Raw genomic sequence first — 115,343 nt, 5'->3', positions numbered from 1 at the left:
GCCGCGACGTGTACTGAATCACCACATCCCAATGTGGGAGCGGGCTTGCTCCGGGCGGCGTTCCGACGAAGGCGTCGTGTCAGCCGAAATCATCTTTGCTGACACTCCGCTTTCGCGAGCAAGCCCGCTCCCACAGGGGGGGGCATGTGCCGGTCAAACCGGCTGCAACTTCTGCTCGAATACAGACACCCCGTCCAGATCCCGCAACACCACGCTCAACGCCCCCGTTTGCCCATCGATATTCACCTCGCCAAAAAACTGAAACCCGGCAAACGGCGAGACGTTCTGCGCGGGCGGCGCCTTCTCGAACACCGCTTCAGGACCAAAGGTTTTATCCAGCGGATTCGGCCCGAAGCTACCCGCATTCAAAGGCCCGGCAACGAACTCCCAGAACGGTTCGAAATCCTGAAACGCTGCCCGGTCGGGGTGGTAATGATGGGCCGCGCAGTAATGCACATCCGCGGTCAGGAACAGGAAATTGCGCACCTGCTGCGCCCGCAGGAAACCCAGCAGTTCGGCGATTTCCAGTTCGCGGCCCTGGGCCGGGCCGGGGTCACCGTTGGCCACCGCTTCCCATCGCGTGACACCGGGGCTGACCTCGCCGTCGGGCACGCCGAGGCCGATGGGCATGTCGGCGGCGATCACTTTCCATTGCGCGTTCGAGGCCTGCAGTTCGCGCTTGAGCCAGTCCAGTTGCTCACGACCGAGGAACGGTTTTTCAGCGCCCAGATTGTCATCGTTGGCCCCGCGATAGCTGCGCATGTCCAGCACGAACACATCGAGCAGCGGACCGTAACCGAGCTTGCGATAGATCCGCCCGCCGCCATCGGCGCTCTGCAAACGCATCGGCGCGTATTCGAGCCAGGCCTGGCGTGCGCGGCCCACCAGGCTGTGGATATCTTTGTTCTGGTAACGCGCATCCAGCTGCTTGCCCGGCGACCAGTTGTTCACCACTTCGTGGTCGTCCCATTGCCAGATCTGCGGGACCTCGGAATTGAAGCGACGGAGGTTTTCGTCCATCAGGTTGTAACGGTAATTGCCACGGTACTCATCGAGGGTCTCGGCGACTTTGCTCTTGGCCTCGGTGGTGATGTTGCGCCACACGCGGCCACTTTCTGTGGTGAGCTGTGCCGGGATCGGGCCGTCGGCGTAAATGGTGTCGCCGCTGTGGATAAAAAAGTCTGGCAGACGCAGGCGCATTGCTTCGTAGATGCGCATGCCACCAATGTCCGGGTTGATACCGAAGCCTTGGCCGACGGTGTCGCCACTCCAGACAAAACGGATGTCACGACGGATTTGCGGCACGCTGCGCAAGTGACCGAACCAAGGCTCGCTGGCAACGCCACTCTGGGCGTCTTCAAACTGCACGCGATAGAAAATCGCCTGGTCGGCGGGCAACCCGGTGAGTTCGACCCTGGCCGTGAAATCGGTGCGCGCATCGGCCAGGGTCGAGACGAAGCGCCGAGGGTTGGGAAACAGGCTACGGGTGTCCCACTCCACCACCATGCGTGCAGGGCGGTCGCAGCGGCTCCAGACGATCGCCCGGTCGCCCGACAGGTCGCCGGACTGCACGCCGTCGGTGAGTAGCGGCCGATCCTTGACCGAAGCGATCACCGCCGGCGCCAGCCCCGGCAACAACAGCCCGGCGCCGACCGCTTGCATGACACGACGGCGCCCGAGGTTGAAATCGCTCATGGTGTTCTCCCTGAAAAAGGAAAAACTAAAGCATGGCTGGATGAAGTCGAGGTGACAGAGAAAAGATCGCAGCCTGCGGCAGCTCCTACACTGGCAGATTGTGAACCATTGTAGGAGCTGCCGCAGGCTGCGATCTTTTGACCTACGCCTTGGCCGGCTCCAGTGCCAACTCCACCGCCTCCGGCTGTTTCACCAGCGCATACACCACTGCCGTCAACAGGCTCCCCGCCACAATCGCCAACAAATAAAGCAGCGCATGGTTGATCGCATTGGGGATCGCCAGCACGAACAACCCACCGTGGGGCGCCATCAGTTTGCAGCCGAAATACATCGACAGCGCACCGGTCAACGCACCGCCGGCGATGCTCGCCGGAATCACCCGCAGCGGGTCTTTCGCCGCAAAAGGAATCGCCCCTTCGGAGATGAAGCACAGCCCCAGCACCAGTGCTGCCTTGCCGGCTTCGCGCTCAGTCTGCGCAAACTTGCGCCGTGCAATGAACGTGGCGATGCCCAGGCCAATCGGCGGCACCATGCCCGCGGCCATGGTCGCCGCCATCGGCGCGTAACTCTGCGACGCCAGCAACCCGACCGAGAACGCATAGGCCGCCTTGTTGATCGGCCCACCGAGGTCGACGCACATCATGCCGCCCAGCAATACACCCAGCAGAATCGCGTTGGTGGTGCCCATGCTGTCGAGGAAATGCGTGAGCCCGGCGAGCATGCCGGCGACCGGTTTGCCGACCACATAGATCATCACCAGACCGGTGAACAGACTCGCCAGCAGCGGGATGATCAGGATCGGCTTCAGCGCCTCAAGACTTTGCGGCAAACGCGCATAACGGTTGATCGCCTTGGCCGCATAACCGGCCAGAAAACCGGCAATGATCCCGCCGATGAAGCCTGCGCCCAGGGTGCTCGCCAGCAGACCACCGATCATCCCCGGCGCCAGGCCCGGACGGTCAGCGATGGAATAGGCGATATAGCCTGCCAGCAGCGGCACCATCAGCTTGAACGCGGTGTCGCCACCGATCTGCATCAACGCCGCCGCCAGCGTGCCCTGCTCCTTGAATGCGGTGATGCCAAATACGAACGACAGGGCGATCATCAAGCCGCCGGCCACCACCATCGGCAACATGAATGACACACCGGTCAGCAGGTGTTTATAGGCGCCGGTTTTCTCTGATTTGGCCGGGCCCTTGGCGCTGCTCGAAGCGCTTTCCTGCTGGCCTTCGGCCAAGGCCTTTTTCAAAGTCGTTTCAGCTTGCTTGAGAGCGATACCGGTGCCACAGCGATAGATTTTCTTGCCGGCGAAACGCTCGGTGGCGACTTCGATATCAGCCGCCAGCAGCACCACATCGGCCTCGGCGATCGCTTGCTCGCTCAATGGATTGCGCGCGCCGACCGAGCCCTGGGTTTCCACTTGCAGGTCATAGCCCAGGCGTTTGGCCGCTTGCTGCAAGGCCTCGGCAGCCATGAACGTGTGAGCGACACCCGTCGGGCACGCGGTAACGGCCACCAGTCGCGGCGTGTTCTGGACAACCGCCACCGGCTCGACGACGGCCTCTTCGGCGACGTAAACCTGAGCGTCCTGCGCACCGCGCCGCAACACGGCTTCCACGTCTTGCAGGGCCTGGGCCGGGGTGCTCTGGAACAACCGCTTACCGACAAACCGCGACATGTCCACCGGCGCGCTGGTCACCAGCAGCACCCACTCGGCTGCGTCGAGGGTGGCCGCCGACAGTTGTTTTTCGGGATGGGCGGCATCGGTGATTTCGACACTGGTGCTCCAGCCCTGACGCTGAGCCGCGGCATCGAGCAGCCGGGCACACAGCACACTGGTGACCATGCCGTTCGGGCAGGCCGTAATGATGGCTAACTTCATGACAAACCCTCTTATTGTTCTGTCAGGGGACGCACGCGCACACCCTGTTCGAGCAGCGCCAGTTGCGCTGCATCGCCAATGCCGAAACCGATCTGGGTCACTGCCATTGCGGCAATCGCCGTGGCGGTGCGCAAGGTCTGCTCCGGCGTATCGGCACTGAGCAAACCGTGAAGCATCCCCGCCAGCAACGAATCACCCGCGCCCACCGTACTGGCGACGCTGACCTTGGGCGGAGTGGCATGCAGTGCCGAGCCGACGCTGAACCAGTTCACGCCCTCGGCACCATGGGAAATCACAACATGCTCGATGCCCTGGGCGTGCAAGCGCTCCGCCGCTATGGCCTGGGAACTGACCGACACGACCTCGCAGTCCAGCACCTCGGCCAGTTCTTCAGTGTTGGGCTTGATCAGCCAGGGTCCCGCTTTCAGCGCCGCACGCAACGCATCGCCGCTGGTGTCGAGGGCAACGCGCAGCCCCAGGCTTTTCAAGCGCAGGATCAACGCCTGCAACCACTGCGCGCTAACGCCCAGGGGCAAACTGCCAGCAACCACCACCGCATCATGACCCGGCGCAAGCTGCTCCAGTCGCGCCATCAACGCCTGCTGCGCCGCCTCGCTGACCTGCGGCCCCGGCCCGTTGATATCGGTGATGCGCCCGTCGCTTTCCGCCAGTTTGATGTTGCTGCGGGTCTCGCCTGGAACGCGGATGAAGGCGTCGACAAAACCGCGCCTGGCGAACAGCGTTTCGAACGCTTGCAGGTTGTCTTCGCCGAGAAAGCCACTGACGGTCAATTGATGCCCGAGATCGGCCAGCACTTGCGCCACGTTCACGCCTTTGCCAGCGGCGTGGGTGTGCATTACTTCGCTGCGGTTGACCTGGCCGGCTTCAAGGCGCGGCAGCTGGACGGTCAGGTCCAGCGCCGGGTTGAGGGTCAGGGTGAGAATCCGGGCCATTACAGGGCCTCCACTAATGCGCGCACTTCATTGGCGCTGCCCACGGCCAGGGCCTGTCGGGCAAGGGTTTGAGTCTGAGTGAAGCCCAGTTCGCGTATTCGCGCCTTGACTTCGGCAATGCTGCGAGCGCCGACGCTAAGCTCGTCCACGCCGAGGCCGACCAGCACCGGCACCGCCAGCGGGTCAGCCGCCAGCTCGCCGCACACACCGACCCATTTGCCGTGGGCATGGGCCGCGCGCACGGTGATGTCGATCAGTTGCAGCACCGCCGGGTGCAAGCCATCGGCCTGGGCCGACAGCGTCGGATGGCCACGGTCGATGGCCAGGGTGTATTGCGTCAGGTCGTTGGTGCCGACGCTGAAAAAGTCGACTTCTTTGGCCAGCACCGGCGCCAGCAACGCCGCCGACGGCACTTCGATCATAATCCCCAATTGCAGGTCGGCAACCGGAATTTCCCGGCGCAAACGTTCGGTCATGTCACGAGCCTGACGCCACTCGTCAACGCTGCCCACCATCGGGAACATGATCCGCAGCGGCCGGTTGTCGGCCGCCCGCAGCAAGGCGCGCAATTGCGCTTCCATGATCTGCGGGCGCTGCAAGGTCAGGCGTATGCCGCGCACGCCGAGGAAGGGGTTTTCTTCCTTCGCAATCGGCCAGTACGGCAGCGGTTTGTCGCCACCGACATCGAGGGTGCGCACCACCAGCGGTCGCCCGGCCAGACCGTCGAGGACACGGCGGTACTCGACTTCCTGGGTCGCTTCGTCGGGCGCTTGTGTGTGGGCCATGAAAATCAGTTCGGTGCGCAACAGGCCAATGCCTTCGGCACCCTGCTCCACCGCGCCGGTCACGCCAGCGCTTTCACCAACGTTGGCGAACACTTCTACGGCGTGGCCATCGCTGGTCAGCGCGGGTTCATGACGCCGTTCAGCAGCCGCCTTCAAGCGTTGCTCGCGGGTATCGCGTTCGGCGGTGGCGCGCTGCAAGGTCGCCGCGTCGGCGTCCACATGCAGGCGACCACGCTGGCCATCGAGCAGCAATGGCGTACCCGGCGCCAGCAGCAACACGCCGGGGCCGGCGCCGACCAGTGCCGGAATGCCCAAGGCGCGGGCGACAATCGCACTGTGCGCCGTAGCGCCACCCCGGGCGGTGAGAATCCCGGCCACGCGAGCCGGATCCAGACGCGCGACGTCGGACGGGCCAACCTCGTCCATCACCAGAATGTACGGCTGATCCGGTTCGCTCGGGGTTTCGATGCCACTGAGCTGCATCAGCACCCGGCGCCCGATGTCGCGCAAGTCGGCTGCGCGCTCGGCCAGCAAGGCATCCTGCAAGGCTTCCTGCTGGCGGGCCGCCGCTTCAATCACAGCCATCCACGCCGCCTCGGCGCTTTCGCCCTGCTTGAGGCGCGCATCGACCTCATCGGTCAGTTCCGGGTCGTCGAGCATCTCTTGGTGGGTGATGAAGATTTCGCGAATGGCCTTGCTTTTGCTGCGTTCGATCAAGCCCTGAATGTCACGACGAACCTGCGCCAGGGCTTGCTGGAGACGCTCACGTTCGATGCCGGCGGACTCGCCGCGCAACGGGTAATCGATGGTTTGCAGCACTTGAATATGCGCAGGGCCGATGGCGATCCCCGGGGCGGCGGCAATCGCCTGGACCACGCTGCCTGACACCGGGGCGAGGATCACTTCGGCCATCTCGGCAACGACTTCGCGTGCCTGGCTTACTGGCGGCAGCGGTTCGACTTCCTCACCGAGGCCCTCTTCGATGGCCGCCAACAGGGCCGGCAACGCGTCAGCCGCGATGCCCGGCTCGGCAATGATTTCCAGAACCTGCCCCCGACGGGCGCCGAGGCTGAGCAACTTGCTCAAGCTCTTTACCGACACCGCGCTGTCGTGACCATCGACAATGCGCACGCGGATGTCACCTTCAAAACTCTTTGCCAGTTGCGCGAGGATTTTCGCCGGCCGCGCATGCAAACCGTGGGCGTTGGCCAATGCAATTCGCGCGCTGGGCCAGTCGGCGGGCACTTCACCACCGAGCACTTCGAGGACTTTGCGGCTGCTGGTGGCGCGCCCCAATTCATGGCCACGCCCTTCGATCAACAACGCGCACAGGCGTTCGAGCAGCGCTTGATGGGCCTCACCAAGGCTGGCCAGGCAGAACAGTCCATTGAGCGGCTGACCGAGATAGCGCAGCGGTTTGTCCGGGGTGACAAAGGCAAGGCCCGGGCGCTTCACCGTCTGCTCGCTGTGCAGCCACCACAGGCCATCGCCCAGGGGCAGCGCTTCAACCTGCTGCAGCACGGCAGAAAAACCATTGCTCACGCAGTCGGACTGCCGCAGCAAACGTGCGCCGCGCCAGACCAGCTCTTCGAAATCTTCGGCCGCCACACCCAGGCCGATCATCTGTGCGTCCAGCGCCAGTTCTTGCGGCGCGCCTTGCAACAACTTCAGCAATGCTTCGGCAGAACCGGCGCGGCGCAGGGCCTGGCCCAGATCCGTCTCGCCGAGGGCGCGGGTGAGCAATTGCAACAGGCGCAGATGTTCATCGGATTTGGCGGCAATACCGATCGCCAGGTAAACGATATGACCATCGCCCCAGTCCACACCGTCAGGGAACTGCATCAGGCGCACACCGGTGGTGAACACCAGCTCGCGGGTTTCAGGCGTACCGTGGGGGATGGCAATACCTTGACCGAGAAAGGTCGAGCCCTGGGCTTCCCTCGCCTGCAAACCGGCGAGGTAGCCCTCGGCAACCAGACCGTCGGTGACCAGGTGCCGGGCCAGCAATTGCAGCGCTGCGGACTTATCCACGGCCGACTGGCCCATGGAAATCTGCTCTACAGTGAGCTCGAGCATGCTTTCTCCTTTTTGGCGCCTTGGGGCGCCAGGTATTGTTTTGAATGAGCCAGCTTAGGCGCTTGGTCATCATTTTGGCGGTTTCATGGCAGAACCGGCCAAAGGCGCCTATAACGTAGAAAATACGCTTGCTGAAACGTTTAATCTAGATTGGATGGCACGTTACTCGATAATGTCCCATCCTTGAAGCTCAACTTGTCGGATGCGTTGTGACAATGGTCGCCTGCCTTAATCGGTTAGGATTGACGAAAATGTCGAGGCAATCTCGAAAAAACAAGGAAACAGCGGGTTGAAACTCAGTGATATCGCCCAGTTGGCTGGTGTGTCCGTCACCACCGCCAGCTATGTCATCAATGGCAAGGCCGAACAACAGCGCATCAGCAGCGCCACCGTCGAACGCGTGCGCGCGGTCGTCGAACTGCATGGCTTCACGCCTAATCCACAGGCCGCCGGCTTGCGCAGCCGACACACGCGCACATTGGGCTTCATTCTGCCGGATCTGGAAAACCCCAGTTACGCGCGAATCGCAAAATTGCTGGAGCAAGGTGCGCGGGCCCGGGGCTATCAGTTGCTGATCGCCAGTTCCGACGATGCGCCGGACAGCGAACGGCAATTGCTGCAACTGTTCCGCGCCCGGCGCTGCGACGCACTGATCGTTGCCAGTTGCCTGCCGACCGGCGACGACAGCTATCGCCAATTGCAGGCCAAGGGCCTTCCGATCATCGCCATCGACCGGGTCATGGAGCCCGAGCATTTCTGTTCGGTGATCAGCGACGACCGCGAGGCCAGCCTGCAACTGACCCGCAGCCTGCTGGAGCCGCTGCCCAGGCAGATCGCGCTGATCGGCGCCCGCCCGGAGCTGAGCATCAGCCGGGAACGTGCCGCTGGCTTCAAAGAGGCCCTCGTCGGGTTCAACGGGGAAGTGCTGATCGAAGAAGGCGAATCCTTCAGTCGCGAGTGCGGCAAACAATTGATGGACGAGTTGCTGCAGCGCCTGGGCCATTTGCCCGATGCCCTGGTGACCACCTCCTACGTGCTGCTTCAGGGCGTGTTCGATGCGCTGCACGACTTCCCGTTGAGAGACCGCCCGCTGCGCCTCGGCACGTTCGGCGATACCCAGTTGCTGGACTTCCTGCCGCTGCCGGTCAACGCCATGGCTCAGCAACATCAGCTGATCGCCGACAAGGTCCTCGCGCTGGCCCTGGCAGCCATCGAGCAATCGGATTACCGGCCCGGCGTGCAAGCCATCGCGCGCACGTTCAAGCAGCGTATTGTTCAGGACTGAACCGTGGAGCTGATCGACACCCACACCCATCTGGATTTTCCGGACTTCGACGCCGACCGTCAGGCGCTGCTGGCCGAAAGCCGCGCCCTCGGGGTGCGGCGGATCGTGGTGCTGGGGGTTTATCAGGCCAACTGGCAGCGGGTCTGGGAGCTGGTGCAGAGTGATCCCGACCTGCACGCCGCGTTCGGATTGCACCCGGTGTATCTGGACGATCATCGACCGCAACACCTGAGCGAACTCGGTGACTGGCTGACTCGATTGGCCGGCCATCGGCAAGTGTGTGCGGTCGGCGAGATCGGCCTGGACTACTTCATCGAAACCCTGGACCGCGACCGCCAGCAGGCGTTGTTCGAGGCGCAATTGCAACTGGCGGTGGATTTCAATCTTCCGGCGTTGATCCATGTGCGGCGTAGCCATGCGGCGGTGATAGCCACGCTCAAACGGTTTCGCTTGAAACGGGCCGGCATTATCCACGCCTTCGCCGGCAGCCAGGAAGAAGCGCGGGAATACATCAAGCTCGGTTTCAAGCTCGGCCTTGGTGGCGCCCCGACCTGGCCGCAGGCGCTGCGCATGCACCGAGTGCTGGCCGAGTTACCGCTGGATTCGGTGGTGCTGGAAACCGACTCGCCGGACATGCCCCCTGCGATGTTCCCCGGCCAGCGCAACAGTCCGGCACACTTGCCGGCGATCTGCACGGCACTGGCGCAATGGATGGCGATCAGCCCGCAACGACTGGCGGCTGCCAGCACCGCCAACAGCTGCGAAGTGTTCGGCTGGTAATCAGTCGACGTGAGCCCTGGCGGCCTCCAGGATCAGCGTCAGGTGCTGCCGTCGGCGGAAATAACGGACCACCGCAAAGTACACGAATATGACGATCAGCGAAGCATTCAGCTGTTCGATGACGCTGAGCATCCCCAACCACTCCATCACCAACGCCACCAGCAAGGCAGTGCAGACCATGATCCGCAGGCTGGCGCGCAACAGCGAAAAAGAATCGAGGGACTTGAAGCGCCTGAACTGTTCCGGACAACGTAACTGAACGCGCTTCTGACAGTGAGTACAGGTAAACGCTTCATTGATCGCGATGGCATTGAGTTGCCAGGGTTGAAGCCGCAATGTGCGCTGACAATGCGCACAGCGTCCCTGGATCCCTATTGTTGCAGCAGACATAACCGGGTTTCCTCCATGAAGTAAGCCGCGTAACTCTTCCTTGATTGACATCCAAAATCCAGCGCACGGAGAGAATCAGGAGAACTCCCACCCGTAAAGGGAAAAAGTATTACGAAACTTTCTTACAATACACCAAACCTTGTAGGAGCGGCGGTGCGGCGATCCTACAGGGGCTCAAGGAGTTTTTCAGACCCGGAATGCACTGATCAACTGTTTCAACTCCACGACCTGGGCCGACAACGCCCGGCTGGCATTTTCGGTCTGATGTGCACCTTCAGCGGTACGCTCGCCGGCGCGATTGATCTCGACGATGTTCTGGTCGATGTCGTGGGCCACGGCGGTTTGTTGCTCCACGGCGGCGGCAATCTGCTGGTTCTGGTCGACGATCATGCCGACCGCGCCCAGGATGTTTTCCAGCGCCCGCTGGACCTTCTCCGACTGCCCCACCGTGCCGTTGGCCATTTCATGGCTGGTGCCCATGGCCTTGACCGCCGCGCCGACACCGCCATGAAGCCTGGCGATCATCTGCTCGATTTCTTCGGTCGATTGCTGGGTTCGTTTGGCCAAGGTCCGGACTTCATCGGCTACCACGGCGAAACCACGGCCCTGCTCACCGGCCCGTGCGGCCTCGATGGCGGCATTGAGCGCCAGCAGGTTGGTCTGCTCGGCGATGCTCTTGATCACTTCGAGCACGCGGCTGATGGACTGGCTGTCGTTGGCCAGTTGATTGATCACCAGCACCGATTGATCGATCTCGCTGGCCAGCGCGGCAATGCTGCCTTGCTGCGACTCCACCAAGCCGCGACCACTGATGGTCTCATCGTTGACACTGTGGGCACTGCTCACCGCCGCGGCGGCACTGCGCGCAACCTCCTGGGAAGTGGCCGACATCTGGTTCATGGCCGTGGCCACTTGTTCGATTTGCGTGCGCTGCCCGGCGACGGCCTGGTTGCTTTGCGCGGAAACATTTTCCACTTGCCCGGCCTGACGCTCGACTTCGCTGACGGTCTGCCCCACCCGTTCGATCAGGTCATGGATTTTCTTCACGGTACCGTTGAACACCTCGCCCAGCTCCCCCAGCTCATCGCGGCTGTGGGCGCTGAATGTCACGGTCATGTCGCCGGCCGCCACCTTGTCCATCACCGCCCCCAGGCGCTTGAGCGTGGTGCGGGTCGAGACATAGAAAGCGCCGTAGAGATAAAAGATCAGCACAAATACGACTGACAGCGCCACGGCCTGCAAGACCATGTGCGTGCGGTTCTGGTCCAGGCGTTGCTGCAACTGCGGGCCCAGATACTTCAGGGTTGCTTCGTTGAGTTGGTAGGTCTGGTCCATCAGGGCGCTGACCTGATCGTAAAAGCCTTGCCACGGCGCGTCGAGAGTGTCGGCCATGACCACTTGCACTTCGAACAGCTCGCTGGCTTTCTTCAAGGATGCCCGGCTGCTATCGGCCTGAGCGGCCAAGGTATCGCGTGCGGCTTTGCTGGAACCCAGGGCATCCTGCAGTTTCAGGCCATACTCGGCCTGGAGCTTTTCAATCTGCGCCAGCAATTCATCGAAACGGGTACTCGAAGCCGAGTTGATGAAACCCTGCCCCAACGAATAGGAACCCATTGCCCGACCTTCGCCAAGGGTCTGGGTGACACGTGGCGTGACGAGGGTGACAAGCTCGCTCAACTGGCGCATGTCGCTCTGGTTGTCGCGACTGAGGCCGGCCTGGCTGGTGATGAGCTGGCTGAAAATCTGCGCACTGCCGACCAGTTTGCCGATCAGGGCACTTTTGCTTTGCAGGGAGTTTTCCGTTTGCTGGGCCTTGAACGCGGCGATCATTTCATCGCGTTTGCCATCAAACACCATGACCTGCTCCGGGTCGCTGGTCATCGCCGTCAGCCCTTGCAGGCGAGTCAGAATATTCTGCTCAAGGGCGCTGATTTTCAATTCGACATTGCCAGCCTTGCCGGACTGGCCGAGGCTGACATTGATCTGCACCAGGTTGTTCAGGGTTTCCAGATCGCGCCGTAGCGTCAGGCTGCTGCCCAACAGATCGAGACTTTGCAGTTCGATGCGCGTGCCCTGGAACTCGCGGTAGGAGTCGCGTACCAGATAGAAGTTGGTCACCAGCATCGGCACCAGGAACAGTACGCTGATCAGGCTGAACTTCATGCCGAAGCTCAGGCGGTTCATCAGTGCGACAGCGGGATAGAGCAAGCTCTTCACTGGATGTCTCCCTTCGATTTCTTATTTTTTTTATTGGCAGGCACAGACGGGCGGCAGATAGCCACTATTCGGCGCTATCTCTGTATAACTTAAATCGGCAGGGGGTTTTGTAACTTAAGGTTAACGACAGGGCGAAGCACTTCGGACAAGTGATCGCCCTGTGGCGAGGGGGGCATTAACTGCTGAACTAATGAAGGACCGTCCACAACGCAAACCCGGCATACCAGAGTGCGGCGGCACGCAGCAGCAGTTCCCAGATGCGGTCCAGGTTGTTGATACCTTCTGCGCCAGCCACCGGCGCCGGAATTTCACCGGCCACCAGCCCGACTTTCACGATCAATTGCGCGGCGCTGATGTTCCAGTTCAGCAGCTCATGCAGCATGACCCGGCTGACCGCAACAAAATTGCCGACCAATGCCAGGCTCGCCGCCAGCAGACGCACCGGCACCCAGTCGAAGGCGTGACGCAGTTGCCCGGCGCGTTCGACCACCGCCGGGTTTTTCCCGTGTTCTTCGGCCAGCGCCAGCAACCGATAGCTCAGCGCCGCGACCGGACCCAGCAGGAAATACCAGAAAATCACCGCGAAAAAACTATGGTAGGCCTCCCACAGCAAATGCCCTTCGACCTGTTCCAGCAGTTGCTCGCCACTGTCGGCGCCAATGTCCAGATCGCGCTTGGCGACATGGGTCGCTGCTTGCAGGTCCTCCCGACGCCAGGCATCGCGGAACGGCCCGAGATCGCCCAGCAGATCACCGCGCCCCAGGCTGTAAATCACCACCAGCAAATGAATCGGCAACGCCAGCAACCCATAGGCCACCGGCTCGATGACGATCAGCAGCAAACCCAGCAACACCACCGGCAACAAGACCAGTACCGACAACACCATCCAGGGCCGGCCCGAAAGTCGCGGGCTGGCCTCAAGCTTGTTCAGCTCCTGTGTCCAGCCACTGTCACGCTGAACCCGATGACGCAAGGCCGAGAACTTCTCGATCCACACCGCCAACAGCAACACCAGAAAACTCATCGTCCTTCCTCTTGTGCCAGGGCGGCACGATAGCGTGCCCAGTCGAACGCCGGCCCTGGATCGGTTTTGCGCCCCGGTGCAATGTCGCTGTGCCCGCAGATGCGCTCTGTAGTGATTGCCGTGAACGCCTGCTGCAACTGGCGGGTCAGGGCTGTCAACGCGCTGTATTGCGCGTCGGTGAACGGTAGATCATCCGTGCCTTCCAGTTCGATGCCCACGGAAAAATCGTTACAGGTTTCCCGTCCCTCGAAGCTCGAAACACCCGCATGCCACGCACGCTCAAGGCATGAAACGAACTGGGTGACGGTACCGTCACGCTCGATCAGAAAGTGCGCGGACACCCGCAAATCCGCGATCCCTTCAAAATAGGGATGTTCGGTGACATCCAGACGATTCTGGAAAAACTCCTGCACCTTGCCGGTGGCGAACTGCGCCGGTGGCAGGCTGATGTTGTGGATCACCAGCAGGGAAATTTCGCCTGTGGGGCGCGCATTGAAGTTGGGTGAGGGGCAGACATGCACACCCTGAATCCAACCGCTCGCGGGGTCCAACTGCATACCGATTCCTTCGACGTCGACTGTGTTGGCACAGTATGCCGTGATAATCCCCCGGGACGCGATCACTTGCCGCGATTGAGGCGCTGGAGGTTGCCGATCTCAAACCGGCGTTTGTTCGCAATCGTCGGCCAATGCCGACAACGACAGGGATTCGACCAAATGCAGGCGCCAGCACCAATGTAACGCGCTGATGCCTTGGGTTGGTCGCTGCCATGGCCCTATAATCGAGCCACTTTGTTTGTGGAGTCCGTTATGCCGAATCTACGTCTCGCCGATCTGACCGCCGAAATCGAAGCCAACGTGCGCCGTGCGTTGCGTGAAGACATCGGCAGCGGCGACATCACCGCACAGTTGATCCCGGCCGAACGCCTGGCCAAAGCCACCATCATTACCCGCGACGCGGCCGTCATCAGCGGCACCGCCTGGGTAGATGCCGTGTTTCGGCAACTGGACCCACGGGTGGCGGTGCACTGGCAGGTTGCCGACGGTGAACGGGTGAAGCCCAATCAGGTGCTGTTCCACCTCGAAGGCCCTGCACGCTCACTGTTGACCGGCGAACGCAGCGCCCTGAACTTCCTGCAACTGCTCTCCGGCGTGGCGACTCGCGCGCAATACCTGGCGGACTTCGTGGCCGAGACTCAGGTCAAACTGCTCGACACCCGTAAAACGCTACCGGGGCTGCGCCTGGCGCAAAAGTACGCCGTGACCTGCGGCGGTTGCCATAACCACCGCATCGGCCTGTATGACGCCTTCCTGATCAAGGAAAACCACATCGCCGCCAGCGGCGGCGTCGCGCAGGCCATCGCCGCCGCGCACAAGATCGCCCCGGGAAAACCGGTCGAGATTGAAGTGGAAAGCCTGGGTGAGCTGAAAGAAGCGCTGGCGGCCGGTGCCGACATCATCATGCTCGACGAACTGAGCATGGACGACATGCGCGAAGCCGTGCGCCTGAATGCCGGCAAGGCCAAACTGGAGGCCAGCGGCGGGATTAACGAAAGTACGTTGCTGCCGATTGCACAGACCGGGGTGGATTACATTTCGATCGGTGCGATGACCAAGGATGTGAAGGCGGTCGATCTGTCGATGCGACTGAGTCTCTGATCCCACGTGTGAATTGCCAAAACTGTAGGAGCGAGCTTGCTCGCGATGCACCTGAGAGCGCCACGTTTAACCAGTAAACACGCGCTATCGTTAACGGCCATCGTCGGAACGCCGCCCGGAGCAAGCTCGCTCCTACATGATTGTCAGACCACCAGATTGTTCATCTCGCAGTACTCTTCCCACCCGACACCCAACACCTCGGCAGCTTCTTTATGCAGCTTCAGGCGTTCTGCTTCGTACTCTTCCGGCGTTGAGGTGTACTTGAGCGTCAGTTCCCACGGCTGCAGGCCCTGGGCTTCGGCCTCGTCCTCGAACGCCCACTGGATCTGGTCTTTCTGATCATCCGGACTCAGGTCCTTGATCTCGTCCATCAGTTCGTGGTTATCAAGCATGTACTTCTTCAGCGCTTCTTCGTGTCGGGCTTCTTGGGTCAATTCTTTTATTGTCATGGTGTTCTCGTTGATCTGGGGAATGGAAGATGGATCTGGATCATCAAGGATCTCTCTGACGCAAAAAAACCGTATGAAGCGCGGTTTATCTGGCCTTCAGAACCATTCGGGATCATCTGAAAACAAGTGTTGCTGGTGCCCGAGACAGGAATCGAACCTGCGACCTTCGCGTTACGAGTGCGCTGCTCTACCGGCTGAGCTACACGGGCGGTGGGCTAAACCTAGCACTGACTTCAGGGGCAGGCAACTTCCGGAACGTCTCAATTTCCTGCAGACAAAAAAATGCCCCACCGTTTTCACGGCGGGGCATTTTTTACAACGTTGAAGCGGTGAGGCGGGAGGCGCGATTAAACGCCCGAAGCCTTGGCGGCTGCCACGTCTTTGATGGACAGCTTGATACGGCCGCGGTTGTCCACGTCCAGTACCAGCACTTCCACTTCCTGGCCTTCTTTCAGGATGTCGGTCACTTTCTCGACGCGAGCATCGCTCAGCATGGAGATGTGAACCAGACCATCCTTGCCAGGCAGGATGTTGACGAATGCGCCGAAGTCGACGATGCGCTCAACCTTGCCGACGTAGATCTTGCCGATTTCGGCTTCAGCGGTGATGCCCAGAACGCGCTGGCGTGCTGCTTCAGCCGCTTCCTTGGTTTCGCCGAAGATCTTGATCGAACCGTCGTCTTCGATGTCGATCGAAGCCTTGGTTTCTTCACAGATCGCACGAATGGTCGCGCCGCCTTTACCGATGACATCACGGATTTTGTCGGTGTCGATTTTCATCGCGATCATGGTCGGAGCGTTGGCCGACAGTTCGGTACGCGACTGGCCAATGATCTGGTTCATCTGGCCGAGGATGTTCAGGCGCGCTTCCAGGGCTTGGCCCAGAGCGATTTCCATGATTTCTTCGGTGATGCCCTTGATCTTGATGTCCATCTGCAGCGCGGTGACGCCTTTGGCGGTACCGGCTACCTTGAAGTCCATGTCGCCCAGGTGGTCTTCGTCACCCAGGATGTCGGTCAGGACGGCGAATTTCTCGCCTTCTTTAACCAGACCCATGGCAATACCGGCAACCGGCGCCTTCATCGGCACACCAGCGTCCATCAGGGCCAAGGAAGCGCCGCAAACGGAAGCCATCGAGCTCGAACCGTTAGATTCGGTGATTTCCGAAACCACACGGATGGTGTACGGGAACACGTCAGCGGCAGGCAGCATGGCCGAAACCGAACGACGGGCCAGACGGCCGTGACCGATTTCGCGACGACCAGCGCCACCCATGCGACCACACTCGCCTACCGAGAACGGAGGGAAGTTGTAGTGCAGCATGAACGGGTCTTTCTTCTCGCCTTCCAGGGTGTCCAGCAGCTGTGCGTCACGGGCAGTGCCCAGAGTCGCGACTACCAGGGCCTGGGTTTCGCCACGGGTGAACAGGGCCGAACCGTGAGTCTTCGGCAGAACACCGACTTCGATGTTCAGTGGACGTACAGTCTTGGTGTCGCGGCCGTCGATACGTGGCTTGCCGTTAACGATGTTTTCGCGAACGGTGCGGTATTCGATTTCGCCGAAAGCGGCTTTGACTTCGCTGGCAGAAGGCTGGCCTTCTTCACCGGACAGCTTGGCAACGACCTGGTCCTTCAACTCACCCAGGCGAGCGTAACGGTCGGCCTTGACGGTGATGGTGTAGGCCTGAGAGATCGCTTCGCCGAACTCGGCACGGATAGCGCCCAGCAGTTCGGTGGCTTCTGGCGCAGGAGCCCAGGTCCAGGTTGGCTTGGCAGCTTCGGCAGCCAGTTCTTTGACAGCGTTGATCACAACCTGGAACTCGTCGTGAGCAAACAGTACCGCGCCCAGCATCTGGTCTTCGGTCAGCTCTTTGGCTTCCGATTCAACCATCAGCACAGCGTCCGAAGTACCGGCAACGACCATGTCCAGGCTCGAAGCTGCCTGTTGCTCGTAAGTCGGGTTCAGCAGGTAGCCGGTGCTTTCGTGGAAGGCAACACGGGCAGCGCCGATCGGGCCATCGAAAGGAATGCCGGAGATCGCCAGTGCAGCCGAGGTACCGATCATCGCAGCGATGTCCGGATCGGTCTTCTTGCTGGTGGAAACGACGGTGCAGACAACCTGCACTTCGTTCATGAAGCCTTCCGGGAACAGCGGACGGATCGGACGGTCGATCAGTCGGGAAGTCAGGGTTTCTTTCTCGGAAGGACGGCCTTCACGCTTGAAGAAACCGCCAGGGATCTTACCGGCAGCGTAAGTCTTTTCCTGGTAGTGAACAGACAGAGGGAAGAAGCCCTTGCCTGGATCGGCTTGCTTGGCACCGACTACGGTCACCAATACGCTGACGTCGTCGTCAACGGTGACCAATACTGCGCCGGAGGCCTGACGGGCGATACGGCCAGTCTCGAGGGTAACGGTCGACTGACCGAACTGGAATTTTTTGATTACCGGGTTCACGGTGTCCTACCTTCTTTGTGGCTCTTGGGGAACTGGTTTCTTGCGAAATTCTTGGGCAACGCCGGGAATCGGCCCGACCGGTTGTCCGGGGTGTACTCACACAGGTAAAGCGGTAAAGCAGACATCCAGATAAAACTTGAGGCTGGAAGCCTGCCATGCGCTGGCGGGAAACCCGCTGACGCACGACAGACAACCAACCTCTAGCGCAATCGCTTATTAGCGACGCAGACCCAGGCGACCGATCAGAGTCTGATAGCGACCCAGATCCTTGCCTTTCAGGTAGTCCAGCAGCTTACGACGCTGGTTAACCATGCGGATCAGACCACGACGGGAGTGGTGGTCTTTACCGTTGGCCTTGAAGTGACCTTGCAGCTTGTTGATGTTGGCGGTCAGCAGTGCAACTTGCACTTCTGGCGAACCAGTGTCACCAACAGCTTGCTGGTAGTCAGCTACGATTTGAGCTTTTTCTTGAACGTCGAGAGCCATGAGGCAATCCTTTTATCAGGAAACTGTTTGTCGAAAAACAGTTTCAACAGGCCAGGGACAAATCCCTGTATCTAAAAATGAGTAGTGACCGTGCCTGTTGACAGCCACCCTCGCCAGCCTGCTGTTACGCAGACTGGTTTCGGTCACTCTGACCGAATCAAACGACGCGGCGCGATGCGCCCGTCTTCGCTCACTTCACCGATACCGATGAAGCGACCATTGTGATCCTGTACCCGCACCATGCCGAACTTCGGAGCATCCGGGGCACGTACCGGCTGGCCGTTGAGCCAGTAGAACGCGCTCGCTTCCGAGAACTGCAACAGTGGCCAATCCAGCAGGCCGCTGTCCGATGGCATCAGGAAGCGGTCGACCGCTTCGTTGCCGCCTTCGGCATGTACCGCTTCCAGCTCTTCCAGGGTAACCGTCTGCGCCAGGGTGAATGGCCCGGCCTGGGTACGTCGCAGTTCTGCAACGTAAGCGCCACAACCGAGTTGCTCACCGATATCCTCCACCAGGGTGCGGATATAGGTGCCTTTAGTGCAATCCACCGCCAGCCGCGCAGTATCACCTTCGAAGGCCAGCAATTCCAAGCGCGTAATAGTAACAGAACGCGGTTCGCGCTCCACTACTTCGCCTGCACGCGCCAGCTTGTACAGCGGCTGGCCATCGCGCTTGAGTGCCGAGTACATCGGCGGTATCTGACTGATTTGCCCACGAAATTTCGGCAGTACAGCCTCGATGTCGGTGCGACCAACGGTCACCGGGCGCTCCTGCAAAACCTCACCTTCGGCATCCGCCGTGGTGGTGGTCTTGCCCAGTTGCGCCAGGGTTTCGTAACCCTTGTCGGAATCGAGCAGGTATTGCGAGAACTTGGTCGCCTCACCAAAACACAGCGGCAACACGCCGGTGGCCAAGGGATCGAGACTGCCGGTGTGTCCGGCCTTCTCGGCATTGAGCAACCAGCGAACCTTCTGCAGGGCCGCGTTGGAGGTGAACCCCAGCGGCTTGTCGAGCAGGATGATGCCGCTGACGTTACGACGGATACGTTTGACCTGAGCCACCGATTACTCCTTGGTGTCTTCGGCTTCTGCCGCAACCGGATGCTGATTGTCTTCAGCCACTGCGCGCTCGATCAATGCCGACAGATGCGCACCACGCACGACGCTTTCGTCGTAGTGGAAGTGCAGCTGTGGAACGCTGCGCAGCTTCATCTCGCGAGCCAGCTGCATGCGCAGGAAACCGGCGGCGGAGTTGAGCACCTTGATGCTTTGTGCGATTTCTTCAGCGCTGTCCTGGCCCATCACGGTGATGAAGATCTTGGCGTGACCGACGTCACGGCTGACTTCCACTGCGGTAATGGTGACCAGGCCGACGCGCGGGTCTTTGACTTCACGACGGATCAGTTGTGCCAGCTCGCGCTGCATCTGATCGCCAATGCGTTGGGTACGGCTATATTCTTTTGCCATGTCTTGTTACCTGTTACTGCCCCACGGTGAAACCCGTGAGGTCTGAAAGCGGCAAACGCCCGGCCTGACAAAAGCCAGACCGGGCGTTGCGTTTAGAGTCCTGGTGACGAGCTGCGCACTTGCATGCGGCTAGCCGTCACGGCTCCTGAAGTGCGCGAATTAGAGGCTGCGAGCAACCTGCACCTTCTCGAAGACTTCGATCTTGTCACCGACTTTGACGTCGTTGTAGCTCTTCACGCCGATACCGCATTCCATGCCGGCACGCACTTCGGAAGCGTCATCCTTGAAGCGGCGCAGGGATTCCAGCTCGCCTTCGAAGATAACGATGTCTTCACGCAGTACGCGGATTGGACGGTTACGGTGAACAACACCTTCGGTAACCATGCAACCTGCGATCGCGCCAAATTTCGGCGAACGGAACACGTCACGCACTTCGGCGATACCCAGGATGTTCTCGCGAACATCGCTGCCGAGCATACCGGTCAGGGCTTTCTTGACGTCTTCGATGATGTCGTAGATCACGTTGTAGTAACGCATATCCAGACCTTCCTGCTCGACGATCTTGCGCGCGCCGGCATCGGCACGCACGTTGAAGCCGAACAGTACAGCGTTGGAGGCCAGTGCCAGGTTGGCATCGGATTCGGTGATACCACCGACGCCGCCACCGACCACACGCACTTGCACTTCGTCGTTACCCAGGCCGTTCAAGGCACCGTTCAACGCTTCCAGCGATCCACGGACGTCAGATTTGAGGACGATGTTGAGCGTCTTCTTCTCTTCCTGGCCCATGTTTTCGAAGATGTTTTCCAGCTTGCCGGCGTGAGCACGAGCCAGTTTGACTTCGCGGAACTTGCCTTGACGGAACAGAGCCACTTCACGGGCTTTCTTCTCGTCGGCAACCACGCTCATCTCGTCGCCAGCATCCGGGGTACCGTCCAGGCCGAGGATCTCGACAGGGATGGCCGGACCGGCTTCCTTGATTGACTTGCCGTTCTCGTCGAGCATGGCGCGAACGCGACCATAGTTCGAACCGACCAGGACCATGTCGCCCTGACGCAGGGTACCGTCTTGAACCAGAACGGTAGCCACCGGGCCACGGCCCTTGTCGAGACGGGATTCAACCACGACGCCACGGCCAGGAGCCGATGGAGTAGCGGTCAATTCCAGAACTTCGGCTTGCAACAGAACAGCTTCGAGCAGTTCGTCGACGCCAGTACCCATCTTCGCCGAAACCGGTACGAACGGCGTGTCACCACCCCATTCTTCCGACGTCACGCCGTGAACCGACAATTCGCTACGGATGCGATCGAGATCGGCGCCCGGCTTGTCGATTTTGTTCACTGCTACTACCAACGGTACGCCAGCTGCCTTGGCATGCTGAACGGCTTCAATGGTCTGCGGCATCACGCCGTCGTCCGCTGCAACCACCAGGATCACGATGTCGGTCGCCTTGGCACCACGGGCACGCATTGCGGTAAACGCAGCGTGACCAGGGGTGTCGAGGAACGTCACCATGCCACGGTCGGTTTCAACGTGGTATGCGCCGATGTGCTGGGTGATACCACCGGCTTCGCCAGCAGCAACCTTGGCACGACGGATGTAGTCGAGCAGGGAAGTCTTACCGTGGTCAACGTGGCCCATTACGGTCACGACTGGTGCACGAGAAACTGCCTCGCCTTCAAACTTCAGGGACTCGGCCAGGGAGTCTTCCAGGGCGGTGTCGCTGACCAGGGTCACTTTGTGGCCCAGCTCCTCGGCAACCAGTTGGGCAGTTTCCTGATCCAGTACCTGGTTGATGGTTGCTGGAGTACCCAGTTTGAACATGAACTTGATGATTTCAGCAGCCTTCACCGACATCTGCTGGGCGAGATCGCCAACAGTGATGGTTTCGCCGATCTTCACTTCGCGCACGACAGGGCCGGTCGGGCTCTGGAAACCGTGGGCGTTGCGCTTCTTCAGCTTGGCCTTGCCGCGACCACCACGACGGAAGCCATCGCTTTCTTCGTCGGTAGTACGTGGGGCAACGCGTGGAGCCGGCGCCTTTTCCTTGACCGATGCACGATGCGGAGCGTTTTTGCGCTCGCCATCGCCGCTACCGCGACGACTGTTGTCGTCGGCACGTGGCTTATCCGGACGGCGCTGTTCGTCACGCTTGCGGGCATCGACCGCAGGAGCTGGAGCGGCTGCCACAACCGGTGCGCTTTCGCGAACTGGCTCGGCCACCACAGCAGTCGCTGCAACAGGTACGGCTTGAGCGGTCGGCGCAGCAGCAGGCTGGCGACGCGCTTCTTCTTCGGCGCGACGCTTGGCTTCTTCTTCAGCCTTCTGACGAGCAGCATTTTCTACTGCGCGACGTTCATCCAGTTCACGCTTGCGCTCGGCTTCGATTTCTTCCGGGCTGCGCTGTACGAAGACTTTCTTCTTGCGTACTTCAACGCTGATGCTCTTGCTGCCAGCAACCCGCAGGGTGCTGGTGGTTTTACGCTGCAGCGTAATCTTGCGTGGTTCTTCCACTTTCGCCTTGTGGCTGCTTTTCAAGTGAGTCAGCAACGATTGCTTCTCACTGTCAGTCACACTTTCTTCGGCGGCGGTGTGCGGCAGACCTGCCTCACGCATCTGCTGCAACAGGCGCTCTACCGGTGTTTTGACCTCATCGGCCAGTTGTTTCACCGTGACTTGCGTCATGCACTTCTCTCCTCAGGCCGCGCCTAATTACTCGAACCAGTGGGCTCGGGCGGCCATGATCAACTTGCCGGCACGATCATCGTCAATGCCGTCGATGTCGAGCAGGTCGTCAATAGACTGCTCGGCCAGGTCTTCGCGGGTAATTACGCCGCGCACCGCCAGTTCCATCGCCAAATCCTTGTCCATACCCTCAAGCGAGAGCAGGTCTTCGGCCGGATGGGCGTCTGCCAGCTTTTCCTCAGTAGCGATGGCTTTAGTCAACAAGCGATCCTTGGCCCGAGCGCGAAGCTCGTTGACGGTGTCTTCGTCAAAGCCGTCGATGTTGAGCATTTCTTCCAACGGTACGTAGGCAATCTCTTCCAGGCTGGTAAAGCCTTCGTCCACCAGCACCTGTGCCAGATCTTCGTCGACTTCCAACTCGTCGATGAAGTTGCGCAGGATGTCGCCGGTTTCCGCTTGCTGTTTAGCCTGGATGTCCGATTCGGTCATCACGTTCAGGGTCCAGCCAGTCAACTGGCTGGCCAGACGCACGTTCTGACCACCGCGACCGATGGCCTGAGCCAGATTGTCTGCGCCAACGGCGATGTCCATTGCGTGGGCATCTTCGTCAACGATAATTGCCGCAACCTCGGCCGGGGACATGGCGTTGATCACGAACTGAGCCGGGTTGTCGTCCCACAGAACGATGTCAACACGCTCACCGCCCAACTCACCCGACACTGCCTGGACGCGCGAACCGCGCATACCGATGCAAGCGCCCTGCGGGTCGATGCGTTTGTCCTTGGAGCGAACGGCGATCTTGGCACGCGAACCCGGATCACGGGACGCAGCCATCACTTCGATCAGGCCTTCGGCAATTTCCGGCACTTCGATGCGGAACAACTCGATCAGCATTTCCGGCGCGGTGCGCGACAGGATCAACTGCGGGCCGCGGTTCTCGGTGCGGATTTCCTTGAGCAGCGCACGCAGACGCACGCCAACCCGGAAAGTTTCGCGAGAAATGATGTCTTCACGGGCCAGCAACGCTTCAGCGTTGTTGCCCAGATCAACGATCACGTTGTCGCGGGTGACTTTTTTCACGGTGCCGGAGATGATTTCACCCAGGCGCTCGCGGTAAGCGTCAACCACCTGAGCGCGCTCGGCTTCGCGAACTTTCTGCACAATGACTTGCTTGGCAGTCTGCGCAGCAATGCGGCCGAACTCGATGGACTCGATTTTCTCTTCTACGACATCACCGACCTTGGCGCCAGGATGCGTTTCGGCAACCTTGCTCGGCCAGGTTTCGATGGCCGGATCGTCCAGGTCTGCTTCTTCGACGACCGTCCAGCGACGGAATGTCTCGTATGCACCCGTGTGGCGATTGATTTCCACACGCAGATCAACTTCGTCTTCGAAACGCTTTTTGGTAGCAGTGGCCAGAGCCAGCTCCAGCGCTTCAAAAATAACGTTTGCCGGTACGCCCTTTTCATTGGATACCGACTCAACAACCAGCAGTACTTCTTTGCTCATCGTACGCCTCGCCTTTCGCAAGCCATTGGATCCGCGGGATCCGCAGTATCTGGCACGCCTCAGTCAAAACTGGGAATAATGTTGGCCTTGTCGATCATATCGATCGGCAACAGGAACTCATGGTCTTCTACCTGCACCACGACATCCTGCTCTTCTACGCCGCGCAGAAGGCCCTGAAAGTTGCGTCGTCCTTCAAAAGGCGAGCGCAGCTTGATCTTCACTTGTTCACCGGCAAATTTTGCAAACTGCTCAAGAGTGAACAGCGGGCGTTCCATGCCAGGCGAGGAAACTTCAAGGGTGTATTCAACGGCAATTGGATCTTCAACATCCAGCACACCGCTGATCTGACGGCTGACGATGGCGCAATCGTCCACCAGCACGCCGCCTTCTTTATCGATATAAACGCGCAACATCGAGTGACGACCCTGAGCCGAAAACTCGATACCCCAGCATTCATAGCCTAGGGCCACGACCACCGGGGCCAGCAAGGCCTGCAACTCTTCTAGCTTGCTCGACACCTGAACCCCCTAGTGCATGTATGTGCATGCTATGCAAAATAAAAAAATGGGCGAAACGCCCATCCTTGAAACGCCGTCGAACAGCGGCGTTGAAAGTGTCCAGCTAACAAAAAGCCCCTTAAAAGGGGCTCCTTAAACTGGTTGCGGGGGCCGGATTTGAACCGACGACCTTCGGGTTATGAGCCCGACGAGCTACCAGACTGCTCCACCCCGCGACAAAGCTGGGGCGGAAGTATACGACCGATCCCCTACAGGGTCAATGTAACCTTCCACCTGCAAGAAAGCCCGCAACAGCGGGCTCTCCTGACTAATTGGTACCGAGAAGGGGACTCGAACCCCTACACCCTATGGGCACAACCACCTCAAGGTTGCGTGTCTACCAATTCCACCACCTCGGCAATACTACATTTGAAACCCTTCTTACTTCTGCTCTTGAGCTGGAGGTACGTCAGTCGCTGGAGTAGCCGACTTTTGCTCTTGAAGCACCGGGACATCATCAGAAGCCGGTTGTTGCTTTGGAACTTCCAGTACCGCTGGATTTGGGAGACCTACTTGAGTCAGCTGGTGAGCCTTCTCTTTAGCAAAGTAACCTAACCCCAAGCTGGTTATGAAAAAACCTGCGGCAAGTATAGCAGTAAACTTACTGAGAAAGGTAGAGGAACCTTGGCTTCCGAACACAGTATTTGAAGCACCTGCTCCGAAAGACGCGCCAGCATCCGCACCTTTACCCTGCTGCAGCAAAACCAGAGCCACTACGCCCAATGCACCCAGCAGATGAAAAACGACTACGACTGTTTCCAGCATTTTTTCAGTTTCCCGCGGCGCGACAGATCGCACCGAACTCATCTGCATTCAGGGAAGCCCCACCAATCAGGCCCCCATCGATATCCGGCATGCCGAACAGTTCGACCGCATTGGCCGCCTTCACGCTGCCGCCGTATAGAAGCCGCACACTTTGCGCGACTTCAGAATTCTTTTCCGCCAACCTGGCGCGAATGGCTGCATGCACATCCTGCGCCTGTTGCGGCGAAGCAGTCAGCCCGGTGCCAATGGCCCAGACCGGCTCGTAAGCGATCACTGCCTTTGCAAACACACCGACACCCAGCTCGTCGATGATGCTGTCCAGCTGCGCCGAAACAACCTCGATCGTTTTCCCGGCTTCGCGCTGCTCAAGGGTTTCCCCTATGCACAACACCGGGATCAAGCCGGATGCCTGCGCCGCTGCGAACTTGCGGATCAGCACTGCGTCCTGCTCGCCCATTATCTGGCGGCGTTCGGAGTGCCCGACAAGCACCAGGGAACAACCTGCATCCACCAACTGACTCGGTGCAACCTCACCGGTCAACGCACCTTGTCCGGATTCCACCGCAGAGTCCTGCGCGCCGACCGAAATCGACTTTCCCTGCAAGCCATCAATCACTTGATTGATATGCAGGCAGGACGGGAATACCGCTACATCAACACCGCTCGGCAAGGCCAAGTCACGAAGGCCGTTGATCAGCTCAGCGACGCTGGCGCGGGTACCGTGCATCTTCCAGTTACCAGCTACCATAGGGCGACGCATGCTGTACCTCGTCGGTCAAAGTGGGCGCAGATGTTACCCAACACAATCATGGCTGGCAAGCCAAAATCAGGCAGAAACTTCAGTTACCAGTTTCGCCAGCTCTTCGGCATAGCCACGAACCTGCGCTTCGTCTTCGCCCTCGACCATCACACGCACCAGCGGCTCGGTTCCGGATTTGCGCAATAACACACGCCCCCGACCTGCCATCGCCTTGGTCACACGCTCGCTGGCTTCCTTGACCGACGGATGATCAAGAGGGTTTGCGCCGCCACCGAAGCGAACGTTGATCAGCACCTGAGGGCATTTGCGCAGCGCCTGACGCGCTTCAGCCAAACCTTGCCCACGGGCTTTCAACGCCTTCAGCACCTGCAACGCGGCGATAATCGCATCACCCGTGGTGGTGTAATTGAAGCAAACGATATGACCCGAGTTTTCGCCACCGACCAGCCAGTTGCGCTCCAGCAGATCAGCAATCACATAACGATCACCAACATTGGCGCGGACAAATGGAATCGCCAGGTCGGCCAAGGCCAACTCCAATCCCAGGTTGCTCATCAGCGTACCGACTACACCACCTTGCAGCTTGTCTCGCTCATGCAGGTCGCGAGCAATGATGAACAGCAACTCATCGCCATCGACGATGGCCCCCGTGTGATCCACCATCAACACCCGGTCGCCATCACCATCGAAGGCGATACCCAGATCGGCGTGTTCAGCCAGCACAGCGGCCTGCAGTTGCCCCATATGGGTCGAGCCGCAGTTGTCATTGATATTCAAACCATTGGGCTGCGCGGACAAGACCACGACCTCGGCACCCAACTCACGAAACACACTCGGCGCCACTTTATAGGTCGCACCATGGGCGCAGTCGATCACAATCTTGAGGCCGGTAAAGCTGGTACCGCTCGGCACACTGCTCTTGCAGAATTCGATATAGCGACCCGATGCGTCATTGATTCGCGACACCTTGCCGATCTTGCTCGACTCAACCACAGTCATTGGGGTATCGAGCAGCTCTTCGATCATGTGCTCGACTTCATCCGGAAGCTTGGTGCCATTGCCGGAGAAGAACTTGATGCCATTGTCATCATGCGGATTGTGCGACGCACTGATCACGATGCCGGCTTCGGCATGAAAGGTACGCGTCAGGTAGGCAATCGCCGGGGTCGGCATCGGACCAAGGAGCATTACATCGGCCCCCGCGGAAGTAAGCCCTGCTTCAAGCGCAGACTCGAACATGTAGCCGGAGATCCGGGTGTCCTTGCCTACCAATACCTTGCAGGCGCCCATCTTGCGGAACGCCATACCTGCAGCCCAGCCGAGCTTGAGCATGAAATCAGGAGTGATCGGGTATTCACCGACACGCCCACGAATACCATCGGTGCCAAAATATTTTTTGCTCATAAGTGCTCCATCATTCTTATTCGGCTGATTCCACTGCGGCAATCATCCGCACCACATCCATTGTTTCGGCTACATCATGGACGCGCAATATACGCGCACCTTTCGTTGATGCCAGCGCCGCAAGCGCCAAACCACCATACAGTCGGTCCCCTACCGGACGATTCAACGCCTGACCAATCATGCTCTTTCGCGAAACCCCGACCAACAGGGGCCGCCCCAAGGCATGCAGGGCTTGCATATGTTTGAACAAGCTCAGGTTGTGCTGCAAGGTTTTAGCGAAGCCAAAGCCCGGATCAAGAATGATCCGTTCGGCTGGAATACCCGCCAACGAACACTGATGCATGCGTTCGGCGAGAAATTCACCGACTTCCCTTGTAATGTCCTGATACTGCGGATTGTCCTGCATATCGCCTGGCTCTCCCAGCATATGCATCAGGCAAACCGGTAGCCCGGTGGCCGCTGCAGCATCCAGGGCACCATCGCGACGCAACGAACGCACGTCATTGATCAACCCGGCACCCAGGCGCGCAGCCTCACGCATGACCGCTGGCGTGGAGGTGTCGACCGAGATGATGACGTCCAGCTCGCGACTGATGCGTTCGACAATGGGCGCTACGCGTTCCAGTTCCTCCAGTGGCGACACCGCCCTGGCACCAGGACGGGTGGATTCGCCGCCGACATCGATCAGCGTCGCGCCGGCCGCCACCATGGCTTCGGCGTGACGCATTGCCGCGTCGAGCTGGCTGTATTGGCCACCATCGGAGAAAGAATCAGGAGTGACATTGAGAATACCCATGACATGCGTCTGGGCCAAATCAAGAACCCGGTTGCCGCAAGGCAACCGGGTCGAGGACTGAACAGAAGTCATTTCAAACCTTATACGTCAGCAGCAGGACCGCCGATCGGTGTTTCCGGACGCTCATCCTGCACCACCGGAGGGGTGCCGGAAGTACCCGTGCCACCCGACCAGTCGCGCGGCTCGCGAGGTGTACGACCCGCCATGATGTCGTCGATCTGCTCGGCATCGATCGTTTCGTACTTCATCAAGGCATCGGCCATCGCATCGAGCTTGTCACGGTTGTCCGTGAGGATCTGCTTCGCCGTGCCATAGCACTGATCGATGATGCTGCGTACTTCGGAGTCGATCAGCTTGGCTGTATCACCAGAGAAGCTTGCATTCTGACCGCCACCGCCGCGACCAAGGAACACTTCACCCTCTTCTTCGGCATACATCAACGGGCCGAGTTTCTCCGAGAGCCCCCATTTGGTCACCATGTTCCGCGCAATCTGGCTGGCTCGCATGATGTCGTTGGAAGCACCGGTGGTCACGCCATCGAAGCCCAGGGTCATTTCTTCAGCGATACGACCGCCGTACAGCGAGCAGATCTGGCTGATCAACGCACGCTTGGACAGACTGTAACGATCTTCTTCCGGCAGGAACATGGTCACACCCAGCGCGCGACCGCGCGGAATGATCGACACCTTGTACACCGGATCATGCTCAGGCACGACACGCCCCACAATGGCGTGGCCGGCTTCGTGATAAGCCGTATTCTGTTTTTCCTTCTCGGACATGACCATGGATTTGCGCTCGGCGCCCATCATGATCTTGTCTTTGGCCAGCTCGAATTCTTTCATCTCGACGATGCGCTTGCCGGCGCGGGCGGCGAACAACGACGCCTCGTTCACCAGGTTCGCCAGGTCAGCACCGGAGAAGCCTGGAGTACCACGAGCGATCACGGCCGGAGCAACGTCGTCGCCCATCGGCACTTTGCGCATGTGGACCTTGAGAATCTGTTCACGACCGCGGATGTCCGGCAGACCGACCACAACCTGACGGTCGAAACGGCCCGGACGCAGCAACGCAGGGTCCAGTACATCAGGACGGTTGGTTGCGGCGATCACGATGATGCCGTCATTCATTTCGAAACCGTCCATCTCGACCAGCAACTGGTTGAGAGTCTGTTCGCGTTCGTCGTGACCACCACCCATGCCGGCACCACGATGACGACCGACCGCATCGATTTCGTCGATGAAGATGATGCATGGAGCGTGTTTCTTGGCCTGCTCGAACATGTCTCGAACACGGCTGGCACCCACACCGACGAACATTTCGACGAAGTCGGAGCCGGAAATGGTGAAGAACGGTACCTTGGCTTCGCCGGCAATAGCCTTGGCCAGCAAGGTTTTACCGGTACCCGGAGGACCGACCATCAGCACACCGCGCGGAATGCGGCCACCCAGGCGCTGGAACTTGCCCGGATCGCGCAGGAACTCGACCAGCTCACCAACTTCTTCCTTGGCCTCGTCGCAACCGGCAACGTCAGCCAGGGTAGTTTTAACCTGATCCTCGGAGAGCAGGCGCGCCTTACTCTTGCCGAAGCTCATCGGCCCGCCCTTACCACCGGCACCGCCCTGCATCTGCCGCATGAAGAACATGAACACGGCAATGATCACCAGGATCGGGAAGCTGGCGACCAGAAGTTGAGTCCAGATGCTTTGCTGTTCAGGCTGCTTGCCTTCGACCACGACGTGGTTATCCACCAGGTCGCCAATCAGGCCGTTGTCCTGGATCGCCGGGCGAATGGTCTTGAAGCTGTCGCCATCGTTGCGCTTGCCGGTAATCACGTAGCCATCAACCGCCACGCGTTCGACCTTGCCATCCTTGACCTGCTGGATGAAGTCGGAATAGTTGAGGGTCTGTGGCTCGTTAGGGCTGGAGAAGTTGTTCATCACCGTCACCAGGACAGCCGCGATGATCAACCACAGGATCAGATTCTTTGCCATATCGTTCAATTAACTACCCTCTGAAGCAAGCTCCGCTACTGGCGCGCGCTTCGCATGATATTCACCGGCCTAACTTACTACATTACCTACGACTTGGCAGGCGTCGTCTGTAACCCTTTGTGAAACACTTCCTACACAATATTCGCTAATTCTGACAAGGCGTAATACAAAAATCCTATCGCCCCGATCGAAAATTCACTCAACCCTCACTGCGTCCGCGGAAACCGCGGCCCAGCAGGTACTGCTCGCGAGAACGGTCGCGCGACGAGTTCGGCTTGCGCATCTGCACCTTCTCGAACTGCTGGCGAACGCTCTTGTGGAACTCGTCGAAGCCTTCGCCCTGGAAAATCTTGATCAAAAAATCACCACCGGGCTTGAGCACCCGCGTCGAAAGATCCAGCGCCAACTCGCACAAAAACATCGCTCGCGGCATGTCAACGGCCGGTAATCCACTCATATTGGGGGCCATGTCGGAAATCACAAGGTCTACTTCCTTATTTCCGACGGCATCGAGGATCTGAGCCAGTACGGCATCCTCGGTAAAGTCGCCCTGAATGAAGGTCACGTCCGGAATGCTGTCCATTTCCAGAATGTCAGAAGCGATCAGTGTGCCCTGCCCACCAATCAGACGACTGGTCACCTGGGACCACCCACCGGGGGCCGCACCAAGGTCGATTACGCTCATGCCCGGCCGGATCAGACGATCCTTTTCCTGGATCTCCAGCAGTTTGTAGCTGGCGCGGGAACGGTACCCGTCTTTTTGCGCCATTTTGACGAATGGGTCGTTGAAATGCTCTTGCAGCCATTTAAGACTTGTCTTGGAACGGGCCACGGGCCACCTCGAAAATAAAACGGGTCGTGATTAACTGGGCGGTCCCGGACTCGCTCGGGTAAACTGGCCGCCGCTTTTTACAAGATCAGACGCAGGGGTCAGATTATGCCGCTCACTCAAGAGCAGAAGAAACAGTACAAATCCATTGGCCACCATCTGAAACCGGTTTTGATTGTGGCAGACAATGGTTTGACGGAAGGTGTGTTAGCCGAACTCGAACGCGCATTGGCGGATCACGAGCTGATCAAGATCAAGCTCAACATCCTCGATCGCGAATCGCGCCTGGCATCCATTGCAGAGCTCTGCAAGGTCGGCAAAGCGGATCTGGTTCAGGTCATCGGCAAGATGGCACTGATCTACCGCAAGAACTTCAGCGTCAACAAGCAGCTGTCGAACGTCCATCGCTTCAAGTGATGACAAGGGTCAAGGGTGTGCTTCGCGCACCCTGCCGCTCCACCCGCGAAAATCCCGCCATAGACTGACAAGGCCCTCGGCCTTAATCAGCACCAAAGCCTGAAAAATCACGCACGCTGCGGCAAGTCCCGCCATCAGCGCCTTCAGCACGACTGCAATTTCGTCGATCAGCAGCGGTGCCAGGCCAACTCGACCCAGCACCGGCAACAGACCAATTTGCAACAGCCACAAGCCGCCAACCTACAACATCCGGGTCAGCTGCCAAAGCATGGCGCCCGTACGAAACGGGCGCCGGCCTTCAGATGTGGCGAACTTCGACAATCTCGTACTCGATAACGCCGCCAGGCGTTTTCACGGCGACCACATCACCCTCTTCCTTGGCAATCAAGGCGCGAGCCAGTGGCGAGCCGACCGAAATCTTGCCGAGTTTGAAGTCAGCCTCATCCTCACCCACGATGTGGTAAGTGACGCGCTCATCCGTCTCGACGTTGGCGATTTCAACGGTGGTGCCGAAAATCACTTTGCCGGTGTGCGGAATGCTTGTGACATCAATGATGACCTGATTTTGAATCCGGCCTTCGATGTCGCGGATCCGCGCCTCGACCATACCCTGCTGCTCGCGAGCAGCGTGGTATTCCGCGTTTTCCTTCAAGTCACCCAACTCGCGGGCCGTACCGATGTCCTGGCTGAGCTTCGGACGAACGACCTTGGTCAGGTGAGTGTGCTCTTCTTCCAGGGCGCGAGCGCCCTGAACGGTCATTGGGTACTTCGTTATGCTCATGCCTTCAATCCTGCGTGTAGATCCTGCAAGCGGCGCACAGTCTTCTCGGGACCGAACTTCAGCGCTTCACAGATGGCTTCGCCAGCAGCAATAGTGGTAGTGCAGTAAATCTTGTGCTGCAGGGCATTACGACGAATGGAGTACGAATCTGCGATCGACTGGCGCCCTTCGGTAGTGTTGATGATCAGCGTGACTTCGTCATTCTTGATCATGTCGACCACGTGTGGACGACCTTCGGTCACCTTGTTCACACGGCGCACTTTCAGGCCTGCGGCTTCGATCAGCCTGGCAGTACCGGCAGTGGCGACCACTTCGAAGCCCAAGTTGATCAGATCACGGGCCACGCCCGCAACCAGCGGCTTGTCGTCGTCACGCACGCTGATGAACGCGGTACCGCCGGTCGGCAGCACTTCGCTGGCACCCATCTGGGCCTTGGCGAACGCCTCACCGAAGGTGTCGCCCACGCCCATCACTTCACCGGTGGACTTCATCTCTGGGCCGAGGATCGGGTCAACGCCAGGGAATTTGGCGAACGGGAACACCGCCTCTTTCACGCTGTAGAAGTTCGGGATGATTTCCTTGGTGAAGCCGATTTCCTTCAGGGTCTTACCGGCCATGACGCGAGCCGCGATCATTGCCAGGGAAACACCGATGCACTTGGACACGAACGGCACGGTACGCGAAGCGCGCGGGTTGACTTCAATGACGTAGATGTCATCGCCTTGCAGCGCCAACTGAACGTTCATCAGGCCGACCACGCCCAGTTCCAGGGCCATTTTCTTGACCTGTTCGCGCATCTCGTCCTGGATGTGCGCCGGCAGCGAGTACGGCGGCAGCGAGCATGCGGAGTCACCGGAGTGAACGCCAGCCTGCTCGATGTGCTGCATGATCGCGCCGATTACCACGTCCTTGCCGTCGCAGACCGCATCCACGTCCATCTCGATGGCGCAGTTGAGGAAGTGGTCCAGCAGCACCGGGCTGTCGTTGGACACTTGAACCGCTTCGCGCAGGTAGCGCTTGAGTTCTTCTTCTTCGTAGACGATTTCCATCGCACGGCCGCCCAGTACATAGGACGGACGCACCACCAGCGGGTAACCGATCTTGGTGGCGGCACGAATCGCTTCGTCTTCGCTGCGCACAGTGGCGTTTGGCGGCTGACGCAGGTTCAGGCGCTGGACCATCTGCTGGAAGCGCTCACGGTCTTCGGCACGGTCGATGGCGTCAGGGCTGGTGCCGATGATCGGCACGCCGGCGGCTTCCAGGGCACGAGCCAGTTTCAGCGGAGTCTGGCCGCCGTACTGGACGATCACGCCTTTTGGCTTCTCGACGCGGACGATTTCCAGCACGTCTTCCAGGGTCACTGGCTCGAAGTACAGGCGATCGGAAGTGTCGTAGTCGGTGGAAACGGTTTCCGGGTTGCAGTTGACCATGATGGTCTCGTAGCCGTCATCGCGCAGGGCCAGTGCTGCGTGTACGCAGCAGTAGTCAAACTCGATGCCCTGGCCGATGCGGTTCGGACCGCCACCCAGGATCATGATCTTGTCGCGACCCGATGGCGCCGCTTCGCACTCTTCCTCGTACGTCGAGTAGAGGTAGGCGGTGTCGGTGGCGAACTCGGCAGCGCAGGTGTCGACGCGCTTGTAGACCGGGAAGATCTCCAGCTTGTGACGGTGAGCGCGCAGGCTCTTTTCGGTCACACCCAGCAACTTGGCCAGGCGCATATCGGAGAAGCCTTTGCGCTTGAGGCGGAACATCAGATCGCGGTCGATGCTGGTCAGACCCAGGGTCTTGACCTTCTCTTCTTCCTTGATCAGGTCTTCCATCTGCACCAGGAACCAAGGATCGATCATGGTCATGCCGAAGATGTCTTCGACGGTCATGCCGGCGCGCATTGCGTCCGCCACGTACCAGATACGCTCGGCGCCCGGTACGGTCAGCTCGCGCTTGAGTACGCTCATGCTTTCCGGGTTGGCCAGATCAACCTTCTCGTCCAGACCGCAAACGCCCACTTCCAGGCCGCGCAGGGCTTTTTGCAGGGATTCCTGGAAGGTACGGCCGATGGCCATGACTTCACCGACCGACTTCATTTGAGTGGTCAGGCGGGCGTCGGCTTTCGGGAATTTCTCGAAGGCAAAACGTGGCAGCTTGGTCACGACGTAGTCGATGGACGGTTCGAAGGACGCCGGGGTCTTGCCGCCGGTGATGTCGTTCGACAGCTCGTCCAGGGTGTAGCCCACAGCCAGCTTGGCCGCGACCTTGGCGATCGGGAAACCGGTGGCTTTCGAAGCCAGCGCCGAGGAGCGGGATACACGCGGGTTCATCTCGATCACGACCATGCGGCCGGTGTTCGGGCAGATACCGAACTGCACGTTGGAACCGCCGGTTTCAACGCCGATCTCGCGCAGTACCGCCAGGGAGGCGTTACGCAGGATCTGGTATTCCTTGTCGGTCAGGGTCTGTGCCGGAGCCACGGTGATCGAGTCACCGGTGTGCACGCCCATCGGGTCGAAGTTTTCGATGGAGCAGACGATGATGCAGTTGTCCTTCTTATCGCGGACAACCTCCATCTCGTACTCTTTCCAGCCGATCAGCGATTCGTCGATCAGCAGCTCTTTGGTCGGCGACAGGTCCAGACCACGGGCGCAGATTTCTTCGAACTCTTCACGGTTGTAAGCGATACCACCACCGGTGCCGCCCATGGTGAAGGACGGACGAATGATGCACGGGAAGCCGAGCTTCTCGAGGACCGCATTGGCCTCTTCCATGCTGTGGGCGATACCGGAACGCGGGCACGCCAGGCCGATGGATTTCATCGCCTTGTCGAAACGCGAACGGTCTTCAGCCTTGTCGATGGTGTCGGCGTTGGCACCGATCATCTCTACGCCGAACTTCTCCAGAACGCCTTCGCGCTCCAGGTCCAGGGCGCAGTTCAGAGCGGTCTGGCCACCCATGGTTGGCAGCAGCGCGTCCGGACGCTCTTTCTCGATGATCTTGGCAACGGTCTGCCACTTGATCGGCTCGATGTAGGTGGCGTCGGCCATGGCCGGGTCGGTCATGATGGTGGCCGGGTTGGAGTTTACCAGGATGACGCGGTAACCCTCTTCGCGCAGGGCTTTGCAGGCCTGGGCGCCGGAGTAGTCGAATTCGCAGGCCTGGCCGATCACGATCGGGCCAGCACCAAGAATCAGGATGCTTTTAATGTCTGTACGTTTTGGCATGGGTTTGTCACTCAAATCCGCAGGTCAGTCGGCAAGCCGTCTTGTTCAATCTCTGAAGCCTTGAGGGGGCCGCCGGTGTCGGGACCACCCTCAAGCTTCGCTACATCAGGGCGAGCGATCAGCGTCGCTTGGCCATCTCGGTGATGAAGCGATCAAACAATGGCGCTACGTCGTTCGGGCCAGGGCTGGCTTCCGGGTGACCCTGGAAGCTGAAGGCGCTCTTGTCGGTACGCTCGATACCTTGCAAGGTGCCGTCGAACAGCGATTTGTGGATCGCGCGAACGTTGGCCGGCAGGGTCGCTTCGTCTACGGCAAAGCCGTGGTTCTGGCTGGTGATCATCACCACGCCGCTGTCCAGGTCCTGGACGGGGTGGTTGGCACCGTGGTGACCGTGACCCATTTTCAGGGTCTTGGCGCCGGAGGCCAGGGCCAGCAGCTGGTGACCGAGGCAGATACCGAAGACCGGAATCTCGGTTTCCAGCACGTCCTTGATCGCCTGGATCGCATAGTCGCAAGGCTCCGGATCACCAGGGCCGTTGGACAGGAACACGCCGTCCGGCTTCAGTGCCAGAACGTCGGACGCTGGAGTCTGTGCAGGGACTACAGTCACGCGGCAACCGCGCTCGACCAGCATGCGCAGGATGTTCACCTTGACGCCGTAGTCGTAGGCAACCACGTGGTACGGCAGCTCGGAGGCTTCGATGGTTGCGTGGCTGTCGGTTTTCAGATCCCAGACAGTCGAGCGCCACTCGTAGCTTTCCTTGGTGCTGACGACTTTCGCCAGGTCCATGCCCTTGAGGCCAGGGAAACCCTGGGCGGCGGCGATGGCGGCGGCTTCGGAAATGTTGTCACCGGCCATGATGCAGCCGTTCTGCGCGCCTTTTTCACGCAGGATGCGTGTCAGGCGGCGGGTGTCGATACCGGCGATGGCCACAACGTTGTTGGCCTTCAGGTAGTCGGACAGGGACATTGTGTTACGCCAGTTGCTCGCCACCAGTGGCAGATCACGGATGACCAGGCCGGCAGACCAGACGCGGTTGGACTCGGCGTCCTCCGGTGTGGTGCCAGTGTTGCCGATGTGCGGGTAAGTCAGGGTAACGATTTGTTGGGCGTAGGAAGGATCGGTAAGGATTTCCTGATAGCCGGTCATTGCGGTGTTGAACACCACCTCACCAACGGTTTGACCGTCGGCTCCAATGGCTTCGCCGCGAAAAATGCTGCCATCAGCAAGGGCGAGTATGGCTGGCTTAGTCAAGAAGACCTCCCGTAAATAAAGCCTGAAAGGGCGATCGCAGGTTGTAAAAAAGCGGAGTGACGTATGGACACGTCACCCCGCTTCTTCACTGAATTATTCTGCGCGCTTTTAGTGGACACACTAAAGCTGTAGCTTACAGAAAAAGGCCTTTTTGGTCTACCGCCAATGAGCCTTAAAGGCTAGAGAATGCGACAGGACGTCGCTTGGCGGAACAAAACCGGGCTCAAACGCGGTGCGCGAGCCCGATTTCGGGTGCATCTTAACGCAGATCGAGCACGTCTTGCATGTCGTAAAGGCCAGGCTCGCGCCCGTCCAGCCACAACGCAGCACGCACCGCACCCTTGGCGAACGTCATGCGACTGGACGCCTTGTGAGTGATCTCGACACGCTCGCCGTCGGCGGCGAACAGTACAGTGTGATCACCGACGATGTCGCCGGCACGCACCGTGGCGAAACCGATGGTTTCACGATCACGAGCGCCGGTCTGGCCCTCACGACCATACACCGCCACCTTTTTCAGATCGCGACCCAGCGCATCGGCAATCACCTCACCCATGCGCACGGCAGTGCCGGACGGCGCATCGACCTTGTGCCGATGGTGAGCTTCGGTGATTTCGATGTCGACATCGTCGCCCAATACGCGAGCTGCCGTGTCGAGCAGCTTCAGGCACAGATTGACCCCGACACTGAAGTTGGCCGCGAAGACAATCGGAATGTCCTTGCCCGCTTCCGCCAGCAACTGCTTTTCTTCAACGCTGAAACCGGTGGTACCGATGATCATGGCCTTGCCGTGCTTACGGCAGAAGGCGAGGTTCTTCAGAGTCACAGTCGGGTGCGTGAAGTCGATCAGCACATCGAACTCGTCGACCACCCGATCCAGATCACCGGACAGAGGCACACCGATACGACCCAGAGCAGCCAGCTCACCGGCATCTGCACCGACCAGTGTGCTGTCGGGACGATCCACCGCCGCCGTCAGACCGGCGCCCGGGGTTTGCTGCACCGCTTCAATCAGGGTCTTGCCCATGCGCCCGGCGGCGCCCATCACTGCAATACGTCGCATGCCTGTCTCCTTACAAATCGCCGAAGAAGCGCTTCACGCCTTCGAACCAACCGGTGGTTTTTGGCGAATGGCTGTTGTCGTCCGCCAGGGAGCTACGGAACTCCTCAAGCATTTCACGCTGGCGACGACTCAGGTTGACCGGAGTCTCGACCGCCACACGGCACATCAAGTCACCCGCACCGCCGCCACGCACAGGCGCGACACCCTTGCCGCGCACGCGGAACTGCTTGCCGGTCTGAGTCCCCTCAGGGATCTTCAGCTTGACCCGGCCATCAAGGGTCGGAATTTCCAGCTCGCCACCCAGCGCCGCATCGACGAAGCTGATCGGCACTTCGCAGAACAGGTGCTTGCCATCACGCTGGAAAATCGCGTGCTCGCGCACATTGATCACCACGTACAGATCGCCAGTCGGGCCACCTTGAGCACCCGCCTCGCCTTCGCCGGACAGACGAATGCGGTCACCGGTATCGACTCCGGCCGGCACTTTCACCGACAGGGTCTTGTACTCTTCGACACGACCTTCGCCGTGGCAGGAATCGCACGGATCGGAAATGATCTTGCCCTGGCCATGGCAGCGCGGGCAGGTCTGCTGCACCGAGAAGAAGCCCTGCTGCATGCGTACCTGGCCGATACCGCCGCAAGTCGGACAGGTCACCGGCGCAGAGCCTTTCTTGGCACCGGAGCCATCGCAAGGCTTGCAGTTGACCAGCGTCGGAACGCGGATATTAACGGTCGTACCGCGCACCGCCTCTTCGAGGTCCAGCTCCAGGGTGTAGCGCAAGTCACTGCCGCGCTGAGCGCCACCACGGGAACCGCCGCGACCACCACCGAAGAAATCACTGAAGACATCGCCAAAGATGTCGGAGAAGTTCTGACCGCCGAAACCGGCACCGCCGCCACCCATGCTCGGGTCGACACCGGCATGGCCGTACTGGTCATAAGCCGCACGCTTGCTGGAATCGGACAGCACTTCGTAGGCCTCGTTGGCCTCCTTGAACATCTCTTCCGACGCCTTGTCATCGGGATTACGGTCCGGGTGGTGCTTCATCGCCAGGCGACGGTAGGCCTTCTTCAGGTCTGCTTCGCTTGAGCCACGCTCAACACCCAACACTTCGTAATAGTCACGCTTTGCCATAAGTCTTTGCACTCTTGAGGACGTCCGACAAAACCCTCCTGAGTCTGTCGAACTCGTTGAGCCCCAATGCAGGCCCGGACCCAACTCACGTCAATTCAACGATCCTGGTCTTTGATTCTTGCGGTACTTGCGGCGCGAAAAGCAGGAGCATTTCCGGCCATACCACCAACAGGCGAACGCAGTCGCATGCTGTAAAAATTCGCGTATTCCAGATACGCCAACGCGGGAGCAAGCTCCCGCGCGGCGACATCCTACCAGTCACCGCCTGAAGGCAGTCAACCGGCCGACCAACAACTTACTTGTGGTCTTTGACTTCTTCGAACTCGGCGTCGACAACGTCGTCAGCCTTTTGCGCCTTGTCGTCGTGCGGTGCAGCGCCTTCAGCAGGCTGAGCCTGCTCGGCATACATCTTCTGCGCCACTGGAGCGGAGACTTTCGACAGCGCTTCAACCTTGGCGTCGATAGCCGCCTTGTCGTCGCCTTTGACGGCAGCTTCCAGGGCAACTACGGCAGCTTCGATTGCAACCTTCTCTTCAGCGGTTACTTTATCGCCGGCATCGGTAACCATTTTGCGCGTCGAGTGAACCAGTGCGTCGCCCTGGTTGCGGGCAGTGGCCAGTTCTTCGAACTTGCGGTCTTCCTCAGCGTTCGCCTCGGCATCACGCACCATGCGCTCGATTTCCTCGTCGGACAGACCGGAGTTGGCCTTGATCACGATCGACTGAGTCTTGCCGGTAGCCTTGTCCTTCGCACCTACGTGCAGGATGCCGTTGGCGTCGATGTCGAAGGTCACTTCGATCTGCGGCACACCACGTGGAGCCGGTGGAATGTCGGCCAGGTCGAATTTGCCCAGGGACTTGTTCTGTGCGGCTTGCTTACGCTCGCCCTGCAGCACGTGAATGGTCACGGCGCCCTGGTTGTCGTCGGCAGTCGAGAACACTTGCGATTTCTTGGTAGGAATCGTGGTGTTTTTCTCGATCAGCGCGGTCATCACGCCACCCATGGTTTCGATACCCAGGGTCAGCGGGCTGACGTCGAGCAGCAGAACGTCTTTCACGTCACCGGCCAGTACCGCGCCCTGGATAGCAGCACCCATGGCAACCGCTTCGTCCGGGTTGACGTCTTTACGAGCTTCTTTGCCGAAGAACTCGGTCACCAGCTTCTGAACCAGTGGCATACGGGTCTGACCGCCCACCAGGATCACGTCGTTGATCGCGCCAACGTCGATGCCGGCATCTTTCATTGCGATGCGGCAAGGTTCGATGGTGCGCTGAACCAGGTCTTCCACCAGCGCTTCGAGCTTGGCGCGGGAGATCTTCACGTTCAGGTGCTTTGGACCGGTCGCATCTGCAGTGATGTACGGCAGGTTCACGTCGGTCGACTGGCTCGAGGACAGTTCGATCTTGGCTTTTTCAGCGGCTTCTTTCAGGCGCTGCATGGCCAGCGGGTCACCCTTGAGGTTCATGCCGCTTTCTTTCTTGAATTCGTCGACGAGGTAGTCGATCAGACGGATGTCAAAGTCTTCACCGCCCAGGAACGTGTCACCGTTGGTGGACAGTACTTCGAACTGGTGCTCGCCATCGACTTCAGCGATCTCGATCACGGAAATGTCGAAAGTACCGCCGCCCAGGTCGTAAACGATCACGGTGTGATCGCCCTTGGCCTTGTCCATGCCGTAAGCCAGAGCGGCTGCGGTTGGTTCGTTGATGATACGTTTTACGTCCAGACCGGCGATGCGACCGGCGTCCTTGGTGGCCTGACGCTGGCTGTCGTTGAAGTAGGCCGGAACGGTGATCACCGCTTCAGTCACGGTCTCGCCGAGGTAGTCTTCGGCGGTCTTCTTCATTTTTTTCAGGATTTCAGCCGAGATTTGTGGCGGTGCCATTTTCTGGCCGTTCACTTCAACCCAGGCGTCGCTGTTGTCAGCCTTGACGATCTTGTAAGGGACCATCTGGATGTCTTTCTGCACGACTTCTTCGTCGAAACGACGACCGATCAGACGCTTCACCGCATACAGGGTGTTGTGCGGATTGGTCACGGCCTGACGCTTGGCCGATTGGCCAACCAGAATTTCGCCATCGTTGGCGTAAGCGATGATCGACGGCGTGGTACGCGCGCCTTCAGCGTTTTCAATAACTTTTGCCTTGCCGTTTTCCAGCACGGAGACGCAGGAGTTGGTAGTCCCCAGGTCGATACCGATAATTTTGCCCATGTTCACTCTCCCGAAACTTTGGATTTGGTTGCCGCAGCAGTGGTGGCTAACTGCGGTAGCACTTAAACGCTTGACTTATAAATGGGGGCCTTGCGGCGGATTTCAAGCCTGCTCGTCAATCGAAGGCGAAACCGGCGCAGGCGCCTTGCTGACCACAACCATCGCCGGGCGCAGCAAGCGACCATTGAGCTGATAGCCCTTCTGGAACACCTTCAGAACGCTGTTCGGCTCGACATCGGCGCTTTCCTGCATGGCCATCGCCTGATGTTGAACGGCATTGAACGGTTCGCCATGCGGATCGATCGCTTCAAGCTGATAACGCTTGAGGGTGTCCTGGAACATTTTCAGGGTCAGCTCGATGCCTTCGCGCATCGGACGGATGCTTTCGTCGTCCGGGCTGGACAGTTCCAGGCCTCGTTCCAGGCTGTCGACGATCGGCAGCAGGTCGCTGGCGAATTTTTCCAGCGCGAACTTGTGAGCCTTCTCCACATCCTGCTCGGCGCGACGGCGGACGTTCTGCAGATCGGCGGCTACACGCAAAGCCTGATCCTGAGCGCCTGCCAGTTGCTCTTCGAGCACTTGTACACGAGCCGCCAGGTCTTCACCCGAAGCCTCGGGCGCCTGGTTGGCGTCTGGGTTTTGCGTATCCACTGTCTGTTCGTCAGCCATAGATTTCTCCTTTCAATATCGTCCGCGAGCTCAACTCGCGCTTCTGCCCAGCTATATGGGGCCGCAAAATCCGGCTTCAAGGGGCACCGACGATTAACCCTACAAAAAACAACTGCTTTGTCATTCCCGGTCGCGATAAGGCTTTCGTCGGGTCGAGCGAATCGAGCTAACGAGGGGCATTGTCAGCCAGAAACAAAACACTGTATAAATAACCAGACCTAACACCTGGGAGCGGCCCATATGCTGGTGCACCTGTCCGTACACAACTACGCCATCGTTGAACATCTCGATCTCGAACTCGATCGCGGGATGAGCGTGATCACCGGGGAAACCGGCGCGGGCAAGTCGATCATGCTCGACGCGCTGGGCCTGACCCTGGGCGATCGCGCCGACAGCGGCGTGGTCCGCCCCGGCGCCGACAAGGCCGATATCCTGGCTACCTTCGATCTGGTCGACATTCCGGAAGCCAGCGTCTGGCTGGCTGAACGCGACCTTGAAAACGACGGCCCGTGCATCCTGCGCCGGGTCATCACATCCGAAGGACGTTCTCGCGGCTACATCAACGGGACGCCCTGCCCGCTTGGCGATCTCAAGGCGCTGGGCGAGCTGCTGATCGACATTCACAGCCAGCACGAACACCAATCCCTGCTCAAGACCGACACCCATCGCCGCCTGCTCGACGAGTACGCCGGGGCCACGGACCTTGCCCGCCAGGTGCAGCTTGCCGCACAGCGCTGGCGCCAGACTCGCCAGGAGCTGGATCGCCTTTCCAACTCCGGCGACGAACAACGCGCTCGCCACCAATTGCTCAGCTACCAACTCGAAGAGCTGGAAAACCTCGGCCTCGGCGACAACGAACTGGAACAGCTTGAACAAGAGCACAAGAACCTGACCAACGCCGAGACCTTGCTGGGTATTTGCCGACAAGTCGTCGAACAGTGCAGCGAAAGTGATTCCGGCAATGTGCTGAACGCACTCACTGCCAGTCTCAACCGCCTGTCCAGTGTGAACAACTCGATCGGTGCACTCGGCGAGGCCAGCAGCCTGCTGACCAGCGCGCAGATCCAGGTAGAAGAGGCCGTGGGCGAACTGAACCGCTTTCTCGACAACTTCGACGCCGATCCGGCGCGCCTTCAATACCTCGAAGAGCGGCTCGATGCGATCTACACAATGGCCCGCAAGCACCGCATCCAGCCGACCGAAGTCGCCGAGATGCAACAGAAGCTGCTCGATGAAATCGAAACCCTGAATGCGAACGACGAATCCATCGAGCGCCTGAGCGACGAACTTTCTTCCTACGCTCGCCATTATCAGGAAAAAGCCCGAGAGCTCAGCGATCTGCGCCATCAAGCCTCGAACAGCCTGGCCAGCGCCGTGGAGCAGGAAATCCAGCGCCTGGGCATGCCTGGTGGGCGCTTCACCATCGAACTGCGTCCAAACAGTAGCGACGAACTGCTGCCTAACGGACTTGAACAGGTTGAATTACTGGTCAGCGCCAACCCGGGCCAACCATTGAAAGCTTTGGCAAAAGTCGCATCCGGGGGCGAACTGTCGCGGATCAGCCTGGCGATTCAGGTCATCACCGCACAGACCTCCCGCGTACCGACCCTGGTATTCGACGAAGTCGACGTCGGTATTGGCGGCCCGACCGCGGAAATCGTCGGCCAGTTGCTGCGCAAGCTTGGCGAGCGTGGGCAGGTGCTGACCGTGACCCACTTGCCGCAAGTGGCGGCGCAAGGTCATCAGCATCTATTTGTGCATAAAGTGCGCGGAGAGGATGCCACTCGCACGGCCGTTTCCAAATTGAGCAAAAACGACCGCGTCGAAGAAGTCGCACGGATGCTGGGCGGCATTGATCTCACCAAGGAGTCCCTGGCGCACGCCAAAAAAATGGTGGTGGCCGCAAAAGCCTGAATAAAGGCAGAAAGCACGAAGGCGACCCTGGGGTCGCCTTCGTTCGTTTCGCGAACCTCAAGTCCGCGCGACATGCTTACTTTTTCTTGCGCACGTACAGCACCAGATTGTGATCAACCATCTCGAAGCCATACTTGTCGACGATTGCTTTCTGAAGCCGCTCGATTTCTTCGTCGAAGAATTCGATCACTTCGCTGGTCTCGACGTTGACCATATGGTCGTGATGCTTGCCGTCGTCCAGCTCGAAGACCGCATGGCCTCCGTCGAAGTTGTGCCGCACCACAAGGCCAGCTGCCTCGAACTGGGTCAGAACACGGTAAACCGTGGCCAGACCGACGTCCTCACCAGCCTCCATAAGGGCCTTGTAGACATCCTCGGCACTCATGTGGCGCTGCTCGGCGGAATCGAGCATTTGCAGAATTTTGACCCGTGGCAGGGTCACTTTGAGGCCGGCTTTGCGTAGTTCGCTATTTTCAACCATGGTCAGCTTTCTCGCGATGCTGCTTCGCAGCTTCTCTTAATGCGGGTATGATCGGCGTTTACGTTGTCCCAGCCAAGATAGTGGAAGTCGCCCACCGATGCAAAACACCAAGCTCTTGCTAACCAGTTTCACCCTTGTGGGACTGCTCGCACTCGCCGGTTGTTCATTCCCCGGGGTTTACAAAATCGACATCCAGCAGGGCAATGTCGTCACGCAGGACATGATAGACCAGTTACGCCCGGGAATGACCCGTAAGCAAGTACGGTTTATCATGGGCAACCCTCTGCTGACTGACACGTTCCATGCCGATCGCTGGGATTATCTGTACAGCCTGCAACCCGGTGGCGGTGAACGCCAACAGGAACGCATCAGCGTTATCTTCAACCCAAATGACCAGCTTGTCAGCCTCTCCGGTGATTTCATGCCAGGCGTGAGCCGTGACGAAGCCATTCTCGGCAAGGAGAGCGGCACGACAGTGGCTGCCCCGGCAGAAAACGTCGAGAAGCCAAAACCGGAAAAACCGGTCAAGCCAGGTTCGTTGCTGGATCAGATCCAGAAGGACGTCGACGGTGTAGAAACCGTTCCGGTCCCGATGCCGCAACCACTGGAAACCTCGCCGCAATAATTTGCGCCGCAATAAAAAACCCGGCATGTCCGGGTTTAATGAGATGGTCAGCCTGACCGAGAAGCCCTGCAGGTTTACGCTTGCAGGGCTTTTCTCGTTTTCGGCGGAGGATCTCTCATGAACACGATGACGCTTCTCGGTATCGACATTGGCAAACACAGTTTCCACCTGCATGGCCAGGACACCCAAGGCCATCAGGTTTTGCGCAAGAAGATGAGCCGTGGCCAGTTGCTCAGAAGCTTGGCGCAGCTACCCATCTGCACGGTGGTGATGGAGTCTTGCGGTGGCGCCCACTGGTTGGCTCGGGAGATCGGCGCACTGGGTCACGCGGTGAAGTTGATCGCTCCGCAGTACGTCAAGCCGTTCGTCAAAGGCAACAAAAACGACTTCATTGATGCCGAAGCGATCTGTGAGGCGGCGAGCCGCCCCACGATGCGCTTCTGCACGATCAAAACGGCAGAGCAGCAAACGCTGTCTGCCCTGCACCGTGTTCGAGGTTCGCTGATTGAGCATCGGACGGCGGCGACCAATCAGATTCATGGTTTTCTGCTGGAGTTCGGGATTAGCCTGCCCGTCGGTGTCACGGCCTTGCACCGCGTGCCGGCGCTGCTGGACGATCCTCAACACCCGGTTCCATTGCGTCTCAAGGGCCTGGTGATGCGCCTCTATTATCAAATTCAACAACTCACTGATGAGATCAAGGACATCGAGTCCGACCTGAAACAACAGTTGAAAGAAGACGATGCCGGGCAACGTTTGCAGAGTATTCCTGGCATTGGTCCGATCACCGCCAGCGCGGTATTGGCCGACGTGGGGGATGTCTCGCGCTACCGCAGCGGACGCGATTTCGCGGCTTCGTTAGGGCTGGTCCCGGGGCAATACTCGACGGGCGGAAAGACGGTGCTGCTGGGGGATCAGCAAGCGTGGTGACAAGCACATACGCCAGCTCTTGGTGCAGGGTGCGCGGGCCATCATGCAGCATATCGATCAACGGGAAGATGCCCTTGGGCCTTGGGTTCAAGCGCTGCTGAGACGCCGACACTCCAATATCGTGGCCTGCGCCTTGGCCAACAAACTGGCGCGAATCGTGTGGGCGGTACTGGCCAAAGGCGGCCAGTACGACCCACATCCGAACGCTTGAACGTACAGCTTTACCACCGGCTTTTGCGACGTCACTGACTGATGACAGTAAACGGCAAACGGCCCGACTGAGAACCTGGCAATAAAATCAGCTTCAGAGGCTGAGGTTTTTTTCAGGACCGTCGGGAGCGGCTACTCATCGAGGGCCGAGCGTTGTTACAGCAACGCTCACCACGAGCCCGGATACATTAGCGCAAGCCAGCTTTACCGAAAACAGCCTATGGGGTTGCAGGAGATGGGCTGACCATACATTTAATGCCTGGCGTTCAAGCCACTCACTGATTCCGCGCTTTGGCCTCGGCAGCTTTTGCCGCGCGCAATCGACGCACCTCTTTCGGATCGGCCAACAGTGGTCGGTAAATCTCGATTCGATCCCCTGCCTGGACAGACCGACTCTCTGGATCGGCGACAACCTTGCCGAAGATACCCACAGGGCAATTGGCCAGATCCAGCTCCGGAAACTCCTCAGCCATGGCTGACCTGAGCAAGACTGCCCGCACGCTAGTTCCGACCGGCACCGTCAGCGTCAGTAGCACCTGACGGTCTACGGCCGCATAGACCACCTCGACTTCAATCATGACTTCAACCATGTATCTGCTTGGCGCGCTGGCAGAATGCATCCACCAGGGTATTGGCCGCCTGGTTGAACAGCGGTCCCAGAGTAGCGCGAACCAGCGGCCCGGCATAATCGAACGACAGATCAAGACTGATCTTGCAGGCCTTCTCGCCCAGCGGCTTGAACAGCCACACACCATGCAATTGATTGAACGGGCCTTCTTCAAGATTCATTTCGATCGATTGACCGGGAACCAGAGCGTTGCGCGTCACGAAGTGCTGACTGAGGCCGCCCTTCGCAACGCCCACGCTCGCCCGCATATGCTCAGGGGAGCTTTCCAGGACTTCGGCCGACGAACACCACGGCAGAAACTCCGGATAGCGCGCCACGTCGTTGACCAGGTCATACAGCGCTTGTGCCGGGTACGGCAGCAAGGCCGAACGTGAAATATGTGTCGTCATGTCAGCGTCACTTCCACAGCTGGGCGGCAAACACTACGAGAATGCCGATGGGCGCCACATAGCGCATCAAGAACAAGGACAGACCAAACAGCGCCGGGTTGCGGATCGACAACTCGTCGCGCACCGCTTCACGCCCCATGATCCAGCCCGCAAACACCACGAAACACAAACCGCCAAGCGGCAACATGAGTCGCGAGGTGAAGAAATCGATCACGCCAAAGAAGTCGAGACCACCGGCGGCTCCCCATTGGTAGAGGTGGAACATCCCGCCTTCGTTCACGAAGAACTTGGCCTCCTTCCAGATATTGAAGGAGAACACAGTGCCCAGACCGACGAACCAGCAGCTGAAAGCCAGCCAGAAGGTAACCCATGCACGACTCACTTTAGTGCGCTCGACCAGGTAGGCCACCATCGGCTCAAGCAGGGAAATCGCCGAACTCCAGGCAGCGACCGCCACCAGCACGAAGAACACCACCCCCATCAATTGCCCGAACGCCACGTTACCGAAGGCAAACGGCAGACTGACGAACATCAGCCCCGGCCCTTCGCTCGGATTCAGGCCCGCCGCGAAAACAATCGGAAACAATGCCAGGCCGGCCACCAGGGAAACGAAGGTATCGAGCAGCGCCACGCCAACGACCGTCCCTGAAATCGACGAACTCTTTGGCATGTAGGCGCCGTAGATCATGATCGAACCGACGCCCACGCTCAGGGAAAAGAACGCATGCCCCATCGCGGGCAACAAGCCGTCCAGGACCTTTTCCGGGTGGAAGTCGAACATGAAATGCACGCCTTCCATGAAATGCCCGGTGGTCATACTGTAGCCAAGCAACACCAGGATCATCACGAACAACAACGGCATCATGATGCGCAAACTGCGTTCCAGCCCGGCAACTACGCCCTTGGCGATCACCACGGCTGACAACAGCATGAAAATCGTGTGCCAAAGTGTCAGGCGCCAGGGATCGGCGATCACATTGCCGAAATAAGCCCCCACCTGATCCGGGGTCACTCCCTGGAAGTCGCCACGCCCCATATCGATGATGTAATCCAGCGACCAGCCGCCGACAACGCTATAGAAAGACAGGATCAACAACGCTGTGATCATCCCGGCAAATGCGCCCCAGGACCATTTCGTCGAGTGCCCCGCCTCGATCGCCAGCGTCTTCAAGGCATTGGCCGGGCTCTGCCGGGCACGCCGGCCGATCAGGGTTTCCGCCAGCATGACCGGCACCCCGATCAGCGCGATGCAGGCCAGGAACATCAGCACGAAGGCGCCGCCGCCATAGACGCCGACCATGTACGGGAATTTCCAGATACTACCCAGCCCCACGGCCGAACCGGTCGCGGCGAGTATGAAGACCCAGCGGCTAGCCCAACTGCCGTGGACAGAAACCTTGTCTGTCGACATCGTTATCACGCCCAAGCGTTCAAAAAAGAGGCCGCATTGTCCGGGATTCAATCAACCTGCTCAAGCATGTAGCAACACCGTAGCCGACTCGCGTGCAACTCCCTATAATGCCGCCCCTATGGCTAAACAGAAGAAACACCCAACAGGGACCATCGCGCAAAATAAAAAGGCGCGACACGATTACTTCATCGAACATCGGTTCGAGGCTGGTCTGGTCCTGGCCGGCTGGGAAGTAAAAAGTCTGCGGGCAAGCAAGCTGCAGCTGGTTGACAGTTATGTACTGCTCAAGGATGGCGAAGCCTGGCTGCTCGGCAGCCACATTACGCCCCTGACGACCGCCAGTACCCACGTCATCGCGGACCCAGTGCGCACCCGTAAATTGCTGCTCAACCGGCGCGAGCTGGAAAAGTTGGCCGCAGCCGTGCAGCAAAAGGGTTACGCCTGCGTGTGCCTGTCCTGGTATTGGAGCAAGCACATGGTCAAGTGCGAGATCGCGCTGGGCAAGGGCAAGAAGGAATACGACAAGCGAGATACCGAGCGCGAGCGCGACGCCGGTCGCGAGTTGCAGCGTGCGGTGCGCAACAAGGGCAAGGAAGAGTAATTCTTCTTCCTGCGAATTGCGGCGCGAATAAAAAGATCGCAGCCTGCGGCAGCTCCTACGTTGGGATTTGTGTTTCCCTGTAGGAGCTGCCGAAGGCTGCGATCTTTTGTTTTAACGATCACATCCCCTTGCGCCGCTCCGCCCGGGCCATGCGCTGCACTTCCTGACGCACTTCTTCCAGCACCTCCTGCACATACAAAATGTGTCGACTGGAAACTTCCCGTGCCTGCTCCCCCCGCCCCTCGATAATCGCCTGATACAACTCCCGGTGCTGCGCGATCAACATGTCACGGGTTTCAGTGCGCTGCTTGTACATGCCACCGATGTTGGTCACCACGTTACGCTTGAGCAGGTCGAACAGCCCGCGAATGGTGTGCAGCAACACGGCATTGTGGCTGGCCTCGGCGATCGCCAGGTGAAACTTTGCGTCCGCAGCCCCCTCTTCGGCACGACTCACCTCTTCGTGACGGGAATAGCAGTCCTGCAATTCGTTGAACGCCGCGGTCAGCCGCTCGCGATCCACATCAGTGGCACGCAGCGCCGCGTAGTAGGCGCAAGACGCTTCCAGCGTATGGCGAAACTCCAGCAGATCGCGCTGCGCCTCAGGATTGCTTTCCAGCAGATGCAACAAGGGATCACTGAAAGTGCTACCCAGTGATTCCACCACATAGTTTCCGCCGCCCTGGCGACTCACCAGCAGGCCCTTGGCGGTCAGCTTCTGAATGGCTTCGCGCAACGAAGGGCGTGACACGCCAAATTGCTCGGCCAGCGCGCGCTCGGCCGGCAAGCGCTCACCCGCCTTCAGCGTGCCCTCGAGGATCATGCCCTCAAGCTGCTCGACAATATCGTCAGACAAACGGCGCTGACGAATCTGATCAAACCCCATAACTCGATTACTCCACGATCCGACGACTCGCCGGGGCTCTATTCTGGCCTATCGGCGCCACGCCAGCACCTGCCAAAGCGCATTTGGTCATACCAGACAGACGACTTGCGCACTTCGCATTCGACAAAAGTTTTAGGGCGGCAAATTGACACACCGCCTACAAGGCTTTTACCCTAGCCAACAGCGATTGTAAATTGGTCTTACCAATTAACCAAGAACGCTGAACAGTGCCTGACCAACAACAATTAGGGGCCACCCCATATGCAAACCTGGCAACAGCTCTATACCCCGCTCGGCAGCCTCGGCCTGTCCGCACTCGCCGCCGTTATCCCCATCGTGTTTTTCTTCCTGGCTTTGGCCGTGTTCCGCCTCAAAGGACACGTGGCCGGCAGCATCACCCTGGCGTTGTCGATCCTGGTGGCGATCTTCGCGTTCCAGATGCCGGTCGATATGGCGTTCGCCGCCGCCGGGTATGGCTTCGCTTATGGCCTGTGGCCGATTGCCTGGATCATTGTGGCAGCGGTGTTCCTCTACAAACTGACGGTCAAGAGTGGTCAGTTTGAAGTCATCCGCAGTTCGGTCCTGTCGATCACCGACGACCAGCGCCTGCAGGTCCTGCTGATCGGCTTCTGCTTCGGTGCCTTCCTCGAAGGGGCGGCCGGTTTCGGCGCTCCGGTGGCGATTACCGCAGCCCTGCTGGTAGGACTGGGCTTCAACCCGCTGTACGCCGCCGGCTTGTGCCTGATCGCCAACACCGCGCCGGTAGCCTTTGGCGCGCTAGGCATTCCGATCATTGTGGCCGGGCAAGTGACTGGCATCGACGCCTTCAAGATCGGCGCCATGACCGGTCGCCAATTGCCGCTGCTGTCGATGTTCGTGCCGTTCTGGCTGGTGTTCATGATGGATGGCCTGCGCGGCGTGCGGGAAACCTGGCCCGCAGCCCTGGTGGCCGGCTTGAGCTTTGCCGTAACCCAGTACTTCACCTCGAACTTCATCGGCCCGGAACTGCCGGACATCACCTCGGCCCTGGCCAGCCTGATTTCCCTGACCCTGTTCCTGAAAGTCTGGCAACCAAAACGCGCCGCCGGCCAACACATCGTCGGCGCAGTCTCGGCCTCCGTGGTAAGCGCCAGCGTCGGAGGTTTCGGCCAGAAGCGCACCACCGTGGCTTCGCCTTACAGCCTTGGAGAAATCTTCAAGGCCTGGTCTCCGTTTCTGATCCTGACCGTACTGGTCACGATCTGGACCTTGAAACCGTTCAAGGCGATGTTCGCCGCCGGCGGTTCGATGTACAGCTTCGTATTCAACTTCGCCATCCCGCACCTGGACCAGATGGTGATCAAGGTCGCACCGATCGTGGCCGCGCCGACTGCCCTTCCGGCAGTGTTCAAACTGGACCCGATTTCCGCCACCGGCACGGCGATTTTCTTCTCGGCGCTGATCTCCATGCTGGTGCTGAAGGTCAATCTCAAAACTGGTCTGACCACTTTGAGAGAGACCTTCTACGAACTGCGTTGGCCGATCCTGTCCATCGGCATGGTGCTGGCGTTTGCTTTCGTCACCAACTACTCGGGCATGTCCTCGACCATGGCTCTGGTACTGGCGGCGACAGGTGCAGCGTTCCCGTTCTTCTCGCCGTTCCTCGGCTGGCTGGGCGTGTTCCTCACCGGTTCCGATACTTCGTCCAACGCCCTGTTCAGTTCGCTGCAAGCGACCACTGCGCACCAGATCGGCGTCAACGACACCCTGCTGGTGGCGGCGAACACCAGCGGCGGCGTGACCGGCAAGATGATCTCGCCACAATCGATCGCCGTGGCCTGCGCCGCGACCGGCCTGGTGGGCAAGGAATCGGATCTGTTCCGCTTCACCCTCAAGCACAGCCTATTCTTTGCAACGATTGTCGGCTTGATCACCTTGGCCCAGGCCTACTGGTTCACCGGCATGCTGGTGCACTAGGACTACAGGCAACACGATAAAAACCGACGCAGGGCCACGCCCCCGGCGTCCGCTATTCACACCCCGGTCTGTAAGGCTGCTGAAAGCTTGCCGCTCTATATTCAGCAGCCTCAACAGACGAATAACCGGGACCACCCGGAGACCGCCTGATGAGCGAGCTTTTTTACAACGCTGTGCCGAACGCGACCCGTGTCGCCCCGCCACTGCCCGAGCCTCGGCAATACCCCAGCGAGAAACCGTCACGGGTCTACCTGTTCGGGACCTGCGTGGTCGATTTGTTCTACCCGCAAGCCGGGATGGATGCGATCCACCTGCTCGAGCGTGAAGGCATTCGTGTCGAGTACCCGCAAGGGCAAAGTTGCTGCGGCCAACCGGCCTACACCTCGGGTTACACCGAACAGGCGCGGACCGTGGCGCGCTCGCAACTGGCGCTGTTTGCCGGCGACTATCCGGTGGTGGTGCCGTCAGGCTCTTGCGCGGGCATGCTGCGCGAACATTACGCCGACTTGTTCAAGGACGAGCCGGACACGTTGCAACAGGTTCAGGCCCTGGCGGCCAGAACCTACGAGCTGGCCGAGTTCCTGTTGTTTGTCTGCAAGGTACAGCTCAAGGACAGCGGCGAGCCGGTAAAAGTGGCGCTGCACACCTCGTGCTCGGCACGCCGCGAGATGAACACCCACCTGCACGGCCGCGAATTATTGGCGCAGTTGAGCAACGTGGAACGGGTCGACCACGACCACGAAAGCGAATGCTGTGGCTTCGGCGGGACATTCAGCGTCCGTATGCCAGACATTTCCGGCGCGATGGTGGCTGACAAGACCCGGGCGTTGAAGGAATCCGGCGCGCACAAGATATTGAGTGCCGACTGCGGCTGCTTGATGAATATCAACGGCTCGCTGGAAAAACAGCAGGAAGCGTTACGCGGTCAGCATCTGGCCAGCTTCCTCTGGCAGCGTACCGGAGGTGCCCGATGAGCACTTCCGCGATTATTCCTACGGTTGCCGTAGAAGAAGATTTTCGCACCCGCGCCCACAAGGCGTTGGGTGACGCGCAATTGCGAGGCAACTTTCGCAAGGCGATGGATTCACTGATGAGCAAACGGGCAGCGGCGTTCAGCGATGCCCATGAAAGAGAACACTTGCGCTCACTGGGCAATGCAATCCGTGCCCGCGCGCTCTCCAAGTTGCCCGACCTGCTCGAGCAACTGGAACAGAACCTGACCCGCAACGGTGTGACAGTGCACTGGGCGGAAACGGTGGATGAGGCCAATGGCATCGTCCTCTCGATCATCCGCGCTCACGAGGGGCGGCAAGTGATCAAGGGCAAATCGATGGTCAGCGAAGAGATGGAGATGAACCATTTCCTCGCTGATCGGGGCATTGAATGCCTGGAATCGGACATGGGCGAGTACATCGTCCAGCTCGACCACGAGAAGCCTTCACACATAATCATGCCGGCAATCCACAAGAATGCCGGTCAGGTCGCGTCCTTGTTCCACGACAAACTTGGCGTGGAATACACCAAGGACGTTGACCAACTCATTCAGATCGGTCGCAAGGTCTTGCGGCAGAAATTCTTCGAAGCGGACATCGGCGTCTCCGGCGTCAACTTCGCCGTGGCCGAAACCGGTACCCTGCTGCTGGTGGAAAACGAAGGCAACGGCCGCATGACCACCACGGTGCCGCCCGTGCACATCGCCGTCACCGGCATCGAAAAAGTCGTGGAAAACCTGCGCGATGTGGTGCCACTGCTGTCGCTGCTGACCCGCTCGGCCCTGGGCATTCCGATCACCACTTACGTCAACATGATCTCCGGCCCGCGCAAGGAACATGAACTCGACGGCCCGCAGGAAGTGCACCTTGTACTGCTCGACAATGGCCGCAGCCAGGCGTTTGCCGACAGCGAATTGCGCCAGACCCTGAACTGCATTCGCTGCGGCGCCTGTATGAATCATTGCCCGGTCTACACACGAATCGGCGGCCATGCCTATGGGGAGGTTTACCCTGGGCCTATCGGAAAAATCATCACTCCGCACATGGTCGGCCTGGCGAAAGTCCCCGACCACCCGAGTGCGTCTTCGTTATGCGGCGCTTGCGGTGAAGTTTGCCCGGTGAAAATCCCGATCCCTGCTCTGTTGCGGCGTCTGCGCGAAGAAAACGTCAAGGCCCCGGACAGCCCCCATCAAGTGATGCGCGGTCAGGGCAGCAAGTATTCGCGCAAGGAGCGGTTCATCTGGAATGCCTGGGCGAAGCTCAACAGCTCGCCGACGCTGTATCGCCTGTTCGGCTTCTTCGCCACCCGTTTGCGCGCCCTCACGCCGAGCAACATCGGCCCGTGGACGCAAAACCACAGCGCCCCCAAACCCGCCGCCCGCTCATTGCATGACATGGCCCGCGAGCATTTGGCCAAACAGGGAGACCGTTGATGAGCGCCAAGCAAAATATCCTCGCCAAACTGCGTAAAAGTCTGACAGGTACCACGCCAGTGGCCGACAACTTCGATGTCGATCTGGTGACTCAGCCTTACACCTACGCACCTGAACAACGCATCTCGCAACTGCGCAAATTGATGGAAGCGGTGCACACGGAAATCCATCTGACGTCCGGTGAACAGTGGCCGACGCTACTCGCGCAATTGCTGCGGGACCGCCAATTGCCGAGTCTGCTGATTGCACCGACAACGCCCCACGGTCAACGGATCACGCAGCACTGGGCGAACAATCCCGATTTGCCGATGCTAAAAGCCTACGACCGCCCGGTTGAAGAATGGAAAGCCGAGCTGTTCAGCGACACCCCGGCCAGCCTGACCGGCACCCTCGGCGCCATCGCGGCAACCGGCAGCCTGATTATCTGGCCGACCCGGGAGGAACCACGCCTGATGAGCCTCGCGCCACCGGTGCATTTCGCCCTGCTCAAGGCCAGCGAAATCCGCGATAACTTCTATCAGGTGCAGCAGGAGTTCGAATGGGCCCAGGGCATGCCGACCAATGCGTTGCTGGTGTCCGGCCCATCGAAGACTGCCGACATCGAGCAAGTGCTGGCGTACGGCGCCCACGGTCCGAAAGACCTGGTAGTGCTGATCCTGGAGGACCAATGAGTCTACCGGCCGCTTTCCTGCACGATGCACAGCAACTGATTCCACAAGAGCGACGTTTCGACGACCCGCTGTCGACCCTGGCCTTCGGCACCGACGCCAGTTTCTATCGGTTGATTCCGCAACTGGTGATCCGTGTCGAATCCGAAGAAGAAGTGGTGGCACTGCTGAAACTGGCGCAGCGCGATCAAGTCCCGATGACTTTCCGTGCTGCCGGCACCAGCCTCTCTGGTCAGGCCATCAGCGACTCGGTTTTGATCGTGCTTGGGGATAACTGGAACGCGCGCGAGATTCGCGGGCAAGGCACACAGATTCGCCTGCAACCTGGCGTGATCGGCGCCCAGGCCAATGCCTGGCTGGCGCCTTTTGGACGCAAGATCGGCCCGGACCCGGCCTCGATCAACGCCTGCAAGATCGGCGGCATCGTCGCCAACAATGCCAGCGGCATGTGCTGCGGCACGGCGCAAAACACCTATCACACCCTGGCCGGCATTCGTCTGGTGCTGGCCGACGGCAGTCGTCTCGACACTGAAGATGCCACCAGCGTCGCGGCATTTCGCCAAAGCCACGCCGCCCTGCTGGAGCGCTTGGCGACCTTGGGCCGCGAGACCCGGGCAAACGCCGAACTTGCAGCGAAAATTCGCCACAAGTACCGTCTGAAAAACACCACCGGCCTGTCGCTCAATGCCCTGGTGGATTTCGACGAGCCTGTGGATATCTTGAGCCACTTGCTGGTGGGCTCCGAGGGCACGCTCGGGTTCATCAGTGCCGTGACCTACGACACGGTGATCGACCACCCGAACAAGGCCTCGGCCCTGATTGTGTTCCCGGATGTCGAGACCTGCTGCAACGCGGTCACCGTACTGAAAAGCCAACCGGTGTCGGCCGTGGAACTGCTGGACCGGCGCAGCCTGCGTTCAGTGCAGGGCAAACCCGGCATGCCGCCTTTCGTACAGCATCTGTCGAACAATGCCTGCGCCTTGCTGATCGAATCCCGCGCCGCGTCGTCCACCTTGCTGCACGAACAACTGGCGCAGATCATGGCGTCGCTGAAAACGTTCCCCGTGGAAAAGCAGGTCGACTTCACCGAAGACCCGCAGGAAAACTCCCGCCTCTGGGCCATCCGCAAGGACACCTTCCCGGCCGTCGGCGCGGTGCGCAAGACCGGCACCACGGTGATCATCGAAGACGTCACCTTCCCGGTCGAACAACTGGCCATCGGCGTCAACCGCCTGATCGAGTTGTTCGACAAACATCACTACGACGAAGCGATCCTTTTCGGACACGCCCTGGAAGGCAATCTGCACTTCGTCTTCACCCAAGGCTTCAACACCCCGGACGAAATCGCACGCTATCAAGCGTTCATGGACGACGTAGCGCAACTGGTGGCGGTGGAGTTCGGCGGTTCGCTGAAAGCCGAACACGGCACCGGGCGCAACATGGCGCCGTTCGTCGAACTGGAATGGGGCAGCGATGCCTACCAATTGATGTGGCAGCTCAAGCGTCTGCTGGATCCCAACGGCATTCTCAACCCGGACGTAGTGCTCAGCGAAGATCCACAGATCCACCTCAAGCACCTCAAGCCATTGCCGGCCGCCGACGAGATTGTGGACAAGTGCATCGAATGCGGCTTCTGCGAACCGGTCTGCCCGTCGAAAGGTCTGACCCTGAGCCCACGCCAACGCATCGTGATCTGGCGCGACATTCAGGCGAAGAAACGCGCGGGCATCGATACCGCCGAACTCGAAGCCGCGTACGAATACCAGGGCATCGATACCTGCGCCGCCACCGGCCTGTGCGCACAACGCTGCCCTGTAGGCATCAATACCGGCGAACTGGTGAAAAAGCTGCGTAGCCGCAAGGCAACGCATACGAAAACAGCCAACTGGCTTGAAGGAAATTTCGCCACGGCACTGCAAGGGGCGCGTTTTACCCTGCACGTCGCCAATGGTGCACGGATGTTGCTGGGGGCGCCGAGACTGGCGAAGTTGTCGGCGACGCTGACGCGCCTGTCCAAGGGTCAGGTCCCGCAATGGACCAACGCGATGCCGCAACCGGAAAAAGCCATTCGCTTCAGCCCGACAGTGACGGACGCCCGCCCGCGTGTGGTCTACCTTGCTGCCTGCGTATCCCGCGCCATGGGGCCGGCATCAGGCGACACGGAGCAAATGTCGCTGCACGACAAGACCCGGGGCTTGCTGGAAAAGGCCGGATATCAAGTGGTGTTCCCGGACAACCTCGACAACCTGTGCTGCGGTCAGCCATTCGCCTCCAAAGGTTACGCCGAGCAAGCCGAGCACAAACGCCAGGAGCTGATCGGCGCCCTGCTCCACGCCAGCCGTGGCGGGCTCGACCCGATCTACTGCGACACCAGCCCCTGCACCTTGCGCCTGGTTCAAGACCTCGGTGAAGTCCGTCTGGACCTGTACGACCCGGTACGTTTCATCCGCACGCACCTGATGGATCGCCTGGATTTCACGCCTCAGGAAGCGCCGATCGCCGTGCACGTAACCTGCAGCACACAACACCTCGGGGAAAGCCAGGCGTTGATCGACCTTGCGCGCAAGTGCAGCAAAACCGTGGTCATTCCCGAAGGCATTCACTGCTGCGGCTTCGCCGGCGACAAGGGATTCACCACGCCGGAGTTGAACGCCCATTCGCTGCGCACGCTCAAGGACGCGGTGCAGCAGTGCAGCGAAGGGATTTCCACCAGCCGCACCTGTGAGATCGGTCTGACGCAACATGGCGGCATTGACTACCACGGACTAGTCTATCTCGTGGACCGCGTTACCCAGGCTAGGGAGCCCTGAAATCTGGACTTCAAGGCAGGCGCATTAATGCGCCTTCCTTAATGCTTCTTGCCGGAATCAACAGTTCTACAACAGAAACAAACCCTGATGTGCCGCCGCAGTCCACTGATCAAGTCCCGCAAATGTGGGACCTTCCCAAAACTCGGTAGTCCGATTTGATGGCCAGCAAAGCCTGGCCTTTCAGTCCAAGGAGATACACATGAATCGTTCTGTGCTGTTAGGTTTTTTCGTTGTTGCTTCCATGATGGCTTCCACTTCGTTTGCGGCCGAAAAAGACCAATGCGCGCTCAACCTGCAAACCATCGAAAACGCAAAGGCACAGATTCCCGGGGAAATGCTTGACCAGGTGGATGCCTCCGTCAAGAAAGCCAAAGCCGACCAGGCAAAAGGCACCAAGGCAGGTATTGATAATTGCATCGCCGAGACCAACCAAACCATCATGGACGTCACGAACGCGCACAAAGGCGCGAAGTAACTCTGCCCAAGGCCAACCTTCGGGTTGGCCTTGTCGGCGTACATCAACAACGGAGTACTGGCAGCCGGGAGTTCAATGCCCGGCTGCGTCCGACACCAAGCAAACCAAAACCCGCCCGTTGCGGGTTTTGTTGCATCTGGGGTCTGGAAATGTGTAACCGTGCGCATCGCTGGAAAAAGCTCGACACGTTTTCTGAAAAAACCGAATTCTTGTGTTGAATCGTAGTCTTTGAGGTAAGCCCCATCAGATCGTGGCTGATTTTTCCGGCTCGGCCTGGCCGTCCACTCATACGGCGGCACCGAGACCATCAGTTCAAGGAGATACCCATGAAACGCACCACACTCGCTGGTCTGTTCATTGCTGCTGCAATGCTCGCCTCTCCTGTATTTGCTGCGGACAACAACCTTTGTACGAGCAAGCTGCAAGAGCTCAAAGGCAAAGTGAATGCGCTGCCGGCGACCTCCACAAACACCTCAATGGAAATCAAAAGACTGATGTCCAGCGCCGAAGCCTCACAAGCCTCCGGAGACGACAAAAAATGCGTCACCGAGGCCACCCAGGCAATGGCACTCGCTGACAAACAGAGCAACGAGCCAAACCCATGATCTGTGGTGGTCAACCTTCGGGTTGGCCTTCCGGGGCGTGATGACGTACACTGTACATGCCTGCTGCTCACTTGATTCAACGAGCATCAGGCTCGGGGCCGTTTAGGATTCGACGCCGGTTGCGAAACTTTAGGTGCATGCCGAGTTGGTAACAGAACTCGTAAATCCACTGTTGCAACTTCCTATAGTTGCCAATGACGAAACCTACGGGGAATACGCTCTCGCTGCGTAAGCAGCCTTAGCCCTTCCCTCCTGGTACCTTCGGGTCCAGCAATCATCAGGGGATGTCTGTAAACCCAAAGTGATTGTCATATAGAACAGAATCGCCGTGCAGTACGTTGTGGACGAAGCGGCTAAAACTTACACAACTCGCCCAAAGCACCCTGCCCGTCGGGTCGCTGAGGGTTAACTTAATAGACACGGCTACGCATGTAGTACCGACAGCGGAGTACTGGCGGACGGGGGTTCAAATCCCCCCGGCTCCACCACTTCATCATCTAGAGACGTCCACGGACGTCTTTTTTTGTGCCTGAAATCCAGTGAAATCAAGGGTTTAAAGGCTACTGGGCTCCGTAGAGGGTTTTTGAGTTCCAGCCGTTTGGGTATTCCAAATGGTATTCCAAGCCATCCGGTGCTATTTTTTGGAATACCAAAACGGTGTCAGAGGTAGCTCTCATGCCTGCTCCAGCCCTTCGCCTTTCCGACCGCCAGCTCAAGGCTGTCAAAGCAAAAGACAAGGATTACGTCCTCAGCGATGGTGACGGCCTCCAGCTCCGAGTCAGGAGCAACGGCTCGACGCTGTGGAACTTCAACTACCGCGAACCGGTAACTAAAAATCGTATCAATATGGGGCTGGGCACTTACCCAGAGCTCTCACTAGCGAGCGCCAGGAAAAAAGTGGTGGAAGCGCGCGAGCTGCTTGCACAAGGCATTGATCCCAAGATGCACCGCAATGCACAGGACGAAGCCAAACGAGCGGAGACGGAACACACGTTCGAGAACGTGGCCACTGCCTGGTTCGAGCTGAAGAAGGACTCCGTCACGCCGGCGTACGCCGAAGACATTTGGCGATCGCTCACGCTGCATGTATTTCCAGACCTGAAAACAACGCCGCTCTCAAAAATCAGCGCACCAATGGTCATCGAACTGCTTCGCCCAATCGAGGCCAAAGGCAGCCTCGAGACAGTGAAGCGATTGAGCCAACGGCTCAACGAGATCATGACCTACGGGGTCAATTCAGGATTGATCTTTGCGAACCCCCTCAGTGGCATTCGCGCAGTATTCAAGAAACCCAAGAAACAGAACATGGCCGCGCTACGACCCGATGAGCTTTCCGAGCTCATGATCGAAATCGCGAACGCCAGCATCAAACGGATCACCCGCTGCCTGATCGAATGGCAACTGCACACCATGACCCGTCCTGCCGAAGCGGCCACCACCCGATGGGCAGACATCGACTTCGACAAACGCATCTGGACCATCCCGCCGGAGCGCATGAAAAAGCGTCGTCCGCACACCATCCCGTTGAGCGAACAGGCACTCGCGTTACTGGAGACGCTCAAGCCCCACAGCGGCCACAGGGAATACGTGTTCCCGGCAGATAGAAACCCGCGCACTCACGCCAATAGCCAGACCGCCAACATGGCGTTGAAACGCATGGGCTTCCAGGACCGCTTGGTCAGCCACGGCATGCGCTCCATGGCCAGCACCATCCTGAACGAGCATGGGTGGGATCCGGAGCTGATCGAAGTCGCGCTGGCGCATGTCGACAAGGACGAAGTCCGAAGCGCTTACAACCGAGCGGACTACATCGAACGCCGGCGTCCGATGATGGCTTGGTGGAGTGAGCACATCCAGAAAGCGGCCACTGGCAACCTGTCGGCATCTGCGATCAATCAAACCAGGGACCACAACGTCGTGCCCATACGGTGAGCGCTCACCGGACGCCGCCGGTAACCGAGAATGACTCCCCAGATGGAGTGATGGTTGATTTGGAGACAGCGGCGACACCGGCGACAACCCGCGTAATATCTGGCCTGCAGCATGGCGACAGAAGTGGCGACTGTCGCCGTTGCTAGCCTCCCTCTTGGGGCTTTCTCGGCCAAGCCCACGCGAGCGGGAAGGCTCCGCATTCCCACTCGCATGGGCTCTGCGTAATTACATCTCACTTGACCACCTAATTGCATTGCCACTGACCAGTCATCTGCATTCGCGCTAACCAGCCGTTTGCAGTTGATGGGTGTCAGCGGGTGCCACTCAGCGCGAGTGCGTCAGCCAAGCACTGAAGGACTGCAACCGACCCTTTGCAGCCCTTAGACGCCGGCAGAAACCGGCCAAGGTAACCCATAACCGACCATAGACACTCTGCCGACGACTTCGTAACCTTGAGGCAGGTCTTGTCGATTTATCTTTTTTCTTGCCCATGTCGCGACTTTAGCGCTCGACGCAGTCAGCTCAAGGAGTTACGCATGAACAATGAACGATCTGATCCATGGGCTACTATGACTGAAGGGACTTTTGATCAGTTAAATACTTTTAGCACGCGATTGCATGGCCTAAATGAACAGTATCTAGTGCTTACATTGGCTGCGTTCTGTAAATATCAATCGCACGTAACAACTCGCTCACCGAGACGGGCTAACGCCCGCCCCTTAACCAAAATTTATATCTAAGGAAAAAAATGCAGCTTGGTAATGTAAAGCATTTCAAAGGGATTGGTTATGTCTGCTTTCTCGATATACTTGGCTTCTCTCAAGATATCTTGTCAAACTGGAACGCAGCTGAGTCAAATCCATTGGATAAGCTCTTAGCTATAAAATCAGCACTGCCAGTGCTGCACGACGATGAAATTGAGGCAGGACTGAATCAGTCTGTGCGTAGCTATGTGTGCCGCGTTAATACAGTGTCAGACAGCATCACGATAGCTTTTGGGCTCGAAAATAAGCTGATCATTGGTGATATGGTATTGGGATTGGAGGCACTGCTGGCTAATGTGCGAGAAGTTTGGCGCACGGCAATAGAGCTAGGCTACACACTACGAGGAGCTATTGATTTTGGCGATATTTATTGGGACAGAAACGAGTTAGTAGGCCCGGCATTTATAAATGCATATCGCCTTGAGTCAGAAATAGCTAGGGTTTCGAGGGTTGTTGTGTCGTCAAAATTAAATAAACTGCTCTCTGATCTGGCTAGTAGGTATTCAAGCAGCATTACGGAGCATCTAATTGCTAACTTTAGGAAGGATGTTGACGGCTACATTGTTTTAGATCCATATAAAATGTGTGCTGCAGACGAAGAAAGAAGGCTGTTAGTGCTAAAGCTACAAGCAATGGCAAGTCAGGCATCGCTCCCACTAATAAAAGAAAAGTATGCACCACTAATCGAAATGCTTTCTAAAGAACCATCAGCACTGATAGAGACTAGCCAACTTGGTTGCTATTAGCGGTAACGATAATTAATCGTCCAAGGAGACGTCCATGAGCGGGGTGGCAACTAAGCGTTACCCTTCGATTTGAGGTGAAAGTTGCCGGGCGCGAGCGACTGCTCTTGGCCGGTTTCTGCCTCTCACAGCAGGCATAAAACGGCCAGTGGCAGTCATTCGTACCCACTCACTTTCTTGGTGGTTATCCCACTACCTGCTGGCTCCAATTCACCAGAAAGGGTCGCTACGTGACCTGATGGCTAGTTGCATACCAGAACACGAACTCAGCTTGCGTCAGCTCGGCACCTAGTTGGAATACCTCTTCCTACAGCTACTGCGCGTGCTGAGTGAACAGCAACAGCAGGTCTTGTTGAGGGTTATAGAGGTATCCGAGCAGTCAGCGAAGAAAGGTAGAAATAAAAAACCCAGCTAGGTGCCGGGGTTTTTATTAAATGAAATATACATCTGGAACTAGACTATCCCGAGTTGATTATATCGACTCAGTCGTAAGATCAGGGCAGTCACGTACCCATTCTAAAATTTTCTCAACTGGAGCTTCTGATAGTTCTATATATCGCCGACCTGAATCAATGACTGCGAAATTGCCATCTTCACTGTCGACGATTTTAAAAAACTCTGATTCGTAACCTGAGAACTCGCAGAGTATTCTATAAAAAGATCGGCACATTCTATAGGAGCCAATCAGTTCAGATGTGGTTTGGCCTACTGTGATTACATAGGTGTCCCTGGGGTTTGTTCGTTGGGTCTCTTTGATTGCTATGCTGTTGTCGGAGATGGTCGAGAACATTTCACCTATCAATAATCTTCTTGAAACTGCCCAGAGTGCTATACATGAGTTTCGGTAGAAGGCCAGTCTTCGATGATCGTCCTCCTCCGTCAGGGTGTGATGTGCCATGGTGCGAGCGGAAAATAAATTACTTTCAATACTCTTAAAGAACTCCTCAAATATCGTTGGGCTACCTTGCTCCGGCTTCGAACCTCTAAATGCATTGATGTGCAATCTAGGATGCACTTTGAAATCGCATTCTGGCGCACCTTCAAATTTTACTTTCGGAATCCTGTCAAAATATTCAAACATTGCTTTTCTGTGCGCATAGAAAATATCAATATTGTTTTTTAGCTTGGTGACTGTAATCTGTGTAGCGGTTTGCTGCGTTGCATGGAAGCGGGATACTAATACCGGGAGAGGTATGGCGAGTGATAATATTGCGAGCGGAAGAGTGCTTATAGATATAAATTTTGCAAAGCCGTCGCTGGACATGTTCAGGGTGTAGGGCTCCCATGAGATATATCCAATAGTGATAAAGTAAAGAACAGGTGTAAGAATGCTAAACCACAGCAGTCCATGATTCATAAGGCCTTTTTCAGGATGAAGCCCGAAGGCCTGCGAAAAGAGGGAGTCTTTCGTGAGGCGAGTGTTTGGAATAAATGCTGCGAGTATTATTGTGGTGCTTGCTACGGGGGGCATCAATAAACATATATAAAAAATATGAGTGTCCAGCATTTCAAAACTCCCTAGTTCAGAACACTCAATTTACGCTGACTGACGCCATTTTCCCATACTCACGATCCATGACTCGCTTGACTGCCGCTTTCGACCCACAGCAGCCGATGAGAGTGTCTACGAAATCTGGGGCGATTCACTGCTCGAAAATTTTTTCTCAGAAATCGTCTCGACTTGCTTTACACCAAGGGCGTTTCGGGCCCATTGAATCCGACGAGAAAGCAAAGAACCTGCCACGCTTGGCTGACTACTGCTGTTGACGCCAACGCCAAATTGGCCCACGTGTTGGCGCAAGACTAATCCACCTCCATACCGGTACAAATCCAGTAAAGGTAATGGTTCGCGAGAAATCAGACCGGGCCAGTGATATCTCGGCAACTGGGTCAATTCGACGTCGACTCCACAGTCCAGCGCGAAGCGATATACCCCCAGGAACCTGGTGTGCTACAGAGTGAACCAATTAATTGCAGTTGCCGTTTCTGAGCCTGATTTATTCGCGCATTCTTTTTTCCAAAGCGTAGTAAAGCCATCCATATCATCAGTCTTAAATCTTTTGCCATCTGTAGAAAGGACAGCATGACCCCGATTTACACCGCCGAAGCCATTCTTTGCTCGGTAGTTATAGCAAACCGCTCCGCTGCCATCGATAACTAAAGCTGACTCCAGCTTAAAACTATCCGGATCACGCATCGCCTTCTTCAATAGAACAGCGCCAGCAGCGGCTCGTTGGGTGGCTGCATCTTCTTTTTTCTTTACAGCAAGTTCTTCTGGCGTCATCGACCTTGGAGCAGGACTCTCATGGCTTGCGCCTATAAAGATGCTGGCAAGCATCGGCAAGCCGATGAGGATAGCGAATAGCCATGTGACAAAACTTGTTTTGCGTTGCTTGAAACCACAGTGAGGGCATACCTCAGCCGTCTGACTCTTGTCCTTGCCGCACTCCTTGCACTTGATGATTGCCATTGCTGAACTCCCTTGCACTTAATTAGGCGACATACAGTGTCAAGTTCATCGGTTGCACCATGTTTCCCTCGGCCCGTCTTGATCTGGTCGCGTCAAGGCGCAGCAGGGGTGAAGGTATGCCCGTCTGCGAATTCAGCGTAGCAGGGGACACCGCCTATGCCCCGGAAGCCGGCCAACCGGCAGTTTTTGGATAGGGCCTTCCGGGGGATCGGCGGATACACGCTCCCGCGCATCTGAGCCAGCGTGGGTAGGTGCTTCTCGTTCGAAACCCGATTGTAGTTGTCGATGAGGGGACTCGAGATCCAGGGGGAATATTCGAGGAGGATCAGACCCAGCGGCTGCTACAGGTAGGGCTTAAGTGCACTTTCTGTTCCGTTGCTCCCCAAACCCCTCAACCTGGTAACAGCTGCTATCGTACTGTGGAACACTGTCTACCTGGAGCGGGCCACCCAAGGGCTGGCTGATGCCGGAAAGCCGGTGAATACCGAACGATTTCGCCAATCTGTTGCGTCGACCAGTTGAATCCACAGCCGTTCTCTGCCGGTCGTCACTACGGCGTGTGCTGGTCAAGTCCATGCAATTACGCAGGCTCACATTAAAGACCGACGAACGACCACCCGGCCATAGAAAACCACCGGCCTCCAAGGTTTTCCAGCGCTACCAATTGGCGCAACAGCGCCCCCAAAAACTGTTGACCGCGAGCAGAACGAGCGCTAAACCAGAACCGTACAAGCGCTGTCCTCGACAGCACTCAGGTAGCCAGAACCTTTGAGGCTACGCCACATCGTGGTGGTTTTCCCCAAGTGCGATTAGCGTCCGGCGGCTCGCACGGTCACAGCGATGTGATGGATGCCACTTCTTCTAGAATGCCCACCGCGGCAACTCAGGCCTTCTCCTGGCTGCTCTGCAGCAACTTATCCGCTTGGCTATTTCTTGCGCCAACCTTTTGCCCGTCTCTTTGCCCCCTAAAGAGACGGGCGCATATCACACTGCTGCAGCCCTGCTCGCACGGGCCTTTGCGGCTTTCCCCCTAGTGACAATCGGCGTGACAAACACCGAATGCTCACTCGCCCCAGCGATGCCGATGATGGTGCCGCAGCCCATGAAATGGACTGCACCTGACTGACAGTCAGGCATGCCCCAGTCATCGCATCACTGCCTTCACCCGACTCAGGATCTCGCGACACCGGCCTCGTCAGCCAGTGCAGCCTCCACCCGCCCACCGCTATCGGTGTTCAGGAGGCCAGATCATGAGATGCCCAAGCTCCCGGCCGGAAGGAGCCGTCAGTCCCGCGTGAGTGGACAAACCTCACAGGTCGCAGGGGCCTTGAACCCTGATAACACTCAACAACCGTGGCGGGATGAGTGAGGAAGAAATTGATCATCTCAGGAGAATTGCGATGCAATTGTGCGAAGCATTCGAGCCACCACAACCATTGCTGGAGTACCAGCAGGCGCCACTGCCCTACCCGGTCGAAGCACTCGGGGATCTGTTGGGCCCTGCGGTCGAACGACTGGCCGAGGTGATCGGCGTGCCCTGCGCCATGGCTGCACAGTCGGTGCTGGCTACCACTGCCTTGGTGAGCCAGGGCCACGCCAATGCCCAACTCGACGGTCGAACCTATCCGCTGTCCCTCTACCTACTGACGGTGGCGTCCTCGGGGGATCGCAAAAGCGCGGTGGATCACCTGGCATTAAGGGCGGCGCGCGACTGGGAGCGGCAACAGTGGACCCTGTATGCGGAAAAGCTCAAAGCCTATCGCGCCGCTACCAGCATCATGGCCAAACCCAAAACCTCAACAGTCCGTGCTGAGGCGAAAGGCGGTGAGCTGTCCGAGCCGGTACCACCGAGACTGATCATAGCCGAGCCCACCATCGAGGCCCTGATCAAAAGTCTGTGCCATGGCTTGCCCAGCATGGGCTTGTTCAATGATGAAGGCGGCCAGTTCTTGGGCAGTAGCACCATGAGCAAAGAGAACCTGCTCAAGGCGATCACCACCTTGTCGATGCTGTGGGATGGCAGCCCGATCGACCGGGCGCGTTCCATGGCCGGAGAAAGCCTGCGCGCCTATGACCGCCGCCTCAGCCTGCATCTGATGCTGCAGCCCTACCTAGCCAACCAGCTGTTCAAAGACCCGGTGATCAATGGCCAAGGCATCCTCGGCCGATGCCTGATCAGTTGGCCCGAGCGCCTGGCCGGCCAGCGACTTTACAAGGCGATCGACCTAACCAGAGATGCCAAAGTCCAGCGCTACCAACAACGGATCGCCGCCCTGCTGCAAAAGCCCTGGTCGCTTCACAAGGATGGATCACTCAATCCCGTCACGCTGGAACTGACTCCCCGTGCCCGTCGTGCCTGGATTGATATTCACGACACCATCGAGTGTCAGTCTGGCGAGTTCGGCGAGCTGGCCGGCGTCCAGTCTGTCGCGGGTAAGGCGGCGGCGAATGTACTGCGTATCGCGGGCGTGCTGGCCATGGTTGAAGAGGCCAGTGCATTGGAGGAAGCACACATCCAGCGCGCCTCCACGCTGATGGATTACTACCTGGCCGAGATTCAGCGCCTGACCGAACAGGAGCCGGTCAATAGCCGACGCGAGGAAGCGGATCGGTTGCTGCGCTGGCTGGTGCAGAAAGGCTGGACCCAGTTCACCGTCCGCGACGTCAATCGCAACGGCCCTCGTTTTGCCCGCAAGAGCGCTGACCATACCGCCACTTTATTCGTCGAGCTGATCACTCATTGCTGGCTGAGCAGCCGCGACGGAAAAACTTTCGAGGTCCGCCATGTTTCGCCTCAATGACGCGGTGCGCCGCTACCAAGCGCAACATCAAGCGCAGCCAGAATCGCGGTGTGTCGCCGCCTCTGTCGCCACCCTGTCGCCACGCGCCAGGCCAGAAACGACGCGGGTTGTCGCCACTGTCGCCGCTGTCGCCACACCACCACTGGAGCCTACCCACCTAGCCCGGCTGATCGAGCAACTGCGTGAGGAAGGGGCACTGTTGCAACACCACAAGAACGCCCTCCTGATCCGCCCGACACACTGGCAGCAGCTGGACAGGCTCAGCCCCCACTGGAAAGCCTTACTGCTCTTTCTGCAAACAAACGAACACGGTGATGACGATGGCGCTGGTCGGTCGGCGTGACGGTCGCAACTTTGGCTATGGCCGCCAGCTGAGCTACGCCGGCCCACAAGCGCTAAAGGATTTGTTTGGCGGCGGCCACTTTGCCACGGTCAAAGCTCATAGCGATCGCTGGCAAGCGTTCGTGCGTTGGTGTCGGTCAGAGGACGGTCCCGGTTACAACGATGCGCGCCAGATCGATCGACGGACGCTGCAAGACTACGCTGCTTACCTGCGCCAGCAGATCCAGCAAGGTGAACTCTGCATCGCGACCGCGCAGAACCGCCTGAGCAGCGTCAACCGTGCCCTCGCGGCGCTGCGCGGTGATCAGGAAGTGAGGATCGCCAGCCCGAGTCAGGCGTTGGGACAACAGCGCTCGAGCGTACGCACCCGTGCGCCGGATGGCCAAGACCACCAACAGGTGCGGCGAGTACTCGAGGCGCTTGGCGAACAGCAACACGAGCGGGTGGCCGCGATTGTCCTGTTGGCCCGAACAACCGGCATGCGCCTGCGCGAAGCGATCCTGGCCGACCTGCCACGCTTGCACCGCGAAGCCGAACACTTAGGCCGCATCAACATCCAGGACGGCACCAAAGGCGGCCGCTCAGGCGCATCAGCGCCGCGATGGGTCGCGGTAAATGAAGAGGTGAAGGCGGCGCTGCAGTTTGCTCGTAAGGCATCGCCGCCCCGCAGCCGCAACTTACTGGCCCGCGACGAAAGCTACTCCGCGTTTCTGCAACAGACCCTGCTCCCCGCCCGAGAAACGCTGCATGAACAAGGGCTGAAGGGTTTCCATGAACTGCGAGCAGCCTACGCCTGCGAGCGCTACGAACAGCTCACGGGGCACGCCGCACCAGTCAATGGTGGCCACTGCTATCGCATTGACCGCGACCTTGATCAACAGGCGCGCCAACAAATCAGCCTAGAGCTCGGGCATAACCGGATCGATGTGGTTTCGGCCTACATTGGAGGTCGAGCGTGACCAAGCCTTTCGATATGGCGCTGTTCCTGAGCGGCGTACTGACCGGTTCGAAGGTCACGCAACAACGACACCTACGGCAAGCCCGAATCATGCAAGCGGCCATTCAACAACGATGGCAGCGAGATAATCCCTGGACCTGGCAGCTCAAGCATGTGCGTTGGTTTCTCACTCAGCACCTAAAAGACCATTCCGACGCCACCCGGTATTACTATCGACTCACCGCTCTGCTGATCTGGAAGCGATCAGGCAACGGCCGGCAATTGCTGATGGATCGCTCGAATCGTGAGTAGGCAGCCTTCCAGGCACACTTGTCCGCCGTCATCTATCTCCAGCGCGGATATCCTCTTGCTGATAAACCTGCTCGAAGCACACGCGGCAACGGCAAAAAGCGGCCCAGAGTGTGTAAAAACGCCTCCGCGAACCCTTGCTATGATTTCTGAGGATTTCATCGCAGGGATAGCCCATGAAGCGCTTTATTCAAGGCGAACACCGAGGTCAAGGCACGTTGCTTCCCGAAAGCCTCGACGACTATGTCAGCGATACCAATCCGGTGCGCGTAGTCGACGTCTTTGTCGACGAGCTTGACCTGGTCAAGCTGGGTTTTGAAGGCGTCATTCCTGCCGATACTGGGCGGCCTGCTTACCACCCCGCGATCCTGCTGAAGATCTACATCTACGGCTATCTCAACCGCATTCAATCAAGCCGGCGCCTGGAGCGAGAAGCCCAGCGCAACATCGAATTGATGTGGCTGACTGGTCGCTTGATGCCGGACTTCAAAACCATCGCCAATTTCCGCAAAGACAACGGCAAGGCCATCCGCGGTGTGTGTCGTCAATTTGTGGTGCTGTGCCAGCAACTGGGGTTGTTTTCCGAAGCACTCGTTGCCATCGACGGCTGCAAGTTCAAGGCGGTCAACAATCGGGATCGGAACTTCACCAGCGCCAAGCTTCGACGGCGAATGGAGGAAATTGAGTCCAGTATCAATCGCTATCTGATAGCACTTGATACCGCAGACCGTCAGGAACCTTCCGTGGCCCAGGCCAAAGCCGAACGCCTCCATGACAAGATCGCAGCCTTGAAAGCCAAGATGCAGGAGCTCAAGCAAATCGAGGTACAGCTAAACGAAACGCCGGATAAACAGATCTCACTAACCGACCCTGATGCTCGCTCGATGAAGACGCGTGGAACTGGAGTGGTCGGCTACAACGTCCAGACTGCAGTTGATGCGAAGCACCACCTGATCGTGGCGCACGAGGTAACGAATGATGGCGTTGATCGAGACCAACTGAGTTCGATGGCCAAGCACGCACGAGCGGCCATGGGTGTCGAAGCACTGTCGGCAGTCGCGGACAGAGGGTATTTCAAAGGCGAAGAAATACTGGCGTGCCATGAAGCTGGAATTACCGTTTTCGTGCCCAAGATACTGACGTCGGGAGCGACAGCGGCTGGTCGATTCGGCAAAGATGATTTCATCTATGACACCTCAACGAATGAATACCGATGCCCAGCTGGGCAAAGCTTGATCTGGCGTTACTCAAGCGTCGAGAAGGGGTTAAAACTACATCGCTACTGGAGTTCGAACTGCCGGAATTGTGCCTTGAAGGAACGTTGCACGCCCAGCTCTGAGCGGCGAGTTAGCCGTTGGGAACATGAGTCGGTAGTCGAGGCGATGCAGAGTCGTCTTGATCAAGCACCAGAAATGATGCGGATCCGCCGCCAAACAGTGGAGCATCCCTTCGGCACGCTGAAGTCCTGGATGGGGGCCACGCACTTCCTCACCAGAACCCTGGCCCGGGTGAGCACTGAGATGAGCCCGCATGTACTCGCCTACAACTTCAAACGAGTGCTACGGCTGTTGGGCAGTAATGCCTTGATGGCGGCAATGAAGGCCTGAAGCCTTTTGAACGGTGCGATAACCGCATCTAGCAGGTACCTGCTAGCACAAGTCCAGGTCAAAACCAGCAACCTTGATTTGGCTTGGATGAGGCCCCTAGGGATCTCCAGCACAGCGAAAAACTACCGATTACCCAACTATCTGCATCCAAAGCGTTTTTACACACTCTGGGCCAATAGCTGACTGTCGAATAATCATCGAAAATGACTCAAATAGATAACCGTCCGGTAGACACGTCTTGACGAATTCATCTGAGGGCGACGGCGTGAGCAAGGTGCCCTTGTTGACGATTGCGGTGGGTGGTCAAGTCCATGCACTTACGCAGCTGGGATAAAGCGAGTGAGCCTCGCGACCGATGTTAGGTTGCGCGCCCTTTCCCGCTGAAGCGAGCGATTCACCTCAATCGAACCAATGCAGCCAGACCCCCCCATAAAAAAATTTACCTAACGATCGTTAGATAGGTGTTGACGCGCATCGAATCGTCCGCTAAGGTTTGTCTACCTAACGTTAGTTAGGTTGGCTCAACCACCAACCTGTAGGATCGACCATGACTACTAAACTTCAGCTTTTCACTTCGCCTTCGGCCTTTCCGAACCCACAGCGTCTGCGTCTGTTCATGCACGAAAAAGGCATCGCTGACCAATTTGCCGAGACCATCTATGACATGTCCCCTGTAGGCGAACAGCGTGGCTGGCGTCATTTGAATATGAACCCGTGGGGCGAAACTCCCACCCTCCAACTGGCTGACGGTAGCTACATTTCCGAAACGGCTGCCATCGTTCGTTATCTTGACCAAGAGTATCCTGGTCGCAAGATCATGGGAGAGACCGCACTGGAACAGGGTCTGGATAACATGTGGGATAACCGGGTGTGGGTGCACATCCTGTACCGCATCGTTACAGCGTTCCACGTGTTGCACACCGGACTCGGCTTCAAGCTAGAACTGACCAAGAATGAGGCTTGGGGCGAACACTGCCGGAAGGAAGCTTTGGCTCACGCTGCACTGGTCAATCGTCATCTGTCAGACGGCCGCGAATGGCTGCTCGGCGGAGATGCCCCGACCTTCTCGGACATTACCCTGGCAACCGCGATCGCCTTCTCGAAATTCCCGGTCAATGCCACTCCACTGGACGAGCGTTTTGAGTTCCTAGATGCGTACTGGCAGCGCTGGACAAAACGTCCAAGCTTCCAGGCTGCCTACGCTGATCACAACAGCGGCATTCCTGAACTGGATTCGCCAGCCCAGTAACAGCTTCTCAATGGAAACTCCGGTACGCCGAGATCGCCACACCCCTAGCTTTCTCGGTGACCGTAGTGATCTCGCTAGTGTCGGCTGGCGGTGCCGCTTGCTAATCCATGATGGAACGGCTTCTGCCTGAGCACCCAAGTCGCATTGAACTCACTGCTCTCACTGACAATCTACCTGTCACACGGTAGGCCTTTGCTGTAAATTAGCTTTCCCTATTTAAGAGATCGTCCCAAGACGAAAGGCACCAAGATGAGCGTCAACTCCAAGGAAGCCATCCTGTTGGCGGCCAAGAAAATTGCCCAATCGCAGGGCTACAATGGTTTGAATTTCCGCGACCTTGCGCAAGATGTAGGTATCAAAGCGGCGAGCATTTACTACCATTTTCCAAGCAAAGCCGATCTGGGTATTGCCGTTGCCAAACGATATTGGGAGGACGGTGCGCTCGCGCTCGAAATGATCGAATCAGAAAGTGCGTCTCCGATTGACGCTCTGCGTCGCTTTCCTGAAATTTTCCGCCGATCACTTGAGGCCGACAATCGTCTCTGCCTGGGCAGTTTCATGGGCGCTGAAACCGATACTTTACCCATTGAAATGACGCAAGAAATTCAGACCTTTGCTGATGTCAACATTGCATGGTTAAGCAAGCTTCTATTGGCTGCGAAGTTGTGCGAATCAAGTGAGAGTGAATCTAGAGCACGTGCAATTTTCGCAGCTATTGTCGGTGCCCAGCTCTTTGCTAGAAGTCGCTCGGATATCTCGCTTTTCGATGCCCTGGTCGATTCATACCGCGCGTTCGGACCTCTGCCGACTTAGCAACTGACTGCGACTCGGTTCGGCGAACGGGCGGCTTCGGCGCATGCGCGTCCAATGCGAAGCGGCGTAGCTGTTGCGAAATTGCACTCCACCTGACCACCTGATTACATCGGTACTGATCGCTCGATTGAACTGCACTTGACCAGGCGTTTGCATTCGATCTGCCAAGCACGCTTAGTAACCATGATCGACTGAGAGCTGCTCGTTGCTGTCGGTAGCGACAGGCAGAAATCGGCCAAAAGCAGTCATTCGGAAACTCGTCAGAAATCAGGAGTTATTCTTTCACTCGCAGGCGCGAGTGCTAGTTTACTGACGTCCATATATACCAAATCGCTGCTGCACTTCTGTGTCACTCTCATGGAGATGGATAGATTGTGATGGTCACTCTAGAACCTAACTTTCGTCATCCAATTCATCGTGCTCATCAAAACCCGCATCATCTGGACTACTAAAATGCGGATCTCGACCGAGAAGAGCATCCCGGAAACGACGAATTGATGAAGCCAGCCATTCATTTTCAGGAAAACCTTCGTCTCTAAGGAGACCTCGAGTCATTCCTAGTACCGCACCCGCATCGAACATTTGGTCAAGAGTGCTTAGATCAACAATCACGTTAGGAGGATTCAACAGAGCGGCGATTGTAGAGATTGCACTCATGCTATCTAGCTGTGCGGTCAGAGATTGTCTGAGTGCATCATCCCAGAAGCTGCAATTGAGTATGCAATAAATCGCCTCAGTATCCGGAAGTTTGTGAATCGCGATGCCAGAAATTACGGCAGCATAATAGCGAGGGAGCTCCAAATCTCGAAGTGCGATGGTCTCCTCGAGGTCAAAAATTACCTCACCATGGTTTTGCCGACGATATGACGTCAATCCGTGGGCAAAGAGGTGTTTTCTGAGTATCCAGGGAACGATGAGCAGATCTCCGTTCTCTATCAAGGACTGCACAATGGCTTTGACCCGCACTTTGGCGTTTGGCGTGGTTTGTGCAAACCTCCAAAGTATCGCGCCTGCATCATCGACGACGCTGCCTGTATTCTCCTCACCTAAAATCCAGTCGTGCTCACGAACCAATAAGCGTGAAATTGCAATCCAAAAAATCTGGTCTCCAGAGCTTGATAAAATCGGCAGAATATCGCCGATACGGTCGACAATTTGATCAAGCTGTCCAGAATTTTGCAGCGTTCTCAAGGCGCTTAGCGTCTCGTCGACCCTTTGAAGTGACCATACTTTTTCAATGTCGGCTCTGGACATCATGCCGGGCGGGTTACCTAAGTAGAGCAGCCTAATCAGGTTTCTGCGCTTCGTGATCCTGTCACCGTCATCAACCACTGTAGAAACCGCTCGATCGCCACCGAAGCGAGGAAACAATAATCCAAGCATATCTGCGTAGTTTTCATCTATGGTGCCAAGCACATCGCTTAGCGTTTCAGCGGCATCGTTATTAACCCTCCACTGTTGCTGTCTTAGCATTTCTGAAACACCTGGATCATCCACAAGCCTCTGAACGCTGTCCGCAATAAGCTGGCGAATACTTGGTGCTTTGGTGACTAACCAGCTGTATGCGAGGACATCATATGGACAGACTTCGCCGTGGACGATTTCCTCCAGTACTGAATACGCGCCAATCAATCGCTTTATTTCTCGAGGTGTACGCACTACGCGAAGTAGCTGTTCATAGATTTCAGCTTGATGCGGACGATCTGCTGTCGGCAACTCAACTCGGTTGTATTGCATAGCATTGAGTAGGAGTGCCTTTGCATCGCCTTCGAACATTGGCCTCAGAGGGATCGGAAACTGGATGATTTTTTCTAGGTAGCTTTCTCCAGTTTTGCGCCGTTCCTCAGGACTGCTGCCTCTTCCCAAAGCTTGAGCTACGCGATCCGGATCGTAGGCTACTAAGTAGGAGATGCCCTTGATGTCCCCTACCGCTTTGACGAGTTGTGCGACCGCACGCACCTCCTCATCCTCCACTCGATCCAGTTCATCAATTAGCACAACAACGGCGACATTGACTTCGGCAAGCTTGCTCTCAAGAGACTTGCGCTCTTGTATCGCAGTCAGATCCTTGGGTTTGATCAACATACCAACGGTTTTTACTAGCCACTTTTTCCAAAATACCGTGGCTGCCCCGCTCCCAATCAGAACATCGATGACCGCCGCACTCGTCGCTCCGACAAATTCTATCGACGCCTTATAACGCTCAAGGTGTCCCCGCAGATTTCGAACTTTCTCATTTGAGCTTTGGCCGAGTGCTTCTCGCAAGCTGTTGAAGTACGCTTGCACTAGCTCATCGCGGCCTTTAAACAGCCATGGGTTCAAAGTTGCTACGACAACATGTTCCATGACTTTAAGCTCTTCACCAAGCAAGTTAAGGACACTAGATTTGCCCAGCCCCCATTCACCCGTTAGACCCACAACAAATCCAGTCGCTTTGCGTGACGAGACGGTACTGTCTTCGTTGTGTTCGGTGTGGACAAGCGTTTTTACAAGGCTCGCAATGAATGGGCCTCGCTCCAAAGCGTCGGCTTCGGAGTTTTCAATCGCTCGGTCTTGTCTTGCTAGAAAGTGAATGTTTTCCACGCCCAAGATTATCTTCCCTTTTTCCAACGGTTCAATTTTTTAGATGCTGGATGGTGTCGACAAGAAACTGTAGGCTAAAGCCTTAATAAGCCCCACATCCATGTGAGTCACCCCCGATAGTGTAGGCGCTCGATGACCTTTTCTGGCCGATTTTTGTCTGTCGCCAACGTCAGCTGTGGGTCTAGGCTGTGTGAAAACGTTTTAGAGCAAGTTTGATAGCCAGAACCGGAACGAAAATCGCGTTCCTACGTGAATTTCAGATCTGCTGACTAACCCATCGCTGGGAGATTTTACGTAGCAATGCAGACTTCAAAACGGCACCTGCGTTTTTACACAGCCTGGGCCAAAAGCGGTCAGAGCCAAGACTTGCGATTAGGGAGACGCTGCAAAAGTAGCCAACCGTCCCCACCTTTGGAACACTGAACCCCTTCAACCAGCCACCCCCTCCGTGAGACTTGTTACGCGCGTGCAGAAGACCTCCTCCGAACTCGAATACACCGGCAAGAAAAAGCAGGCTCACCGAGATCGCTTCCTGGCTGACCTTGAACAGTTGGTGCCCCTGGCTGAGACCACTCGCGCCGAAAAATTTAATGGAGGCCTGCCTTGAGAGTGCCCTACAATTAAATAGCGAACAGAATTAATTAAGCGAGGGCACAATGTTAAAAGACCCCTTATCTGACAAGGTAATTGCAGAAATAATTAAATTATGCTCGACAGAAGACCTTGATCTACTTCAGGAAATATTAAACAATCCAAAGCCCTTTACACTTCACGAAACCAATAAAACAACGGCCCATTTAATTCACTCCTTCAAGGAGATGGTGTCCTGGATCAAATGGGAAAATAATGGCTCGCACCAGGAGGAGCCTACACATGGGTCTATTACATATAAAGAAATAGTTAACCAAATGTCCGAGACATTTAATCTATCAAGAGCGCAAGGTGGGATACCAGAAAAAGAACTAGGGCTTTCTGTGATATTTTTTAAAATGGCCTCGGTAGACTTTTCCGAGCAAAATATTTCCACTGCGCAGAAAAAGCTCTTGAAATTCAAGCCAGATATGCTTGCCAGCAATTATTGTGACTTAATGAGGGACCATCTTAAAGGAAGGAAAAGCATAGCTGGTCTAGTTATGCTACTCACAGGCGTGGGGGTGGAAACAATTGTGGATAGATTTAAAAAAATTTCGTTCAGAGAGATAACGACACTCGCGTTCATTGCCAAATGTCACTTTGTTAGGTCGCGTATTTAGACCATAAGAACTACCAGTTAGTGAGTAACACCTGATTATTTAGAGCCTTGGAGCGACCGCTATGGGTCGAAAGGCGCCAATCGGCCAGAAACGGCCGATCGATAAGCTGCCGAGTACGCGCCTACGTTAGTCGCGTGTTATACGACAAGAAACGCGACATAGTGCCACGTGACGAAAGACTAAAATCGGTCGCCGGGGCAGCATGCCGCCACACATTAAATTAATCGTTCGATCGCAGAGAAATACATGATCAACACTATTATCGAAAAAACCGCAGAACACTTAACTACAGCTTGGAGACACGCCACAGTAGTTGATTGGTATAACGAAAACTCTGCGCCGCACGAAGTGAATATTCTCGCCCGATTTGCGAACGCCGCGTCAGACATATGGAAAGAATCCACCGCATTTTATGAGGTCATGATCGATAATGGTCGAATTGATCTGCTGATAATTTCGCCTGAGGCAATTTTGATTGTGGAGGGAAAAACAACGTTCCACTCCAACACAAAAGCACTAATAAGCTCACTAAATGAGCAGGTTGAGCGCATACATAGTGCAGATGGCGGGATGCGCCGACTCATTGATGAAAGAATACCTTCTTACTGCAGGGAACGCTGGCAACTACAAGCGACTCCACCAACTTATGTCGTAACCCTCTCATGGTGTAATTCCAAGGGTCTCAAAGCATGGAGTACCTCTGAAGCATGGAGCAAATCACTAACGTGTTTTGACTCTGGAAGTAAGCCTTTTATCTTCAGTGGCAATGAGCATTATTTGCTATTTAAATACAGGAAATCAAATGGCATCGCATGGATTGATAGCAACCCGCCATTTGAAATATAAGCCTTTATATAGTAAGTCTATATGTTATTCCCTTGCCGTTACGCGGTTTTTGGAGGAGTAAAGGGAAAGATCATTTTTGTAACCTAGGCGTCCGCAATGGGTCGGTTGCCGTCCTTCGCGACAGGCAAAAAACGGCCAATAGAAGTCGATCGACTGATCGGATGAGCACGATTAAGCTGACGTTCTTTTGCGTGCACGGACGGGCGTATGGCTGGGACTATCAGGGGAGTTGCTTATGCGCGAAGGTCAGGTTCGGCCTACTTGGTCCACCTAAAGCAGCAAGTCATTGTGATTGCAGCCAGTGCCGCAAAGGGCGCGGAGCGCTGTTCGCTTCGTACGGCAGCGTTCCTCGCAGCGCGCTTCGAGTACTAGAAAGTTCCAACCACATCAAAGCCTATACCTCTTCACAGAAGGTCGTGCGCGAGTTCTGCCTGGAGTGTGGTTCGACCTTGTTCTGGCCACGATCTCAAGGGGAGTTTGCCGACTGGGTTTCGGTAGCCTTGGGCACGCTCGACACACCCTTTCATAAGCAAAAATGTGTTCATGCTGACGCCGTAGCCCATTGGTACATGCCGGCAGGGGACTGACGGCTTCGAGCCGGATGCGCCATTGGCGATCGACTGATTATGACCCTAGGCAGCCCTTTGCGAAGCACGCTTTGCGGTCATTCTTAGGCTTGGAGATATCTACGAAAGCTGGGGCGATTCACTGTGTAGTAAGATTGTGACCATCCCACCCATTAATTATCAGATTGGAAAGCTATGAGACTAGATGACGTAGTCGGTAAATTTATGCCAATGCTCGATGATGCCCGCTGGGCAGAGGGCGCACTGGACCAAGACGACTCTCAATACACTAGACGAGCATATATAAGAAGCATGTTCGCACTAATCGAGGGCACGATCTGGATACTTAAGCAGAGCCTACTACAAGCCATTGAAGAAATAGGCCTTACTAGCAAATTCCAACCAGGTGAACGCGAGCTATTATCAGACACTACCTACGAACTCAAGAATAACGGACAAATTAAGGAGCAGACCAAGTTTCTTAAGCTTACCGATAATTTAAAATTCACCTATGCTGCTCTAGGAAGACACACTAACGTTAAACCCGATCTTGGAACTGGAACCGTGGCCTGGGAAAATTTCACAACAGCCATTACGATCAGAAATAGAATCACGCACCCAAAAAGTCCTGACGACCTATCAATTTCCGACAGCGAAATTGAAATTTGCCGAGAGGTGACACACTGGTACAACAATCTAAACAAACTAACGATAGACCAGCTATTTGGCCTTAAATAAATAATCTTTCAGTAGATCGATTCTTAATCGCTTACTCAGGGGGCCGTCAGCGTACTCGCCACAGTTTATCTATTCGAGTGGTATATGACTGGTTCATCATTTACCGCTGCATCCCCAAGCAGGATGATGTTGTGAAAGTTAAGTGAAGAGCTGAGATGTGGCTGGTGGACCGTACAGCCCGCCAGCCTTCAATTAAAAGTCCGCTTTTGGCCGTTTTCTGCCTGCCACGACCGGCTGCAACCGACCCAATGCGGTTAGTCGAGACGAAACTGCCTCATTTTCTATCCAAAGCTCCCGCATTATGGGAACTTGGTCCGGGTTGTCTTCAAATGCGTAACGAGAGCGTTAACGCTCCACATGGGTTCGGTTCGGTGAATGATGCTGTGACAGTTTGAGCACAATACGACGAGATCTTGGAGCGATGTTTTTTCGCTACCTAGGCGTGAACCAAGCGATTCCGTGTGGTGAACCTCACAGTAGTAGTTGCCAACCTCACCATACATCACCGCGAAGTCGAAACAACACGCCTCACAAGCTAAGCGGCCGGTGGCGCGAAACACATCGGCTTTCTTTGCTTCTACTAGTGCAGCATTGCGCTCCCGCAGGAGATGCTCCCCAAGCGAAAGAGCCCCTTCCTCTGCTTGATCGATAGAAGACTCCCTTAGTGGTATTTTTGCGGGCAGTCCCAGATTAACGACTGCTGACGAGAAGTGGGCTTCCAGTTCAGTAACGGTGGCGCCGCCTTTGGCGTCGTACTTCCGTAGTAAACCGACGTCCACTTGCACCCGTATCGTACCGTCACTGCTCGAACTGTCCTTCTTAACTACGTAGCCGAGGGGCTCACCGTCCTCCCAGATAACGACATAAAGCGGCTCACCATGCTTTTCATAGTCAATTCGCGCCCGATGTTCGAATAATCCAGGCGCTCCGTCGTTATGACCGTATAACGCGTTCTCTAGCGATGTATGACCCCGCGACTTCCGCCACGCAGTGTTTTTATGAACAGCGCGGTATGTGACATTTATTGGCGGTCTCATTGTCATTCCTTGCAGGCGGAAGATAAGTGACGCTCAACACTAGAAAGTGTATCTGCACAACAGAATAGGGTAGATGTTCACTGACCGCTATTGGCCGATTTCTGCCTGTCGCAACCGGCAGCTATGGGTAGTTCACTGTCAATCATGGTTACGAAACGTGCTAGTCAGATCGAATGCAAACGGGTGGTCAACTGGAGTGCAGTATTCCAGTTGGTATTCCAACTAAAAATCAAATTAGATATTAATGATTATAAATCAACAAGTTACAAAACGGATTCAAATTACCCCGGCCCCACCAATTGAGACACCAACGAAGCCCGCCCCGTGCGGGCTTCGTTGTTTCTGGGCGTATCACAAGCCCCGCAACAGTCTGAAGCAGAACCCACACCAACGATCAGTACTTGATGTCCCGGGCCGTGCGACGGGTATCTTGCTTGGTGCTGCGCTTGTCCTGGCGACAGTCTGCATTGCTCTTGTCATTGCCTTTTCTACAATCATCCTTGGTTTGCCGCGCAGTGGAGCGCCCTTCCTGCCTGGTATCGCGAGCTTCACGCCGTTGTTGACCCTGCTCGGTCGCGTAGGCGGGTAGCGTCTTCCATTGCACGCCAGTGGCGACGAGCAGCATCGCTAGGGCTTTCAAGTAGTGCTTGCGAATCATGATTTTTCTCCAAAGCCATATCACTTAGTCGCTTCGTTCGCTCCCCCCCAGAAATTCCGCGAAAACGTGAGTTACATCGTACGCTCACAACTCACAAAAGCACTTTGTGGCAGGTGAAATCTGACGATAGGGTCACATAGGCAGTCGCGCGATGCCGCTATGTGCACAGTCGCCCCTAACACTGCCATCACCTCGGAGAAGCCCATGCGCCAAGCCCTCCTGATCATCGACGTACAACCCGGCTTCGCCCCGCCCCAGTGGTTGATCGACGGTATCCAGGCGCTCATCGGCACCTTACCCAGTGTCGCCACGGTCGAGCGCCATGACGAATCCATAACCCCCCTTCGAAAAACAGCTCGGCTGGCACCCCGCGTCGGACGATGACAGCCTGATTCCGGCCGACCGCATTTTTATCAAGCACGGCTACGCGCCCACACCGGAAACCATCGACTACCTGAGAAGCCTCAACGTCGAACGCGTGCTGGTGTGCGGCCTGCAGACTGAGACCTGCTGCCTGGCGGCGGGGTTTGCGCTGTTTGATGCGGGTTTGCAGCCGACGTTGATCACGGATTTGACGGTGGGGTCGTCACTGGACCGGACGGGTAGGTTGGGGGTCAGGCTTTGGGAGCATCATTTCAAGCACACGGTGAGATCGAGTGACCTGTGATCGGTGCAACGACTTCACCGCGTCCTAGGACATTTCCCGCAAAACGCGTCGCCTTTCATGAACTGGCGGATGCTGCACCTCACAGATAGCCTTTAGAGGTCGCTGCAAATCAGCGACCAGTTTTGACAGACTGAAAACCGGGGCAGCTCCTATAAATAAACCAGGATCTCCATCATGAAAAAAACAGCCCCAAATCCACCCGACTCGACTATCGAAACACCCGACTTTTCCCAACTCTCAAAAACCACCGAACCCGCCATCAGCGCCCGCCTCCGCAACCCCAATCACCTCGACCCCATCAGCCACGTCTTCACCCTGCGCCCCAACATCGACACACCGTCCCTGCTCACCCACGCCAGCGAAACCCTGGCCTCGCTCAACGTCATGAGCACCGACCTTGCCTGCGAGCTTGAGAGTTCGCGTCGCAACATCGCCCTGGCGATCCAGCAACTGACTGTGCTGGCGCAATTGCTGGTGAACCGGGCACTGGACAACATCGCGCCACTCGACGAAGTGGAGGTTTGAGATGGATCGCTACATGCCGATGACCGGCATCGACTGCACTGTCGCATTGCTGCTGATCAACACCGAAGCACCGCTGGATGTACTGCACGAAACAGCCGCCTACCGCATTCGAACCGCGACACAATTGCTGGAGAGCTTCGCGGCTGACGAAGGTGTTTACAGCGAACTGGCGCGGGTGCTGGTGACTTCCCTGCGCGATGGTTGCGATTTGCTGGATGTGGTTGGGCGGCGGTTGCGGATGCAGGTTTGATCCTGAAAATGGGCGGTCTCATTGGGACCGTCCAAGGGGGCTTTGAGCGAGATGAATTTTTCTTCACCCCACCCCCTCGCGCCAGCCTGTACATTGCCCTCGCTCATTCAAGAAACTACGGTTTGCCCGCCCTCCCGCGGGCTTTTTTTTGTCTGCGAATTCGCAATCCGAGACTCATTTAAGGTTTCCTCGGACAACAAAAAACCCGCAACCCTTTCGAGGTGCGGGTTTTTCAGTTCAACGCCAACTCAACTCACTGGTTGAGTCTGAGCCGCCGCCACCGGTTGTTGCGCGTTGGAGAGCACCGGCTGTTCCAGCCTCGCTCGCCCGTAAAACGCCAGCGCCGTCAGCAAGCACGCCAGCCACACAAAGATCCCGGCCCAGAAGGTGTGGGACATGTAGTGCCACCCTTGCAATACCCGCGTTGTGCCGTAGATGAAACCGAGGGTCAACGACCCGTACATGATCGCTTTCGAATAGCGCCAGCGATAACGGCGAGCCACGAAGTACAACGCCAGCATGGTGAAACCGCCCGACGCATGTCCGCCCGGCCAGCAGCGCCCCTCACCGGCGACTTTCAGCAGGTCGAAGTTTTCATACCACTCAACGTGCTCCATTTTGCCGCCGTACTGGGTCGTCTCGATCGGGCAATACACGCTGGTGTGGCCCTTGAGGTAGTGAATCACCCCGGTGCTGATGGAAAACGCGAACACCACGTAGAGAAAGTCGCGACGGTGCCGGGTGGCAAAGCGCAGCACCGGTGCGACTTTGATTTTTTCCAGGAAAGCGATGATTTTCGAGTGCTTTTCAGCCTTCAGGCGCGGCCAGAGAAACGACAGCAAGGCACCGATAATCGCAATTTCGCCGGTCCAGTTCGGAATGATCCGCGCCCATTTATGGGTGATTTTTTCGAACAGATGGACATGGTCCAACGGGTACGTCTGCGTTACCGGATCAAAAAAGTAATTGTTGAAGGCGATGTCGATGCTGGTCATGTCGAACATCAGAAACACCGCGACCGCGCAGGCCAGCGGAATACCGAAATTCACCCAGTAAAAGCGGTAGCGAGAAGCGGTCAGCATTGTGAATCCTGATTCAAAAAGAGGAGGAAAAAACTCAATGAGTGCTCACCGAGCTCCAGTCGGAAGCGTCGATGAAGCCAAGCAAGCGCGGAGTCTGCGGGGTTTCGGCGGAAATAAAAAGTGAAGCGCCATAACCCAGGGTCGTAGGCGGTAACTCGAGGTCTTTTTCCATTTGCTCCATGCACTCGCTGTGGGTCACCAGAACCAGGTTACGCCCGGCTACTTTATGCGCTAGCGCGTCACGCAGCATGGTGCCCTTGCAAATGATCAGCCAGTCTTCCCCCGTGCCAACCTTGTTGAACATGAAGTTGGCGGTCTGCGCTGTACGCAGGATCGGGCTGTTGTAGATATCGGCGTTGTCCAGGCCAAGGTGTTTGAATTGTGCCCCGAGGCTCTCGGCAACACGACGAGAGCGCTCGGTAATGCCATCGTTGCCGACCAGGCAAGGCGCCGAGGAGTGATCGCAACGCTCGACGTGGCGCACCAGCACGATCATGTCGCCCTTGGCCCACCCCGTCATCAAAGCCTGTGCTCCGGCCACATTGCCGTGAGCCAGGTCCGGCGCGGTGGCGGGACGCAGCAAAAACACGGTCAGCGGGATGACCAGCAGCGCCGAAGCCAGCACCACCGCCGCGTTGCGATAGCGGGCGAAGCGGTTCAGATCGATCGAGCGTTTTATCCCGAAAAGACTCAGTCTTAATTCCACATCAAGCCGCCTCGCCGGCACGTATCACCTCATTAGATCACGGGAGGTTAGTGAAACGTGCGTTGCCTGCGGGTGAAAGACATGTGAAAAAAAGCTTAAAACGCCGCAAAAACCTTGTTACAGAATCCGCCGCACAAAAACCTTTCAGCTCCCGGGATTGCTGCCGATACATCCTGCTTACACAGCTTGGCGGCCTCCAAAAAAAACAATCTTCCAGCCGACCGACGAAAAAGAAGCACCACGTTCCTGGAGGAATTTGATGAATAGCTGGTTCGGCAACATCAGCGTGAACCTGAAACTGGGCCTGGGATTTGGCCTGGTCCTGGTACTGACCTGCGTCCTCGCCCTGACCGGCTGGACCAGCCTGGGCAGGTTGATCGACCGCAGCAACTGGATGAGCGACATCACCCAGCTCAACACAGGCCTGACCAAGCTGCGTGTGGTTCGCCTGCAATACATGCTCACCAACGGCGATGAAACCGCCGCGCAGAGCGTGCAGACCACCCTCGATGCCTTCTCGGCCCAGCAACAAGCCCTGCTGGGGAAGTTCAAGAGCCCGGAAAACCTCAAGCTGCTCCGGGAGCAAGGCGCCGTCATCGATGCCTACAAGACGTCCCTGGGCAAGATGCGCAGCGCCTATCGCGCCGGCAACAGTGCCCGCGACGCCATGAGTGCCAACGCCGAAACCGCCAACACGCTGATCAATGACATCAATACCCGCGCGCAACAAATGCCGTTGAGCGACCAGCGCTTTGAACAGTTCCAGGCCATTACGGCGGCAAAGGAGGCGTTCCTCTTGGCCCGTTACGAAGTGCGTGGCTACACCGCCAGTACCGATGCCCAGACAGAGCAAAAAGCCGTCGGCCAACTGGACGCCGCCATTGCCAGCCTGAAACCGCTGAATGCGCATTTCGCCGATTCCCAACAAGACGCCCTGCGTCAGCTGGAAACGGCGCTTGGCAACTATCGCGGTGCCTTGCAGGCCTACAAGGCCGCCAGCAATGACGCGGTGCAAGCGCGCAAGGAAATGACCGACCAGGGTGCCGCCATCGTGGCCCAGAGCGATCAGCTGTATCAGATTCAGCTCGATCGCCGTGACGCCGAAAGCGCCCAGGCACGCACCCTGCAACTGATCAGCACATTGCTGGCGTTGCTGGTGGGCATCATTGCCGCCGTGGTCATCACTCGCCAGATTACCCGCCCACTGCGCGAAACCCTGGCGGTGGTCGATCGCATCGCCAGCGGTGACCTGTCCCAGAACGTGGTGGTCAGCCGTCGCGATGAACTCGGCGTGTTGCAGCAAGGCATTGCGCGCATGGGCGTGACGCTGCGCGACTTGATCAGCGGCATCCGCGACGGCGTGACCCAGATCGCCAGCGCCGCCGAAGAGCTGTCGGCTGTGACCGAACAGACCAGTGCCGGGGTCAACAGTCAGAAAGTCGAGACCGATCAGGTCGCCACCGCCATGCACGAGATGACCGCCACCGTGCAGGAGGTCGCGCGCAACGCCGAAGAAGCCTCGCAAGCCGCTGCGGCAGCGGATGGCGAAGCCCGTGAAGGTGACAAAGTGGTCAACGAAGCCATCGCCCAGATCGAGCGCCTGGCCAGCGAAGTGGTGCGTTCCACCGAGGCCATGAGCGTGCTGCAACGGGAAAGTGACAAGATCGGCAGCGTCATGGACGTGATCAAGGCCGTGGCCGAGCAGACCAATCTACTGGCGCTCAACGCCGCCATCGAAGCGGCCCGCGCCGGTGAAGCCGGTCGTGGTTTTGCGGTGGTGGCCGACGAGGTCCGCGGCCTGGCCCAGCGCACGCAGAAATCCACCGAGGAAATCGAAGGCCTGGTGGCCGGCTTGCAGAACGGCACGCAACAAGTGTCGGCGGTGATGAACAACAGCCGCGTCCTCACCGACAGCAGCGTGGCCCTGACCCGCAAAGCCGGCGAGTCACTGGAGAACATCACCCGCACAGTGTCCAACATCCAGTCGATGAACCAGCAGATCGCCGCCGCTGCCGAACAGCAAAGCGCCGTGGCCGAAGAGATCAGTCGCAGCATCATCAATGTGCGCGACGTGTCCGAACAGACTGCTGCTGCGAGTGATGAAACGGCTGCGTCGAGTGTTGAACTGGCGCGGCTGGGGAATCAGTTGCAGATGATGGTCAGTCACTTCAGGGTCTAGGCCGAACACGTCAGCGAGTTGCCAGGAAGCCCTTTGAATAAAGGGCTTCTCTCATTCCAGGCAGTCGAGCTGCCTATTTGGCGAAGTTTTCGATTTTTACCTGGCCTTCAGGAAAGGTGGCGATGATTTCCAACTCGCCTCCCATCGCGCGGATGTAGTTGCGCAAGGTGCTGATGTACATGTCTGTGCGCCGTTCCATTTTCGAGATTGCCGCCTGGTTGATGTGCAGGGCCTTGGCCAATGTTTCCTGGCTCAGTTCCTGGGCTTTTCGAAGCTCATGCAGAGGCATTTCTTTCAAGTGTTGTCGGAGCAACTGCTCGGCATCGGCACGTGACTCAGGCGACATGCGTGCTTGAAGCTCAGCGAATTTTTTAGCCATCGTTGCGGCCCTCTTTACGCAGTGTTTCCAAATGTTCGTCATACAACTTTTCGGCCACGGGGACATGAACTTCATACCAGCGATCCTGACCGGTCTTATCGCCACCGATCAGCAATAACGCACATCGATGCGGATCAAATGCATACAACACGCGATAAGGGCGACCACCATGCTGTATCCGCAGCTCTCGCAGATTGCCATGTCGCGAGACCTTGATATCGCTGCTATGGGGAAATCCGAGACCCGGACCGATGAGTTCCAACAAGTCGACACTCGCCGATACTGAAGCCTGCTCCTTTTCATTCAGATTGCCCCACCAATCGCCAAATTCATCCGTGTATTCAACGTCCCATTTCATACAAATATGCCACCTGCGAAATATAACCTCAAGGGAATAAGTGTATGAATTTCAGCGCCCCCTCGACTAGCCTTGAGCCTCCACACAATTGTTAATGATGATTGCTGGTGGAACCTGGATGTCGTCGAGTTCTAGAGGGCGCGCGAGTGCTGGCGCAGTCCTCGAAACTCACTGAAACCCCGTACGCAAATCCCCTTCCCGTGCCAGGAACCGCCCTTCCCTGCGCCCGTTGGCCTGACCATCGCGGTAGCTCAACACACCGTTGACCCATACGCCCTCGATACCTTGTGCCGCCTGCTGCGGATCGTTGAAATCGGCGATATCGCGGATGGTTGCCGGATCGAACAACACCAGGTCCGCCCAATGACCTTCGCGGATTTCGCCGCGTTCCTTCAAACCGAAGCGCGCCGCCGACAGCCCGGTCATTTTGTGCACGGCGGTGTGCAACGGGAACAATCCGACGTCGCGACTGAAATGCCCGAGCACCCGGGGGAATGCGCCCCACAAGCGTGGGTGCGGGAACGGGTCTTCCGGCAAGCCGTCGGAGCCGACCATCGACAGCGGATGCGCGAGGATTCTGCGCACATCCGCCTCATCCATTCCGTAGTACACCGCACCGGCCGGTTGCAGTTGGCGAGCGGCATCCAGCAACGGCACATTCCATTCGGCGGCGATGTCCATCAGGTCGCGGCCGCCCATTTCCGGGTGCGGGGTCGACCAGGTGATGGTGATACGGTGAGCATCGGTGACTTGCTTGAGGTCCAGGGTCGACGAGCTCGCCGCATACGGATAGCAATCGCAGCCCACCGGGTGGGTTTTCGCGGCCTGTTCGAGTGACGCCAACAGTTGCGGACTACGCCCCCAGTTGCCGGCACCGGCACACTTGAGGTGGGAAATGATCACCGGGCTTTGTGCATGGCGACCGATCTGGAAGGCCTCGTCCATGGCCTCCAGCACCGGTTCGAATTCGCTGCGCAAATGGGTGGTGTAAACCGCCCCGAACGCCGTCAATTCTTCGGTCAGTTGCATCACTTCATCGGTGGACGCCGAAAAGGCGCTGGCATAGGCAAGACCGGTGGACAGGCCCAGCGCGCCGGCCTCAAGGCTTTCGCGCAGTTGCTCGCGCATCGCGCTGATTTCATCGGCGCTGGCGGTACGAAACAGGTCGTCCAGATGATTGCTGCGCAGCGCCGTATGGCCGACCAGCGCGGCGACGTTCAGCGTGGTGTTCGCCGCTTCGACCGCTGTGCGGTAATCGCGGAAGGTCGGATAAACGAACGCCGCAGCCGTACCGAGCAGGTTCATCGGGTCCGGCGGATCGCCACGCAAACTCACCGGCGAAGCACTGATTCCGCAGTTGCCGACGATCACCGTGGTCACGCCCTGGCTGAGCTTGGGCAGCATCTGCGGCTGACGAATCACCACGGTGTCGTCATGGGTGTGCACGTCGATGAAACCCGGCGCCAGCACGTGGCCCTGCGCGTCGATTTCCTCGCTGGCACGGGCATCGCGCAAGTCGCCGATACGCTCGATGCGCCCGTTGAGAATGGCCACGTCGGCGGGGTAACCGGGGCTGTTGCTGCCATCGATGATCAGGGCGTTGCGAATCAGCGTGTCGTACAGCATGTCAGTCTCCCGGCGGTAAGTGATCGCCGCCGCCGTGGTATTCGTCGAGGGCGAGTTTATTACGCTCAGTCGTGTTGCATCCTGGCGCGCTTGAGCAATTTCTTGCAACGCTCGGACAAATGCAGCACCCGCAGATGCTTGCCGGCCTTGGTGTAGCGCTCGCGCAAGGTGTCCAGCGCGGCGATGGCCGAGTAGTCGACAAAACTCAGGTGCTGGCAATCCAGCGTCACTTGCACCGGGTCATTGGCCGCATCGAACTGATTGAGAAACGGTGTGGTCGAGGCGAAGAACAGCGTGCCATGCACCCGGTACAGCTTACTGCCGTCGTTCTCCAGGTGGCTGTCGGCATACAGCTGACGGGCCTGCTGCCAGGCAAAGTTCAGCGCCGCAATGATGATGCCGCAGAGCACCGCAATGGCCAGATCGGTGAACACGGTAATCACCGTCACCGCGATGATCACCAGCACGTCATTGAGCGGCACTTTGTTCAACACCCGCAACGAGGCCCAGGCGAAGGTCTGTTGCGACACCACGAACATCACCCCGACCAGCGCGGCCAATGGAATGCGTTCGATCAGCGGCGACAGAAACAGAATGAACAGCAGGATCGACACCCCGGCCACCAACCCGGACAAGCGCCCGCGCCCGCCGGAACTGAGGTTGATCACGGTCTGGCCGATCATCGCGCACCCGCCCATGCCGCCGAACGCACCGGACACCAGATTCGCCGCCCCCAGCGCCACGCACTCGCGATCCGGGTAACCACGGCTCTCGGTGATTTCGTCGGTGAGGTTCAGGGTCAACAGGGTTTCCAGCAACCCGACCAGCGCCATCAGGATCGCGTAGGGCGCGATGATGCCCAGGGTGTCCAGGTTCCACGCGATGTCCGGCAGCGCCAGCGTCGGCAAGCCACCGGCAATGTGCGCCATGTCGCCCAGGGTGCGGGGCGGCAGGCCAAGCAGATACACCGCAAGGCCCACACCGAGAATCGCCACCAGCGCCGGCGGCACGGTACGGGTCAGGCGCGGCATCACATAGACGACCGTCATGGTCACCGCGACCAGCCCGAGCATCATGTACAGCGGCGTACCGCTCAACCAGGCCTCCCCGCTCTTGAAGTGCTCCAGTTGTGCCAGGGCAATGACGATCGCCAGGCCGTTGACGAAGCCGAGCATCACCGGATACGGCACCATGCGCACCAGCTTGCCGAGCTTGAGCAGCCCGAACGCCATCATGATCAGCCCGCCCAGCAACACCGTGGCCAGCAGATACTGCACGCCGTGCTGCACCACCAACGCGACGATCACCACCGCCATCGAGCCAGCAGCGCCGGACACCATGCCGGGGCGCCCGCCGAACAGCGCGGTCAGGGTGCAGATGATGAACGCGCCATAGAGCCCCATCAGCGGATTGAGATGAGCCACCAGCGCGAAGGCGATACATTCGGGCAACAGGGCGAAGGACGTGGTAAGTCCGGCCAGGACATCGGCGCGTAGACGTTTTGCTTTCATGAGGGATCGCACACAGGGAGAGACGAGAAATGAGTGTGCGGATGTTACGGAATCAGAGGCAGCCCGGCCAGCAGATGGGCCAGTGGAAACGCAATCGCGAGCAGGCTCACTCCTACATTTAACCGCGTTCCATCAGAAGGAATGCAATCAAATGTAGGAGTGAGCCTGCTCGCGATGAACGATAACGCGGTCTATAGCGAACTCATACCATCTCGTCGCGAATCCACTCAACTACCGACGTGCGCTTCGGCACCCAGCCCAGCAACTCCCGCGCATGCTTGCCGCGCACCCGGCTGTTGGAGCCCAGGCCATAGTTGGCCATTTCATAGCCCCACTCGGCTTCTGCGTCCTTGAGCGGCCAGTCCTGCGGCTCACCCAGGTTCAGCGCCTGGGCCATGGCGGTGGTCATGTCGATGAACGACGCTTCACCGCTTTCGACGAAGTAGAAGGTGCCGGGTACGTTTTCAGTCAGCGCCAGCAGGTACAGCGCAACCACGTCCTCGATGTGCACATTGGACCAGATGTTCCGGCCCGGGCCGACATGGCGCACCATACCGCTTTTGCGCGCCTGTTTGAGCAGGCGCGGCAACTGCACGCTGTCACGATGGACGCCCAGGCTGTGGCCGTAGATCAACGTGTTGCAGATCACCGCCGAGTTCACCCCGTCCATGGCCGCCGCCAGGATCAGGTTGTCGATGGCCACGCGTGCCGCCTTGTCGACGGTCGGCTCTGGCAGGTTGCCTTCGAAGTAGATGACATCGCTGGATTTACCGCCCGAGGCATCCCCGACGATGCTCGAACCGCTGGTGTGCAGGAACACTTTGCCAGAACCACGCAAGGCATCGAGCAAGGCTTGCACCGCGCCACGATGATCGCTGCTGGCGGCGTTGATCACCGCGTCGGCAGCCAGCGCCTGATCGGCCAACAGGTCGCTGTCGTCCAGACTGCCCACCACCGGAGAAATGCCCAGTGCGCGCAGTTCATCGGCTTGTTCGGCGCTGCGCACCAGACCGGTGACGTTGTGGCCGGCCTGGACCAGGCCCGTGGCGATGGAGCCGCCGATAAAACCGGCAGCGCCGGTGACGAATACGTTCATGGAGAAACTCCCTGCGTGGATAAGTGATGCAAGGAGTATCCGGCAGCGATCCCGGAGGAAAAATCCCTGCCGGCCCAATTCACTTTTGCGCAGGAATCACGAATCAACCTTTGAAGTCTGCGCTCGCATAATCCGCCAACTTGCCCTGGATAAAGTCCAGGAAGCATTGAATCCGCAGGGCCAGCTGTGAGTTGCGGTAGTACACCGCGTTGATCGGCTGGCGATAACCGCTGTTGAACTCGGCCAGCAACACTTTCAAGCGTCCGGCACGAATGTCTTCGATGGTCATGAAATGCGACAGGCTGGCGATGCCCTGGCCGTCCAGTGCGAGATGGCGGATTGTTTCGCCGCTGGAGGCGCTGATCGACGCCTGGATCGGCCAGCGATCGCCATGCACATAACGCAGCGGCCATTGGTTGAGGCCTTCGTTCTGGGTGAACCCCAGCAGCGAATGGTTGGCCAGGTCAGACACGGCTTGCGGCGTGCCGTGCTTTTCCAGATACGCCGGGCTGGCGACGATGTGCAGCGGACTGCAACCCAGGGAGCGGGCATGCAGGGTCGAGTCAGTCAGGGTGCCGATGCGGATGGCGATGTCGGTGCTCTGCTCCAGCAGGTCGATGATCAAATCGTTGCTGTTGAGTTCGAGCAGGATGTCGGGGTAAAGCCTGCGGAATTCATCGATGTAGGGCACGATGGCGTGCAGCATGAAAGGTGATGCGGCGTTGATCCGCAAACGCCCGGACGGCGTTTGCTGGCGTGAGGACAGGCGCTCTTCGAGTTCGTCCATCTGATCGAGAATCCGCTTGGCGTGTTCGAAGAAATACTTGCCCTCTTCGGTCAGGTCCATGCGCCGTGTGGTGCGATTGATCAGTGTGGTGTCGAGCTTGGCCTCCAGCCGCGACAGCGTGCGACTGACCGCCGAAGGCGTTTGCCCGACCTGCTCGGCCGCCGCAGAAATCGACCCGCATTCAATCACGCAGACGAAAATCTGCAATTCATCGGATCTGGCTTTCACGTGTGTCCCTTATCGATAGTCCTGCGCCGTTCTATTGTGCAGCGCAAATCCAATGTGGCGAGGGGGCTTGCCCCCGTTCGGCGGCGAAGCCGTCGTAAAATCGACATACGCGGTGTATCTGAACCTCCGCGCGCACCGATTATGGGTCCGCTTCGCGCACCAACGGGGCGATGCGGCGTTCCGACAAGCCCCCTCGCCACAGGAACTGTGCCTGACTCAAACAATCGATAGTAGCCCGAAACAGTTACGCCTTCAGGCCAAACACCTCAGCCAAATGCTGCTCATATCGCGCCACGTCGCCTTCGATGTTCGGGCGTTTCATCACGTCCACGCACAAGAACGTCGGCAAACCGGTCATGCCCAGGAACTCGTTGGCCTTGTGAAACGGGAAGTACACCGCGTCCACGCCTTTGGCCTCGAAGAAGTCGGTCGGGTCGTCGAAGGCTTGCTGCGGGGCGTTCCAGGTCAGCGACAGCATGTATTGCTTGCCGTGAATCAGGCCGCCGCTGCCGTATTTCTGCGAGGCGTCGGAGCGAGTGCGACCGTCGCTGGCATAGAGGCTGCCATGCCCTTCGGTAAAGACCTCGTCGATGTACTTCTTCACGGTCCACGGCGCACCCATCCACCAACCGGGCATCTGGTAAATGATCACGTCGGCCCAGAGGAACTTGGCCACTTCTTCGGCGACGTCGTAGCCCTCGTCGATGAAGGTGGTTTTGACATCCACACCGCCGCGATCCAGCACGCTCAACGCGACTTCATGCAGGGTGGTGTTGTAGCGGCCGTCGGAGTGCGCAAATTTTTTGCCGCCATTGAGCAACAGGACTTTTTTCATGAGAGATCTCGGGAAGGGTCGGGAATTCAATGGCGGCAGAGTACCGATCGACCTCGCGCGGAATAAGCCTCGATTTAGCAAAATTCATTTGACCTACAAGCACGAATCAATAGTCGATTGTTGTCTTAGACTGACATCAGTTCTGACTTGAGGAGAGATGTAGATGAGTGAAATCCAGGGCTTCATCCTGCACGCCAAGACCCGCCCGGAAAAATCCGACGCCTTCGAAGCATTTTTCAGCGGCTACGTGCAAGCCAGCCGCGCCGAGCCTGGCTGCATCGAATACCACATGCTGCGCGACAAACAGGACCCGACCCTGTTCATCTTCTACGAGATCTGGCAATCCAGGGCCCACCTCGACGTGCACTCGAACCTGCCGCACATGAAGCAGTTCCTCGAGCAGCGCGATGAATACCTGGAGCGGGACTTCGAGATCCGCGCCATCGAGATGATCAGCCCGTCGTCCGCTAGCCGCTGATCAGCAAATGGCCGCCGAGCACACCCAGGCCAACGAAAAACACGCGTTTGAACCACAGGGCGCTGATCCGCTGGCGCAGCGATTGCCCCAGCCACATGCCGAGCATGGCCGGGATCAGCGCCAGCAGCGACGCGCTCAACTCGCCCCCGCCGAGTGCGCCGCGCCATAACAAGCCACCGGCCAGGGCCAGGGTCGAGACGGTGAACGACAGGCCCAGCGCCTGCACCAGCTCGTCCTTGCTCAAGCCCAGTGCTTGCAGGTACGGCACCGCGGGAATCACGAACACGCCGGTGGCCGAAGTGATGACGCCGGTCAGCACGCCGCACAATGGACCGAGCCAGTGTTCGCTGCGCCGCCCCACGCGCAGAGTCGGCAGGCACAAACCGCTCAGCGCATAAAGCAACAACGCCGCCCCCAGCCCCCGCACCACCCAGTGACCACCGCTCATGCCGATCCACAGCGTGCCCGCCCCGGTGCCGATGAAGATCGCCAGCAGCATCGGCCACAGTCGTTTGATCAACCCGGGCAAATGCCCGCCGAACGCCAGTTGCCAGACGTTGGTGAGTGTCGCCGGAATGATCAACAACGCCGCTGCCTGCGCCGGCGCCATAGCCAGGCCGAGCAGGCCCATGGCAACGGTCGGCAGGCCGAGGCCGATCACGCCCTTGATCATGCCGGCCAGCACAAAGGTGCCGATAACCAACAGTGAAAGGGCCAGCCCGAGATTCTGATAAAACGCCGAGAATGTATTCATGGGGCTATGGTGAGCCCGCAAGGGTTGATTGAAAATCTGCCATATACTGAGACTGCCTCTTGTGTTGACAGAGGCTGAGTATTTCGCTGAAGCGACTGGCCTCTTCGCGGGCAAGCCCGCTCCTACAGTGGATCGCATTTTTCCGACGCGAACTCGGTCACCTGTAGGAGCGAGCCTGCTCGCGATGGCGTCCGTCCAGACAACAAAAATCCGGGGATGACAATGCACTTCGACCTGACCGACCTGCGCCTATACCTGAACATCCTCGACACCGGCAACATCACCGCCGGCGCGGCACGCAGTCATCTATCCCTGGCAGCGGCCAGCGCGCGCATCCGCGCCATGGAGGCGTCGCTGGGCGTTGAGTTTCTACTGCGCAATCGCCGTGGGGTCAGCCCGACGCCGGCCGGCGATGCCCTGGCCCGACACGCCCGGGTTCTATTGCAACAGGCCGAACGCCTGCAACAGGAACTGGCCGAATACGCCCAGGGCGTCAAAGGTCAGGTGCGGCTGCTGTGCAACACCACGGCTATCACCGAGTACCTGCCAGAGTTGCTCGCGGACTTCCTGCACAGCCATCCCAACCTCGACATCGACCTGCAGGAACTGCCCAGCACCCGCATCACCCATGCCTTGCGCCAGGGCGCGGCGGACCTGGGCATCGTTTCCGACGCGGTGGACACCGATGACTTGCAGACACGACCGTTCCGCGATGATCCGCTGGTGCTGATCATGCCCCGTGAACATCCCTTGGCACAGGCAACCTCAGTGAGCTTCACCGACACGCTGCATCACGACTACGTCGGCCTGAATGCCAACAGCGCGCTGGCGGTGTACCTGGAAGAGCAGGCACTGCACGCCGGCCTGCGCATGCAGATTCGCATCCGCGCCGATGGCTTCGATGGCGTGATGCGCATGGTCGCCCGAGGCACTGGGCTGGCAATCGTACCGCTGGCCGCGGTCGAACGCGGGTCAGGCGGACTGTCCTTCAAAAGCCTCCCCATCCAAGAACCCTGGGGCCAACGCAAACTATTGCTCTGTGCCCGGGACTTCGCCGCATTACCCGGCTATGCCAAGGCGCTGCTGCACGCCTTGACTCTCCCCTGAGGGGCAGACTTTATCCTTGAGGTTTGATCTTCAAGGACAGTGATGATGGGTAAACGAATACTGGTGATCCTCGGGCATCCATCAAGCAATAGTTTTTGCGCCGCCCTTGCCGAGCGTTACACACAGTCGGCAGCGCGTGCCGGGCATGAGGTGCGGCAGTTGTTTCTGGGCAGCATGGATTTTGACCCGGTACTGCGCGAAGGCTATCAACAGGTCCAGCCGCTGGAAGCCGACTTGCGTAACGCCCAGGCCGATATCCTGTGGGCTGAACAACTGACGCTGGTTTATCCGATCTGGTGGGGTGGCGTACCGGCCTTGCTCAAGGGCTTTTTCGACCGGGTGCTCTTGCCCGGTTTTGCCTTCAAATATCGCCAGGGCAAAGCCTTCCCCGACAAACTCCTGCGCGGCCGAACCGCCCATTTGCTAGTGACCATGGACACACCGCCCTGGTACTACCGATGGATCTACCGTATGCCCGGTTTGCATCAGGTCCGTAAAACCACCCTTGAATTCTGTGGCATCAAACCCACCCAAACCCTCACCTTCGGCCCAATTCTCGGCGCCAGCGCAGACCGGCATGCGGCCTGGTTGCGGCAAGCCGAAGCTATCGCCAGCGATTGAGTCGGTCGATAATGCGCCGAGCTTTATCCTCGGAGAAAAGGACCTTCCCATGTACATCGGCCAAGCCGCACAACGTTCCGGCACCACGGTCAAAAGCATCCGTCACTACGAGTCGATTGGCCTGCTGCCTGCCGCTCGCCGTCAGGGCAAGTACCGCATCTATGACCAGCACAGCGTCGACCTGCTGATGTTCATCAAATGTGCCCAGCAACTCGGGTTCAGGCTCAAGGAATTGCAGTCGGTCTTCGCCGGACATCAGGGCCCGCAGTTGCCATGGGAACAGGCACATCAGGTCATCGCCAGCAAAAAACAGGAAATCGCCCAGCGGATAGCGGCGCTGTCGCAACAGCACTCGCAATTGGTCGAGTTCGAAAACAGCCTCGAACAATCCAGGCTCGACTGCCCGCTGAACCATCTTTGAGAGCAGTGCGTTTCTGGGCAGCTCAGTGTCGAGCACAGACAACTGATGATTGGACAAGCGCTATAGGGTGCGACTTCAGTTCTTGAGCCCACTGCCCGGAGTCATCATGACCGCACCGATTACCGTTCTTCGCGACACCCACCCATTGCCTGTGCTCGACGCCTGCAAATGGGAAAAACTCGAAGGTGACCCGCACACCGTCAACCTCAACGCCTACACCAGCGAAGACGGCAGCAAGATCATGGGCACCTGGATTTGCACGCCGGGCAAGTGGTACGTGGAATATGTGAAGTGGGAGTATTGCCATTTCCAGGAAGGCTACTGCGTCATCACTCCGGAAGGCATGGCGCCGATCCACCTGCGCGCCGGTGACATTTTCGTCATCGAACCAGGGATGAAAGGCACCTGGGAAGTGGTGGAAACCGTGCGCAAATATTTCGTGTTTGCCTGACAAAGCAAAAGATCGCAGCCTTCGGCAGCTCCTACGGGGTGTATACATTCCCCTGTAGGAGCTGCCGAAGGCTGCGATCTTTTCTTTCTGCCCAATAAAAAACCGGGAACCCGCCCGACGCGGATTCCCGGAAATACCCCTTATTGCGGTTTGCGGTAGCCGTTGATGATCGCCGAGAAGTCCTTGCCACCCTCCCCACGCAAACTCATCGCCTGATACAACTGCTGGGCCACCGCGCCGAGTACCACCGGCTGGTGCGCCTGACGCGCCGCTTCAGTGGCCAGCCCCAGATCCTTGAGCATCAGTTCGGCACCGAAACCACCGGTGTAGCCGCGCGACGCCGGCGCCGTTTCAACGATGCCCGGCCATGGGTTGTACATCTCCGAACTCCAGCAACGCCCGGTGGAACTGTTGATGATGCCCGCCAGCACCTTGGTGTCGATGCCCAGGGCATCGCCCAGCGCCATGGCTTCGCTGACGCCGACCATGGAAATCCCCAGCAGCAGGTTGTTGCAGATTTTAGCGATTTGCCCGGTGCCGACCTCACCACAATGGACGATGTTGCGGCCCATCTGCGCCAGCACCGGTTGCAGGGTGGCGAACAGTTCAGGCGTGGCGCCGACCATGAAGGTCAGCGTCCCGGCGGCTGCACCACCGGTGCCGCCAGAAACCGGCGCATCGGCCATGGCCACGCCCTGTTTGGCAGCGGCGGCGGCTACGTCCCGCGCGGTCTGCGGATCGATGGTGCTGCAATCCACGGCCGGCACGCCTTTGCCGATACCGGCGAGCACGCCGTCTTCACCCAGCCACACACTGCGCACATGCACCGCGGCGGGCAGCATGGTGATGACCAGTTCGGCGCCCTCTGCCGCTTCACGGGCCGATGCGCTGATGCTGCCGCCCAGTTGTTCCAGCTCCGCCAGCACGGCTTTGTTCAGGTCCACCAGGCGCAGTGCATGGCCGGCCTTGATCAGGTTGCGCGCCATCGGCGCGCCCATGTTGCCCAGACCGATAAAAGCGATTTTCATGTCCGGCTCCTTAACGCAGGTTGATGGTGGTATTCACACCGTCGTTGACGCTGTCGTCGTCGAACCAGCGACTGGTGACGGTCTTGGTCTGAGTGTAGAACTGCACCACTTGCTTGCCGTACGGGCCGAGGTCGCCGAGCTTGGAACCGCGCGAACCGGTGAAGCTGAAGAACGGGACCGGCACCGGAATCGGGATGTTGATGCCGACCTGGCCGACGTCGATTTCGTTCTGGAATTTACGCGCCGCCGCGCCGCTCTGGGTGAACAGGCCCGTGCCGTTGCCGAACGGGTTGGCGTTGACCAGGGCGATGGCCTCATCGAGCGTATTGACTTCCAGCACCACCAGCACCGGGCCGAAGATTTCCTGGGTATAGATCTGCATGTCGGTGGTCACGCCGGAGAACAGGGTCGGGCCGACAAAGTTGCCCTTCTCGTAACCCGGAACCGTGATCTCACGACCGTCCAGTTCCAGTTTCGCGCCTTCCTTGATGCCGCTCTCGATCAGCTCGAGAATCCGTGCCTTGGCCTTTTTCGAAATCACCGGCCCCACATCGGTGCCCGGCTCGCAGCCGGCATTGACCTTGAGCTTCTGCGCCAGCGCCTTGAGATCCGGCAGCCATTGCTTGGCCGCGCCCACCAGCACCACCACCGAGGTGGCCATGCAGCGTTGACCGGCAGCGCCGAAGCCGGCACCCACCAGCGCATTCAGCGCTTGTTCGCGATTGGCGTCTGGCAGCACCACGGCGTGGTTCTTGGCACCCATCATCGATTGCACACGCTTGCCGTGCTTGCCCGCCAGGTCATAGACGTGAGTACCGACGGCGGTCGAACCGACGAAGGAAACCGCCTTGATGTCTTTATGGGTGCAGAGCCCGTCCACCACGTCCTTGCCGCCATGCACGACGTTGAGCACGCCGGCCGGAATGCCGGCCTCGATGGCAAGTTCCACCAGCAGCATGGTCGACATCGGGTCCTGTTCCGACGGCTTGAGCACGAAGGTGTTGCCGCAGGCGATGGCCATCGGGAACATCCACAGCGGAATCATTGCCGGGAAGTTGAACGGAGTAATGCCTGCGCACACGCCGATGGGCTGGCGCAGGGTGTAGGTGTCGACACCACCGGCGACGTTTTCAGCGAACTCGCCCATTTGCAGGCTGCCGATGGAGCAGGCGTGTTCGACCACTTCCAGGCCACGGAAAATGTCGCCTTCGGCGTCGGCAATGGTCTTGCCCTGCTCGGCGCTCAGGACTGCGGCGATGCGTTTGGAGTGCTCGCGGATCAGCGCCTGAAGCTTGAGCATGATGCGCATGCGCGCACCGATCGGGGTCAGCTTCCAGGTCTGGAAGGCACGATGGGCTGCGCTGATGGCCGCGTCGACTTCTTCGGCGGTGGCAAACGGCACTTTGGCCAGCACTTGCTGGGTCGCCGGATTGATGATGTCGTGCCATTCGGTGGTCTTGGATTCGACCCACTCGCCGTCGATCAACAGCTTGACCTTCTGCACGGTGGTTTCGTTAGGCGTAAGCGATGCGTTCATGTGGGTCTCCTGGACTTTGTTGTTATCAGGGGAGGCAAGGCGAGAAAGTCGCCTTGAGATGAGGCGTGTGCCGTGAATTGGTTAACGGACTGTTTTTGGAGTATAGATGTGCAAACTTCTAATAAGAACGCACATAAAAACCGGTCCAACATGCAAAAAAACATCACCTCCCTCGGCTCGTTGAACTGGGATGACCTCAAGTTTTTCCTTGAAGTCGCCCGCACCCGCAAGGCCAGCACCGCGGCCAAGCGCCTGGCGGTGGACTACACCACAGTGTCGCGGCGCATCAGTTCCCTGGAAACGGCACTAGGCACATTGCTGTTCGAAAAATCCCGGACCAATGGCTTTGTCCTGACCGCCGAAGGCCAGCGGCTGATGGGGTATGCCGAGTCGATCGAAAGTACCCTGCACATGGCGTGCGAGCAGGTTTCCGGGTCCGGCGTGGCGCTGTCCGGGCATGTGCGCATGGGGTGCACCGAAGGCTTCGGCAGCTTTTTCATCACGCCGCAGCTGAGCCACTTCGTCGACACCTACCCGGCGATCTCGGTGGATATCCTGCCGCTGCCGCACTTCATCAGCCTGTCCAAGCGCGAGGCCGACATCGTCATCGCCCTGGAGCGTCCGGAGCATGGTCCGTACGTCTGCTGCAAACTGTGCGACTACCGATTACAGCTGTACGCGACCCAGGATTATCTGGACAACCACCCACCGATCCGCCGGCCGGCAGATTTGGCGAAACATTCGTTTATCAGTTACGTCGACGACCTGGCGTTCAGCTCGGAGCTGTTGTACCTGGCCAACGTATTGCCCGGCGCCAGTGCCAACCTGCGCAGCACCAGCGTGATCGCGCAATTCGTGGCCGCGCAGCAAGGACGCTCACTGGCGATCCTGCCGTGCTTCCTCGCCACTCAGGACCCTCGCCTGCTGCCGGTGTTGCCGCAGGAAATCAATATCACTCGACAGTTCTGGATGTACTGCCGCGAAGACCTGCGCAAGCTCAAGCGGATCACCCTGTTGTGGGATTACATCCGGGAGGTGACTGAGCTGAATCGCCCGTTATTGCTGGGCGAGACGCGGGATCTTCGGTTTGCAGACTGAGCAACTTAAGGAAGAAAGGGAGGCTCATCGTAGCGAGGTCAGCAGGCGTTTGGCAACGATTTGTGACATGGTTGATACAGGTCTTGTGACAGTCGAAAGGGTTCTTACGGAGGCGCGCACACGCAAGAGAGGACTCCATGCTGGTATCCGTATGGGCACCTGCGTGAGGGCATACGGGGGGAACCTGTGCAGGAATGAATCAATGAGGTGATGGCTGAAAAATTTCTGTCAAATTCCCGCTAAGGGAACCTATGTGACCACAGCCAGAGATCTAAGCGAAGCAAGTAGTGGACGGCTCGTGGGTAAGTAGGTAATTTTGCGACTGGCTTTCCAGCCTCGGAGTACATGGCGCCAATCTCAACTTAGGCAGCGAGTGAGCTCCAGCAAATCGATGACAATGATTTTTACCCACTGGTAGCTCTAACTGAATTTTCTCCCAATAACCAAAGAGCTTCGAGCATAAAAAACCATGAGCATTCCGAAAGTATTCATCTCCTATTCGCACGATTCGCAAGAACATAAGCAGTGGGTTTTAGAATTTGCGACGCGGTTACGTAACTCTGGTGTAGACGCAATACTCGACCAATGGGAGTTGCAGCCAGGAGACGACCTGCCACATTTCATGGAGCGAAACCTTGCGTCTTCTGATCGAGTGCTCATGATCTGTACTGAACGCTATGTAGAAAAAGCCAACTCGGGATCAGGTGGAGTCGGTTATGAAAAAATGATTGTTACGGCAGACTTATTGAGGACCATTGACTCTAACAAAGTAGTTCCTTTAATTCGTCAATCTGGCACTCATGAAACACCCACGTTTTTGAGGTCAAAGTTGTTCATCGATTTTTCGAGCGACGACCAGAACGAATTTTCCTTCGATGAGCTAATTCGAACGCTTCATGGTGCTCCGCTCTTCGTCAAGCCCGCTGTGGGTAATAGTCCTTTCACATCGGTAGTGAAAAATCCGCCTGAGCGGCAAGGCGACGCAATCCTCGAGCTTATGAAAGTTGCGGTGAGTATCTTTGAAAGGCAAAACGCAGACTATATTGACTACAGTAAAGTACGCTCCAACATCAACGTATCCCGACTAATGCTTGACGTATTGATTGAACAGGCGAAAAAAGAAGGCCTTATAACTCAAGCTCCGGCCAAACACCTGATCCTTACAACAAAAGGGAAGCAATACGCCCTCTTCCACAAAATTATCAGTTAGTAATTATGACGCAACCTATTGTTGCTAATTTCAGCAGAGGCACCACGAAAGACAGCAAGCGGGGCAAATTTTTCCGCTTGCTATCTTTATAGGTCTTTGCTAATGCGGAATTTATATAGTTTCTCGAGTTAATTCCACCACACCCTCAAGTTCATTTAATCACCTCCAAAGCATTCTAAATACCCATTGATTTTTTGATCAAACGATCATAAATAGCCTCTTTCAGAATCCCTGTAGGCCAGTCTTTTCAAACTCTTGCGCTCCTTCTCGGCGGGACTCTGAGGACGCAGTGGAGTCTTCTTGCTGGCCTTCTTGAGGGCTTGGAGAGCCGCTTGCCGATTGTCTTTCTCACGTTCGATCAGATGAACCACAGCAGCCTGTACGGACACACGCTCAAATCCTGACCCTTCAAGTTCAAGCCAGCGTTTAATGATCAAGTGACGCAGCTTGACGCTATAGCCCGCGATGAGAGTAAAGGTCAGCTCCTTGTCGAGGATTACCAAAGGTTGAGCTTTGTTCTGACTGTTCTGGTAGCTGGTCTCGACAAAGGAGGACGCGTCAGTTTTGACGACTCCTATTGAGCCCAACTCTTCGAGCATCTTCCGGGTGTCCTTCAGAACTCGGTCATGCCGCTTACCAGTGATCTCAGCGATCTCCAAGGACGACATACCGGGCAAACCGTTGAGGGTCGTTGGTGCTATCGCCCCAGCCTTGGTGATCTTCTCGATGGTGGTGACGGTGGTGTTGGTCATGTGCATTTTCTGTTCTCCTTTTGGTTATGCTCTTCAGGTCGCACCCACAGCCGGTCATCCGACCCCAGACAAGGGAACCGGCGTGGCATGAGAGGCACTATCAGAACAAGCTGGATGGTTTGCCCTGCGACGGGCGAGATGGTGAAGCCGAGGGTTGCTGTGGCAATAGTGAGGGTATTTAAACGACACCTTAAGCCCTGACCTTGATTGACTCAGTCCCCCTCAATGGCTCCTCAAAAGCACCGAAGCGATGGCCTGAAGGCAGACTCCATGGGCGACCAGATGGGTTACCCGTTCAGCAGTCTTTGCGGAGCACTTCAAGGGAACCTCATGGAGCATGGTGTCTTTGTGTCTTTGTCGAAGGTGACGACCACAGACGCATAGGTCCTAAAGGAAGCGTTTCGCTTGTTGAGAACACGACTTAGCTCAATCAGTTGAGGTCGTGAAGACGCGAGGAAGACCAGTGACAAGGTAATGAGGTCGTCTTCAGTGAGCCGGGAGGTTGCTGGGCAAACGATGGATGTCATGGAAGGTCTCCTTTGCGATGCTCTTGAAGATTCCTCTTCGAGGAGGGGTGATTATTATCACTACCCCTCTCCTCAATGAGCGGGTCGAAAAGGGTCCTATTATCTGGTCGATTGCTATGCTCGATTGGGTGTCCTAATGGTTCTTATAAGTATGCGACATTTATTCAGAAGCGCTGTCAGTCCCCAGCGTCCTCAGGTCATGGTGCAGCTTTGCGAGGGTCTCAGGGCTTGGTGGCTCAAGCTGGTCTTCCCAATCATTGACGCGGGTGTCGGCCTTTAGGAAGCCGTAGCGCATCTCGTGGCTGAGGTCATCGGGGCAACTCTTAAGAAGGTAGAGCATCGCCAGCTCAATGGCCTTCACGTAGCGTTGAGCCTGCCGGAGACCCAACCTGTATTGATCCATGACGGTGGCTGCTGAGACGACCTCAAGTTCCGCAAGGATGGCTACAAGGCGTTTCACGGACAGGGGCTTGGATGAGCCACCAGACCCGATAGGCCGGTCATGCCAGTCCAGCCGAGCGATGCCCTCAAGGATGTCCATGGCGAAGGTAGGATATTGGCCGTAGTCAGTAGTCGGCCCGATGAAGCCGTGGAATAGGTTGGTGATGACCTTAGTTGGTCGGCCTCGCCCCCGCTTGGCGGTGGTGATGGCTGCGGTGGTGATGGCTCCGTGTTGAGCGGGATCATAGCCTGTCATTGGGTCAGTCCTCATGTTGTGTGGTGGCAACAGTGAGGGTTATTAACGACAGTGGACTTTCGACCAACAAACACGGGCCTTTAGGACATCTTGAGGGCTTCTACAGCACGCTCCTATGCTCACGCAGCAAGGCCAGGGCCAGCGATTCGGTTAGATTTCTCGTAGAAGCGCGTAGCGATGAAACGCGTCTTGCGGATGATCCACGAATACATCCAGCTCTATCAGTAGCCTATTGATGTCTTATTTTATTTATGGTCAATTTGAAAGACCATCAACAAGGAGGACTCTATGGCGTATTACACCGATAACTCTAAATTCGATAAAATCACCAACCCCAGTGCCGTTTGGGGTAACGAATACGGGCCGGGTGATGCCGTACCTGCGTCTGGCATTTATCGCTGTATCGGATGCAAAAAAGAAATCACGTCAAACTTTGGCGATAAGTTTCCGCCACAAAACCACCATCAACACCCTGTCCAAACCGGCGCGGTAAGATGGAAGATGAACGTCTGGACCAATACTGAAGGTAAATAAAACCTCGGTTATGAACCTCTATGTCGAAATAATGTGGTGTCATAGAGGCTCAAAAACTCACTCAACAGTTGACGCTACTTTCAACACCTTAGCCCCTTCAAAGTCTCCCGCTAAGCAATCCACTGAGCATCTCAGCGATCACCTCAACAGGCACCCCCGAGCCATATGTGTCGAACGTAATGGTCCCCGATGCATGCCCCATAACAGCCTGAGCGTGGGTAGTCGGAACGCCTTTCACCTGCATCAGGGAAGCCAATGAATGGCGGAGTGAGTGATACGTCAGCCCTGCCTTGTGATCACCTCCAAGAGCCTCAGGGATCGCCTGCCGGTTCGCCCAATCCCCTGCTGTCTTGTACCCGATCTGCGCCAGCGACTCATCTTGATTGGCTTTGCAAGTTTCGACATATCTCAGGAATGCCGCAAGATCGAATTCGTAGGCGCCATCAGTCAACGGGATCAGTCGCTCACTGCGCTTGTTCTTAATTGACTTGCCTTCCCCGAGCTCATTGATATGGATGGCCGTAATCCCAGACTCAAGGGTCTGAATGTCGCTCGTGGTCAATTGGGAGATTTCGTTAAGACGCCCGCCCGTGATAACCCCAAGACTGAGCAGCCAGCGCTTCCATGAGGTCTCTGGGAGGTTGCTCGCGTAGTCCATCACCTTGGCTACTTGAGCTTGCGAGAATGCCTTACGGGTCGACTCAAGGCCCTTGGTCAGCTTCAGCTTCTTGTCATATGTTTTGACCAAATGACCATTCTCGACCGCCCAAGCGAACACAGCCGAGAGCTTTACGATCAGCTTGTTGACCGTGGATGCTGCCCGCGATGCATGTAGGCGATCTCTCATTGCTACAAGATCGGCCCTTGAGTGCTTCCGTAGGTCAAGGTCGCCCAATTGCGCGGAGAGGACACCATGACACAGCTTGGTTTCCTTTAGTGTCGAAGGCTTTTGGTCTTGCCCACGATCAGCCAGATACAGCCCGGAGAGGGTCTCGAAGGTCATCGGCGGCGACGCTAATACAGATAGGGAAGCAGGGACACTTTTCCCCATTTGCCCATGGTCACCCTCAAGGTCCCGAATGATCTTCACCAAAGATACGGAGTCGCCTTGTAGCCGTGCCTGAGCAGCAATCATCACCTGCTTAGCGTTCATCACATGTTCGTGTTGATCGACACTAAGCGGCATCGTGGCAGCGATCTCAGCGAGGTTCGTCTTCACGTCTTCGTAAAGCTCGCCCCAGTCGAGCAACGAATGGACCTCATGACCTGATGACAGCAGATCCTCAGCCACCCACAGCAGATGCTCCTTCAGCTCGCTAAAGGTCGCCTTGGGATGATCCAGATGGAAAGCCTTGATTGTCTCTGCAAGTCGTTGTGAAGCGTCCATAGCGGCTCTTCTGTCGGTGGTCTTGAGGGAAACGGACGCAGTGCGGGTGGTGGTGCCAGTTTCGCGAAGGCGCAGATAGTAAATGCCGTTGCGTCGATAGTGGTAGAGCTTGGCGAGCCGGGTTGTCGGCCTCAGATGAACGGCAAAACTTGTGACAGCACTTGTGACAGGACGATGCTCTGCAAGGATGTTCATGGCGGTTAGCCCCCGTATTCATTGGGTTAACCTTTCTTTCCTTCCAGTTCTGGATGTACTGCCGCGAAGACCTGCGCAAGCTCAAGCGGATCACCCTGTTGTGGGATTACATCCGCCAGGTCACCGAGCAGAATCAGGGTCTGCTGATGGGAGAAAGCCGGGAGATGCTGTTTGCCGATGACTGACCTTTCAGCCCGTCGGCTCGCGGCCTTCCTTTAGTTCCAGCATCAGTCCGCTCAAGCGTTTGACCCGGCGTTTCACCGCTTCTTCAAACACGCCTGCACGCGACTCGATCAAGGTGAACCAGTCCTTGGCCCGGGTAATTCCGGTGTAGATCAGTTCCTTGGTGAGAACCGGATTCAAGGCATCGGGAAGAATCAACGCGGTATGTGCGAACTCCGAGCCCTGGGATTTATGCACGGTCATGGCGTACACGGTTTCGACATCATTCAGGCGGCTGGGCAGGACAAATCGCACACCGCCCTGGCCATCGTTGCGTGGAAATGCCACACGCAGAACCTGCTTTCCATTTTCATGTCCGTCCTGTTCCGGGAGCTTGAGGGCGATGCCGATATCGCCGTTCATCAACCCCAACCCGTAATCGTTGCGGGTCATCAGGACAGGGCGACCTTCGTACCACTGCTGGTCACTGTCGATCAGGCGTGCCCTCAGCAACGCGTCCGTCACTCGCTGGTTCAAGCCCTCGACACCCCACGGCCCCTTGCGCACGGCACATAGCAACTGGAATGCGTCGAAGGCCTGCAACACTTTCCGAGCCCAATCAATCCAGCGCGAATCTTCCAGCGGGCTGTCCAGTGGCGGCCTCTGATTGCGCAGCACACTCAGGTAATGTCGATAACCCTGCGGGCCCTCACCGTGGCCGTCGAGAAGCAAGCGCTCCAGGGCCCGATCCTGCTCGCCCTTGAGGGCCAGGCAATACACATCGTCATGGCTTCGCGCCGACAACAACTTGCGGGCTTCCTCGGGTTGCTGCTGGTTGACCCAGCGAGCCAGTTGGCCAATGCCGCTGCCTTCACCGAATCGCCGGGAATGGCGCAGCATCACAACCTGTTGGGCCAATGGATGAGTGCCTTGCGTGTCCTCCTGCAATCCGCTGGCCTGCAGGTTTTCGCCACTGACGGCTTCCAGCCACTGGCGTGTCTGCGGGCTGTACCAGCCAGCCTCCGCGTCGCGACACAGATCCCCCAATACCGCACCGGCCTCTACCGAAGCCAATTGATCCTTGTCCCCCAACAGCACGAGGCGCGCATGGGCCGGCAAGGCGTCGAGCAGGTTGGCCATCATTTCCAGGTCGATCATCGAGGCCTCGTCTACCACCAACACATCCAGCGGCAGACGATTGCCCGCGTGGTGCCGGAAGTGTCGAGTCCCGGGTCGGCTGCCGAGCAGGCGGTGAACGGTGGTGACGTCGGACGGGATCTTGTCTCGTATGTCTTGGGTGACCTTCAAGGTCCGGACTTGCTGGCTGATGGACTCCGTCAGGCGCGCCGCGGCCTTGCCGGTCGGCGCGGCGAGACGAATGCGCAGGGGCATGCCGGCCTCGACCGCCGGTGCCTGGAGCAACGCCAGCAAGCGCACGACAGTGGTGGTCTTGCCGGTCCCCGGCCCCCCGGTCACGATGCTGAAGGCGCTGCGGGTCGCCAGGGCGCAGGCGAGCTTCTGCCAGTCGATTACGTCACCAGACCGGGCAGGACCAAACAGACCGGTGAGGCGCTGCAGCAAGTCGTTCGGCGTGGACTCGTGTTCCGTCAAACGCTCGCGCAGCGAAAGGTCGATCCGCCGCTCGTAGGCCCAATAGCGGCGCAGGTACAAGCGTTTGCCCGATAACACCAAAGGTCGGTCGCGCACGTTGTCACGGCTGTCAGCGGCCAGCGCGACCAGGTTGCTCGCGGCCAGTACCTTGCACCAATGGGCCCCGTCCAGCGACCCCAGCAATTGCGACGGCAACAGCATTGCGCCGCCTTGCACGTCACCTTCGGGGGGTAATGACAGGGCGAAGTCCGGTTCTTTCAGCGTCTCGAACAGGTCGAGACAGACATGCCCGTGGCCCAATTGGTGGCTGGTCAGCGCGGCCGCCAGCAACACCAACGGATCATCCTCCGGAGCCAGTTCATGCAGAAACGCGACAAAGGCTTTGTCCAGCGCGCGCAACCAGCCACGTTCGACCCAACGCGTGAGCAACAACAGCAAGTCGTCGGCACGACTCAGCGGCGCCAGATCGGCCAGGCTTTCGGCTGCCAGCGATGTGGGCAACAAATCGGCAAATGTGCGACTCATAACAGTACTCCCTGTTCCCAGGCGGGTTCGGCCTTGGGCTCTGGCTTGCCCTGGAACAGCCTGTCCAGACGCTCGATCAGCTCTCTTGGCGGCCGGGCGAAAAACACACCCTGGCTGGCCGCACGCGTCCCCCGCAAAAACAGGTACAACGCACCGCCGACATGCCGGTCGTAGTCGTAATCGGCGAGCCGCGCCTTGAGCTGACGGTGCAGGGCCAACAGGTACAACACGTATTGCAGGTCATAGCGGTTGTCGAGAATCGATTGTTCCATGGCCTGCGCGGTGTAGGCCGCATCATCGACGCCGAGCCAGTTGGATTTGTAGTCGGCAACGTAATAGCGGCCGTCATGTTCGAACGTCAGGTCGATGAAACCCTTGAACATGCCATTGAGCAACACCGGTTCGGCGGCCACCCGGGCCACGCCGTTATGGGTGTATTGACACACCAGCGCATCGAGCTTGAGCACATCGACCTTATGGCTGGCGAACCAGAACTCCATCTCGACCTGATACTGCGTCAACTGGCCGAATACCACCGGCGCCTGGCCGCCACCCAGTTGCAACGGCGACTTGAGCAGATGCTGCAGCCAGTCACTCAAGGTGCTGATCCAGCCCTCCCAGCCCCGACGGTTGCAGCGACGGGCAATGGCGTCGATCACCTCTTGTGGTGCCGCGTCAAAACCCTCGCCTCCCGCCCATTCGAGCAAGCCATGGAGGAAGGTGCCGGGGTTCGGGCCGCGTGGGAAGAGATGGATATCGCCGCCACCGGCCACCACTTCCCTGGGGGCCTGCGGGTCGAGGCGTTCGTCATCGAACAGTTTTTGCGCCTGCGGGCTCTCCGGCGCCTCGTCCGTGCCGACACTCAGGGTGTCGCCAATGCGCAACGCGCTGTAGGAAGCGATCCACCAGTTTTCACTGGCCTTGCGTTTCGGAACCCGCGGAACCAGCAGCGCCGCGTCGTTTTGCGGTGGCTGGTAGTGCTCCGCTGTTGCTTCAGGCATCTCGGCATAGGCCAACGCCGGGCAGTCTTGTTGCAGGTCCCGCAACCAAAGCTGCAACGCCGGGGAATCAGCCAAAGGCGCGCCGCCGCCCAGCAGATAACCCAATGCCGACAGATGCAGCACCGAGCCATTGTTGTTGCCGCGCTTGAGGTCGGCCACCCCCAGCCAGCAGGCGTGTTGCGCCCGGGTCAGGGCGACATAGAGCAAGCGCAGATCCTCGGCCAGACGCTCATCGTCAGCCAGGGCAACCAACTCCGACGTTGGCTTCAACGTGACCTGGGCATTGCCGGATTCATCGTGGTAGTGCAACGGCAGGCGGCTGCCATCCACCGGTTTCGCCGAGCAAATGAACGGCAGGAACACCAAGGGGTATTCAAGGCCCTTGGACTTGTGAATGGTCACGACCTTGACCAATTGCTCATCACTTTCCAGACGCAGGATCTGCTCTTCGCCAGCCTGCCCGGACAACGCCAGATGCTCGGACAGATGCCGGATCAGGGCTTGTTCGCCATCGAGTTCGGCGGCGGCTTGTTGCAGCAGTTCGAAAAGGTGCAGAAGGTTGGTCAACACGCGCTCGCCGTCACTGCGGGCGATCAACGCCTGGGGCAGACGGAAGTCGTGCAGCAAGCGCCGCAGCATCGGCAGTACGCCCTGCTTGCGCCAGACTTCGCGATAGCCACGGAACTGCATGACCCGGGCTTCCCAGGCCAACTCGTCCTGATTCAGCCGCTCCAGCTCAGTCAACGAAAGGTTTAACGTGATGCTGGCCAACGCGGCTCGCAGCGGGCGCTCGACATCCGGCTCGGCGCAGGCCTTGAGCCAGGTCAGCACGTCATGCGCTTCCTGGGCGGCGAACACCGAGTCCTTGTCCGACAGGTAAACACTGCGCACGCCACGGCCGGCCAATTGCGCACGAACCGCCTGCGCCTCCTTGCCGTCGCGGACCAGGATGGCGATGTCCGCCGGCAGCAGGCCCCTGAAGGCTTTGCCGTCCTGGGTGAATCCCGCTTGCTCCTGCTGTCCGCCATTGAGCAATGCCGTGATTTCACTGGCGCAGGCAGCCGCCAGGTGTTGCCGGTACACCGCGCCGGACAACGGTTGTTCGGCCGGCAAGTGCCAAATGTTCAAGGCCGGGATTGCCTGGTCATTGATGCGCAAGACTTCTTTGCGGCCCTGGGAGGCAACCGGCGTGAACGGAACCGGGTTGTTGCCATTCTTCTGCCTGAAGAGGAAAGCGCCGCGTCCTGACGCCCGGGCCTCGGCGCGCTCGAACACATGGTTCACCGCGTTGACCATGCCGTGGCTCGAGCGAAAGTTGGTGCCCAGGGTGTGCAGGCGGCCGGTGGTGGCCTGCCGGGCACGCAGGTAGGTATGGATGTCGGCACCGCGAAAAGCGTAGATCGCCTGTTTCGGGTCGCCGATCAGGAACAGACCGCACTCGGGGCTGTTCTCTTCAATGCGGTAGATGCTCTCAAAGATCCGGTATTGCACCGGGTCGGTGTCCTGGAACTCATCGATCAGGGCGACCGGAAACTGTTCACGAATCAGGGTTGCCAGTCGCTCGCCGCCATCGGACTGCAAGGCCGCATCAAGGCGCAGCAACATGTCGTCGAAACCCATTTCCGCGCGGCGACGCTTCTCTTCCTCGAATCGCGCCCCGACCCAGCGGGCCGCATGTTGCAGCACGGCGGCATCAGGCGTTGGCAACCCATCGAGACAGGCCTTGAGGCCGGCCATCGCATCGAGCCCTGGATGTCGAGGCGCTTCGCCCTTCCAGGCTTCGGCCATGCCATCAGGGGTCAGGCGCGTGAAGCCGGTACCGATATCCAGTTGCTCAAGGGATTCGTCTTCGGCCCAGGCTTTGATCTTTTCAAACCAGGGCTCGAAATAGCGAGCCTGCATCTTGCGACCGTCGACAGCCTTGCCGGCAACGCCCTGGTGACAGATGGCAAGCAACTCGTCCGCCCACTGCAGCCAAGGCTTCTTCAGTTCGATCAGGGCAACCCGTCGCTCTTGCAAGCATTGCGAAATCACTTCGGCGGGTTCTTTCCCTTCATGCGCATCCCGCTCGCTGGCAAACAGCGCACGAATCCGCGGCAGCAGCGCCGCCGGTCCGCCCCAATTGTTGCGCACCCAATTCAAGGCGTCACCTTGCATCGGGTAACAGAACAGCCGCCAGTAATCGCGCAAGACCTCCCCCAGCAAGTCGCTGTGGTCGGTTTCCAGGGTCTGGGTAAACAGGCTGCCGCTGTCGAACGCGTGCTCGCGCAACATGCGCTGGCACCAACTGTGGATGGTCGACACCGCCGCCTCATCCATCCACTGCGCGGCGATATCCAGGCGGTTTGCGCACCCGGGCCATTGCTCGGGCAAATACTGATCACGCAACTCGGCAATCAGGCTGTCGGGGGCGGGTGTTTCATCGCGGAAATATCGTGCGGCCTCGGCGAGCCGCGTGCGAATGCGTTCGCGCAGCTCTTTGGTCGCGGCGTCGGTGAAGGTCACGACGAGGATTTGCGGCGGCAACAGCTCACGTCCGAAGCCACTGTCCTCCCCGCCATTGCCAAGCACCAGACGCAGGTACAACGCAGAAATGGTGAACGTCTTGCCGGTCCCGGCGCTGGCTTCGATCAGTTGGCTGCCGCGCAGCGGGAATGCCAGGGCCAGAGGTGTCTTTGTGCTCATCAGCGCGATTCCTCGCTGGACAGTGAACGCCAGGGTGCTTCAAGAAGTGGGCGATAGAGCGCGTCACACCACTGGGGGAACGTCTCGTCGGCGACCAAGGCATCGTAATCGGCGAATTGGCGCGCCAGTGCCGGGCTTTCACGACGCTCTCCGTCCGTCGTCTGCCCATCCCCTTCATAGGCCTTGCGCGCAGCGGCTTCGGCTTTGACCGGATCGGTTTGCCCCAGCCACGCGAAGGCCGTCTTGACCGCGATCGGCAGAGGCTGGCGCATCCCCGACTGCCAGGCCATCAACAGGTCACCGAGAATTGTCCGCGCCGAGGACTGGTCCAGCGGACCGAGCAACAGGCTGTCGTCGCTGGCCACCAAGGCGGTGGTCAGCGCCATGCCACTGGCACAAGCCACCAGATGGGTGAGCCACGGGCGTGTCAGTCGATGCCATTTGCGTGACTTGATCGAGCCAATACTGTTGGGGATCGTAGTGATAGACAGTAATCCGCCATCGGCGCGCTGATGCAGGCCGCTGAGCCAGCCCTCGATGTGCAGGCCCTGCAGTTCAAGACTGACGGGCAACGCGCTGCCGAGCGGTGTTGGCCACAACGCCAGGAGCTGTTGGTGGCGTTGCAGCAAGTCAGGTAATGGCTCGATCAACTCGCGTTGCAGGCACTCACCGAATCCGGCCATGGGCAGCAGCCCGCTGTTTTGCAGGCGTTTCGCCTGATCCTCCAGTGCCTGTCCGGTATTTCCAGGATCAGCCAGCGCCGCTTCGAGCAAGCGGTCGCTGAGGCTGTAACGCTGCAACGCATCCAGGACAAAAGGCTCTTCATCAGCCAAGGGCACTTCAGCCGCCTCGAAGAAGACCTTCAGGCGCTGGCTGAAAAAGTGCCGTACCGGATTGCGCAGGAAATCCTGCAACTGACCGAGACTCAGTGGTTCGTCCTGAACGTGAGGGCCGAGCGCTTCGGCACGTGCCTGTTGCTCTGTCGCCTGATGAAGCACCTGCCATTCGGTGGCGTAGCTGAACGACTCATCCCCGTCGTGAAAGTAGCGAGCACTGAAGGGTTGCAACGGGTGTTCCCGGGTCATGGCCTCCAGCAGGTCATTGTCGCTTTGCGGCAATCGCCAACCGCTGGCCAGGTGGTCGCGTAACTGGCCGATCAGCACCGACGCAGGCCTCTCGCTGTTATCGCGGATGCTGCGGCCCACCCAACTGATGTAGAGCTGGTCCCGTGCCGACAGCAGGGCTTCCAGTAGCAGGTAACGGTCATCTTCGCGCCGGGAGCGGTCACCTGGACGGTAATCACTGCCCATGAGATCGAAATCCAGTGGCGGCTGCGCGCGCGGATAATCGCCGTCATTCATACCCAACAGGCACACCAGTTTGAACGGGATGGCGCGCATGGGCATCAAGGTGCAGAAGTTGACCGCTCCGGCCAGAAAGCGTTGGGACAAACGGCCCTGATCCAGACCCGCAAGCCAGGCTTCACGGACGACGGTCAGCGGCAACTCGTCCTGCAACCCGACCGACTCGCAGGTCTCGAGCCAGGTCTCACGCAGCTCTTCGAGCTGAGCCAGCAAGTAGTCATCGTGTTCGTTACTGGCAAGGAAGAACAACTGCACCAACGCCTGCAAGCGCAAGCCCCATTGCCCCGGCGATGCTGGCTGAGAGAGTTCGTGGTACGCCACTTCCAGCGCGTCCAGCAGCGCAACCAGCGGGCCGATGAGCACGGCGTCCAGGCCCCCTATTTCGTCGTAGGGCTCGATACATTCATAAGCATCGGCGCTGCCAACGGCATAACCGAGCAACATCCGGCGCAAGCCGAAACGCCAGCTGTTTTGCTCCAGTTCATGCGGCAGCCCGAGCCCGGCACGCTGCTCGGCGTTCATGCCCCAGCGAATGCCGGCACCTTCGATCCAGCGGTGCAGTGTCGGCAGGTCGCGCTCCTCAACACCAAAGCGAGCGCGCAGTGCCGGGACGTCCAGCAGATCGAGAATCTCACTGACGGGGAATCGGCTGTCAGGCAGCTTGAGCAGGTGCTCGACAGCAATCAGCAATGGATCGCGGCCACGCTGGCCCTGGTCCGCCAGGGTAAACGGAATGAAGCGTGGATCCTGGCGGTCAAGCTGACCAAACACGGCACGAATGTGCGGTGCGTAACTGTCGATGTCCGGGACCATCACGATAATGTCCCGGGGCCGCAAGTGCGGGTCGGCGCTGAAACGCGAGAGCAGTTGATCGTGGAGAATCTCGACTTCTCGCTGGGCGCTATGGGCAATGTGAAAACGGATCGACTCGTCCTTCTTCAGGTCGATAGCGGGCCAACGCTCCCGAGTCTCATTAAGTGGACGCAACTCAAGGATGTCGTCCTGCAACTGGTTGAGCACGTTCAGCGGCTGACCGTCACTGAACAGGTCGATACGCCCGTCGCGGAATGCCGAACGATAGCTGTTGGGATCGTCATAACTGTCGAGCAGGTTGATATAGTCCCGCCCCTGTTTACCCCAGGCAGCCAGCAATGGGTGAGCATGCTGGTGCAGGGTTTGCGGATCGATCACTACCGGCATGCCGCTCTTGCGGGCCTGGCGCTTGTATTGATGCCGCAGCAGGTCTTTATCGGCGACGATGTCCGCCCAATGGTGACGACACGGGTTGTGTACGCACAGCAGGACCTGGCTGAATCGAGCCAGTCCCGCCAGTGCTTCCAGGGCTTGAGCAGGCAGGGAAGAAATCCCGAAAACGATCACTCGCGAGGGTAATCCCTTGGGGGCTGTTTCGAGATGGTTGATACGCTCGACAAATCGCTGATGGACGCCGGCACGGCTTTGCGCCATGCCTTCTTCTCCCACATCCAGCAAGAGTGCGCGCCATAACTCTGCCTGCCAGCAATTGGCCGGGGTCAGAGGTTTGGCTTCGCCCCTGGCGTGTCTTGTTTGATGTCGACCTTGCGCCCAGTCTTCCAGCCAGTCAGCCCGATAGACCTGGTATTGGTCGAACAGATCCGCCAGACGCTCGGCCAATTGATAGCGTTTGCGCAGATCGGTGTCATGGGTCAGGAAACGCTGCAGCGGCTCGAAGTGCGGTTGGTTGATCAATTGCGGCAGCAGGCGCATCAGACGCCAGGTCAGTGGGGCTTTATCGAGCAGGGACTTGACCGGAATTTCGTCGCGGCCAAGGACCATGCGATAGAGCTGCCACATGAAGCTGCCGGGCAACTGCACGTCGATGGCGGCAGCGATGCCGCAGCCTCCCATGTCGTCGTCCTCAGAATCTTCCGCCAGTGCCAGCTTCAGCCATTGGGCAATGCCATTGCTTTGCACCAACGCGATTTCATTCTCCAGGGGAGCCAGCGGGTAGCGCCGCATCCAGCTGACCACCAGGCTGCGCAACTCATCCAGGCGGTTGCCGTGAACCACCATAAAACCAGCACTGAGGGACGTCGCGTCCGGCATAAAGGCTTCCTTGGAAATGCAAAATCGAGAAACGACTTTAACATCTGTAGGAGCGAGCTCGCTCGCGAAGGTCGTCAACGATGACGCGGGTGGTCTGGGGTAACGCGGTGTCCTGAAGTTCTTCGCGAGCAGGCTCGCGCCTACAGGAAACAAGGCGCAAAAACAAAACCCCAACTGCTTTCGCAATTGGGGTTTTGGAATTTAATCTTGACGATGACCTACTCTCACATGGGGAAACCCCACACTACCATCGGCGATGCATCGTTTCACTGCTGAGTTCGGGATGGGATCAGGTGGTTCCAACGCTCTATGGTCGTCAAGAAATTCGGGTACCGAGTCGTGGCCGGCTGGCCGCGCTTCAGCAAATTGGGTAGGTGATAGCTTTGTGTGTTTGCGAACTTTCGGTTCATTGCGTCTTCACACACCGCAATCTGATGCTCTCTCGAGTAGTCAAATTGCTTGGGTGTTATATGGTCAAGCCTCACGGGCAATTAGTATTGGTTAGCTCAACGCCTCACAGCGCTTACACACCCAACCTATCAACGTCGTAGTCTTCGACGGCCCTTCAGGGGACTCA

At 58.0% G+C, this 115,343-nt stretch carries 97 protein-coding genes, 3 tRNA genes, 2 rRNA genes, 1 other RNA gene and 7 pseudogenes (1 of these 110 running past the window's edge); 47 read left to right on the top strand and 63 right to left on the bottom strand.

Features of this window, described 5'->3' with window-relative positions:
* Positions 1-17: the 3' portion of a sulfite reductase flavoprotein subunit alpha gene (locus tag KW849_RS09990; RefSeq protein WP_218429229.1), read on the top strand. Its footprint begins 2,512 nt before the window's first position; only the last 17 of its 2,529 coding nucleotides appear in the window; its start codon lies off the left edge, out of view; it ends in the stop codon at positions 15-17.
* 136 nt (positions 18-153) lie between these two features.
* On the opposite strand, the gene KW849_RS09985 is transcribed toward KW849_RS09990, so the two are convergent.
* From KW849_RS09985 to ptsP, 4 genes are all read right to left on the bottom strand, one after another.
* A complete protein-coding gene (locus tag KW849_RS09985; RefSeq protein ID WP_218429228.1) occupies positions 154-1,695 on the bottom strand; it encodes an alkaline phosphatase in 1,542 nt (513 codons plus the stop codon).
* A 142-nt stretch (positions 1,696-1,837) separates the two neighbouring features.
* The gene (locus KW849_RS09980; protein WP_218429227.1) at positions 1,838-3,577 is read right to left on the bottom strand and encodes a PTS fructose-like transporter subunit IIB; all 1,740 of its coding nucleotides are present in this window, start codon (positions 3,575-3,577) and stop codon (positions 1,838-1,840) included.
* An 11-nt stretch (positions 3,578-3,588) separates the two neighbouring features.
* Positions 3,589-4,530, bottom strand: a complete 942-nt coding sequence (gene pfkB / locus KW849_RS09975) for a 1-phosphofructokinase (RefSeq protein ID WP_218429226.1) — start codon at positions 4,528-4,530, stop codon at positions 3,589-3,591.
* Positions 4,530-7,391 (bottom strand): phosphoenolpyruvate--protein phosphotransferase, encoded by a 2,862-nt coding sequence (gene ptsP, locus KW849_RS09970; protein ID WP_218429225.1) that lies wholly within the window; start codon positions 7,389-7,391, stop codon positions 4,530-4,532. Before ptsP ends, pfkB begins: the two co-directional genes overlap by 1 nt.
* A 289-nt stretch (positions 7,392-7,680) precedes the next feature.
* Here ptsP and cra point away from each other — a divergent pair, with 289 nt between their 5' ends.
* Both cra and KW849_RS09960 read left to right on the top strand, forming a co-directional pair.
* Complete coding sequence (gene cra, locus KW849_RS09965) at positions 7,681-8,676, top strand: catabolite repressor/activator (protein WP_218429224.1); 996 nt, start codon at positions 7,681-7,683, stop codon at positions 8,674-8,676.
* Positions 8,677-8,679: 3 nt separating this feature from the next.
* A complete protein-coding gene (locus tag KW849_RS09960; RefSeq protein ID WP_218429223.1) occupies positions 8,680-9,456 on the top strand; it encodes a TatD family hydrolase in 777 nt (258 codons plus the stop codon).
* Here the strand turns inward: KW849_RS09960 and KW849_RS09955 are convergent, their stop codons facing one another.
* From KW849_RS09955 to ampD, 4 genes are all read right to left on the bottom strand, one after another.
* Positions 9,457-9,846: a hypothetical protein gene (locus tag KW849_RS09955; RefSeq protein ID WP_108218149.1), complete on the bottom strand. Its 390-nt coding sequence runs from the start codon at positions 9,844-9,846 to the stop codon at positions 9,457-9,459.
* Between the two features lie 186 nt (positions 9,847-10,032).
* Entirely contained in the window at positions 10,033-10,737 is a 705-nt protein-coding gene (locus KW849_RS31830) for a methyl-accepting chemotaxis protein (protein ID WP_371319133.1), read from the bottom strand.
* A gap of 1,513 nt (positions 10,738-12,250) precedes the next feature.
* Entirely contained in the window at positions 12,251-13,087 is an 837-nt protein-coding gene (gene ampE / locus KW849_RS09945) for a regulatory signaling modulator protein AmpE (protein ID WP_218429221.1), read from the bottom strand.
* Entirely contained in the window at positions 13,084-13,644 is a 561-nt protein-coding gene (ampD, locus tag KW849_RS09940) for a 1,6-anhydro-N-acetylmuramyl-L-alanine amidase AmpD (RefSeq protein ID WP_218429220.1), read from the bottom strand. The genes ampE and ampD overlap by 4 nt, the downstream gene beginning before the upstream one ends.
* Positions 13,645-13,896: 252 nt before the next feature.
* On the opposite strand from ampD, the gene nadC reads away from it, so the two are divergent.
* Positions 13,897-14,745: a carboxylating nicotinate-nucleotide diphosphorylase gene (gene nadC / locus KW849_RS09935; RefSeq protein ID WP_218429219.1), complete on the top strand. Its 849-nt coding sequence runs from the start codon at positions 13,897-13,899 to the stop codon at positions 14,743-14,745.
* 143 nt (positions 14,746-14,888) lie between these two features.
* On the opposite strand, the gene KW849_RS09930 is transcribed toward nadC, so the two are convergent.
* The 17 genes from KW849_RS09930 to rlmE all read right to left on the bottom strand — a co-directional run bounded on the left by KW849_RS09930 (position 14,889) and on the right by rlmE (position 30,898).
* Entirely contained in the window at positions 14,889-15,194 is a 306-nt protein-coding gene (locus KW849_RS09930) for a DUF6388 family protein (protein WP_218429218.1), read from the bottom strand.
* A 133-nt stretch (positions 15,195-15,327) separates the two neighbouring features.
* A tRNA-Thr gene (locus KW849_RS09925) sits at positions 15,328-15,403 on the bottom strand.
* A gap of 138 nt (positions 15,404-15,541) precedes the next feature.
* Positions 15,542-17,647 carry a polyribonucleotide nucleotidyltransferase gene (gene pnp / locus KW849_RS09920; RefSeq protein ID WP_108218144.1) on the bottom strand — a complete coding sequence of 702 codons (2,106 nt, stop codon included), beginning with the start codon at positions 17,645-17,647 and terminating at the stop codon, positions 15,542-15,544.
* A gap of 216 nt (positions 17,648-17,863) precedes the next feature.
* Positions 17,864-18,133 (bottom strand): 30S ribosomal protein S15, encoded by a 270-nt coding sequence (gene rpsO / locus KW849_RS09915; RefSeq protein ID WP_015093441.1) that lies wholly within the window; start codon positions 18,131-18,133, stop codon positions 17,864-17,866.
* Between the two features lie 143 nt (positions 18,134-18,276).
* The gene (gene truB / locus KW849_RS09910) at positions 18,277-19,194 is read right to left on the bottom strand and encodes a tRNA pseudouridine(55) synthase TruB (protein ID WP_108218143.1); all 918 of its coding nucleotides are present in this window, start codon (positions 19,192-19,194) and stop codon (positions 18,277-18,279) included.
* Positions 19,195-19,197: 3 nt separating this feature from the next.
* Positions 19,198-19,599: a 30S ribosome-binding factor RbfA gene (gene rbfA, locus KW849_RS09905; protein WP_007973108.1), complete on the bottom strand. Its 402-nt coding sequence runs from the start codon at positions 19,597-19,599 to the stop codon at positions 19,198-19,200.
* Between the two features lie 159 nt (positions 19,600-19,758).
* Complete coding sequence (gene infB, locus KW849_RS09900; RefSeq protein ID WP_218429217.1) at positions 19,759-22,284, bottom strand: translation initiation factor IF-2; 2,526 nt, start codon at positions 22,282-22,284, stop codon at positions 19,759-19,761.
* 27 nt (positions 22,285-22,311) lie between these two features.
* On the bottom strand, positions 22,312-23,793 hold the full coding sequence (nusA, locus tag KW849_RS09895) for a transcription termination factor NusA (protein WP_008057419.1): 1,482 nt from the start codon (positions 23,791-23,793) through the stop codon (positions 22,312-22,314).
* Between the two features lie 59 nt (positions 23,794-23,852).
* Positions 23,853-24,311, bottom strand: coding sequence for a ribosome maturation factor RimP (gene rimP / locus KW849_RS09890; RefSeq protein WP_007993601.1), 459 nt, complete (start codon positions 24,309-24,311; stop codon positions 23,853-23,855).
* Between the two features lie 138 nt (positions 24,312-24,449).
* Positions 24,450-24,526 (bottom strand) — tRNA-Met (locus KW849_RS09885).
* Between the two features lie 97 nt (positions 24,527-24,623).
* Positions 24,624-24,709: transfer RNA gene (locus KW849_RS09880), tRNA-Leu, on the bottom strand.
* A gap of 22 nt (positions 24,710-24,731) precedes the next feature.
* Complete coding sequence (gene secG / locus KW849_RS09875) at positions 24,732-25,115, bottom strand: preprotein translocase subunit SecG (protein ID WP_017336473.1); 384 nt, start codon at positions 25,113-25,115, stop codon at positions 24,732-24,734.
* Positions 25,116-25,119: 4 nt separating this feature from the next.
* The gene (gene tpiA / locus KW849_RS09870) at positions 25,120-25,875 is read right to left on the bottom strand and encodes a triose-phosphate isomerase (RefSeq protein WP_108218141.1); all 756 of its coding nucleotides are present in this window, start codon (positions 25,873-25,875) and stop codon (positions 25,120-25,122) included.
* A 66-nt stretch (positions 25,876-25,941) separates the two neighbouring features.
* Positions 25,942-27,279, bottom strand: a complete 1,338-nt coding sequence (gene glmM / locus KW849_RS09865) for a phosphoglucosamine mutase (protein ID WP_218429216.1) — start codon at positions 27,277-27,279, stop codon at positions 25,942-25,944.
* A gap of 16 nt (positions 27,280-27,295) precedes the next feature.
* Entirely contained in the window at positions 27,296-28,147 is an 852-nt protein-coding gene (folP, locus tag KW849_RS09860) for a dihydropteroate synthase (protein ID WP_108218139.1), read from the bottom strand.
* Positions 28,148-28,155: 8 nt separating this feature from the next.
* Positions 28,156-30,066 (bottom strand): ATP-dependent zinc metalloprotease FtsH, encoded by a 1,911-nt coding sequence (ftsH, locus tag KW849_RS09855; protein WP_108218138.1) that lies wholly within the window; start codon positions 30,064-30,066, stop codon positions 28,156-28,158.
* Between the two features lie 199 nt (positions 30,067-30,265).
* Entirely contained in the window at positions 30,266-30,898 is a 633-nt protein-coding gene (gene rlmE, locus KW849_RS09850; protein ID WP_108218137.1) for a 23S rRNA (uridine(2552)-2'-O)-methyltransferase RlmE, read from the bottom strand.
* Positions 30,899-31,003: 105 nt separating this feature from the next.
* On the opposite strand from rlmE, the gene KW849_RS09845 reads away from it, so the two are divergent.
* Positions 31,004-31,312: a YhbY family RNA-binding protein gene (locus tag KW849_RS09845; protein WP_007942889.1), complete on the top strand. Its 309-nt coding sequence runs from the start codon at positions 31,004-31,006 to the stop codon at positions 31,310-31,312.
* A 42-nt stretch (positions 31,313-31,354) separates the two neighbouring features.
* On the opposite strand, the pseudogene KW849_RS09840 reads toward KW849_RS09845, so the two are convergent.
* The 8 genes and pseudogenes from KW849_RS09840 to grpE all read right to left on the bottom strand — a co-directional run.
* Positions 31,355-31,582, bottom strand: a pseudogene (locus KW849_RS09840) (MFS transporter); the annotation flags it as partial.
* Between the two features lie 28 nt (positions 31,583-31,610).
* The gene (greA, locus tag KW849_RS09835) at positions 31,611-32,087 is read right to left on the bottom strand and encodes a transcription elongation factor GreA (RefSeq protein WP_108218328.1); all 477 of its coding nucleotides are present in this window, start codon (positions 32,085-32,087) and stop codon (positions 31,611-31,613) included.
* A gap of 2 nt (positions 32,088-32,089) precedes the next feature.
* Positions 32,090-35,311 (bottom strand): carbamoyl-phosphate synthase large subunit, encoded by a 3,222-nt coding sequence (gene carB / locus KW849_RS09830; RefSeq protein WP_218429215.1) that lies wholly within the window; start codon positions 35,309-35,311, stop codon positions 32,090-32,092.
* Between the two features lie 118 nt (positions 35,312-35,429).
* Complete coding sequence (carA, locus tag KW849_RS09825) at positions 35,430-36,566, bottom strand: glutamine-hydrolyzing carbamoyl-phosphate synthase small subunit (RefSeq protein ID WP_218429214.1); 1,137 nt, start codon at positions 36,564-36,566, stop codon at positions 35,430-35,432.
* Between the two features lie 259 nt (positions 36,567-36,825).
* On the bottom strand, positions 36,826-37,629 hold the full coding sequence (gene dapB, locus KW849_RS09820; RefSeq protein ID WP_057716481.1) for a 4-hydroxy-tetrahydrodipicolinate reductase: 804 nt from the start codon (positions 37,627-37,629) through the stop codon (positions 36,826-36,828).
* Between the two features lie 10 nt (positions 37,630-37,639).
* A complete protein-coding gene (gene dnaJ / locus KW849_RS09815; protein WP_008047463.1) occupies positions 37,640-38,764 on the bottom strand; it encodes a molecular chaperone DnaJ in 1,125 nt (374 codons plus the stop codon).
* Between the two features lie 295 nt (positions 38,765-39,059).
* The gene (gene dnaK, locus KW849_RS09810; RefSeq protein ID WP_218429213.1) at positions 39,060-40,976 is read right to left on the bottom strand and encodes a molecular chaperone DnaK; all 1,917 of its coding nucleotides are present in this window, start codon (positions 40,974-40,976) and stop codon (positions 39,060-39,062) included.
* Positions 40,977-41,078: 102 nt separating this feature from the next.
* Entirely contained in the window at positions 41,079-41,645 is a 567-nt protein-coding gene (grpE, locus tag KW849_RS09805) for a nucleotide exchange factor GrpE (RefSeq protein ID WP_108218134.1), read from the bottom strand.
* Positions 41,646-41,885: 240 nt separating this feature from the next.
* Here grpE and recN point away from each other — a divergent pair, with 240 nt between their 5' ends.
* Entirely contained in the window at positions 41,886-43,559 is a 1,674-nt protein-coding gene (recN, locus tag KW849_RS09800; RefSeq protein ID WP_218429212.1) for a DNA repair protein RecN, read from the top strand.
* Positions 43,560-43,635: 76 nt separating this feature from the next.
* Here the strand turns inward: recN and fur are convergent, their stop codons facing one another.
* Complete coding sequence (gene fur / locus KW849_RS09795) at positions 43,636-44,040, bottom strand: ferric iron uptake transcriptional regulator (protein WP_003197684.1); 405 nt, start codon at positions 44,038-44,040, stop codon at positions 43,636-43,638.
* Between the two features lie 97 nt (positions 44,041-44,137).
* Between fur and KW849_RS09790 the strand changes: the two genes are divergently transcribed.
* Positions 44,138-44,665, top strand: a complete 528-nt coding sequence (locus KW849_RS09790) for an outer membrane protein assembly factor BamE (RefSeq protein WP_218429211.1) — start codon at positions 44,138-44,140, stop codon at positions 44,663-44,665.
* A 117-nt stretch (positions 44,666-44,782) separates the two neighbouring features.
* Positions 44,783-45,806, top strand: a pseudogene (locus KW849_RS09785) (IS110 family transposase).
* A gap of 274 nt (positions 45,807-46,080) precedes the next feature.
* Here the strand turns inward: KW849_RS09785 and KW849_RS09780 are convergent.
* The 3 genes from KW849_RS09780 to KW849_RS09770 are packed head-to-tail and all read right to left on the bottom strand — an operon-like array spanning position 46,081 to position 48,233.
* Positions 46,081-46,395 carry an RnfH family protein gene (locus KW849_RS09780; RefSeq protein ID WP_218429210.1) on the bottom strand — a complete coding sequence of 105 codons (315 nt, stop codon included), beginning with the start codon at positions 46,393-46,395 and terminating at the stop codon, positions 46,081-46,083.
* The gene (locus KW849_RS09775; RefSeq protein ID WP_218429209.1) at positions 46,388-46,822 is read right to left on the bottom strand and encodes a type II toxin-antitoxin system RatA family toxin; all 435 of its coding nucleotides are present in this window, start codon (positions 46,820-46,822) and stop codon (positions 46,388-46,390) included. Before KW849_RS09775 ends, KW849_RS09780 begins: the two co-directional genes overlap by 8 nt.
* Positions 46,823-46,829: 7 nt before the next feature.
* Positions 46,830-48,233, bottom strand: a complete 1,404-nt coding sequence (locus tag KW849_RS09770) for a sodium-dependent transporter (RefSeq protein WP_218429208.1) — start codon at positions 48,231-48,233, stop codon at positions 46,830-46,832.
* Between the two features lie 118 nt (positions 48,234-48,351).
* Here KW849_RS09770 and smpB point away from each other — a divergent pair, with 118 nt between their 5' ends.
* On the top strand, positions 48,352-48,834 hold the full coding sequence (gene smpB / locus KW849_RS09765; protein ID WP_007993569.1) for an SsrA-binding protein SmpB: 483 nt from the start codon (positions 48,352-48,354) through the stop codon (positions 48,832-48,834).
* Between the two features lie 118 nt (positions 48,835-48,952).
* Here smpB and KW849_RS09760 read toward each other — a convergent pair whose 3' ends face one another.
* Positions 48,953-49,720, bottom strand: coding sequence for an FCD domain-containing protein (locus KW849_RS09760; protein ID WP_218429207.1), 768 nt, complete (start codon positions 49,718-49,720; stop codon positions 48,953-48,955).
* A 261-nt stretch (positions 49,721-49,981) separates the two neighbouring features.
* On the opposite strand from KW849_RS09760, the gene KW849_RS09755 reads away from it, so the two are divergent.
* The 10 genes from KW849_RS09755 (at position 49,982) to KW849_RS09710 (ending at position 62,101) form a co-directional block, all read left to right on the top strand.
* Positions 49,982-51,676 (top strand): lactate permease LctP family transporter, encoded by a 1,695-nt coding sequence (locus tag KW849_RS09755; protein ID WP_218429206.1) that lies wholly within the window; start codon positions 49,982-49,984, stop codon positions 51,674-51,676.
* Positions 51,677-51,825: 149 nt separating this feature from the next.
* Positions 51,826-52,650: a (Fe-S)-binding protein gene (locus KW849_RS09750; RefSeq protein ID WP_218429205.1), complete on the top strand. Its 825-nt coding sequence runs from the start codon at positions 51,826-51,828 to the stop codon at positions 52,648-52,650.
* Positions 52,647-54,101 carry a LutB/LldF family L-lactate oxidation iron-sulfur protein gene (locus KW849_RS09745; RefSeq protein ID WP_218429204.1) on the top strand — a complete coding sequence of 485 codons (1,455 nt, stop codon included), beginning with the start codon at positions 52,647-52,649 and terminating at the stop codon, positions 54,099-54,101. Before KW849_RS09750 ends, KW849_RS09745 begins: the two co-directional genes overlap by 4 nt.
* On the top strand, positions 54,101-54,772 hold the full coding sequence (locus KW849_RS09740) for a lactate utilization protein C (RefSeq protein ID WP_218429203.1): 672 nt from the start codon (positions 54,101-54,103) through the stop codon (positions 54,770-54,772). Before KW849_RS09745 ends, KW849_RS09740 begins: the two co-directional genes overlap by 1 nt.
* A complete protein-coding gene (locus tag KW849_RS09735) occupies positions 54,769-57,579 on the top strand; it encodes an FAD-binding and (Fe-S)-binding domain-containing protein (protein WP_218429202.1) in 2,811 nt (936 codons plus the stop codon). Before KW849_RS09740 ends, KW849_RS09735 begins: the two co-directional genes overlap by 4 nt.
* Positions 57,580-57,778: 199 nt before the next feature.
* On the top strand, positions 57,779-58,054 hold the full coding sequence (locus tag KW849_RS09730) for a hypothetical protein (RefSeq protein ID WP_218429201.1): 276 nt from the start codon (positions 57,779-57,781) through the stop codon (positions 58,052-58,054).
* Positions 58,055-58,380: 326 nt separating this feature from the next.
* Positions 58,381-58,659, top strand: coding sequence for a hypothetical protein (locus KW849_RS09725; RefSeq protein WP_218429200.1), 279 nt, complete (start codon positions 58,381-58,383; stop codon positions 58,657-58,659).
* Positions 58,660-58,753: 94 nt separating this feature from the next.
* Positions 58,754-59,147: a transfer-messenger RNA gene (gene ssrA, locus KW849_RS09720) on the top strand.
* A 187-nt stretch (positions 59,148-59,334) separates the two neighbouring features.
* On the top strand, positions 59,335-60,591 hold the full coding sequence (locus KW849_RS09715) for an integrase domain-containing protein (RefSeq protein ID WP_218429199.1): 1,257 nt from the start codon (positions 59,335-59,337) through the stop codon (positions 60,589-60,591).
* Between the two features lie 748 nt (positions 60,592-61,339).
* The gene (locus KW849_RS09710) at positions 61,340-62,101 is read left to right on the top strand and encodes a hypothetical protein (RefSeq protein ID WP_218429198.1); all 762 of its coding nucleotides are present in this window, start codon (positions 61,340-61,342) and stop codon (positions 62,099-62,101) included.
* A gap of 469 nt (positions 62,102-62,570) precedes the next feature.
* On the opposite strand, the gene KW849_RS09705 is transcribed toward KW849_RS09710, so the two are convergent.
* Positions 62,571-63,605, bottom strand: a complete 1,035-nt coding sequence (locus KW849_RS09705; protein WP_218429197.1) for a hypothetical protein — start codon at positions 63,603-63,605, stop codon at positions 62,571-62,573.
* Between the two features lie 444 nt (positions 63,606-64,049).
* Complete coding sequence (locus KW849_RS09700; protein WP_218429196.1) at positions 64,050-64,568, bottom strand: hypothetical protein; 519 nt, start codon at positions 64,566-64,568, stop codon at positions 64,050-64,052.
* Positions 64,569-64,958: 390 nt separating this feature from the next.
* On the opposite strand from KW849_RS09700, the pseudogene KW849_RS31825 reads away from it, so the two are divergent.
* The 8 genes and pseudogenes from KW849_RS31825 to KW849_RS09660 form a co-directional block, all read left to right on the top strand.
* A pseudogene (locus KW849_RS31825) lies at positions 64,959-65,057 on the top strand (Tn3 family transposase); the annotation flags it as partial.
* Between the two features lie 911 nt (positions 65,058-65,968).
* Positions 65,969-67,369 (top strand): YfjI family protein, encoded by a 1,401-nt coding sequence (locus tag KW849_RS09690; RefSeq protein WP_218429194.1) that lies wholly within the window; start codon positions 65,969-65,971, stop codon positions 67,367-67,369.
* Entirely contained in the window at positions 67,353-67,712 is a 360-nt protein-coding gene (locus KW849_RS09685) for a hypothetical protein (protein WP_218429193.1), read from the top strand. Before KW849_RS09690 ends, KW849_RS09685 begins: the two co-directional genes overlap by 17 nt.
* Positions 67,690-68,670: an integrase domain-containing protein gene (locus KW849_RS09680; protein WP_218429504.1), complete on the top strand. Its 981-nt coding sequence runs from the start codon at positions 67,690-67,692 to the stop codon at positions 68,668-68,670. The genes KW849_RS09685 and KW849_RS09680 overlap by 23 nt, the downstream gene beginning before the upstream one ends.
* Positions 68,667-68,960 carry a hypothetical protein gene (locus tag KW849_RS09675; protein ID WP_218429192.1) on the top strand — a complete coding sequence of 98 codons (294 nt, stop codon included), beginning with the start codon at positions 68,667-68,669 and terminating at the stop codon, positions 68,958-68,960. The genes KW849_RS09680 and KW849_RS09675 overlap by 4 nt, the downstream gene beginning before the upstream one ends.
* A gap of 173 nt (positions 68,961-69,133) precedes the next feature.
* Positions 69,134-70,564, top strand: coding sequence for an IS1182 family transposase (locus KW849_RS09670; RefSeq protein WP_218429191.1), 1,431 nt, complete (start codon positions 69,134-69,136; stop codon positions 70,562-70,564).
* Positions 70,565-71,111: 547 nt separating this feature from the next.
* Positions 71,112-71,813 (top strand): glutathione S-transferase family protein, encoded by a 702-nt coding sequence (locus KW849_RS09665; protein ID WP_076030804.1) that lies wholly within the window; start codon positions 71,112-71,114, stop codon positions 71,811-71,813.
* Positions 71,814-72,062: 249 nt separating this feature from the next.
* Entirely contained in the window at positions 72,063-72,626 is a 564-nt protein-coding gene (locus tag KW849_RS09660; protein ID WP_218429190.1) for a TetR/AcrR family transcriptional regulator, read from the top strand.
* 393 nt (positions 72,627-73,019) lie between these two features.
* Here the strand turns inward: KW849_RS09660 and KW849_RS09655 are convergent, their stop codons facing one another.
* The gene (locus KW849_RS09655; RefSeq protein WP_371319132.1) at positions 73,020-75,209 is read right to left on the bottom strand and encodes a KAP family NTPase; all 2,190 of its coding nucleotides are present in this window, start codon (positions 75,207-75,209) and stop codon (positions 73,020-73,022) included.
* 466 nt (positions 75,210-75,675) lie between these two features.
* Between KW849_RS09655 and KW849_RS09650 the strand changes: the two are divergent.
* The 5 genes and pseudogenes from KW849_RS09650 to KW849_RS09630 form a co-directional block, all read left to right on the top strand.
* Positions 75,676-75,777 (top strand): annotated as a pseudogene (locus KW849_RS09650) (IS5/IS1182 family transposase); the annotation flags it as partial.
* 88 nt (positions 75,778-75,865) lie between these two features.
* Positions 75,866-76,462 (top strand): hypothetical protein, encoded by a 597-nt coding sequence (locus KW849_RS09645; RefSeq protein ID WP_218429188.1) that lies wholly within the window; start codon positions 75,866-75,868, stop codon positions 76,460-76,462.
* Between the two features lie 246 nt (positions 76,463-76,708).
* Complete coding sequence (locus KW849_RS09640; RefSeq protein ID WP_218429187.1) at positions 76,709-77,308, top strand: hypothetical protein; 600 nt, start codon at positions 76,709-76,711, stop codon at positions 77,306-77,308.
* A gap of 161 nt (positions 77,309-77,469) precedes the next feature.
* Positions 77,470-77,895 (top strand): GFA family protein, encoded by a 426-nt coding sequence (locus tag KW849_RS09635; RefSeq protein ID WP_218429186.1) that lies wholly within the window; start codon positions 77,470-77,472, stop codon positions 77,893-77,895.
* Positions 77,896-78,069: 174 nt separating this feature from the next.
* Positions 78,070-78,612 (top strand): hypothetical protein, encoded by a 543-nt coding sequence (locus KW849_RS09630; protein WP_218429185.1) that lies wholly within the window; start codon positions 78,070-78,072, stop codon positions 78,610-78,612.
* Between the two features lie 299 nt (positions 78,613-78,911).
* Here the strand turns inward: KW849_RS09630 and KW849_RS09625 are convergent, their stop codons facing one another.
* Both KW849_RS09625 and KW849_RS09620 read right to left on the bottom strand, forming a co-directional pair.
* Positions 78,912-79,649, bottom strand: coding sequence for an HNH endonuclease (locus tag KW849_RS09625; protein ID WP_218429184.1), 738 nt, complete (start codon positions 79,647-79,649; stop codon positions 78,912-78,914).
* 394 nt (positions 79,650-80,043) lie between these two features.
* On the bottom strand, positions 80,044-80,307 hold the full coding sequence (locus tag KW849_RS09620; protein WP_218429183.1) for a hypothetical protein: 264 nt from the start codon (positions 80,305-80,307) through the stop codon (positions 80,044-80,046).
* Between the two features lie 204 nt (positions 80,308-80,511).
* On the opposite strand from KW849_RS09620, the pseudogene KW849_RS09615 reads away from it, so the two are divergent.
* The 3 genes and pseudogenes from KW849_RS09615 (at position 80,512) to KW849_RS09605 (ending at position 81,749) form a co-directional block, all read left to right on the top strand.
* Positions 80,512-80,974, top strand: a pseudogene (locus KW849_RS09615) (cysteine hydrolase family protein).
* Between the two features lie 174 nt (positions 80,975-81,148).
* The gene (locus KW849_RS09610; protein ID WP_218429182.1) at positions 81,149-81,499 is read left to right on the top strand and encodes a DUF6124 family protein; all 351 of its coding nucleotides are present in this window, start codon (positions 81,149-81,151) and stop codon (positions 81,497-81,499) included.
* 1 nt (position 81,500) lies between these two features.
* Positions 81,501-81,749: a hypothetical protein gene (locus tag KW849_RS09605; RefSeq protein ID WP_218429181.1), complete on the top strand. Its 249-nt coding sequence runs from the start codon at positions 81,501-81,503 to the stop codon at positions 81,747-81,749.
* A gap of 248 nt (positions 81,750-81,997) precedes the next feature.
* On the opposite strand, the gene KW849_RS09600 is transcribed toward KW849_RS09605, so the two are convergent.
* Both KW849_RS09600 and KW849_RS09595 read right to left on the bottom strand, forming a co-directional pair.
* The gene (locus KW849_RS09600; protein ID WP_218429180.1) at positions 81,998-82,831 is read right to left on the bottom strand and encodes a phosphatase PAP2 family protein; all 834 of its coding nucleotides are present in this window, start codon (positions 82,829-82,831) and stop codon (positions 81,998-82,000) included.
* A 34-nt stretch (positions 82,832-82,865) separates the two neighbouring features.
* Complete coding sequence (locus KW849_RS09595; RefSeq protein WP_218429179.1) at positions 82,866-83,537, bottom strand: histidine phosphatase family protein; 672 nt, start codon at positions 83,535-83,537, stop codon at positions 82,866-82,868.
* A 50-nt stretch (positions 83,538-83,587) separates the two neighbouring features.
* Here KW849_RS09595 and KW849_RS09590 point away from each other — a divergent pair, with 50 nt between their 5' ends.
* The 3 genes and pseudogenes from KW849_RS09590 (at position 83,588) to KW849_RS31815 (ending at position 85,716) form a co-directional block, all read left to right on the top strand.
* Complete coding sequence (locus KW849_RS09590) at positions 83,588-83,797, top strand: hypothetical protein (protein ID WP_218429178.1); 210 nt, start codon at positions 83,588-83,590, stop codon at positions 83,795-83,797.
* Positions 83,797-84,858, top strand: a pseudogene (locus tag KW849_RS31820) (methyl-accepting chemotaxis protein); the annotation flags it as partial. The gene KW849_RS09590 and the pseudogene KW849_RS31820, both read left to right, overlap by 1 nt.
* The gene (locus KW849_RS31815; RefSeq protein ID WP_371319131.1) at positions 84,853-85,716 is read left to right on the top strand and encodes a methyl-accepting chemotaxis protein; all 864 of its coding nucleotides are present in this window, start codon (positions 84,853-84,855) and stop codon (positions 85,714-85,716) included. The pseudogene KW849_RS31820 and the gene KW849_RS31815, both read left to right, overlap by 6 nt.
* 73 nt (positions 85,717-85,789) lie before the next feature.
* Here the strand turns inward: KW849_RS31815 and KW849_RS09580 are convergent, their stop codons facing one another.
* The 7 genes from KW849_RS09580 to KW849_RS09550 form a co-directional block, all read right to left on the bottom strand.
* Positions 85,790-86,095, bottom strand: a complete 306-nt coding sequence (locus KW849_RS09580; RefSeq protein ID WP_218429176.1) for an XRE family transcriptional regulator — start codon at positions 86,093-86,095, stop codon at positions 85,790-85,792.
* Positions 86,088-86,453, bottom strand: coding sequence for a type II toxin-antitoxin system RelE/ParE family toxin (locus KW849_RS09575; RefSeq protein WP_218429175.1), 366 nt, complete (start codon positions 86,451-86,453; stop codon positions 86,088-86,090). Before KW849_RS09575 ends, KW849_RS09580 begins: the two co-directional genes overlap by 8 nt.
* Positions 86,454-86,621: 168 nt before the next feature.
* Entirely contained in the window at positions 86,622-88,079 is a 1,458-nt protein-coding gene (locus KW849_RS09570) for an amidohydrolase family protein (RefSeq protein ID WP_218429174.1), read from the bottom strand.
* 65 nt (positions 88,080-88,144) lie between these two features.
* The gene (locus KW849_RS09565) at positions 88,145-89,590 is read right to left on the bottom strand and encodes a SulP family inorganic anion transporter (protein ID WP_218429173.1); all 1,446 of its coding nucleotides are present in this window, start codon (positions 89,588-89,590) and stop codon (positions 88,145-88,147) included.
* Between the two features lie 202 nt (positions 89,591-89,792).
* Entirely contained in the window at positions 89,793-90,686 is an 894-nt protein-coding gene (locus KW849_RS09560; RefSeq protein ID WP_218429172.1) for an NAD-dependent epimerase/dehydratase family protein, read from the bottom strand.
* Positions 90,687-90,789: 103 nt separating this feature from the next.
* A complete protein-coding gene (locus KW849_RS09555) occupies positions 90,790-91,701 on the bottom strand; it encodes a LysR family transcriptional regulator (RefSeq protein WP_218429171.1) in 912 nt (303 codons plus the stop codon).
* Between the two features lie 244 nt (positions 91,702-91,945).
* A complete protein-coding gene (locus KW849_RS09550; RefSeq protein ID WP_108219823.1) occupies positions 91,946-92,536 on the bottom strand; it encodes an NAD(P)H-dependent oxidoreductase in 591 nt (196 codons plus the stop codon).
* A 163-nt stretch (positions 92,537-92,699) separates the two neighbouring features.
* On the opposite strand from KW849_RS09550, the gene KW849_RS09545 reads away from it, so the two are divergent.
* Entirely contained in the window at positions 92,700-93,014 is a 315-nt protein-coding gene (locus tag KW849_RS09545) for a putative quinol monooxygenase (RefSeq protein WP_095942477.1), read from the top strand.
* Here KW849_RS09545 and KW849_RS09540 read toward each other — a convergent pair.
* On the bottom strand, positions 93,004-93,768 hold the full coding sequence (locus tag KW849_RS09540) for a sulfite exporter TauE/SafE family protein (RefSeq protein WP_218429170.1): 765 nt from the start codon (positions 93,766-93,768) through the stop codon (positions 93,004-93,006). The genes KW849_RS09545 and KW849_RS09540 overlap by 11 nt on opposite strands.
* A gap of 222 nt (positions 93,769-93,990) precedes the next feature.
* Between KW849_RS09540 and KW849_RS09535 the strand changes: the two genes are divergently transcribed.
* The 4 genes from KW849_RS09535 (at position 93,991) to KW849_RS09520 (ending at position 96,368) form a co-directional block, all read left to right on the top strand.
* A complete protein-coding gene (locus tag KW849_RS09535; RefSeq protein WP_218429503.1) occupies positions 93,991-94,875 on the top strand; it encodes a LysR family transcriptional regulator in 885 nt (294 codons plus the stop codon).
* 42 nt (positions 94,876-94,917) lie between these two features.
* Complete coding sequence (locus KW849_RS09530; protein ID WP_218429169.1) at positions 94,918-95,496, top strand: NAD(P)H-dependent oxidoreductase; 579 nt, start codon at positions 94,918-94,920, stop codon at positions 95,494-95,496.
* 49 nt (positions 95,497-95,545) lie between these two features.
* Positions 95,546-95,917 (top strand): MerR family transcriptional regulator, encoded by a 372-nt coding sequence (locus tag KW849_RS09525; RefSeq protein WP_218429168.1) that lies wholly within the window; start codon positions 95,546-95,548, stop codon positions 95,915-95,917.
* A gap of 106 nt (positions 95,918-96,023) precedes the next feature.
* Positions 96,024-96,368, top strand: coding sequence for a cupin domain-containing protein (locus tag KW849_RS09520; protein WP_007988984.1), 345 nt, complete (start codon positions 96,024-96,026; stop codon positions 96,366-96,368).
* Between the two features lie 140 nt (positions 96,369-96,508).
* Here the strand turns inward: KW849_RS09520 and mmsB are convergent, their stop codons facing one another.
* The gene (gene mmsB / locus KW849_RS09515; RefSeq protein ID WP_218429167.1) at positions 96,509-97,396 is read right to left on the bottom strand and encodes a 3-hydroxyisobutyrate dehydrogenase; all 888 of its coding nucleotides are present in this window, start codon (positions 97,394-97,396) and stop codon (positions 96,509-96,511) included.
* 10 nt (positions 97,397-97,406) lie between these two features.
* Entirely contained in the window at positions 97,407-98,933 is a 1,527-nt protein-coding gene (locus tag KW849_RS09510) for a CoA-acylating methylmalonate-semialdehyde dehydrogenase (RefSeq protein ID WP_218429166.1), read from the bottom strand.
* Between the two features lie 150 nt (positions 98,934-99,083).
* Between KW849_RS09510 and KW849_RS09505 the strand changes: the two genes are divergently transcribed.
* Positions 99,084-100,031 (top strand): LysR family transcriptional regulator, encoded by a 948-nt coding sequence (locus KW849_RS09505; protein ID WP_218429502.1) that lies wholly within the window; start codon positions 99,084-99,086, stop codon positions 100,029-100,031.
* Between the two features lie 469 nt (positions 100,032-100,500).
* Positions 100,501-101,241 (top strand): toll/interleukin-1 receptor domain-containing protein, encoded by a 741-nt coding sequence (locus KW849_RS09500; protein WP_218429165.1) that lies wholly within the window; start codon positions 100,501-100,503, stop codon positions 101,239-101,241.
* Between the two features lie 206 nt (positions 101,242-101,447).
* Here KW849_RS09500 and KW849_RS09495 read toward each other — a convergent pair whose 3' ends face one another.
* Together KW849_RS09495 and KW849_RS09490 are read right to left on the bottom strand one after the other, a co-directional pair.
* Complete coding sequence (locus KW849_RS09495; protein WP_218429164.1) at positions 101,448-101,999, bottom strand: Rha family transcriptional regulator; 552 nt, start codon at positions 101,997-101,999, stop codon at positions 101,448-101,450.
* A gap of 681 nt (positions 102,000-102,680) precedes the next feature.
* A complete protein-coding gene (locus KW849_RS09490; protein WP_218429163.1) occupies positions 102,681-103,217 on the bottom strand; it encodes a hypothetical protein in 537 nt (178 codons plus the stop codon).
* A gap of 288 nt (positions 103,218-103,505) precedes the next feature.
* Here KW849_RS09490 and KW849_RS09485 point away from each other — a divergent pair, with 288 nt between their 5' ends.
* Positions 103,506-103,751, top strand: a complete 246-nt coding sequence (locus tag KW849_RS09485) for a hypothetical protein (protein ID WP_218429162.1) — start codon at positions 103,506-103,508, stop codon at positions 103,749-103,751.
* Positions 103,752-103,848: 97 nt separating this feature from the next.
* Here the strand turns inward: KW849_RS09485 and KW849_RS09480 are convergent, their stop codons facing one another.
* Positions 103,849-105,333: a tyrosine-type recombinase/integrase gene (locus KW849_RS09480; RefSeq protein WP_256357164.1), complete on the bottom strand. Its 1,485-nt coding sequence runs from the start codon at positions 105,331-105,333 to the stop codon at positions 103,849-103,851.
* 41 nt (positions 105,334-105,374) lie between these two features.
* Between KW849_RS09480 and KW849_RS09475 the strand changes: the two are divergent.
* Positions 105,375-105,518, top strand: a pseudogene (locus KW849_RS09475) (LysR family transcriptional regulator); the annotation flags it as partial.
* Between the two features lie 4 nt (positions 105,519-105,522).
* On the opposite strand, the gene recD reads toward KW849_RS09475, so the two are convergent.
* The 5 genes from recD to KW849_RS09450 all read right to left on the bottom strand — a co-directional run.
* Entirely contained in the window at positions 105,523-107,631 is a 2,109-nt protein-coding gene (gene recD / locus KW849_RS09470) for an exodeoxyribonuclease V subunit alpha (protein WP_218429161.1), read from the bottom strand.
* Positions 107,628-111,317: an exodeoxyribonuclease V subunit beta gene (gene recB, locus KW849_RS09465; RefSeq protein WP_218429160.1), complete on the bottom strand. Its 3,690-nt coding sequence runs from the start codon at positions 111,315-111,317 to the stop codon at positions 107,628-107,630. The genes recD and recB overlap by 4 nt, the downstream gene beginning before the upstream one ends.
* Positions 111,317-114,766, bottom strand: a complete 3,450-nt coding sequence (recC, locus tag KW849_RS09460; protein ID WP_218429159.1) for an exodeoxyribonuclease V subunit gamma — start codon at positions 114,764-114,766, stop codon at positions 111,317-111,319. Before recC ends, recB begins: the two co-directional genes overlap by 1 nt.
* 205 nt (positions 114,767-114,971) lie before the next feature.
* Positions 114,972-115,087 (bottom strand): 5S ribosomal RNA (gene rrf / locus KW849_RS09455).
* Positions 115,088-115,236: 149 nt separating this feature from the next.
* Positions 115,237-115,343 (bottom strand): 23S ribosomal RNA (locus KW849_RS09450); the annotation flags it as partial.

This window comes from Pseudomonas sp. PDM26 (assembly GCF_019219185.1).
Taxonomy (GTDB): domain Bacteria; phylum Pseudomonadota; class Gammaproteobacteria; order Pseudomonadales; family Pseudomonadaceae; genus Aquipseudomonas.
Note: the sequence above shows the minus strand (reverse complement) of the source record. Positions and strands in the feature narration are given on the sequence as shown.

Excerpts from the sequence above, each read along its gene's own strand:
- KW849_RS09610 (WP_218429182.1), top strand. The coding sequence starts at position 81,149 with ATGAAAAAAACAGCCCCAAATCCACCCGACTCGACTATCGAAACACCC.
- KW849_RS09530 (WP_218429169.1), top strand. The coding sequence starts at position 94,918 with ATGATGGGTAAACGAATACTGGTGATCCTCGGGCATCCATCAAGCAAT.
- KW849_RS09640 (WP_218429187.1), top strand. The coding sequence starts at position 76,709 with ATGATCAACACTATTATCGAAAAAACCGCAGAACACTTAACTACAGCT.
- KW849_RS31815 (WP_371319131.1), top strand. The coding sequence starts at position 84,853 with ATGGGCGTGACGCTGCGCGACTTGATCAGCGGCATCCGCGACGGCGTG.
- smpB (WP_007993569.1), top strand. The coding sequence starts at position 48,352 with ATGGCTAAACAGAAGAAACACCCAACAGGGACCATCGCGCAAAATAAA.
- KW849_RS09740 (WP_218429203.1), top strand. The coding sequence starts at position 54,101 with ATGAGCGCCAAGCAAAATATCCTCGCCAAACTGCGTAAAAGTCTGACA.
- recC (WP_218429159.1), bottom strand. The coding sequence starts at position 114,766 with ATGCCGGACGCGACGTCCCTCAGTGCTGGTTTTATGGTGGTTCACGGC.
- KW849_RS09485 (WP_218429162.1), top strand. The coding sequence starts at position 103,506 with ATGGCGTATTACACCGATAACTCTAAATTCGATAAAATCACCAACCCC.
- dapB (WP_057716481.1), bottom strand. The coding sequence starts at position 37,629 with ATGCGACGTATTGCAGTGATGGGCGCCGCCGGGCGCATGGGCAAGACC.
- ftsH (WP_108218138.1), bottom strand. The coding sequence starts at position 30,066 with ATGGCAAAGAATCTGATCCTGTGGTTGATCATCGCGGCTGTCCTGGTG.
- mmsB (WP_218429167.1), bottom strand. The coding sequence starts at position 97,396 with ATGAAAATCGCTTTTATCGGTCTGGGCAACATGGGCGCGCCGATGGCG.
- KW849_RS09705 (WP_218429197.1), bottom strand. The coding sequence starts at position 63,605 with ATGCTGGACACTCATATTTTTTATATATGTTTATTGATGCCCCCCGTA.
- KW849_RS09710 (WP_218429198.1), top strand. The coding sequence starts at position 61,340 with ATGCAGCTTGGTAATGTAAAGCATTTCAAAGGGATTGGTTATGTCTGC.
- ptsP (WP_218429225.1), bottom strand. The coding sequence starts at position 7,391 with ATGCTCGAGCTCACTGTAGAGCAGATTTCCATGGGCCAGTCGGCCGTG.
- grpE (WP_108218134.1), bottom strand. The coding sequence starts at position 41,645 with ATGGCTGACGAACAGACAGTGGATACGCAAAACCCAGACGCCAACCAG.
- KW849_RS09560 (WP_218429172.1), bottom strand. The coding sequence starts at position 90,686 with ATGAACGTATTCGTCACCGGCGCTGCCGGTTTTATCGGCGGCTCCATC.
- KW849_RS09745 (WP_218429204.1), top strand. The coding sequence starts at position 52,647 with ATGAGCACTTCCGCGATTATTCCTACGGTTGCCGTAGAAGAAGATTTT.
- KW849_RS09735 (WP_218429202.1), top strand. The coding sequence starts at position 54,769 with ATGAGTCTACCGGCCGCTTTCCTGCACGATGCACAGCAACTGATTCCA.
- KW849_RS09790 (WP_218429211.1), top strand. The coding sequence starts at position 44,138 with ATGCAAAACACCAAGCTCTTGCTAACCAGTTTCACCCTTGTGGGACTG.
- KW849_RS09685 (WP_218429193.1), top strand. The coding sequence starts at position 67,353 with ATGTTTCGCCTCAATGACGCGGTGCGCCGCTACCAAGCGCAACATCAA.
- KW849_RS09755 (WP_218429206.1), top strand. The coding sequence starts at position 49,982 with ATGCAAACCTGGCAACAGCTCTATACCCCGCTCGGCAGCCTCGGCCTG.
- recN (WP_218429212.1), top strand. The coding sequence starts at position 41,886 with ATGCTGGTGCACCTGTCCGTACACAACTACGCCATCGTTGAACATCTC.
- tpiA (WP_108218141.1), bottom strand. The coding sequence starts at position 25,875 with ATGCGTCGCCCTATGGTAGCTGGTAACTGGAAGATGCACGGTACCCGC.
- KW849_RS09600 (WP_218429180.1), bottom strand. The coding sequence starts at position 82,831 with ATGCTGACCGCTTCTCGCTACCGCTTTTACTGGGTGAATTTCGGTATT.
- folP (WP_108218139.1), bottom strand. The coding sequence starts at position 28,147 with ATGACTTCTGTTCAGTCCTCGACCCGGTTGCCTTGCGGCAACCGGGTT.
- KW849_RS09490 (WP_218429163.1), bottom strand. The coding sequence starts at position 103,217 with ATGACAGGCTATGATCCCGCTCAACACGGAGCCATCACCACCGCAGCC.
- KW849_RS09500 (WP_218429165.1), top strand. The coding sequence starts at position 100,501 with ATGAGCATTCCGAAAGTATTCATCTCCTATTCGCACGATTCGCAAGAA.
- KW849_RS09690 (WP_218429194.1), top strand. The coding sequence starts at position 65,969 with ATGCAATTGTGCGAAGCATTCGAGCCACCACAACCATTGCTGGAGTAC.
- KW849_RS09625 (WP_218429184.1), bottom strand. The coding sequence starts at position 79,649 with ATGAGACCGCCAATAAATGTCACATACCGCGCTGTTCATAAAAACACT.
- KW849_RS09700 (WP_218429196.1), bottom strand. The coding sequence starts at position 64,568 with ATGGCAATCATCAAGTGCAAGGAGTGCGGCAAGGACAAGAGTCAGACG.
- KW849_RS09535 (WP_218429503.1), top strand. The coding sequence starts at position 93,991 with ATGCACTTCGACCTGACCGACCTGCGCCTATACCTGAACATCCTCGAC.
- KW849_RS09480 (WP_256357164.1), bottom strand. The coding sequence starts at position 105,333 with ATGAACATCCTTGCAGAGCATCGTCCTGTCACAAGTGCTGTCACAAGT.
- KW849_RS09980 (WP_218429227.1), bottom strand. The coding sequence starts at position 3,577 with ATGAAGTTAGCCATCATTACGGCCTGCCCGAACGGCATGGTCACCAGT.
- KW849_RS09845 (WP_007942889.1), top strand. The coding sequence starts at position 31,004 with ATGCCGCTCACTCAAGAGCAGAAGAAACAGTACAAATCCATTGGCCAC.
- KW849_RS09580 (WP_218429176.1), bottom strand. The coding sequence starts at position 86,095 with ATGGCTAAAAAATTCGCTGAGCTTCAAGCACGCATGTCGCCTGAGTCA.
- KW849_RS09660 (WP_218429190.1), top strand. The coding sequence starts at position 72,063 with ATGAGCGTCAACTCCAAGGAAGCCATCCTGTTGGCGGCCAAGAAAATT.
- KW849_RS09715 (WP_218429199.1), top strand. The coding sequence starts at position 59,335 with ATGCCTGCTCCAGCCCTTCGCCTTTCCGACCGCCAGCTCAAGGCTGTC.
- infB (WP_218429217.1), bottom strand. The coding sequence starts at position 22,284 with ATGACGCAAGTCACGGTGAAACAACTGGCCGATGAGGTCAAAACACCG.
- rbfA (WP_007973108.1), bottom strand. The coding sequence starts at position 19,599 with ATGGCAAAAGAATATAGCCGTACCCAACGCATTGGCGATCAGATGCAG.
- KW849_RS09575 (WP_218429175.1), bottom strand. The coding sequence starts at position 86,453 with ATGAAATGGGACGTTGAATACACGGATGAATTTGGCGATTGGTGGGGC.
- KW849_RS09985 (WP_218429228.1), bottom strand. The coding sequence starts at position 1,695 with ATGAGCGATTTCAACCTCGGGCGCCGTCGTGTCATGCAAGCGGTCGGC.
- KW849_RS09570 (WP_218429174.1), bottom strand. The coding sequence starts at position 88,079 with ATGCTGTACGACACGCTGATTCGCAACGCCCTGATCATCGATGGCAGC.
- nusA (WP_008057419.1), bottom strand. The coding sequence starts at position 23,793 with ATGAGCAAAGAAGTACTGCTGGTTGTTGAGTCGGTATCCAATGAAAAG.
- KW849_RS09770 (WP_218429208.1), bottom strand. The coding sequence starts at position 48,233 with ATGTCGACAGACAAGGTTTCTGTCCACGGCAGTTGGGCTAGCCGCTGG.
- KW849_RS09775 (WP_218429209.1), bottom strand. The coding sequence starts at position 46,822 with ATGACGACACATATTTCACGTTCGGCCTTGCTGCCGTACCCGGCACAA.
- recD (WP_218429161.1), bottom strand. The coding sequence starts at position 107,631 with ATGAGTCGCACATTTGCCGATTTGTTGCCCACATCGCTGGCAGCCGAA.
- KW849_RS09780 (WP_218429210.1), bottom strand. The coding sequence starts at position 46,395 with ATGGTTGAAGTCATGATTGAAGTCGAGGTGGTCTATGCGGCCGTAGAC.
- dnaK (WP_218429213.1), bottom strand. The coding sequence starts at position 40,976 with ATGGGCAAAATTATCGGTATCGACCTGGGGACTACCAACTCCTGCGTC.
- KW849_RS09620 (WP_218429183.1), bottom strand. The coding sequence starts at position 80,307 with ATGATTCGCAAGCACTACTTGAAAGCCCTAGCGATGCTGCTCGTCGCC.
- KW849_RS09635 (WP_218429186.1), top strand. The coding sequence starts at position 77,470 with ATGAGCACGATTAAGCTGACGTTCTTTTGCGTGCACGGACGGGCGTAT.
- KW849_RS09670 (WP_218429191.1), top strand. The coding sequence starts at position 69,134 with ATGAAGCGCTTTATTCAAGGCGAACACCGAGGTCAAGGCACGTTGCTT.
- KW849_RS09505 (WP_218429502.1), top strand. The coding sequence starts at position 99,084 with ATGCAAAAAAACATCACCTCCCTCGGCTCGTTGAACTGGGATGACCTC.
- KW849_RS09550 (WP_108219823.1), bottom strand. The coding sequence starts at position 92,536 with ATGAAAAAAGTCCTGTTGCTCAATGGCGGCAAAAAATTTGCGCACTCC.
- carB (WP_218429215.1), bottom strand. The coding sequence starts at position 35,311 with ATGCCAAAACGTACAGACATTAAAAGCATCCTGATTCTTGGTGCTGGC.
- KW849_RS09680 (WP_218429504.1), top strand. The coding sequence starts at position 67,690 with ATGGCGCTGGTCGGTCGGCGTGACGGTCGCAACTTTGGCTATGGCCGC.
- KW849_RS09605 (WP_218429181.1), top strand. The coding sequence starts at position 81,501 with ATGGATCGCTACATGCCGATGACCGGCATCGACTGCACTGTCGCATTG.
- KW849_RS09545 (WP_095942477.1), top strand. The coding sequence starts at position 92,700 with ATGAGTGAAATCCAGGGCTTCATCCTGCACGCCAAGACCCGCCCGGAA.
- KW849_RS09725 (WP_218429200.1), top strand. The coding sequence starts at position 58,381 with ATGAAACGCACCACACTCGCTGGTCTGTTCATTGCTGCTGCAATGCTC.
- KW849_RS09525 (WP_218429168.1), top strand. The coding sequence starts at position 95,546 with ATGTACATCGGCCAAGCCGCACAACGTTCCGGCACCACGGTCAAAAGC.
- nadC (WP_218429219.1), top strand. The coding sequence starts at position 13,897 with ATGCCGAATCTACGTCTCGCCGATCTGACCGCCGAAATCGAAGCCAAC.
- KW849_RS09510 (WP_218429166.1), bottom strand. The coding sequence starts at position 98,933 with ATGAACGCATCGCTTACGCCTAACGAAACCACCGTGCAGAAGGTCAAG.
- KW849_RS09565 (WP_218429173.1), bottom strand. The coding sequence starts at position 89,590 with ATGAAAGCAAAACGTCTACGCGCCGATGTCCTGGCCGGACTTACCACG.
- KW849_RS09645 (WP_218429188.1), top strand. The coding sequence starts at position 75,866 with ATGTTAAAAGACCCCTTATCTGACAAGGTAATTGCAGAAATAATTAAA.
- KW849_RS09760 (WP_218429207.1), bottom strand. The coding sequence starts at position 49,720 with ATGGGGTTTGATCAGATTCGTCAGCGCCGTTTGTCTGACGATATTGTC.
- fur (WP_003197684.1), bottom strand. The coding sequence starts at position 44,040 with ATGGTTGAAAATAGCGAACTACGCAAAGCCGGCCTCAAAGTGACCCTG.
- KW849_RS09750 (WP_218429205.1), top strand. The coding sequence starts at position 51,826 with ATGAGCGAGCTTTTTTACAACGCTGTGCCGAACGCGACCCGTGTCGCC.
- secG (WP_017336473.1), bottom strand. The coding sequence starts at position 25,115 with ATGCTGGAAACAGTCGTAGTCGTTTTTCATCTGCTGGGTGCATTGGGC.
- KW849_RS09630 (WP_218429185.1), top strand. The coding sequence starts at position 78,070 with ATGAGACTAGATGACGTAGTCGGTAAATTTATGCCAATGCTCGATGAT.
- KW849_RS09930 (WP_218429218.1), bottom strand. The coding sequence starts at position 15,194 with ATGACAATAAAAGAATTGACCCAAGAAGCCCGACACGAAGAAGCGCTG.
- ampD (WP_218429220.1), bottom strand. The coding sequence starts at position 13,644 with ATGCAGTTGGACCCCGCGAGCGGTTGGATTCAGGGTGTGCATGTCTGC.
- KW849_RS09665 (WP_076030804.1), top strand. The coding sequence starts at position 71,112 with ATGACTACTAAACTTCAGCTTTTCACTTCGCCTTCGGCCTTTCCGAAC.
- glmM (WP_218429216.1), bottom strand. The coding sequence starts at position 27,279 with ATGAGCAAAAAATATTTTGGCACCGATGGTATTCGTGGGCGTGTCGGT.
- KW849_RS09520 (WP_007988984.1), top strand. The coding sequence starts at position 96,024 with ATGACCGCACCGATTACCGTTCTTCGCGACACCCACCCATTGCCTGTG.
- KW849_RS09495 (WP_218429164.1), bottom strand. The coding sequence starts at position 101,999 with ATGCACATGACCAACACCACCGTCACCACCATCGAGAAGATCACCAAG.
- KW849_RS09955 (WP_108218149.1), bottom strand. The coding sequence starts at position 9,846 with ATGTCTGCTGCAACAATAGGGATCCAGGGACGCTGTGCGCATTGTCAG.
- pfkB (WP_218429226.1), bottom strand. The coding sequence starts at position 4,530 with ATGGCCCGGATTCTCACCCTGACCCTCAACCCGGCGCTGGACCTGACC.
- KW849_RS09730 (WP_218429201.1), top strand. The coding sequence starts at position 57,779 with ATGAATCGTTCTGTGCTGTTAGGTTTTTTCGTTGTTGCTTCCATGATG.
- KW849_RS09540 (WP_218429170.1), bottom strand. The coding sequence starts at position 93,768 with ATGAATACATTCTCGGCGTTTTATCAGAATCTCGGGCTGGCCCTTTCA.
- rpsO (WP_015093441.1), bottom strand. The coding sequence starts at position 18,133 with ATGGCTCTCGACGTTCAAGAAAAAGCTCAAATCGTAGCTGACTACCAG.
- ampE (WP_218429221.1), bottom strand. The coding sequence starts at position 13,087 with ATGAGTTTTCTGGTGTTGCTGTTGGCGGTGTGGATCGAGAAGTTCTCG.
- KW849_RS31830 (WP_371319133.1), bottom strand. The coding sequence starts at position 10,737 with ATGTCGGCCACTTCCCAGGAGGTTGCGCGCAGTGCCGCCGCGGCGGTG.
- recB (WP_218429160.1), bottom strand. The coding sequence starts at position 111,317 with ATGAGCACAAAGACACCTCTGGCCCTGGCATTCCCGCTGCGCGGCAGC.
- dnaJ (WP_008047463.1), bottom strand. The coding sequence starts at position 38,764 with ATGGCAAAGCGTGACTATTACGAAGTGTTGGGTGTTGAGCGTGGCTCA.